This window comes from Tellurirhabdus rosea, from assembly GCF_026278345.1.
GTDB lineage: Bacteria > Bacteroidota > Bacteroidia > Cytophagales > Spirosomataceae > Tellurirhabdus > Tellurirhabdus rosea.
Genome location: NZ_CP111085.1, coordinates 1698729 through 1814071, shown reverse-complemented (window position 1 = coordinate 1814071; position 115343 = coordinate 1698729). Strand labels below are relative to the sequence as shown.

Genomic DNA, 115343 nt, shown 5'->3' with positions numbered 1-115343 from the left:
GAACTCGACGAAGGCACCGTCGTCTGCATCATCTGCGACCGCGGCGACCGCTACCTGTCGTCGGACCTGTTTGGGTGATAGGTCAGTTCGGGTCGCCGGGTGCTGGCCCGTGAAAGCCCGTTCGCGGCGGTTCAACGGGTAAGTACGATTCCGCTCCGTTGTCCTTCAGCGTCACCCCCGAAATCTGAAGCCGGAAAGCCTCCTGGACCAGATACATGATTTTCTCGACGGCCATTTCGGCGGAAAGCCCCTGCTGACGGATGTTGGAAACGCAGTTGCGCCGTTCGTCGGTGAGGCCGGGCTGGGGCGCAAACGTGAGGTAGGCACCCAGGCTGTCGAAGGCACTCAGGCCGGGACGTTCACCGATCAGAATGATAGCCATACGGGCCTGAAGCAGACTGCCGATTTCGTCGGAAATGGCCACCCGGCCCTGCTCCACCAGCGTCAGCGGCGCCAGGGAATACCCCGCCTTCCGGGCGCGTTCTGCCAGCAGCCGAACCACCGGCGCGGCGTTTTCGTTGAGCGCCGTGGCCGAAAGTCCATCCGCCAGAATGATCGACAGATCGGCGGGAGGCAGGTCCAGTTGACGCAGAGCCCCGGTGGATTCTTCCGAGAGCCGCCGACCCAGATCGGGGCGTTGCAGGTACTGGTCCCGGCTCGTGGCCAGGCTTTGGAGGGTGTAAACGGGAAGGCCGACGGCTTCCAGTGACTGCTGCAAACCGGCTTTGTCGAGGTCCGAATAAACGGCGTCTTTGGCGTGGGCGTGCGCCAGCCTAAAGGCCAGCGACTCCCGGAGCGGCACCGAAACCCCCGTTTTGCCCAGCGCAATCCGGGCGCTGGTAAAAGCTTTCAAAGACTGCCAGTCGTCCGCCTGAACCGGGTTTCGGGGCGGATTATTGGTCGATAAATGGTCGTTCATCAATCCCGTGGCATTTTTCTTTTAGTCAAACAAACCGGCATACAACTGCTTCGGGGCGTTCTGGAATAGCCGGTTGCCGTCGGCATCCATGATGCCCTGCCGGAGCAGCCACTGTTCAAACTCCGGTGCCGGGCGCAGGCCCAGAACCCGCCGCAGGTACAGCGCATCGTGAAAGGAAGTTGACTGGTAGTTCAGCATAATGTCGTCGGCCCCCGGAACGCCCATGATGAAATTCACGCCCGCCACGCCGAGCAGCGTCAGCAGCGTATCCATATCGTCCTGGTCGGCCTGGGCGTGGTTGGTGTAGCAGATGTCCATGCCCATCGGCAGTCCCAGGATTTTTCCGCAAAAATGGTCTTCCAGCCCCGCCCGGATGATCTGCTTGCCGTCGAACAGATACTCCGGCCCGATGAACCCCACGACCGAATTGACCAGCAGCGGCCGAAAGCGGCGGGCGACGGCATACGCCCGGGCTTCGCAGGTTTGCTGATCCACGCCGTGGTGGGCGTTGGCCGACAGGGCGCTTCCCTGACCCGTTTCGAAGTACATCAGGTTGGTGCCGAGGGTGCCGCGTTGCAGGGAAAGTCCAGCTTCGTACCCTTCCTGCAAAATAGCCAGGTTTACCCCAAAACTGGTGTTGGCTTTCTCGGTTCCGGCAATGGACTGGAACACCAGATCGACCGGGACGCCCTGACCGATCAGGTCGATGGTGGTGGTGATATGACTCAGGACGCAGCTCTGGGTAGGCATCTGAAACCGCTCCCGAAGGCCGTCGAGCAGGTAGAGCAGGCGGGCGGTGGCCGCCGGACTGTCGGTGGCGGGGTTGATGCCGATGACCGCATCGCCGCTGCCGTAAAGCAGGCCGTCGAGCACGCTGGCCGCAATTCCCCGCGCATCGTCTACCGGGTGATTGGGTTGCAGCCGGACGGCGAGGTGGCCTTTCAGCCCCAGCGTGTTGCGAAAACGCGAGATGTTCTCGCACTTGCGGGCCGCCAGAATCAGGTCCTGATTCCGCATGAGTTTGGAGACCGCCGCCACCATTTCCGGCGTCAGACCGGGGGAGACCTCGCGCAGCACGGCGGTGTCCGCTTCGTCGCTGAGCAGCCAGTCGCGCAGGTCGCCGACCGTAAAATGGCTGACGGGAGCAAACGCCGCTGCATCGTGGGTGTCGATGATGAGGCGGGTCACCTCATCCGATTCGTAGGGAACGACCGTTTCGTGCAGGAAAGTCGCCAGCGGCACGTCTGCCAGCGCGATCTGGGCGGCAACCCGTTCTTCGTAGCTCTCCGCCGCCAGTCCGGCCATCCCGTCGCCTGACCGCAGCGGACTTGCCTTCGCCAGAAGCGTTTTCAGATCCGGAAAGCGGTAGGTAAAGCTGCCGAGGGTACAGTGGTACATAGGCTGTCAGAAATTGTCTTTGAACACCGCGAGCCGGGCTTTTCGGGTGGTCCGGTGCCTGCCGGTCGCGTAGAAAAGCCCGATGACCAGAACGAGGCCCGCCGCAAACAGCAGGCTCAGCCAGCCGTAAAAATAAACCATCGCGCCCAGCGAGACGAGCGCCAACAGCAGGGCCACGGCCGGAAAAAGAGGGTACAGCGGCGCCCGGAACGGCCGGGGCAGGTCCGGATGGCTGTGCCGAAGCCGGAAAAGAGCGAGCATGCTGACGACGTAAACGACCACCGCGCCGATGGTCGAGAGAATGACCAGTTTGCCCGTGTCGAGCAGCGTAAGCGCCAGAATACCCAGCACCGCCCCGACAAGCAGGGCCACATACGGCACTTTCCGCTTCGGGCTTACCCGCGCCAGTGCGCCAGGCAGGTAGCCGCTCCGGGCGAGGGCGAACATCTGTCGGGAATAGCTGATGATGATGCCGTGAAAAGAGGCAATCAGCCCGAACAGGCCCACGCTGGTAAACAGACGGGTCAGGGCACTGTCGCGGCCGAGGACCACGGCGATGGCTTCCGGCAGGGGGTAATTCAGTTTCGAGAACTGTTCCCAGCGGGCGATGCCGCCAACGCAGAGCATGACGGCCAGTGCCAGCACGGTCAGGGTCAGCAGGGCGGAGATGTAGCCTCGGGCAATCGCTTTCTGCCCGTCTTTCACTTCCTCCGCCACCATCGCCACGCCTTCCAGACAGACAAACATCCAGATGGCAAACGGCAGGGCCGCAAAGACGCCCGCCCAGCCGAACGGCATCGGATTGTGCAGGAACGTTTCCAGCCGGAAATGCGGCGCCACGACCCCGATAAACAAGAGCAGTTCGGCAATCGCCAGCAGGGTCATGGCCAGCGAGAACCAGGCCGCTTCTTCAATACCGAGCAGGTTGATGACCGTAAACAGCAGGTACGAAACGATGGCCGCCGTCAGCACCGGCACGTCGGGGTGCAGGAAGTGGACATAACTGCCCAGCGCCAGCGCAATGGCCGGGGTGGCAAAAAGAAATTCGATCAGGGTGGCATAGCCGGCCACTAGCGCGCCCAGCGGTCCGAAGGCTTTCAGGGCGTAGGCAAACGGCCCGCCGGCATGCGGAATGGCCGTGGTCAGCTCCGTAAAGCTGAAAATAAAGGTGAAGTACAGCCCCGTAATCACCAGCGTCGCCACCAGGAGCCCGACCGTCCCGGCGACATCCCAGCCCAGATTCCAGCCGAAATATTCCCCCGAAATAACCAGCCCGACTCCAATGGCCCACAGATGAACGGGTTTGAGGGCTTTTTTGAGAGACGTTTGTTCGTTTTCCATGAACCGTAAGGCGCTCACCGGTTTGATGAAGCCATAAGATAGCTATTTAGGGGAAAAAGCAGGAAAGGAAAACGGGAGATTAGAAGAAATGAGAGAGGACGGGCGGTGAGGAACGAAGGGAAAAGAAAGGCAAGGTGGTGAATGAAGCGAAGAAAATAGTCTAAACAAAGGTCGTCCCGTCGCGTAGCGACCAAACATTTGTAGCCCTGCAAGTCTGGAGGGCTACAAATGTTTGGTCGCTACGCGATGGGGACGACCCTCCAGACTTGCAGGGCTGTAATCATTTGCCCGCAACACGGCGGCGACCCATTTCGGCATTACGGGCTAAAAATAGCTGGGCGCCGCGCGACACAAAATCGACGATTCCCAAACTGGCTTTCGCGCCTTTTCCTACTCCGTCCGCAGACTTTTGACCGGGTTCATCAGGGCCGCTTTCACACTCTGGAAGCTCACCGTCAGCAGGGCGATGCTGACGGCCAGCAGGCCCGCCACCGGGAAAACCCACCAGGGAATGTCGATGCGGTAGACAAAATCCTGCAGCCAGCGGTTCATGGCCCACCAGGCCAGGGGCGTGGCGATCACGATGGCAATGAGGACCAGCCGCAGAAAATCCCCGCTCAGCAGGGCGACGATGCTGGTCACCGACGCCCCAAGCACTTTGCGAACCCCAATTTCTTTGGTGCGCTGTTCGGCCATGAACATAGCCAGTCCGAAAAGACCGAGGCAGGCGATGAAAATGGCCAGCATGGCGAAGGTGTTGGCCAGCTTCCCGATCAGCATTTCGCTCTGGTACTGTTTTTCGAAGGTCACGTCGGCAAATTCGTAGTCGAACGGATAGGCCGGGTTGTGCTTTTTGGCGAGCCGCTCCAGACTCGCCAGCGCTTTTTCGGTCTGGCCGGGACGGGTGCGCACCAGCACCATGTTGTTGTAGGTCGTGTCCAGCCGCAGAATCAGCGGTTCGATGGCTACCTTGAGCGAATTAAGGTGAAAATCTTTCATCAGGCCGATGATCTTACCCGATTTTCCCCAGAACTTCAGGTCCTGACCGACCGGCTGTTTCATGCCCATGCGGCGGGCCGCTTCCTCGTTAATCACGTAATTAGTGCTGTCCGTCACGTTCTCCTTCGAAAAATCGCGGCCGTCGAGGATTTTGATTTTCATCGTATGAATGAAATCATAACTGACCGGCATCTGGGTAAACAGCGTCTTGTCGGCCGGGTCTTTGCCTTTCCATTCCACGCCGATGGTCGAGTTGCCGATGGCCAGCGGGTCGGAGCCGGAGGCCGAAACGGACTGGATGCCGGGCGATTGCAGCAGTTCGTCCCGGAAGACTTCGTACCGTTTGCCCAGATCGCCTTCCAGCGGCATGTAAACCACATTTTCGCGGTCAAGGCCCAGATTTTTGGTCCGGATGTAGTCAATCTGCTGCCCCGCAATGATGGTCCCGATGATGAGCAGGAGGGAAAGCGCAAACTGAAACACGACGAGCCCTTTCCGGAACAGCACGGCCCCGGCATTGAAGCGCAGCGTACCTTTCAGAATCCGGATGGGCTGGAGCGACGAAAGGAACAGCGCCGGGTAACTGCCCGAGACGATGCCCGTCACCAGCGCCAGCCCCAGCAGCGTCAGCCAGTAAAACGGATTGCCGTATTCGATGCGGATGTGTTTTTCGGTCAACTGGTTAAAGAGCGGCAGCAGCAACTGCACCAGCAGGGCGGCAAACAGCAGCGCAATCCCGGCCGTCAGCACCGCTTCGCCCACAAACTGGCCGATCAGAAACGTCCGTTCCGCCCCGACGACCTTCCGGATGCCGACCTCCTTCGCCCGTTTGGCCGAGCGGGCCGTCGCCAGATTCATGAAGTTAATGCAGGCAATCAGCAGGATAAAAATGGCGACCACCGTAAACAGCCGCACGTACTCGATACGCCCGCCGTCGGGCAGGCCGTTGGTGAACTTGGAATAGAGATAGGCGTCTTCGTAGGGAAAAAGAAAGGTCGTGATCGTCGTCACATTCTTTTCGTGCTGGTGGATAAAATTGGCGATCTTCCGGTTGACCCGGTCCACGTCCGCCTTAGCCCGAAGCAGGACAAAGGTCCGGATGCCGTTGTTGTCCCATTTGGTCAGCCATTCGTTTTTCTTCTCGTAAGGCGCGAGCGGCGTGACAAAGTCGAACTTCAGCGAAGAGGTTTCCGGAATATCGACCATGACGCCCGAAATCTGCCGGTCTTCCTGGTTGTCGAGCCGGATTATCCGCCCGACCACATCCGTTCTGCCGAACAGTTTCTGCGCTACTTTTTCCGAAATGACGATGGAAGTAGGGCCGGAGATGGCTGTTTGAGGGTTGCCGTGCCGGAGCGGAAACGAAAAAATCTGAAACAGGTCGGGGCTGGCAAAGCGGCCTTTTTCCTTGTAGGCTTTCTCGCCGACGGCCAGCAGGTGTTCTTCGTCCCAGGTAATCTTGACGGCCTTTTCGACCTCGGGCACCTCGGCTACCAGCGCCGGGGCCAGCGGGCCGGGCGTGGCGGGCGTCGTGCTGACCTCATTGCCGGTCCACCGCTGGTTTTCCAGCACCTGATAAAGGCGCGGGCCGTTGGCGTGGAAGCGGTTGATGCTTTTTTCGTCTTTTACCCAGAGCCAGATGAGCAGGCTGCACGCCATGCCCAGGGCCAGCCCCAGCACGTTGATGAACGAAAACGTCTTGCTTTTGAGAATGTTCCGCCAGGCGATTTTGAGATAATTACGTAGCATGGAGTGAGGGGGATAGGTTTCAAAAGAGTTCGGAAGGCGTGGTGGGGCGCTTTTCAGCAAGGATGAAAAAGCAGGGAAGAACGTTGCTTCGGCAATATAAAATTCCCGGCGCCAGCAGATACGGCGCCGGGAATGGGTGAGGGAGGTTCCCAAAAGACTTACTTGGCCTTCCGGATGTAGATGTTGCCCATCATGCTTTTCACCATCATTTCCGGGCCGCCGCCGTTGATCCGGCCGTTCACCCAGTCGTCGACGCTCACCCGGTACATGCCCGACTGACTGGAACGGGTGGCTTTGGGCTGCGATTTGTCAATGTCCACGTCAAAATCGCTGAAGATTTCGCCCTGATCCGATTTCATTTTCAGATTCGCCTTAACGCTGGCCGGCAGGCTCACGTCGATGCGGCCGTTCAGGGTCGAAAAGGCCATGGGCGCTTTGGAATCGACCTCCCGGAAGGTCGCCGTCAGGTGGCCGTTGACGGTGTTGGCTACGGCCGAGCCGCCAATGTTGTTGAGCTCAATGGGCCCGTTGACGTTCTTGACTTCCAGCGTGCCGCTGACGTTTTCGACCGAAATATCGCCGTTGTTAACGGTGCTGATTTTCAACGAAAAACGCTGCGGCACCCGGATCGTCAGGTTGACCGGCCGGGCGTGCGAGGATGTCTGAATCCGGATGTTGTTGTCGCGCTCCTCGGCCGAAATCTCCAGCGAATTGCCGCTGGGAATGCGCCGCATGCCGCCGCTGGCCGTCGCCCGGTCGTCGTTGCGGTTGCTGTTGCGGGGCGTCGAAGAGGCTTCGATGACGACCTCCCGGCTGTTGGAACCGACCACGTGGATAAACCCGTTGACGAGTCCCACTTCCAGCGAACCCGGTTTGCCGGGGTCGGTTAGCGAAACCACCAGTTGTTCTTTGGACTCATTCTGGGCGACGAGCGGCGTCAGGCTCGTCAGCAGCATCAAGGCGATAGCTGTTACGATCGATTTCATCTTATTCAGGATTGTTTTTTAATGTATACATTACCGTTAAACGTTTCGAATCGGTGGACCTTGCCGCCGTTGCCGACCCGGACCTGCGTGGTCTGACTGAGCTTGTAGACGGTTTTGTCGCCCCGGTTTTCCTGGTTTTTGACGACCTGAACGGGCAGAATTCTGATTTCCGGAAAATCGGTGAAAAACTCGCCCTGAAACGTTTTGAACTGTAGATCAGCGGCCAGATTGTCGGGAAAAGTAACCCGAATGTTGCCGTTGAGGGTGTAGTAGGACGAAGCCTCGGGCGGATTGCTGACGTAATTCATGTCCACGTTACCGTTGATGGTATGCGCGTGGGTCACGCCCCGGGCGTTGGTCACCCGGATCGCCCCGTTGACGTTTTGCAACCGCAGTGCCCCGGCCATATCGTTCACCGTCACGTCGCCCCGGTTGATGGTCGAAACCCGCAGGTTCATTTCCCGCGGCACCCGCACGGTGAAGTCCAGCGTAAAATCATAGGGAACGTCCTCGCTGTTGTTTTTGCGCCAGTTCTCGCGGCTGGGGCGGGAGTCGAACGGTTCGGCGATGTAGGCAAAGATGGTGTCGCCCTGCTGCTCGAAGGCCAGTTTCAGTTCCTGCCGCCCCCGGTCTACGGCCGCCTGCTCTTTCCCCGTGATTTGCTTGTCCACCCGAAACGAGACCGTATTGCCGGAGGTCGCCTCCACCTGAATCAGTCCCTGAATGTTGTAAATGACCAGTGTGCTGGCACTGGCGTTGCCGGAGAGCGTAAAGTCTTTGGTAATCTGCTCCTTAAATTCCGGAGACTGGGCGGACGACTGGGCACAGGAGAGCACCAGCCCCGCGAAAACGGAGATCAAAAGCTGTTTCATGGCATGTTGGATTGGTTGTTTACTGTCAGGACAGGTCCCGGATGGTTTGTTCGATTTTACTTTTGACGAGGTCGTTGATGCCCTCGCGGCGAAGCAGCTGCCGCAGCGGCTTGAGGGAGCGTTTTTCCTGCAATTTCACCATGACGTCGGCCAGGGCCACCTGCACCAGCGGCGAATCCTGCTGCGTCAGGGCGTGCACGAGCCCTTCCCGGACGCGCGGGTCGTGGGCCATGTCGGCCAGCGCCTCCAGCGTCACCAGCCGGACGTTGACGTTCGGGTCGTTGTTGAGGGTCGTCAGCAGGGCGTCGATGACCCGGCCGTCCGCATCGTTGATTTCCTTCGTGTAGCTCACCGCCCGCAGCCGTTCGGTGGCCGACGGGTTTTCGAGCAGCGTGAGCATCATCATCTGGCGCATTTCCTGCACCTGGCCCGAGAGTGAATCGATCTGCTGCTGGTAGGCCCGTTCGGGGGCCTGCGGACGGTTGAGCCAGTGTCCCGCCGCCGCTCCCATCGTCAGAAGCAGGAGGCTGTAGGCCAGCCGGGCGCTGAAGGCGGGTGTCCAGAGGTGCCGCAGCCGGTCGGGAATCGAGGTCTGGAACCGTTTGGGTGCCTTTTTCTCCGCCTCTTCGAACGTCTCCAGCAGGGCGTAAAACTGCGTACGCATCGCCGGGCTGGGTTCCGGCGTCCGGACGGCGCTCATCTGCTGCCAGAGCTGGCGGGTAGCGGCCAGTTCCTGCCGACAGTCGGCGCACCCGGCCAGGTGCGCGTCGAAGGCCGTCCGTTCCGCCGCGGGCAGTTCGTCGCTGAGCCAGTCCGGCAGATTTTCCCGGACGGCCTCGCAGTTCAGGGCTTTAGGATTCGGGTTCGAGTTCAAAGTAATTTTTTTTTAACTCCTTCATGGCCCGGTAAACCCGCACTTTCACGGCGGCTTCGGTCGTGTGCAGAATCCGGGCGATCTCCTCGTATTTCAGTTCCTGAAACCGGCTCAGCACCAGCACCTCGCGGTTTTCGGGACTCAGCCGGGCCAGCGCATCGTGGAGGGCGGCCAATTCCTGTTCCTTCTGGAGGGCATCGTCGGCCGCCGCGCTGTCGGCCAGCCGTTCGGCGTACTCCACCACGTCGTAATGCTGGGCGGACCGCCGGTTTTTCTGCGCCGAATCGACCAGCACGTTGCGGGCCAGGTGGTACATCCAGGTCCGGAAAGAGCCTTCGCCCGTGAATGTATGCCGGTATTTCAGCATCCGGTAAAACACCGTCTGAACCATGTCTTCGCTGGCGTCGGACCGGCCGCACATGTGGTACAGGAAGCCGAACAGCTCCCGGTGGTACCGCTCAAAGAGCAGCCCCATCCGGTTGAGATCGCCAGCTTTTACCTGCAGCATCAGGGCGTTGTCCGAGTGTGCATTCAAGGGGTCAGAGGGTTTTCGGAAATTTGACGTGGAAACCGGGCCGACGGCCGGAGGTTACAGCAAATTGGCAACTTTTTTTTCAAGGAGAGCGACAAAGGTTCAGGCGACCCTATTTTGCCGTAACTTTGCGGCATGTACAAGCGCGTGCTCCTTCCTCTGCTGTTCCGCTTCGATCCGGAAAAGATTCACCACTTCACCACTTCGGCTTTACGGTTTCTGCTGTCCATTCCGGGCGTTCCGGCCCTGACGCGCTGGCTGTTTACCTACGAAAATCCGGCGCTTGAGCGCACCGTTTTCGGCCTTCGTTTCAAAAATCCGGTCGGACTGGCTGCTGGTTTTGACAAAAACGCCGACCTGGTCGACGAACTGGCCTGCCTCGGGTTCGGCTTCATCGAAATCGGCACCGTCACGCCCCAGCCGCAGCCCGGTAACGACCGGCCCCGCTTGTTCCGCCTCAAGGCGGACCGGGGCCTCATCAACCGCATGGGCTTTAACAACGAAGGAGCCGCCGCCGCCGCCGAACGCCTGCGCAAACGGACATCCGGCCAGCAGGTCCTGATCGGCGGCAACATCGGCAAAAACAAATGGACGCCCAACGAAGCGGCCCTGGACGATTACCGGTCGAGCTTTCAGACGCTCTTTCCGGTGGTTGATTACTTTGTGGTCAACGTCAGTTCGCCCAACACGCCGGGTCTGCGCGAATTGCAGGAAAAAGAGCCGCTGATGGCCCTGCTACGCGAATTGCAGACCGAAAACCGGCAGAAACCGGCTCCCAAGCCGATTCTGCTGAAAATCGCCCCCGACCTAACCAACAGCCAGCTCGACGACATCATCGATATCGTCCGCACGACGGGCATCGCCGGGGTCATCGCCACAAACACCACCATCGGACGTACGAATTCGGAGGGGCGACCGTTACAGACAAGTCCGGCCGTGATCGAAAGCATCGGAGCGGGTGGCCTAAGCGGTCCGCCGCTGCGAAATCGGGCAACCGAGGTGATTCGCTACCTGCACGAACGGCTGGGACCCCAGTTCCCGATCATCGGCGTGGGCGGCATCAACACGGCCGAAGACGCCCGGGAGAAACTCGCCGCCGGAGCCAGCCTCGTGCAGGTGTACACCGGCTTCATTTATGAGGGTCCGGCCATCGCCAGACGGATCTGTCAGGGGCTGGTCTGAACGGGATTTCGGCGGGTGCAGGGCCGGTAAGCCGGGGCTCTGCGCAGGATAAGGATTACCGGATCAGACGGCTTGCTGTTGTCTTTTGTGCCCGGACTTATGGCTTTTGTCCCAATTAAAATACATAAATTACGGACAGAATAGGATGCTCAGTGGGTGATAAGGCCAACTGATAGACCGGCAGGCAGGGACCGCCGGTTGGCCCCGTGACGACTAAAATTTTATGGCTCAACCCGTTACTCGACAGAACACCATTCGGAAGGAAAGCGCGAAAGCCGCTGCCAAGCCTGCCGAACCGAAGGTTAATCGTTCCTCCTGGCGCTCCGACCGCAAAACAGGGCTGGCGCTCGGCGGCCTGCTGCTGCTACTCTCCGTTTTCTTACTCCTCGCCTTTATTTCGTACCTGATTTACGGGTTTTCGGACCAGAGCGTACTGGATGCGGTCGGCCGGACCCCGCTGGCCGAGACCGGCACCGAAACCCGGAACTGGATGGGCGTGATGGGCGCGTTTGTGGCCCATACGTTCATTTTCCGCTGGTTTGGGGTGGCCGCACTGGGCATTCCCGCCATTCTATTTCTGGCGAGCTGGCGCCTGCTTTTCAGCCGTGATTTAGTGCCGCTGGGTCGGTTCACGAAAGAGATTCTGTTCTTTATGGCCTGGCTGAGTCTGCTGTCGGGCTATTTTGTGCTGCTGACAGACAGCGTAGAGACGGGCGGCGTCTGGTGCGGCGGCGTCGGCTACGAAATCAACGTGGTGCTGCACGCCCTGCTGGGCTGGGGCGGCATTGCGGTCATTGTCTTTATTCTGTTCCTGTTCCTGATTTTCTTCTACGGAATGACGTCGGTGCCCCAGATCAAGCTGCCCGAACGGAAAGCTCCGGTCGAAGCAGCAACCGATGACGCGGAGGAAGAGGAAGAAGCCGAAGAAGATTATATCGACATTCCCCGGCGAAAACCGACGCCCAAACCGGAGTCGGCCGCCGCTGAAACGCCGGTTGCGCCGGTCGCCGGAACGCCGGTCGCCGGAACGCCGGTCGCCGGAACGCCGGTCGCCGGGACTCCGGTTGACGAAGAGGTAGCGGAGGAACTGGAAGAAGCGGAAGAACTGCCGCCGCCGGTGGCCCAGCCGCTGACGTTGGCGGCCACTCCGTCTGCTTCGGCCACGGCGGTCAACGGGTCCGCCTCCCGCCTGACGCTGACCATCGAAGATACGTCTGTGAAGCCCGCCGAGCCGGTGGCCGAGGCGTACGCCGGTCCGACCGACGAGGTGGCGGGCGACGTCAACGAGGACCTGCTCAAGGCGCACGGCCTCTACGACCCCACCCTCGACCTGCCGAGCTATTCGTTCCCGACCGTGACGCTGCTGACGGAATACCCGGAAAACCAGCAAACTAAAGTAACCGCCGACGAACTGGAGGCCAACAAGGACCGGATTGTCGAAACGTTGCAGAACTACGGCATCACCATCGAGCGCATCATGGCCACCATCGGTCCGACCGTGACGCTGTACGAGATTGTGCCCGCCGCCGGGGTGCGTATTTCCAAGATCAAAAGCCTGGAAGACGATATTGCCCTGAGCCTCGCCGCCCTTGGCATCCGGATTATCGCCCCCATGCCGGGCAAAGGAACCATCGGGATTGAGGTGCCCAACAAGAGCCGCGAAATGGTGTCGATGCGGTCGATGATTACCAGCGAGAAGTTCAGCAAATCGAACTTTGAATTGCCGGTGGTGATGGGAAAAACCATTTCCAACGAAATTCTGGTGGCCGACCTCGCCAAAATGCCGCACCTGCTCATGGCGGGGGCAACCGGTCAGGGGAAGTCGGTGGGCCTGAACGTCCTGCTCACTTCGCTGATTTACAAAAAGCACCCCTCGCAGCTGAAACTGGTGCTGGTGGACCCGAAAAAGGTCGAACTGACCTTGTTCAACAAGCTGGAACGGCACTTCCTGGCGATGCTGCCGGGCAGCGACGAAGCGATCATTACCGATACCAAAAAGGTCGTCAACACGCTCAATTCGCTTTGTATCGAGATGGACAACCGGTACAACCTGCTGAAAGACGCGGGCTGCCGGAACCTGAAGGAGTACAACGCCAAATTTGTGCAGCGGCGGCTGAGTCCGGAAAAAGGCCACCGCTACCTGCCGTACATCGTGCTGATCATCGACGAACTGGCCGACCTGATGATGACGGCGGGCAAGGAGGTCGAACAGCCCATTGCCCGGCTGGCGCAGCTCGCCCGGGCCATCGGCATTCACCTCGTGGTAGCCACGCAGCGGCCTTCGGTGAACGTCATCACCGGTCTGATCAAGGCCAACTTCCCGGCACGTCTGTCGTTCAAGGTAACGTCGAAAATCGACTCCCGCACCATTCTCGACACGGGCGGCGCCGAACAACTCGTGGGGATGGGGGATATGCTCTTTGCCTCCAACTCGGACATCGTTCGTCTGCAGTGTCCGTTCGTGGATACGCCCGAAATCGAGGAAATCTGTGATTTTGTCGGCAACCAGCGCGGCTACGACGGTGCCTACGCCCTGCCGGAGTTTGAAGGCGACGAGGGCGGACAGGCCGAGGAAAAAGACGTGGACCTCTCGAACCGCGACCCGATGTTCGACGAAGCGGCCCGGCTGGTGGTCATCCATCAGCAGGGGAGCACCTCGCTCATCCAGCGCCGCCTGAAGCTGGGCTACAACCGCGCGGGCCGCCTCATCGACCAGCTCGAAGCGGCCGGAATCGTCGGTCCATTCGAAGGCAGCAAAGCCCGCGAAGTGCTCATTCAGGACCCGCAGGTGCTGGAAGAGCGGCTGAAATCCCTGTAATTTATTCGCCCGAAACCCGGTCGCGGCCTAATCCAAAGGAGCGAACGGGCCACGGTTCGGCTGTCGGCTCCGTTTAAACTTTTCTCTCAAACTATTGTCTTAGAACCAAAGACACCGCAATTTTGCGGGCTGTTTCTTTACCGTCAAATGATAATTCAATAGAAATGAGAAAAATAGGGTTAATACTGAGTTTGGTTGTGGGGATCGTTGGGACCACCGTGGCGCAGAAAGATAAAAAGGCGGCCGATGTGCTGGACGCCATGAGTGCCAAATATAAAAGTCTGAGTGCCTACACGGCCGGCTTTACCTACGCCGCCGGAACCGACAGCTATAAAGGTGACCTGACGGTGAAAGGGCCGAAGTTCCGTTTGAAACTGGCCGGACAGGAAGTTTTTAACGACGGCAAAACGGTTTCGACCTACGTGAAGGAGACCAACGAAGTCAACGTGCAGGACCTGGAAACCGCCTCGGGCGACATCAACCCGGCCAAAATCTACACGATCTACAAGAACGGCTACAATTACAAATACATTGGCGAACAGAAACAGGGCGGACTGCCGGTCGAAGTGATCGAACTGACCCCGGAAAAGAAGAACACCCAGGTCGCCAAAGTGCAGATTGCCGTCAACAAAAAAGACAAATCGGTGAAAAGCTGGAAGATTACCGACAAAGCGGGCAAGATTACCAGCTACACCATCACCAAGTTTACGCCGAACCCGAAAGTGACCGACGCCTATTTCAGCTTCGACAAGTCGAAGTACCCGGGCGTAGAAGTGGTGGATCTGCGATAGTATCCCCGGGCTGAAGCCCAGGAAAGGATAAAATTGAAAGAAGCCCGGTTGTGTCCGGGCTTCTTTTTTATAGACTGAATAGAAAAATTTTCTATAGAGCGTTCTCCCGGGCTAAAGCCCGGGGATACTTAGGGGACATCTACATTGAACATATTGACCCGCTCTTCCCGCTTCCGGATGCCGAAGTTGTAGCGCAGCGTCAGGCCGATGCGCCGGGTGTCGTTGCGCCGGAGCCCGGAGGCCGTCACGGTGCCCTGCTGGATGTTGAAACGGTAGAAGTTCGTGAAGAAAATATCGTTGCCCGTCAGTGTCAGCAACAGCTTGTCTTTCATGAATTTGCGGTTCAGACTGACGTTCAGCATACCGAAATTGCTGAGTTCGTAAAACTGCAACTGGCCGCGGGTGCGGATAAACCCGTTGAGCGTGAACGTCGAACGGCTGTCGATCTTCAGCGAATGGTAGGTGAAAAATGTCCAGCTTCCCCGGCTGAAGCTCAGCGGCTTGCCTTCGTAAGACCCTTCGTACTCGTTATGGTTGTACTGCGAACCCACCACGAAAAAATACCGTCCGATCGGCGGAATCCCGGCCAGCAGGCGGAAATACGTCTCGCGATTTGACCCCAGGTTGTCGTAGGTCCGGTAAGCGAGGCGCCGGTCGTCGGGGTTCTGGTAAATGACGTTCGTGAAAATATCGCGGGTGTTGTTGCGGCCGATGGCAAACAGCGGGCGGTCTTCCACGCTGATGTTCGCCTCAAACGTTTCGGTAAACTGCGGCCGCAGGGCCGGATTCCCGATTTCGTTCAGGTACTGGTCCACGTAGCGCGGCGACGGATTCAGGTACTCGTAGGCCGGGCGGGTGATGGACCGGCGGTAGATCAGGTAACTCTTCAGGTCGAAATTGGCGATCCGGGCGATTTTGCGGCTCAGGTACACGTACGGGAACAGGTCCGTCCGGTTGATCCGGAACGTCGTGTCGGTCGGGATGCGCTGGTGGCCGTACATGTTCGTGTTTTCCAGCCGGACGCCCGCTTTCAGCACAAACGACCCGAAGGTCTGCGAGCCCTGGAGGTAAGCCGCGTTGATGTTTTCGCGGTAATCAAAGGTGTTGGTCCGGAAGCGGTCGGGCGTGCGCGCGGCGCCGGTGAAGTAGTTCGTCCGGCTGTCAAACGTCTGGTACGTGCTTTTCAGACCCGCTTCGAGCGTAAACCGCGGGGCGAGTTTCTGCCGGTAATCCACCTGACCGGCCAGCAGGTGGCGGCCGTTGTCGATGGTGCCCTCGCCGGTGGTGGGCGCGCGGTCCGGCAGGAGGTACTGCGTTCCGAACACCTGCTCCGTTCGGTTGCCGAGGTAGTTGTACGACCAGTTGGTAGTCACCTCCGAGCCCAGCGAGTCGATTTTGTACCGCGTCGAAATATCCTGACTGAACGATACGTTCCGGCCCCGGTTATCCACCGTGTTCAGGTTGTTGGTAATCAGTTTGCCTGTGCTGATCTGGCGGATGATGTTTTCGTTCTCCGAATCCGAATTGGCCCCATTCAGGCTGACGCGGCCGTCGAAGTCGAGGTCCCATTTGGGCGAAAGCTCGTAGCCGAGGCCGTAGCCCAGGTAGTAGGTGTTGGCCGGGTAGGTCGTCAGGGCGTTCTGGTTCAGCACCGTATCGGGCGAGAAGGCCCGGCTCGTCTGTACTTCCTCGTAGTTGTTGCGGCGGGTGTAATTCAGGTTCAGGTACGAACTGCGGCCGCCCTGGCTCTTGCTCAGGTTGACGCCCGCAAACTGATTGCCGTAGCGCCCCTGATTGAAGCCCGCATTGGCTGAGCCGGTCAGGCCGAGGCTGACGCCTTTTTTGAGGATGATATTGACCACCCCGCCGCTGCCGCTGGCGTCGTACCGGGCCGAAGGCGTGCGGAGGATTTCGATTCGGGCGATGGCGTTGGGCGGCAGGCTTTTGAGCATCGACGCCACGTCGGCGGCGCTCATTTTCTGCTCCCGGCCGTTGATGTAGATGGTCGCCGGGCTGGTGCTGCTGAGGTAGACGTTGCCGTCGGGGTCCAGAAAAACGCCCGGCGTTTTCTCCATGATCTCGTAGGCGCTGGTGCTGGTGGCGGCGATGGGTTCGGGGTCCACGACGGTCTTGTCGTCTTCCTGCCGGACGAGCGGTTTAGGGGCCGTCACGGTCACGCCTTTGAGCGTAATGTTATCCGTTTCGAGCGTCAGCGTCTGCACGGGCATGGCCGCGGCAACGCGGATGTTCTTCGTCAGCGGTTTGTAGCCGACGGAGGTGAGCAGTAGCCGGTAAGTCTGGCCTTCCGAGGCGGCCAGCGTCGCAAAACCGGCCGTGTCGGTGATGGCAAAAAGGCGTTTGGTGCTGTCGGCCTGGCTGGTGAGGCGAAGTGTAGCTCCGACGACGGGCTGGCGGCTGACTTCCTGCACGCGGAAACGGAGTTGTTGAGCTTGGGCGCTGGTTAAAACGATCCCAAAGAAAACGATGAGTAGTGAACGTAAGGGCTTGAAGAACATCACAGAAACGGCGAATATTCTTCAAAGTTACATTTTTTGTGCCATAATTTTTGGCGAGTTGCCAGACATGGATATTTGTTAGGTAGCAACTTTGGCGAAACAGAATATTTTACACCAACTCCGGTTCAGGGATTTTTATAGTCACCCGTACCACTTCCTGCGTCCAGATTTGTGCCATGACCCGAAGCCAGACGAGGACACAGGGCATAGCTTTTACATTCATCGGAACGAAGTACTCATTTCGAATGAATTTGGGGAAAAGGTCCGTTGGCGAGAGGGAGGTGAAAATAATGACCAGCGCCAACAGAATCCGGTCGTACCGGCCGGGCTGCTCCAGCGTCATCCACCAGATGGCCACGCCCACTACGGCCAGCACATACGTCGGCGATTCGGCCATTTTGTTGAAAATAATGACGAACAAGAGGAAAAAGGCGGCCATGCGCTGCTGGTAGAGTGCGCTGCTCCACAGCCGGAAGCGGACCAGCGGCAGCAGAAACAACGAGGCTCCGATGGTTTCCAGCACCCGCAGGTTGGCGTCGGTCTTGGCCATGCCAAACCAGTATTCGGCAATGCCCAGCATAGAGACCAGTTGCCCCAGCTTGCTGTCGTGTACGACCTGAAACCATGTCTGGTACTGCGCCAGCAGGCTCGGAAAGGGCAAAATCGTCAGCGGGGCCGCCGCAAAGAGCAGGGTCCAGACGCCCATAGCGGCCAGAAAACGGAATTTTCCGGGGTAAAAAAGAAAGAAGATCGCCGCCGCCGCTCCGTAAAATTTGATGAAGCCGATGAGGGCGAAGAAGAACGCCGCCCGGACGGGCTTGTGGGTCTGCAGAGCGCGCAGGCCCAGCAGAATGCACCCCGCAATCAGGTTGTTGCTCTGAATGTTCTGCGCGGTAATCAGGGCCTCCGCCATCACAATCAGCACGGCAATCCGGTACTGACGGTCCCTGTCGGGCCCGTTGCCGAACCAGGCCCGGAGACCGGCCAGAAGCACACCGGCATTCAGGGCGTTCCAGAGGATGACACCCAGCCAGACCGGCAGGTAGTAGAACGGACCCATCAGCCAGGCAAACGTAGGACTGTATTTATACGTATCCCAGTATAAAGTCGGATGAGGGCCGTAGATGATCGTGTCGTGCAGCAGGTTATAAAACGGCCGCGAAAAAATCAGGAAGTTGTTGTAGCCGTTGAGCGTGTATTTTTGAAAACCAACCGCGCTGAACAGAACCAGGATAAGTACGGTGAGTCGATCAGCGGTGAGCCGAGCGTAGACCTTAGAAAGCATAAAAAGCAGGCGTCTTAATGATGATGAGGCTGGAAGGTTTCGGCAAATTCGCGCATGGTGCTAAAGTCACCGTACTGACGCAGATAGCGCAGCAGATCCGTTACGCGGTCGAGCAGCCGTTCGTTGGAGTGGCGGCGGATGTACAGCGGAATGCGGTCGTAGCTCGACAGGTCCGTAAACTCCCAGGGGTGTACGTAGATGTTCAGGTGGCCGTCTGCCAGCAGGGTCTGTCGGCAGAGCTGTTTATAAATGGCAAACGGAAAGTTCTTCAGACTCAGCCAGAACAGCGGAATTCGCAGCCGGGGCGTCACGGAAGCCGGAATCTGGATGATGCCATCCCGCTCGAACGGAGTCCGGGGTTTGTCCCAGTGGTTGTACCGGCCGGGCAGGTACGTCGGATGGAGCGACGAATCGTAGAGAAAACCGGCCTCGCGCAGTTCGTCGTTATTCACGGCGCCCATCTGCGCCCGCCGAAACCCGACCACCTCCGTACCCGTAATCTGCTCAAGTGCCTGGCGGGAGGCCAGCACGTCGCCGGGTTTGTTGTGGAGGTGAAAATAGCCGTGCGAAGCGATTTCGTGCCGCCCGGCCAGCGACCGGATCAGGGCGGATTCGTGCTGGGCGTACACCGCCGTCGTAAACAGCGTAGCCCGGGCCTGCACGTCCTCCATTCGTTCGGCCAATAACTGCAAACCGCGGGTGGAAACGGCTACCTGTTCGGGAAACGATAAGGAATAGTCGAAATCAAGTGCGGTATCGAACTCTTCAACGTCTACTGTAAATAAGATTCGGTGAGTACGGGGGTCCATTCTTCGTAAATTAATTCATCCACATAACTTGACTTGTCGACCAGGTACGACGGGCGCTGCTTGACCTGCTGAAAGGTTTTGCCGAGGTACACGCCGATGATGCCGATCATGATAAACTGAAAGCCGCCGATCATGACCATGAGCAGGATAATGGACGTCCAGCCGGAAACCGTTGCGTTGGTGAAATATTTCTCGTACAAAACCTCCAGCCCGAACAGCCCGGCAAACAGGGACATGCCGAAGCCGAGAAAGACCGAAATGAACAGGGGCCGGATGGAGAATGAGGTGATGCCGCCGAGGGCCAGTTTCAGCATTTTCAGCAGCGAGTATTTGCTTTTGCCGGCATGGCGGGCGGCCGGTTCGTAGACGAGCCGACACTGCCGGAAGCCGATCCAGGAAACAAGGCCCCGCAGAAACAGATCGGCTTCCTTATGCTGCTTCAGGGCGTCGATGACCTTGCGGTCCAGCAGCCGGAAGTCCGACGAGCCCTCTTCGAGTTCCAGCTCCGACACCGACCGGATCAGTTTGTAGAAGAAACGGGACGTGATTCGTTTGAAAAGGGGCAGATTCGGGTCTTCCCGGCGTTTGGTCGCAACGACATCGTAGCCGTTCTGCCACTGCCGGATCAGGGCCGGAATCAGCTCCGGGGGGTGCTGGCCGTCCGCATCCAGGCTGATCACGCAGTCGCCTTTGGCATGTTCATAACCCGCCCGCAGCGCCGCCTGGTGCCCAAAATTGCGCGAGAAGCTCAGGAAATGAAGAGCCGGGTATTGCCGCCGCAACTGCTCAAGCACCGGGCGGGTGCCGTCCGAACTGCCGTCGTCAACCACCAGAATTTCGTGACGGGGGTACGGTTTAAGGATTTGGCTCAGGCGCTGGACCAGCATGGGAAGGTTTTCTGCCTCGTTGTAGGCGGGCAGAACAATACTGACAAACTTCTCCTGCCGGGACACCTTCTTCGTGGGGTGCTCGTTACGTGGGTACATACCAGAATGTAAGAGTAGTATCTGACCTTGATCCGCATTCCTTCCGGTCCGACAGCCGCTGCAGGCGACCCTGATACCGGGAAGAATACTTACTAAGTGCTTATAAAAACTACTTAGTAGAATCAAGGTTTAAATATCGCCAGGCACAATTAATTTCTTATATAAAACGTCTTAGAAAATCATTAAAATTTTAAACTACACAGTTTAGTATCTCTGATTCTTTAGCAAAAAAACACCTCAGGGTGCGTTGGTTCGGCCTCTTGACCACACAAAACCAGCCATCTCAGGCAAGCTGATTAGGAAATAACGGGAAGAAAAAGAAAGAAGAACGAAATAGGCACTAAGCAAAAACCCCTAAAAGGGGTTGCCTTTTAGGGGTTTCGTCTATTTCAGAAAAGAGTGGCGGCACGACCGCCGGGCGGCCCTGTTGCCGTTATGCCATTGCGTTAGGCCAGCACCGTTTTCACCAGTTGGCTCAGAATGATCTGCCCGTCCGTGTTGCCCAGCAGCGGGTCGGAGGCGCGCTCGGGGTGGGGCATCATGCCGAAGACGTTTTTGGCTTCGTTGCAGACCCCCGCGATGTTTTCCAGGCTGCCGTTGCAGTTGGACGCTTCGGTTACTTCTCCGGCTTCGTTGCAGTAGCGGAACAGCACCTGGTCGTTGTCGTTCAAACGCTTCAGCGTCTCCTCGTCGGCAAAATACCGGCCTTCGCCGTGGGCGATGGGAATTTTATAGGCCCGCTTTTCCAGTCCCGCCGTCAGCAGGGCGCTTTCCGACTGGGGCAGCAGGTGAACGTTTTTACAGATGTACTTCTGGCTCATGTTCCGCAGCAGCACCCCCGGCACCAGCTGGGCTTCGGCCAGAATCTGGAAACCGTTGCAGATACCCATCAGGTACCCGCCGCGCTGGGCGTGCCGGATCACTTCGTCCATGATGGGCGAGAAGCGCGCCACGGCACCCGTCCGCAGGTAATCCCCGTAGGAGAAACCGCCGGGCAGAATGATGAAATCACAGCCTTGCAGGTCCGTGTCTTTGTGCCAGAGCTTGACAACTTCCTGATCTAATTGGTCCCGCAGGGCATCGACAGCGTCCTGATCGCAGTTGGAACCGGGAAAAACAACAACTCCAAATTTCATAACAGCTTCGACGGTTGTTCTGTACCGCTACGCAAAGGTAATACGAAAAAGTCGTTTAAAGTTTAGGGTTTATAGTTTAGAGTGGCTCCGCCCTTTCAAAGTTTTGACTGAGGCGAAGCAACCCTAAACTATAAACCCTAAACTTTAAACGATCTTACTGCCGCAGCGAGGCCGGGACGATCTTCTGCTTGTTGCGGTAACCCGTGTTGTCCAGATACCAGTCCTTGTTTTTTCCGCCCTTCGTCTTGGCCCACTCCACAAACTTCAGGTGCGCTCCGGTGATGGGTTCCGTTTCGATGGGATAATCGAAATCAACCGGCGTGCTCAGCACCCAGGGCATGTTGTTCACGTCGCGGTAATAGAGGCCGCTGCCCGGGTTCGAACGGTCTTCGAGGGTGCCAAAAAGCTGGGTGTTGGCTTTCTGCGTCGGAGTGGCATCCGGCATGTGGATTTCACGACCGCGCTCGCCGTTGACAATCAGGTACGGGTTGAACGGTGCCTCGCCGAGCGTTGCCTGCGAAATGCCCGAGTGGAACGTCACCGTTACGGTAAACTCCGTGCTGGTTGATTTCGGCTCGTTGGGGCGGGTGTTGTAGAACTGCCCGTTGCCCTGGCGAACCATCTTGTCGGCGGCGTTGTCGAAGACGATAATCTGCGCCTTGTTCATGCCTGCTTCCGTGCCGTTATGGGCCAGCGTGATATAGTTCTGCGTCAGGGTGGCACCCGTTACCCGCTTAATGGCCGAAGCCGGCACGGGCAGTTCGAAGCCGAAGCCGTTCTTGAACGATGCGCCGATGGCTTTTACCTTATAAGTCGTCTGGATGGAAACAACCTCGTTTTTGGCGTTCAGAACCTGCTTGATGTTGTAGTTCAGAACCAGATCGTTGAAGTCGTAGTCGCCTTTTTTCGGCCACATGTCTTCAAAAGCCAGCGTTGCCTGGGTGTTGAACGACGGGAAGTAGGTGTTGGCGGCGGCCTCCGGATCGGTCGGGTAGGCGTCGTCCTCGTCGTTCACGCCGTCCTGGTCCGTATCTACCGACTCGGCCAGTTCGGGCATGTTTTCTTCCCGGGCAGCTTTCGCCGGACGGGTCGTAATCTTGAAAACGGCGTCGTTGAAATCGCCGTCGCAGGTCGGATCGTCGCGGCGGCGGTCTTCAGCGGCCAGGATATAGGTGCTGGCTTTGGGACTGTTGAGCAGCACGAAATGGCGTTTCAGTTTCGGATCGGTTTCCCCGTTCAGGGCGCTGTGGCTGAAGTGCGTGTACTGGCCGTCGGTGACCGAACCGTTGCGGAAGGCGTCGGCAATGAGGAAGAAACCGATGCCGGTTCCGGCCGGGAAGTTACCGATGTTCACTTTATGACCTGCGACCAGCGCCCCGGCTCCCGCACCGTGGGTGCTGATGTTGGGGAAAATCAGTTGCAGTTCGGCAATATCCGCTTCCGTCTGGGGCGGGTTGGCCGGGTCAAAGATGTAGTAACCGAGCGAGTTGGCCCAGTCCGTATTGTGATGCAGGAAGTGCACGACGACGTCGCCGCGCTGCTTCAGGATGATCGTCGTCGGCGTGTTCTCGGCCAGGTAAGCGGAGTTGACTTTCTGACCCGTCGGCAGCGTTTTCTGCACGTCTTTCAGAAACGAGGTCGAAACGGGCTCCACGCCGGCTTCCAGGTAGTTGGGCAGGCCGCTGGCATCCCAGCCGCCTTTGGTCTTGATCTTGGAATTGTTTCCCGCAATCCGGGCCGAAGCGCTGGCCATCCGCAGACCGCTGTTTTGCGGAGCGCCGCCCAGCGTCGTGCTGACGGTCGTGCCCGAAAGGGTCAGGAGCCGCTTGCCCGGCAGACTGGGGAAGTTGGTGCGCACTTCAACCTGGCTGATGTGGCCCGCCACGGACTGGTTCAGCTGAAGAACGCCGCTGGCGTTGGTGATGCCCGAGAAGAGCAGTACGTTGTCCGGCATGGCGTAAACGTCCAGACGGATACCGGCCATTCCCTTGTTCTGGTTGTCCAGCGCCTGAATCCGGAAGGTCGTCTGCTGGGTCGTGGCGAATGAAAAGCCCGCCGGAATCAGGGAGGCGATGGCGTCGAGGTCGACGTTCGGTGTTACCTGCTCATCAATCTTGGGCTGACAAGCCGTAAAGACGAGACTTAAGGAAGCTGCCGCAATCAGGGCGGCGGGTTTTTTGAATGTACGCAAAGATCGCATTACTTGTACAAGTCTGATAAATTTGCCGATGGGCGAACTGGTTTAGAAACGACTTAGCGGAGCAGAGAAGTACTATTGTCTGGCAAAATAGTGTGGTGGCCGAGTTTCAATAACTCGCTAGGTATTATTAATGCTACTCTAAGAAGATTAAGCAGGAAATCTGTGAGTAGATTTACGTTGCAAAGGTAATTGTTTGCGTCTGATAAATGCAAGAAGACAAACAGCATTTTTTCGTTAAATACTCATCTGTTAATAAGAAGTTGTGTCTTGCAAATAAGGCTCCAACGGAAAGGCTTTTCGCCATTCAGACAAAAAGTAGCGACGGAAGCGAAGGAGAAAGCCCGCCGAGAAGCGGGCGGGCGAACGGGTCTCAACCGGCCGATTTGTATTTTAAACAGTTTCCGGGCCTGGGTGTACTGCCCGAATGGAACTTATTAGCCGTAGGCCGCTGCACCGGCCAATTCCTGCGTTAACCTGCCAGTCCTTTAAGCAAAAAAGCGCACCCCTTTTGAGAGAGGTGCGCTTTTCGGGCGAGTTGTCCGTTACTTCACTTCGACCGCCTGACCCGCCGAACGGGTGGGCTTGCCGCTTTGGAACGTGAGGTCGATCCGGCCGAGGTTGAGCCCCGCCCAGCCTACCTGGTTGATCAGGACCGGCTTGCCGTCCGGATTGTTGACGCTCACGGGAGCATCCAGAAAAGTATGCGTGTGGCCGCCGATAATCAGGTCAATGTTACGGGTGGCCGCCGCCAGCTTTTTGTCAGAAACCGTCTGGTCGCGGTACTCGAAGCCCAGGTGCGAGAGGCAGATCACGTAATCGCATTTCTTCTCCCCGCGCAGGCGGGCCGCCGTATCGTTGGCGATTTCGACCGGGTCCAGGTATTTCGTTTCTTTATAAAGACTCGCAGGAATCAGTCCTTCCGGCCTGATGCCCAGCCCGAACACGCCGACGCGCACCCCGTCTTTCGTGAAGATTTTGTACGCCTCCGTTTTGCCGTCCATCACGGTATTTTTGAAATCGTAATTAGCCACCAGAAACGGGAACTTCGCCTTGGCAAACTGGTCGCGCATGTTGTCGATGCCTCCGTCGAAGTCGTGGTTGCCGATGGCCCCGGCATCGTAGCCCATGCGGTTCATGGCCAGAATTTCGGGTTCGCCTTTGTAGACGTTAAAGTAGGGCGTTCCCTGAAAAACGTCGCCCGCGTCGAACAGCAGCACATTCTTCTGCTCCTGCCGGATGCGCTGGATCAGGGCCGCCCGCCGCGCCACGCCTCCGCGCCCGGCGTTGCGGCTGCCGTCCTGCGGAAAGGGGTCTAGGCGGCTGTGCACGTCGTTGGTGTGCAGGATGGTCAGGCTGCTGGATTTGGGGCCGGCCAGCGCTTCTGGGCTAATGCTTCCGACTACGGCCACGCCGCCCAGCAGCTTCAGAAACTGGCGTCTATTGGAAAGTAATGCGTCCATCGGAGGTTGTTTTAAGCGGCTGACCGGATTTGCCCAGCTGCCGGAAATAATCAATAAAAGCGTCGCGCAGGAGGTAATTCGGCTCTTCGCGTTTCCGCTGAATCTCGTTCATGAACGTCACGTCGCTGCCGCCGTTGGCAATGTAATCGCTCATCGCGACCAGGTACGTGTCCGTCGGGCTGAACGTACGGCCGTTCGTAAACGTCAGGCTTTCCACTTTTTTGTCGCGGACGGTCGCCCGGATGCCGCCGACGACCAGCGTCCCGTCGTGCGTGACAAAGTGGTTGAGGAAGCGCATCAGGCCCTCGCCGTTCATCGTCACCAGCGTCAGGGCGTTGTCGAAGGGCATCACTTCGTAAATGCTGCCGACGGTGATGTCTCCCAGCGGCAGGCTGTTGCGGATGCCGGTGTAGTTGAGGTGGCTCACGTCCACGGTCTGTCCGGTTTTCTGCCGCACCTGCGCAATCATGGCGTCGGTGAGCAGGTCGTTGAGCGGGCCGTTGGGCTGTCCCTTTTCAATCCGGGTGGTCGCGCGGACGAGCACTTCGGTCATCGTGCGGTCGAGCTGCTGTTTGTAAGGCTGCAGGAAGCGCACAAGGCTGCTGTCGACCGCCACACTCTGGTCAATCGGCAACCGCTGGGCCTGCTGGCCCGTCAGACTGTATTCCGTCCGGCATCCCGCTAGCAGGGCGGCGAGGAGAATAATGTTGGTGAATTTCATAGGGAAGATGGCACGCGGCTGACGCAGATTTTGCCGATAAAGCCGTTCAATGCGCGTGAGCCGCGTGCCATTTTACAAGTCATACTTTCTGATTCCAATCAAATATTTGTCCGTAGCGACGTGAAACCAGCCGTTCTGCTTTTTGAGCGTCATGGTTTTCCATTCGCGGGTCGGGAAGATCACGTGCTTGGGGTTGAAGCCGAAGCCGACTTTGACCGGCATGTTGAAGCCTTCTCCTTCACAATCCCAGCGGTATTTCAGTTCCAGTTCGGTTTCCTTTTCGGTCACGCGGTAATCCAGCACCGGCAGTTTGGCGTAGTTCAGGTACTGGTTGAAGATCGGTTTAAGGTCCATTTTCAGTTCCTTGCCGAGCAGATCCACCACTTCGTCCGAACTCACGACGGAACGCAGTTTCTTCTGATGCAGCTGCCGCAGGGCGCGGAACCAGAGGTCGTCGTTGTCCACCACGTGCCGCAGGGTATTCAGCACCCAGGCGCCTTTGTAGTAGATGTCGTTGTCCTTGAATTCGTAATTCACGCCCAGTGGCCCCAGCATCGGGTACTGGTTCTTGATGAATTTCTTCTGTCCGGTAATGTACTTCTGCGACTGCTCGTAGCCCTGCGTGGATTCTACGTACAGCGTTTCCATATACGTCGTAAACGACTCGTGAATCCACATTTCGGCATGGTCGGCGCAGGAGATGCTGTTGCCGAAATATTCGTGGCCGCTTTCGTGGATGATGATAAAGTCGAAGCCGAACGGGTTGTTTTTGTAATTGTTTCCGTAGGCAATGGCGCTCTGGTGTTCCATGCCCCAGTACGACGTTTCGACCAGCGCGTAGCCGTCGCGCCAGAACGGGTAGTGGCCGAAATGCCATTCGTAGCAGTCCAGCATGCCCTTTACCTGCTCAAAATGCGGCTTTGCCCGGGCCTGGTTGTATTTCAGGACGTAGTAATTGAGCTTCAGCGGCTTGTGGTCCCGGCTCTTGTAGGTGTCCGTAAAATAGACGTAATCCCCGAGGTTGAAGGTGACGTTGTACGAATTGATCGGGTAGCTCACGGCCCAGACGAATTCGGTCTGGCTGGTGCCGACCTCCCGTTTGCTGAGCATCCGCCCGTTCGAGACCGCCGTGAGACCGCGCGGGACCCGGAAGGTCATGCGCATCGAGTCCGGTTCGTCCGACAAATGGTCCTTGCAGGGCCACCAGGAACTGGCGCCCAGTCCTTCGCACGACACGCCGACCCAATCTTTGCCGGTGCTGTCTTTTTTCCAGGCAAAACCGCCGTCCCAGGGCGGTTTGACGGCTTCCCGGGGTTTGCCGCCATAATTGATTTTGACCTCCTGCACCTTGCCGACCGACTGCGGCCCGCCCATGCTGACCCAGATCACATTGCCTTCCCGCCGGAACTGCAGCGGCTTGCCGCCCTGCGTGATCGACTCCACGTTCAGGTTCTCGAACAGATCGATCTGCATCCGGGTAAACGGCGCTTTGACCTTGTACCGGATCGTGTTGGAACCGTTGATGGATTTGGTCGCCGGGTCTACACTCAGGTTCAGGTGGTAAAAAGTGACGTCGTAACCCGTCCGTTCGGGGCGGAGCGAGCCGCGCAGGGTGTCCTGACGGGTGTACGTTTCGGGTTGCGCCGGAGCCGGGGCCGTCTGGGCGGCGGTGTACAGGGAAGCAAAGAGGGCCGCCAGGGCCATCATCAATTGTTTCATGGGGAAAGCGTAAGCGTTACCAAAGGTACAAACTTATTGTCAGGCTGCCATAAATGCCCGGATTCACAAATCGGTAACGGCATGAACGCCTTCATAATCAGGCAGCTGGTGTTATCAATACCTTACCCGACCGACCCTTTCTCCCAAATTCTTTATTGAGCCTTTACGTTCCGGAAAAACTGACGTAACACACCCGCTCTACATTCGTGCCCTGAATCCAACTCCTCACATCTATGAACAAATCTACCTTGTCTTTCCGGCACTTCTGCCTGATGCTCTGGACGGGGGTGTCTTTGCTGCTGGCGGGCGCTGTCCGGGCGCAAAGCACCAACGCTTCCTTCATCGGCCAGGTCATGGACGCCCGAAACGAGCCGTTACCCGGAGCCACCGTGCAGATTCGGAACGAAGGCACCGGCTTCCGGACCGGAACGGCAACCGGGGCCGACGGGCGTTTTCAACTCCGGCAGCTGCCGCTGGGCGGCCCTTATACCGTCACGGTGACTATGGTGGGTTTCGGGACGCAGAAACGCGAGGGCTTTATGCTCAACCAGGGCGACCAGATTACGGTAAGATTCAGCCTCGCGGAAGCCGCCAATGATCTTCAGGAAGTATCGGTAAAGGCCAACCGCATCATCGACCAGGTGAATCGCTTCGGGGCCTCGACGGCCGTCACGGCGCTGCAAATCAAGAATCTGCCGCTCGAAAACCGGAATTTCAACAACCTCGTCAACCTCTCGCCGCTGCAGGGCAATGGGGCGCTGGGCGGGGCGCGGTCCGGCTCGACGAACATCACCATCGACGGCGGCAACGCCCGCTCGCCGCTCTGGGCCGGGGCTACCGGCGTAACGGGGTCGATGCCCTACGCCATGTCGCAGGAGGCCATTCGCGAGTTTGAAGTAGCTACCAACGAATACTCCGTCACGCAGGGGCGTCAGGCGGGCGGGGCCGTCAACGCCGTGACCAAGAACGGCACGAACGTCTGGTCGGGCTCGGCCTTTACCTTTGCGCAGAACGACAAACTGCAAAGCCCCAACGACATCCGCGGGGTTAAGCGCAGCGCCAACTTTGACCGCTACCAGTGGGGTTTCAGCCTCGGCGGGCCCATCATCCGGGACAAGCTGCACTTTTTTACGGCCTTCGACCGGCAGGATGAGCGCCGCCCGGCCTTCATCACGGACATTCAGAACGAAGGGGATGAACAGCGGCTCGGTATCCGCCGGGATACGCTGGCCAAAGCCATCGACATCGCCCGCCGCCTCTACGGCGTGAGCCAGAATCCGCAGGTCGGGCAGTTTGACAACAAAACGACCGCCAACACCCTTTTTGCCCGTTTCGACTGGACGGTAAACGACAGACACAAGGTGACGTTTCGCAACAACCTGACAAGCTGGGACAGTCCGATCAACTCGGGCGACAACAGCGACATTGTGCTGCGCGAAACGTACAATACCCAGAAAGCCCGCTCGTACACGGGGCTGGTGTCGCTGCGCTCGTCGTTTTCGCCCGCGTTCACCAACGAACTGAAGGTGCAGTACCAGTACGAGTACACCTCGCAGGAAACCAGCAGCGAACTGCCGGGTGTGAACATTCCGCGGGCCATCGTGACGGTCACCTCGCCTTTCCCGACCGCTTCCAACCCCAATGCCACCACGCAGCGGACGTTTCAGTTCGGCGGGCAGCGCTTCACGCCCGAATGGACCAAATACCACCAGTTTCACCTCATGAACACCTCGTACCTGACGCGGGGCAAAGTGGATTTCACGTTCGGGACGGATACCTACGTCACTTTCCTGAAAGACCTGTTTACCAGTGAGCTGAACGGCCGTTTCTTCTTCAACAGCCTGAGCGATCTGGCGGCGCAGCGGCCCTCGCGGTACGTGCGGGAGGTGTACCTCGGTCAGGGACAGCCGATTGTGCAGTACAACGTCATCGACTGGGCGTTTTTCGGACAGATGGAAACTGACCTGATGCCGAACCTGAACCTGATGGCGGGCCTGCGCTGGGACGGCACGAGCTTTCTGACCGCTCCGGCCGCCAACCCGCTGGCCGAACAGCGGCTGGGCATCAAAACCGCCCGCAAACCGACCGACTGGAACAACTTCCAGCCGCGCTTCCAGTTGACCTGGAACGTGGGCGGCCGGAACACGGATATCGTCAAAATCGGGGGTGGGGCCTTTACCGCCATGGCGATGTACTACAACCTGGCCAACAACATGCTGTTCGACGGTCAGCAGATCGCCTCGATCGACGTGCGTGGGGCTGCCGTACCGAAGCCGGATTTCGTTTCCTTCCGCCGCGACCCGTCAACGGCTCCGGGTGTCCCGCCGGGCACTTCGTACGTCTCGACCATCAACGCCACCGGCCCGAACTTCCAGGTGCCGATGACGTGGAAGCTCAACGTCAGCTACAACAAGATTTTGTGGAACGACCGCCTGCGCCTCGGCCTGAACGTGCTGATGAGCAACACGCACAACAACTACGCGTATCTGGAGCGCAACCTCGTCGAGCAGCCGTATTTCCGCCTGTCGAACGAGGCGAACCGGGGCGTCTTTGTCTCGGCGGACAAAATCGCCGCCAACGGCAGCAGCAACTGGCTGGATTCGCGGGCAGCCCCGGACCTCGGCCGCGTGCTGGAACTGAACTCGGTGGGCTACTCGCAACAGTGGGCCGTTATCGCCGACGCGACGCTGAAAATCGGTCAGGACGGCTACGTCAACGTGAGCTACACCCGCAACGATACGAAGGATAACTCAACCTACAACTGCTGCGTTGCCAACACCTCGACCTTTCTGCCGGTGGTAGACGACCCGCGGGCGCTGAACTTCGGCTATTCGGAAACGCAGTTTCGGCACAAGGTGGTGGCCAACGGCGCGACGCCGTCCTGGAAAGGCTTTACGCTGGGCGCAACGGTGACGGGCGTGGGCGGTACGCCGTTCTCGATCCACGCTTACAACGCGGGCTTCGGCGTCAACGGCGACTTCAACGACCGCAACGACCTGGCGTTCCTCTTCGACCCCGGCAGCCCGGAGACCGACCCGACGCTGGCGAAAGCCATCCAGGCCTGGCTAGATAACCCGCAGGTCGCCCAGCCGCTGAAGGACTATTATCTCGAAAATGTCGGGAAAGTGGCTCCGCGCAACGGCGGCGTCAACCCCTTCGCGGCGACCATCGACCTGCGCCTCATTAAGCGGTTCCGGACCTTCCGGGGCCAGAGCCTCGAACTGACGGCCGACCTGTTCAACGTCGCGAACCTGCTGAACGACGGCAACGGCAACGGCGGTAAGGTCTGGGGCCGCAACCGCAATCTGGGTGCCGAACAGCGGCTGTTCGCCATTTCCGGCTTCAACCAGACCACCCGCCGCTACAGCTACCGGGTGAACAGCAATACGGGCGTCAACCCCGTCGGAGGCACGCCCTGGCGCCTGCAACTCGGCCTGCGCTACGCCTTTTAAGGTATCCCCGGATTTCAGTCCGGGAGGACTATTTCCAAACTCCCGGACTGAAATCCAGGGATACTATGGGGTACAGGGTCCGGTCTAAAAGCCGGACTTTTTGTATATTTCGGCAAGCCAATCTTCAGAAACCCATGCCTCGTCCGACGGTTGACCAACTTCACCACTCCGGCCGCTTCTCGCTGCTCGAATCGTTTCACATTGATGAAATGACGCTTTTCATTTTCCGCGAACTGGGCATGAAACCGCCGCAGGCAGGGACAAAGGAACGGCCCCGGCTGACGGTGCGGTCGGTCATCGTGTTTCTGCTTATGGCGGGGGCAGGAGGTATCGTCGGCTATTTTCTGGGCCACTGGCTGAAAGGACCTACCAGTGGCGCGGCCGGCTTCTGGCAGCTTGTGGCCGTCCTTCCTCTGCTGCTCGTGCTGCTGGTCGTTCACGAAGGCATTCATGCCCTGGTGTTCCTGGGGCTTGGCGCGCGGGATGTCGGGTTTGGTTATTCCCGAAAAGGGCTGATGGTGTACGCTTACTCCCAGCGGTTTGTCATGGCGCTGCGGGAAAACGCGCTGGTGGCCGCCATGCCTTTTCTGGTAATTACGACTGGACTGGCCCTGGCGCTGGTCCTTTTACCCGAATACCGCATCCTTCTGGGGCTGACGCTGCTGCTCCACACCTTCGGCTGTCTGGGCGATTTCGCCCTCATCCGCCACTGGTGGAAGGCCCGCCGCCGGGCGATGTACACCTACGACGACCTGACCGAGAAACGGACGTATTTTTTTGAGGAAAAACCGGCCGCAGAAACGCCGCATGAACCAGCAAGCTGCGAGGCCACCAGCGCCGGTCGCTAAGCCGGTTTTCCTCATCAGATTCGGACTTCACCGCTGCGCGGTCGGTACGGGCTTCGTTTTCCAGTGATTCACCACAAACGGCACCCAGTCTTTAGTGCCCGCCGGAATCCGGACGTGGGGCTTGAAACCGACGTTGTCGATGGGTTCGGTATCGACCCAGCCCGAGCGCGTAACCGGAATCGACAGCGTAAAATCTGGGCAGTTCAGCCGGAAATCTTTCTGCTGTCCGTAATCCATCACGCCCATGCTGTTGGTGCCGAACAGCGTCGTTTTGCGGCTGTAGCGCGTCAGGTAAAGAAGGAATTCGGTGCTGGAGGCGCAGCCTTTATCCATCAGAATCGCCACTCGTTTAGGAGAAATCGAAATTTTGTCGAGCGTAAGCAGCGGAAAAGGCGAATACGGCACCAGACCGCCGGGGTTGGTTTTCAGGCGGTTGGCCAGCACGGTGTCGTACGTCTGGGCTTGCGCCATCATCTCCGCCGAGGCCCGGTAACTGTCCGTCGGGATGGGCATGGGCTGGTCGTACAGCAGTTCCATCATCGTAAACGACGGGGACGCATCGCCGCCGCCGTTGCCCCGGAGATCCAGAATCAGATTCGGCGTCCGGTTGATGAGGTCGGCATTGGCCTTGATGAGTCCATCCAGTTCGTCCACCTCCGACTGGTTGAAGGCGGAAAGCCGGAGGTAAACGAAATCGTCGTTCACGGGCCGGAGACGAACCGGCGCCCGCTCTTTCAGTTGCTGACGCTGAGCCGCCGTAAAGGCTTGCGGATATTCCCGTTTCCAGGAAAAACCTTTGAAAACCAGGCCGTTTTCGGTTAGTCTCAGCGGCAGCTGGTAACTACTGGCGTCATCGTTGAAAACGGTCACGTTATACACCACCTCCTCGTTGGTCTTCAACTCGGCCATGACGGTGCCGGGCTGCCAGTTCCGGTAGTTGCCGGACAGCCAGACAGCCACCAGGGTACCGGGCTTTTTCGGGTCTTTGGTAATCAGAAAGCGGTTGTTGCCATCGCCGGTAGTCCAGATGCCCTCGGCCAGATCAGCGCGGTAAGCCGGATTCTGCAGGTTTGCTTTTAACCGGGTTTCGGTGATCGGCAGGCGGCGCACTTGGCTGCGGTCCGCCCGTTGGGTGAAATACACCTTCACGTGGCGATCCCGGAAAAAGTTCTGGTAGGTCTGAAGCAGCGCGTTGCAGGCGGCGGGCTGTTTGGCCCGTGGTGCCTGACGGCGGAGGCTGTCCAGCAGGCGCTCGTACCGGGGGCGGGTCCGGTCGTTGACTTTGTCGAAATAACCGGCGTAGATGCGGGTGACTTTATCGACGGTCTGCTCCAGCACGTCCGGGCAGGAGCAGGCGGGTGTCTGGGCCGCCGCGGCGAACGGGAGCCAGGCCAGCAGGATAGCGGCGTGTTTTCTGATTTTCATAAGGGCGGAATAGTGCCCTAAAGAAAAGCAGAGGATGCGGCGATTCCAAAAACTCCCTCCAATCCCATAACGCTTCCTGGTAGCTTGACCAGATTCCGTTACCCAGAGGAAACAAAAAAGCTTCGCCGGAGCAGAAATCCCACCCCGGCGAAGCCAATTTTTAATTCTTAACTCTTAATTTTTAACTGAATTAGTACCGGTACATCTCCGACTTGAACGGACCCTGCGGCGTAACGCCGATGTAAGCGGCCTGTTCTTCGTCCAGGGAATCCAGCTTCGCGCCGACGTGGGCGAGGTGCAGGGCAGCCACTTTCTCGTCAAGGTGCTTCGGCAGGATGTATACTTTCTTCTCGTATTTCTCGGGGTTGTTCCACAGCTCAAGCTGGGCGAGCGTCTGGTTCGAGAACGAGCACGACATCACGAAAGACGGGTGACCCATCGCGCAGCCCAGGTTGACCAGACGGCCTTCGGCCAGGACGATAAGCTCCTTGCCGTCGATTTCGTACATGTCCACCTGCGGCTTGATCTGCGACTTCGTGTGGCCGTAGTTCTGGTTCAGCCACGCCATATCGATTTCGTTGTCGAAGTGACCAATGTTACACACGATGGCCTTGTCTTTCATCGCCCGGAAGTGACGCTCCTTCACGATGTTGACGTTACCCGTGGCCGTTACGAAAATGTTGGCGCGGGTAGCGGCCTCATCCATCGTCACGACTTCGTAGCCGTCCATCGCCGCCTGCAGGGCGCAGATCGGGTCGATTTCCGTTACCAGCACGCGGCAGCCAGCGCCCCGCAGAGATTCGGCCGAGCCTTTGCCTACGTCACCGTAACCCGCTACCACGGCCACTTTACCGGCCAGCATGAGGTCCGTAGCGCGGCGGATTGCGTCTACCAGCGACTCGCGGCAGCCGTATTTGTTATCGAATTTCGATTTCGTTACCGAGTCGTTGACGTTGATGGCAGGCAGGTGCAGCGTGCCGTTCTTCATCCGCTCGTAGAGGCGGTGTACGCCCGTCGTCGTTTCTTCCGACAGCCCTTTGATACCACCGATCAGTTCCGGATAGTTGTCGAACACCATGTTCGTCAGGTCACCGCCGTCGTCGAGGATCATGTTCAGCGGCTGCTGGGATTCGCCGAAGAACAAAGTCTGTTCGATACACCAGTTGAACTCTTCTTCCGTCATGCCTTTCCAGGCGTACACCTGAATACCGGCGGCGGCGATGGCCGCGGCGGCGTGGTCCTGCGTCGAGAAGATATTGCAGGACGACCAGGTTACTTCCGCACCCAGTTCCACCAGCGTTTCGATCAGCACGGCGGTCTGGATGGTCATGTGCAGACAGCCGGCGACGCGGGCACCCGCCAGCGGCTTCGACGGACCGAATTCCTGACGCAGCGCCATCAAACCCGGCATTTCGGCCTCTGCCAGCCGGATTTCCTTGCGGCCCCACTCGGCCAGTGAAATGTCCTTTACTTTGTAAGGTACGTACGTTGACGTTTGAGTCGACATAACTGTATTGATGATTATCGGATTACTTGTGAACTACTGCCTGATGATGAATCAATTATCGGGCCGTAGTCTTCCTAAAATGCAAAAGTAGGGATTGACCGGCAAAGTTCCTAAGCCCCCGGTTTTAACCGGGGGGCCAAACGGTTTTAACCGTGGGTCCGGGCGCACCGGCCGTTCATTTCAAATACGGCCGGACCTGCCCTGCCCAGATTTCGTAGCCTTTCCGGTTCATGTGCAGGCTGTCGGCCCGGAAAAGCTCGCCCCGCGTGCCGCCGCTAGCCGTCAGCATGGGCGTGTAGACATCCACGAACGAAGTCCGTTTCTGCTGTTTCAGGAAGCTCTCGATCAGGCGGTTTGCCTCCACCACGACCGGCAGGTATTTTCGCCGGGACGGACTGGGTTTGATGGCGATAAAGGTTACCTGCGTTTTGGGCAGGGCCTTCCGAATCTGCCGGAACAGCGTCACGAAGCGGTCGTACGTTTGCTGCGCCGTCACGGTGCCCGAAGCAATGTCGTTTTCGCCGGCATAGATTACCACCTGTTTCGGCTTGTAGGGGATGATGATCCGGTCGGCGTAGCGGATCACGTCCGTCAGCTGCGAGCCGCCGAATCCCCGGTTCAGGACGGCCTTGCCCGCGAAGTCTTTTTCCAGATCGGCCCACAGGCGAACCGACGAGCTGCCGGTAAAGACAATCGGTTTCTGAGGCGGCGGGCTGAGTTTGTCTTTGGCCTCAAAGGCCAGAATTTCGGCTTCAAAGGCCGGGCGGTTTTGCGCTGCGCAGGAAAAACTTACCAGAAAAAACAGGAAACCGGCCAGTTGTTTGGGAAGGGAGTGTTTCATTCAGATGTAAACTTGTCGGGAAATAAACAATACGGGACCATTATCCTACTCGTAAGCCGTTTTTGACGGGGCGTTCGGTCGTCAGCAACGTTATTTCGTTTTCCTCTCCAATAGAACCCAGCAGCAGGCATTCGCTGTAGAAATTGGCAATCTGCCTGGGGGGGAAGTTGACGACCGCCGTAACCTGTTTCCCGATCAGGTCGTCGGGGGAGTACAGTTTTGTGACCTGCGCGGAGGTCTTCCGGATGCCGTATTCGCCAAAATCGATGGTGATTTTGTAAGCGGGTTTTCTGGCTTCCTTGAACACCTCGGCGCGGATAACGGTCCCGACGCGGATCTCTAGTTTGGCAAAGTCATCCCAGGTGATAGGGGAGGCAGGAGTTTCCATGATTTTCCAGCAGCGACGAACACAACAAATGAAGAAAGGCGATGATTGGTTTCAGTTGCGGCGTCCGGTTGGAGACGCCGTAACTGAAACCAATCAAAGTTAATCAGGTAAATCACTGTAAATTCGAGTTCAGTTGATAAACTGCACGACCGTTTCCAGCCCCATGCCCCGCGAGCCTTTGATGAGAATGTGCGCGTCGGTGAACGGGTTGTCCATGATCCAGTTGTGCAGCGAAAATTTGTCCGGGAAATAATAAGCTTTTGGCAGAGCGGCGAGCGCGTACTGCATGTCTTTCCCGGCCAGAATGACCGTGTCGAAACCGCCCTGCGCCACCCGTTCGCCCAGCGCCGCGTGTTCGACCGGGCTCTCGTCGCCCAGTTCGTACATATCGCCCAGAATCACGACCTTCCGCCTGGCGGCCAGCTTGGTGAAGTTTTCGATCGCCGCCGCCATCGAACTCGGGTTAGCGTTGTAGGCATCCATCAGAATGGTGTTTGTGCCCTTCTGAATGATTTGCGAGCGGTTGTTGGTGGGGTTGTAGGCCGCAATGGCCGCGTTGGCCTCCTCGGCCGGAACGCCGAAATACTTCCCGACGCAGAGCGCCGCCGCGATGTTGTCAAAGTTGTAGTGCCCCGTCAGGTTGGTGTTGACCTCCTGCCCGGCTTCGTCGCGGTAGACGATCACCGGCGCTTCCTGCACGAGCGTGGCGTGGAAAAACGCGTTCGGCCCCAGGTAATGAATCACTTCGTGAAACTGCCGTTCCAGATGCATTTCCTGCAGGGTGACATTTGTGCCGTGCACGAACACCGTGCCGTGCTGGTGCGCCAGCCAGTCGTAGAGTTCGCCCTTGCCCTTCCGGACGCCCGCTTCGCCGCCAAACCCTTCCAGATGCGCCTTCCCGACGTTCGTGATCAGTCCGTGCGTCGGCTGGGCGATGGACGATAGCAGCCGGATTTCGCCCTGGTGATTGGCGCCCATTTCGACAACGGCGATTTCGTAGGGAGCCTCCGGTCCGTCGTTGCGGATGGCGAGCAGCGTCAGCGGCACGCCGATGTGGTTGTTGAGGTTGCCGAAGGTGGCGTAGGTCCGGTATTTCCGCGACAGCACCGCCGCCAGCAGCTCTTTGGTGGTGGTCTTGCCGTTGGAACCCGTCAGGCCGATGACCGGAATGGTCAGGGTCTGCCGGTGGTGGCGGGCCAGTTCCTGCAAAGCCGTCAGGCCGTCGTCGACGAGCAGAAACCGGTCGTCGGTAGCCACCTCCGGATCGTCGACCAGGGCGTATCGGGCGCCTTGTTCCAGCGCCTGTCGGGCAAACTTGTTTCCGTCGAATTTATCGCCTTTGAGGGCGACGAACAGGCACTCCGGAGTAATTTTACGGGTATCGGTCGAAACGCTCGGGCATTCGCGGAAGCGTTCGTAAATTTCCTGAATAGAAAGGCTCATTTTCTGGGTTGAGCGTAAATCGATAAAGTCGTACAGTTCGTTACATCTCTGTGGCTCTCTGTGCTTACCTCCGTGCAACTCTGTGGTTGATTTTTTACCACAGAGAACACGGAGGTAAGCACAGAGGACCACAGAGGCCGTCAAAAATACATGAAAAACCTTTTTACTTTTTTCTGCCTGCTGATACTTTCTGCCGCAACGGCCCAGCCGCCCGCCGGAAACTTTGCGTTCCGGCAGTCTGCGGGGCCGGAGGTGCGGGTCGAAAACCGCACGCTGGTCAACCCCTGGGCGGGCGGACTCAACGGCGCGCAGTATTCCCGCATTCACCTGAACCCGGATGCCGTGGAAGACCTTGTCGTGTTCGACCGGCAGACCAACCGGATTACGGCTTTCGTGGCCGAGCCGCAGGGAACGACCTACCGCTGGAAGCACGCTCCCGAGTACGAAAGCCAGTTTCCGGCCGACATTCTGTACTGGATGCTGCTGGTGGATTACGACCGCGACGGCCGCAAGGACCTCTTCACCCACACTCCCTCGGGACTGCGCATCTTTAAAAATACGGCCGCCAACGGGCGACTGGCGTGGCAGTCGGTGGCCGACCCGGTCTACGGCGAAGGACTTTCCAGCCGCATCAACCTGTACATCGTCTCGACCGACGTGCCCGGCATCACGGATGCCGACGACGACGGCGACATCGACATCATCACCTTCGACATTACCGGCAACGCCGTGGAGTTCTGGCAGAATATGGCGAAGGAACGCGGGAAAGGGGCCGATGCGCTGGAGTTCAAAAAACAGGGCTTCTGCTGGGGCGGTTTTCAGAAAGAATACTGCAACGATTTTGTGTTTGGCATCGACTGCGGCCTCACTTCCGGCCGGATTACCGACCCCAACGCCCGACCCATGCATGCCGGTAATTCGATTCTGCTGCTGGACGTGAACGGCGACAAAAAGAAGGACGTCCTGTTTGGTCACGTTTCCTGCCGCAACATCGCCCGGCTCAACAATACGGGCGGCAACGGCGCGGCCTCGGTCTTCACCAGCTTCAGCCCCAATTTTCCCGACAACAACCCGATTGATTTCGACGTATTTCCGGCCGTTTATCTGGAAGACCTCGATTTCGACGGCCAGCGCGATCTGGTGGCTTCGCCCAACGTGTACACCAACGACGCCGACCTGATCGATTTCCGCAATTCGAACTGGTTTTACCGCAATGCCGGGACCGACGAACGGCCGGATTTTCAGTATGTCCAGAAAAACTTCCTGCAGGACGGCATGATCGACGTGGGCGAAGATGCCGCTCCGCTGCTGGCCGACCTCGACGGCGACGGCGACCTCGACCTGCTCATCGGCAACGCGGGTATCCGGGGCAACCTCGGCGTCCGGGCGAGTCTGACGCAGTACGAAAACACCGGCACGGCGGCCCAGCCCGTGTTTCAGTGGCGCACCGACGATTACCTGAACCTGTCCGGAACGTTTCAGGTCCGGCTGTTGCAGGCGGCGATGGCGGATATGGACGGCAACGGATCGCCGGACCTCGTTTTTTCGGGAACCAACGTCAACCGCGGCATCGATATTCGCTACCTGCCCAATGCGGCGGCGCGCGGGGCGGCTCCCCGCTTCGACCTGAGCAACGTCCGGACCATCACCCTGCCCGACCGCGTCGGACTTTCCTCGGTGCTCAACTGGGTGGATGTGGACGGCGACGGCCGGACCGACCTGCTGGCCGGGGTGTCTGCCGGGGGCTTCCGCTACTTCCGCAACACGGGCAGCAGCACGCCGCAGTTTCAGCTGGTGACGGATAGTTACGGACGTATCCCGGCTCCGGCCGCGCCGCAGGGGGCCTCGCTGGCGCTGGTCGATTTCAACGGGGATGCCGTGCGGGAACTGCTCGTCGGCGACAACAACGGGACGCTGAAACTCTACCGCCTGCCCCAGCAGCCCGATGCCGCCGCCCAGTTGCTCGACTCGACGCTGGTGACCAACAGCCTCACGCAGACCGCGAACGAAGGCGTCTCCGGCGGCCTCTTTCTGGCGACGGCCGACCTGACCGGCGACGGCCTGCCCGACGTACTGGCCGGAACCACGGCGGGCGGACTGCGTTTTTTGCAGAATACCTCCGAAAAATCGGTGGTGACCGGAAACGAACCCACACCGGCGGGCATCTGGGCCTTTCCGAACCCGACCGACCGCTACGTACGCATTGTGCCCCCACAGGATGGGGTTCTGACGGTACTGTCTGCAACGGGCAAAACCATGACGGCGGGCCTTCCCGTGCGGCAGGCCATCGAAACGACGCTGGACTTCGGCGGGTGGGCGGCCGGGCTGTACATCGTGCAGCTGCGGAGTGAAAAGGGGCCGGTACGGCGGCAGAAAATTATGCTGGTTCGTTGATTTTCCGGGAAAGGGTTGTTTCTTGGGGCCGTATTTTATGTTTGGTCCGCCACTCTCTCCCATATGCTTCTTTTTGTTTTTACCCCTTTGCAGGAGGCCAGTCGGCAACTCCTGAAAAACGGTCTTCCGGCTGATTTTGAGCTTGTTTTTCGGGCCGATGTTTCCGAAGACGAGCAGCGGTCGGCGCTAAACCGGGCGGATTTTATCTTGGGAAATCCACCCGCCGCCTGGTTCGATGCCGAATTGCCGAACCTGAAATGGTGGCAGCTGGATTCGGCCGGTTTCGACGCTTACCGCGGCGTGACGGTTTTGTGCCCGGTGACCAACATGGGCGATTTTTTTGCCTGGCCCTGCGCCGAAACAATCGTCGGCGGGGTACTGGCGCTGTACCGGAAACTGAACGAGCTGGCCGTTCTGCAAACCCAGAGCCGGTGGGTAGGCGCGGCCCTGCGGCCGTCCATGCAGCTGATGCGGGGCAAAAAAGTCGTTATCCTCGGTGCCGGTACCATCGGGCAGGTGACCCGGCAGCTGCTCACGGCCTTTGAATGCCCCATCCAAACGCTGGCCCGCACGAATCCGGAGGCCGAACTCCATTCGGTGGAGGAGTTGAAAGCCGTACTGCCGCAAACAGACGTGGTCATCAGCACCCTGCCCGGTTCGGCACAGGGCTTTTTCACCGCCGAACTGATCGCCGCCATGCAGCCCGGCAGCGTCTTTGCCAACGTCGGCCGGGGCAGTACGGTGGATGAACCGGCCCTGATTGAGGCCCTGCAGAACGGCCACCTTGGCGGAGCCGTACTGGACGTGACGGCCACCGAGCCCCTGCCCGCTGATAGCCCGCTCTGGACCCTGCCGAACGTCATCCTGACCCAGCATACGGGCGGCGGACAGGCGGGGGAAGAGAGCGGGAAGGTGGAATTGTTCCTGCAGAATTTAACCCGGTTGCAGCAGGGCGAACCACCGCTGAACCGGGTTGAACTGGCGCAGGGCTATTAAACCGGGTTATTGCTGGTAAGAAACCCGGTACACCACCCCGTTGTTGTCGTCCGAAAACAGGAGCGAACCGTCCGGATGGGTCGTAATGCCTACCGGTCGGCCAAACTGCGAACGGTTGTTATCGATCAGAAAGCCCGTCACGAAATCGTCGAAGCGCACGGGCTGGCCGTTTTCAAAATGCAGCCGGACGATCTTGTAGCCGGACGGAACGCTGCGGTTCCAGGAGCCGCGCATGGTGACGAACGCGTCGTTGCGGTACTCGGCCGGAAACAGACTGCCGCTGTAGAATACCATGCCGAGCGGGGCGCTGTGCGCCTGGTAGGTCAGCAGGGGCAGGGTAGTTTTCTGACGGTACTGCTGGTAGGTAGTGTCCCCCTTCGGCCGGTCCGATGGGTTGTATTTGCCTTCTCCGTAGATGTACGGCCAGCCGAAATCGGCGCCCTGCACAATTTTGTTGACTTCTTCTTTCTGCTCGTTGTCGCCCAGCCAGTCGATGCCGTGGTCGAGGCCGAAAAGCTCGCCCGTCTGCGGGTGCCAGCCAAAGCCGATGGTGTTGCGCAGTCCCTTCGCAAAGATTTTCCGGTTGGAGCCGTCGGCATTGGCCCGCAGGATGGTGGCGTGTTCGGGATTGGGCTCGGGGCAGGAGTTACAGGTGCTGCCCACGGTGATGTACAGCATGCCGTCGGGGCCAAAAGCAATCGTTCGGTTGGGGTGCTGGCCCGCATCGGGCAGGTCGCCGATGAGCTGCTGCGGCTGGCCCAGCGTGCCGTCGCCGTTGATGGAGGCGCGGTACAGCTCCTTCACCGCCACGATGTAAAGCTGATTTTCGCGGACGGCCAGCCCGTGCGCCTGTTTGATGTTTGCCACCACCTGTTTGGCATCGGCGGTGCCGTCGTTGTTCGAATCGCGCAGCAGCGTCACGGTGCCCGCCTCCCGGTCGGTTACGTAGATGAATCCGCTGGGCGTCGTGACCAGCATGCGGGGTTTACCCAGATTGTCGGCAAACTTGGTGACCCGGAAGCCGGCGGGTGCTTTTAACTGCTGGATGTTGGCGTCCGTGGCCGGAACGAGAGCCGGACGGAACACGTAGCCCTGAATCTGGGCCGTGGTCGGTTCGTCGTCCGTTTCCGGAATCATTTCGTTGAAAACGTCTTTTGCTTTATCACAACCAAAAATCAGCGCCGCCCCCGCTACCGCATACAGTGCGCCTTTGTACCAGTTTTTCATGAAAGAATTCGTTGAGTGTGGAATGTTGCTATAATCTGCTACTGCAACCGCCCAAAGCAGATAATTGTTGGGACATTTAATGAAGGGACGGGATAAATGGGTATCTTTAAAGCTTCTTTACATAGCCTTCATCCATGAAAAAACGCTACCTCGCCCTTCCCTTAATGCTGGGCTGGCTGACTGTCGGGACTGCCTTCGCTCAGACCCGGCTGGTTGAAAAAGTGACCCGAAAAGGGACCGAACTGGTAATTCCCTACGAAAAGTACGTGCTGCCGAACGGGCTGACGCTGATCGTTCACGAGGACCACTCGGACCCCGTCGTGCACGTGGACGTGACCTACCACGTCGGCTCGGCGCGGGAGGAAATCGGCAAATCGGGCTTTGCGCACTTCTTCGAGCACATGATGTTTCAGGGCTCGGACCACGTGGCGGACGATGAGCACTTCAAGATCGTGACCGAATCGGGCGGAACGCTCAATGGGACGACCAACCGCGACCGGACGAACTACTTCGAAACGCTGCCGAGCAACCAGCTGGAGCGCGCCCTCTGGCTCGAAGCCGACCGCATGGGCTTCCTGCTGGACGCCGTTACCCAGAAGAAATTCGAAATCCAGCGCGCGACCGTCAAGAACGAACGCGGCCAGAACTACGACAACCGGCCGTACGGACTGGCGAGCGAATACATTTCTAAAAACCTTTACCCCTACGGACACCCGTATTCGTGGCTGACCATCGGCTACATCGAAGACCTCAACCGGGTGGACGTTAACGACCTGAAAAACTTCTTCCTGCGCTGGTACGGCCCCAACAACGCGGTCGTGACCGTCGGCGGCGACGTGACGCCGAAGCAGGTGGTGTCGCTGGTCGAAAAGTACTTCGGCAACATTCCGCGCGGTCCGGAGGTGACCAAAACCGTGGTGCCGTCGCCGGTGCTGGACAAGAACCGCTACATCTCCTACGAAGATAATATTCGCTTCCCGATGCTGCAGATGGTGTTCCCGACCGTTCCGCAGTACCACCCGGACGAGGCGGCCCTCGACGCGCTGGCGGCCATTCTTGGACGCGGCAAGAACTCGCTGCTGTACAAGAATTTCGTGAAAACCGAACTGGCCGTGCAGGCGAACGCCTCGCATCCGACCTCGGAACTGGCCGGACAGTTCGGCTTTACCATTCTGCCCTTCCCCGGCAAGAGCCTCGACAGTACCGAAGCCATCCTGCGCACGACGCTGGCCGAATTCGAAGCCCGCGGCGTCACGGACGATGACCTGGCGCAGTTTAAGGCCGGCCGCGAAGCCGACGCCATCGGCAGCCTGTCGAGCGTGTCGGGCAAAGTATCGCAGCTGGCGGCGCACCAGACCTTTACCGGTAATCCGAACCAGCTTCCGGAAGAGTACCGCCGCAGCATGAACGTGACCAAGGCCGACATCATGCGCGTGTACAACCAGTACGTCAAAGGCAAAAACGCGGTGATCCTGACGGTTTATCCCAAAGGCAAAAAGGACATCGTCGCCAAACCGGACAACTACACCATTGCGACGACGGGCTACAAGGCTCCGGATTACGGGTACAAGGGCCTGGCCTACAAAAAGCCGAAGGACAGTTTCGACCGGAGCAAGAAACCCGCTCCCGGCCCGAACCCGGCCGTGAAACTGCCGCCGTTCTGGACCGATAAAATGGCAAACGGCATCAAGGTGATCGGGGCCCGCAACAACGAGGTGCCGACCGTGACGCTGTTGATGAGCATCAAAGGCGGCCACCTGCTGTCGGCGAACGACCCGTCCAAAGCCGGTATCGCGCAACTGACGGCCTCCCTCATGAACGAGGCCACGCAGAACTTTACGACGGAGCAGATCAACAACGAACTCGAAAAGCTCGGCAGCAGCATCAGCATCAACGCCACGTCGGAAGACATTCAGGTGTCGGTGGAATCGCTGGTGAAAAATCTGGACGCTACGCTGAAGCTGGTGGAGGAAAAACTGTTCCGTCCGCGCTTCGCCCAGGCCGATTTCGACCGGCTGAAAAAACAGCAGCTCGAAGGCATCGAAAACCAGAGCACGCAGCCGGTGGTGATTGCCAACAAGGCGTACAACAAACTGCTGTACGGCAGCGACCACATCAAGGCCGTGCCCGTCAGCGGAACCACGAAGACAGTTCAGAGCATCTCCCTGGACGACGTGAAGGCGTTTTACGGCAAATACCTCTCGCCGTCGGTCACGAATCTGGTGGTCGTGGGCGATCTGGAACAGGCGGCCGTGATGCCCAAACTGGCGTTCCTGAGCCAGTGGGCGGCCAAGCCGGTCACGCTGCCGACCCTGCCGACGCCCAAGCCGGTGGACAAGACGCGCGTTTTCCTGATCAACAAAGACAATGCGCCCCAGTCCGAAATCCGGATCGGTTACCTGACCGACATGCCCTTCGACGCCACGGGTGAGTACTACCGCACGGGGCTGGCCAACTACATCCTCGGCGGCGCGTTCAACAGCCGTATCAACATGAACCTGCGCGAAGACAAGGGCTGGACCTATGGAGCCCGTTCGGGCTTCTCCAGCACGAAGTATCCGGGTGCCTACACGGCATCGGCGGGCGTGAAAGCGGCGGCGACAGACAGCTCGGTGTTTGAGTTTATGAAGGAGATCACGACCTACGCCCAGAAAGGCATCACGCCCGACGAACTGGCGTTCATCAAGAGCTCCATCGGCCAGCGCGACGCCCTGCGGTACGAAACGCCGCTGCAAAAGGCTTACTTCCTCGGCCAGATCATCGAGTACGACCTGCCGAAGAACTTCGTCGAGCAGCAGACTGCCATCCTGAAGGCCATCACGAAGGCGGAGATCGACGCCGTGGCGAAAAAGCGGCTCCCGATCAACAACATGGTGATTACGGTCGTCGGTAACGCCAGACTCGTGGAGCCGGGCCTGAAACGGCTGGGCTACGAAGTGGTGAAGCTGGATAAGGACGGCAACCCGGTGGGCGAAACCCCGACGGCCGAAACCGGCAGCCAGCCGGGCCGGGCGGGCGGTGCCAAAAACTGATTTCGGCCCCCAACGGTCTATGCTCCTTCAACTGGACTCTGGTGCAGTTGAAGGAGCTTTTTTGTGGGTACAGGGACATAACCGGTTGGTCTGTCCGGTTTTTAGACTATTTCTTTAAACTATTTGCTAAATTTAATTCCTGACGACATCCAGTACTTACCCAGCTTTGACCTTCAGGGTTTCCGGAAGGTGTTTTGACATGACAAACGTGAATGACTCCCGCCTTCGCTGGCTCGGACCCCTTTATCTGTTTTTGTTCGGAAACCTGTTTTTTCGGCTTTCGTTCTGGCTGGAGGCGTCGCCGGAGGCAATCACGCATTCGGTGCTGGTCGGGCTGTCGGCGGGCTATCTGTTCTGGAACGTCAACCGCTGGCTGACGCTCCGGGTGCAGGAACGGTATCCGGGGCTGGAGCGCACCCGACTGCGGCTGATTATCTGGCTGGTAATGACGCCCGTTTTTGTCAATGCGGCCGTTTTTTCCCGGTACGGGCTGCATATTCTGCTCGGTTCGCGGGACATGTTCTGGCTTGGGCTGGTCGATTACGTCACCTCGCTGGGCATCCAGCTTTTCTACCACGCCATTTATTTCATCGTTTACGAAGGCTGGTACGTGCTCCGGGAGTGGCGGCAGGCCAACCGCGAAAAGGAACAGCTTTCGCGGATGCAGTGGCAAACCCGTTTTGTCTCGCTCAAAAATCAGGTGAACCCGCACTTTCTGTTCAATTCCCTGAACTCGCTGTCGGCCCTGATTGAAGAATCGCCCGACAAGGCCGTGGAATTTGTGGATGAACTATCGTCGATGTACCGCTACCTCCTGCGGGCCAACGATGAGGAAATGGTCCAGCTGGAGACCGAAATCCGGTTCATCGAATCCTACGCCCACCTGCTGCAAACCCGGCACGGGGAGGGAATCCGGGTCCGAATCACGGTGGACGACCGGTATATGCCCCTGCTGATTCCGCCCCTGACGCTGCAGCTGCTGGTCGAAAACGCGGTGAAGCACAATGTGGTGCAGACGACCCAGCCCCTGCTGATCGAAATTGATACGGTAAACGGCGAACAGCTGCGCGTCCGGAACAACATTCAGCGCAAAAGCTCCAAGACCGGCAGCAACGGAGTCGGGCTGGCCAATATCGCGGCCAAGTACCAGATGCTGAACAAATCAGAAATCGTCATTCAGGAAGAAGACCAGCATTTTACGGTGCTGCTGCCGCTACTGAAGCCCCAACTGGCGGTGAGCGGCTTTCCCAGTTTCAGCTAACTCTCCGGTAAGGTTTTGACCGATTGGCCCGCCGGGCCCTCTTTGTCCGGCCCTGCTTCTGACACCCTCTTTTGACCCCGCAAAAAGCTCTCCGGCGGCCGCACTCCGGCGGTCCAACATTTCAATAAGATTCTGTTCCGGACACAATGGCTGTGGAAAAGTTTGTGTAAGTTTAACCTGATCTCGCCGAATCTGCCGGGAATACGTTTCCGGAGCAGACTTCTCAGGAATCTGCCGGATGTGTTGATTGGATGAACTGAACCAAAACGTTTAACCAGCCTCCGTGTACGGGGCCCGTATTGTTGATGGTAAGAAAGGAATCACCACCCTGCGTCTGGATCGTGGATGACGATGAGGAGGACGTGCTGCTGATCCGGGCGGCTTTCGAAACGGCGGCGCCTCACGTACTCCTGCGGACCCTGTTCGACGGCGAGGACCTGCTGCCGCAGCTGGAAGCGACTCCGGCCCAGCCCGGCCTGATCCTGCTCGACCTGAACATGCGGCGCATGGGAGGCATGGAAGCGCTGCGGTGGATTCGGGCGAGCGAAGGCTACAACCATCTGCCGGTGGTGATGATGACGACCTCGTCCAGTCCCGCCGACCGCAGCCGGTCGGCCACCCTGGGTGCCAACGATTACCATACCAAGCCCGAAAGTTTCCATGACCTCATACAACTTGTTGCCCGGTTAACCCATCAGTGGCTGGCCTGACCGATTTGCCAGCCGACCTTTCGTATGAACCAGACCTTAACCCATCGTTACAACATCAACGTTTCCGGCAAAGGCACGCAGCCGATGCTTTTTGCCCACGGCTTCGGCTGTGATCAGGGGATGTGGCGTTACGTAGCCCCCGCCTTTGAAGAAGATTATAAAGTCATTCGCTTTGATTACATCGGCCACGGCCGGGCGACGCTGGATGCCTACAACCGGGAGCGTTACGCCAGCCTGCACGGCTACGCCCAGGACGTGCTGGACATCTGCGAGGGTTTGGACCTCCAGCGGGTCATTCTGGTCGGGCATTCCGTGAGCAGCATGATTGGTTTGCTGGCCTGCATCCAGCAGCCCGCCCGGTTTGAACGGCTGGTGATGGTGGGACCGTCGCCGCGCTACCTCAACGACGGCGAGTATTTCGGTGGTTTCGAGCGGGAGGATATCGAAGAACTGCTGCTTACGATGGAAAGTAACTTTTTCGGCTGGGCCACCTCGCTGGGACCGGCCATTATGGGCAATCCGGACCGTCCGGAACTGGGCGAAGAACTGACCCGTAGTTTCTGCCGCACGGACCTGGCGGTGGCCCAGCAGTTTGCCCGCGTCACGTTTTATGGAGATAACCGGAAAGACCTGCCCCGGATGCCCCTGCCTTCGCTCATCATCCAGACCGCGGAAGACATCATTGCGCCGGTCGAGGTAGGGCAGTACATCGCCCAGAATACGCCGGGGAGCCGACTGCACCTGCTGCCGACCTCCGGGCACTGCCCCCACCTGAGTGCGCCGACCGAGACCATCGACGCGATTCGTTCGTTTCTGCAGCACTCCAGTTAGCGGGTCATGGACGAGGTCGCGGAATCGTTGCCCTGCGGGGTGATTGTGATTGATACGCACAGTGAAATAAAGTGGGCGAATCCGTTTACGGAAGACCTGCTGGGGTACGGGCCGGGCGAACTGACCGGGCGGCGCATCGATGAACTGCTGACGCTTGCCAGCCGCCTTTATTTTCAAACCCACATTTACCCGCTTTTTACGCTCGGAACGTTCGCCAACGAGCTTTACCTGAATCTGCTGACCAGGCGGCGCAGCACCGTTCCGGTCCTGCTGAATGCCGGTCGCCGGGAGCAGGGCGGTGAGGCGCTGATTTCGCTGTCATTTATCCCGGTCTACCAGCGGCGGGAATACGAACAGGAGTTGCTGTCGGCCAAACGGGCGGCTGAGGATGCCCTGCTCCGGAACGACGAACTTCTGCGCCTTCAGGACGAACTCCGGCGGCACCAGCTGGAACTGGACCAGCAAATGAGCGTACTGCGGCAGCGGAATGAGGAGCTGGAAGAGTTTGGAAAAGTCATCGCCCACGATTTGCAGGAACCCCTGCGCAAACTGCACGTCTTTGCCGGTCTGCTCCTCGAAGAGCCGGACGGAGCCCTGTCGTCGACCGGGATAATGGCCGTCGGCGGGGTGCGCAATGCCAGCCAGCGGCTTCGGCAGCTTGTGCTGGACCTGCAGTCGTACTTCACCCTGGCCAACGCCGTTGTCGGGAAAAAGCCGGTCAACCTGGGCGAAATCGTGGAGAAGCTGGCGACTCAATTCCGGACCGGGGAGGTACAGATTCAGCTTGGGCCGCTGCCCCAGATCGTGGGCAACCCGGAGGAACTGACGATTCTGTTTCGTCACCTGCTCGACAACGCCGTCAAGTTTCGCAAGCCTGAGCAGGCGGCGGAAGTGGTGGTGGAAGGGACCGTGGTGGGGCGCAACCAGTTCCGTTTCACGCCCGACAAGTACCATTACGTGGATTACGCCCGGATTGTGATCAGCGATAACGGCATCGGCTTCGACAACCACCGCCGGGAGGAGATTTTCGCCATTCTGAAAAAACTGCACACCCAGACGCCGGGTCTAGGGCTGGGCCTCGCGCTGGCCCGGAAGATCGTCGAACGCCACAACGGGCAGATCGCCGCCGAATCGGAGCTGGGCCGGGGCACCCGAATCACCGTCTGGCTGCCGGTGGAGTAGGGGGTAGCCTCACGCGGCAGTGGGCAATTCATTGATGTGTAAAATAACCTGGCCTAAATCCACCTTCTGCACTTGCGCAGCGGTTAGAGTTTCTACCGCCAGCGTATCCCCTTTGGCGTTTACAAATTTGACTTCATAGCTGGCACCGCTCTGGTAGATGTTACGACCGTCCCTACATCGCCCCGGTGCAAACTACGAGCGGGGAGGTCGGTCAGCAGGGCCACTAAGTCCAGTTCTTCAATCATGACGGTAAAAATTCAAAAACAAAAAGGGTTAACCAGCTTCAAAACTGATTAACCCTAATTCTAAAAATGAGCCTCCTACGGGATTCGAACCTGCGACCTACGCATTACGAATGCGTCGCTCTACCAGCTGAGCTAAGGAGGCACTTGGAAAATCGTTGAGCTTTAAACGTTGACCGTTCAACGCTCAGAACCGTTTTCCGGGTGCAAATATAGCGGGTTAAAAAAATATAATGCAAGTCAACAACGCGAATTTTGTAAATTTGCGGCATGATTTCCATTAATAACCTGTCGTACTACCTCGGCAGCCGCGCCCTGTACGAGAACGCCTCGCTGCACATCAAACCCGGTCAGAAAATGGGCCTCATTGGCCTCAACGGTACGGGTAAATCCACCCTGCTCCGGCTTATTGTGGGTGAATACCAGCCCGATGGCGGCAATATCTCGATGGCCGGCGACGTCACGCTGGGCTTCCTCAACCAGGACCTGCTTTCGTACCAGACCGACGATTCCATCCTTTCGGTAGCCATGCAGGCTTTCGAGCGGCAAAATGTGCTGCAAAGACAGATTGACGAGCTGCTGCACGAAATGGAGGTGAACTACCGCGACGAACTGGTGGACAAGCTCGGCAGGGTGCAGATGGAATTCGAAGCCCTCGACGGCTACAGCATCCAGTCCCGGGCCGAAGAAATCCTGGAGGGCCTCGGCTTCTCGACCGACGACCTCCAGAAACCCCTGCGCCAGTTCTCCGGCGGCTGGCGGATGCGCGTCATGCTGGCCAAACTGCTTTTGCAGAAACCGTCGCTGCTGATGCTTGACGAACCGACCAACCACCTTGACCTGCCGTCGATCCAGTGGGTGGAAAAATACATCCAGACTTACGAAGGAGCCGTGATCGTGGTCTCGCACGACCGGGAGTTCCTCGACAACGTGATCGACACGACCGTGGAGGTTTCCGGCGCGAAGCTGAACTACTACCCCGGCAATTACTCGTTTTATATCGAGGAAAAAGCACTCCGTAACGAAATTCAGCAGGGCGCTTACGAAAACCAGCAGGCCAAAATCCGGCAGGCAGAGCGGTTTATCGAGCGCTTTAAGGCCAAAGCCTCCAAGGCCAAACAGGCCCAGAGCCGGGCAAAAATGCTCGACAAGATGGAACTGGTTGACGCGGTGATCGACGAAAACGCCCGCGTAAACTTCCGGTTCAACTTCTCGACCCAGCCGGGCCGCCACATCCTGCACCTGGACCATATCAGCAAAGCCTACGGCGAAAAACGCATTCTGACCGGGGCCGAAGCCCGCCTCGAACGCGGCGACAAGGTGGCGCTCATCGGGGCCAACGGCCGCGGTAAGTCCACGCTGCTGCGCATCATCGCCGGGACCGAGCCGGTCAACCAGGGCGAACGGCGGCTGGGCCACAACGTGCTGTTCAGCTTCTACGCCCAGCACCAGCTCGAATCGCTGAACGTGGACGATACGCTCCTCGAAGAACTTAAACAGGCCAATCCGACCAAGACCGAGGGCGAACTGCGCGGCGTTCTGGGCTGCTTCCTGTTCTCGGGCGACGAGGTGTTCAAGAAAATCAAGGTGCTGTCCGGGGGCGAAAAATCCCGCGTGGCCCTGGCCAAAGTGCTGCTCTCGCAGGCGAACTTCCTGCTGCTTGACGAACCGACCAACCACCTGGACATGCAGTCGGTGAACATTCTCATCCAGGCCCTGGAGCAGTACGAAGGCACTTACATCGTCGTTTCGCACGACCGGTATTTTGTCTCGCAGATTGCCAACAAAATCTGGTACATCGAGGACGAACAGATCAAGGAATACCCCGGCACCTACGACGAATACGAATGGTGGATGGAAGAGCGGAAGACCGCCGGCGGCAATGGTCAGGCTTCCGACAACGGGGCGAAGAAGGTCGTCGAAAAGCCCAAAGCTCCCGCCAGCGAAGACGAGCGCCGGGAATGGCAGCGGGCTCTGAAGAAGGCGACCCAGCAGGCCGAGGAGACCGAAAATAAAATCGAGCAGCTGGAAGCCCGCAAGAAAAAGCTGGAAGACGAACTCGCCGACCCGGCCACTTACGGCGACGATAAACTCACGCAGGCCAAAAACGACGAGTACCACCGCGTGACGACGCAGCTCGCGGAGTTGCAGGAGCAGTGGGAAGACATGATGATGGAAGCCGAGGAACTCGAAAAACGGCTCGCCTGACCCCCAAAACAAATGCCATTTCTGTGAGAAATGGCATTTGTTTTGGGGGTTGGATGGATTTATTTCAGCAACTGAACCGCCCCCCACGCCATGTAGCCAATCGTCGCCAGCATGGTCGTCAGGTTATAGACAAAGACCGCCAGAAGGGAGACGCCAACGGCCCCGGCGATGGAAATGGGTTTGTAAAACCGGAAGAACTGATAATACCCCAGCGCCGGATACCCGATCATACTCCCGTAAAGCAGAATCATGGACGGGGTCGACAGCATGGAAATGTTCAGAACCTCGAAAATGGGGATCGCCAGGGAACCGAGCAGCGAAATAATGCTCATCAGCAACACATTGAACACCAGGTGCTCGGCATAATTGAGGCCGCGCTTGCGGAAGCATAACCAGAACACGAACGCCAGAATCGGGATGGCCGTGACGGTGACCAACTTGGCCTGCCTTTCGGAGAACGCCAGCACTTCCTTGTTGCGCTGCATGGCCGCCTCGTAAGCCTGGCGCTTTTCCGGCATGTCCAGCATCCGCGACTGCTCCTGGCTGGGTTTCATAGAGAGCGTTTTGGTAATGGGGTGAAAGGTCGAATACATCAGCAGCGTAAAACCCAGCACCAGCAGCAGAAACGTAAACGGGTTGAAGTACTTCTTGCGCTTTCCCTGGATGATGTACTCATAAGCCACCACGCCGGGGCGGATGGCCAGGTCGCGGGCCAGTTTAAGAATGCTTTTGTCGGCATGGGTCACGGCATGAAAGACATCGTGCGCGAGGTGGCCGAGCGTGAACCGGTGCAGGTGCGTACTCTGGGCACAGCGCGGGCAATGCGCAAACGATGATTCGACCGGCGTGCCACAGTTGGAGCAGGTTTTGGTAGCGACGGACTGGACCATGAAAAGTAGGGTTAAGAATGAATAAATACGTATCGGTGCAATTTGCCGGTGAGCAAGGCAGCGATACACCCGTCGGCAACGGCTGTGAGTTCGTGGCTTTGAACGGGTTAAGGCTCCAAAAATTACGGAAACTCCGCCAAAGCAAAAACCGGTTATTCCATTATTTATTCAGTTTGGCGGACGAAGGCGCCGGTAGCCCCGCTTCGGCAGACAGAAGCAGTTGTCCGACGGACCGGCTGATGTTTCGGCAGATGGTTTCGGTTGGCAGGTCGTTGGCGTCGGTGCCAAACGGGTCTTCGATCTCCTCCGCAATGATTTCGAGGCTTCCCAGCACGTAAAAAACAAAAACGGCCAGCGTCACGACGTGGTACTCCAGGCTGAAAGCGTAGCCGAGCGGCAGCGTTACGCAATAGGTGAAAATGAATTTCTTGATAAACGAACTGTAGGAAAACGGAATCGGCGTGTTGTGGATGCGCTCGCAGGCTCCGCAGATGTCCATAAAACTCTGTAACTCATCCTTCAGCAGAAGCGTATGCTCGGGCAGCAGGACGCCCCGGCGCTGTAACTCGCTGACCCGTCCGAAAAGAGCGGCCGAAATCTGGCCCGGAAGGTGGTGGTCCGGCCGCAGGTCCGCCGCCTTGAACAGCGCCGACTCCTGAAACGTAGAGCTGCCCGAGTGGTTTCGGAGGTGGTTTTTGAGGGCAAAAGCGAAATTGGCGATCATGGCCGCAAAAAATTCCCGGTCCTCGGCCTGATCCGGGGCCAGCAGCCCATTCAGTTTCAGCGCCAGGTTGCGGCTGTTGTTGACCAACGAGCCCCAGAGCTTGCGGCCTTCCCACCAGCGGTCGTAGGCGGTGTTGGTCCGGAACACCAGCAGCAGCGAAATGACAAATCCGAGCAACGTGTGAATCAGCGAAACGTTGCGCAGCGGCGAATCGTCCGGAAGCTGAAAAACCTCCCGAATCAGGTAAACGACCAGCGCCGCATAGGCACCCAGGCCCAGCATGACCGGCAGCAGCGTCCGGAGCGTGTCCGACCGCCGCAGGTTGAAAATATGGCTGAGCCACTCCTTGGTGTCGTGTTTGATCATGAAGAAAGGGGCAAAAAGGACTGCCAATGTTAATCATTTTACACAAATCCGGGACATAATTCGTTTTAAGACCGGGTCTGCTTATTTCGAAATAACCTGCCAATGAAAGTAATCGTTTGCCTGCTCGGGCTCCTGTTGCTGGCCGGACAGTCGCTGTCTGCCCAGGAGATTCCCACCGTCGATGCCATCTACGAACCCAATATCCGCACTGTGCTGCTGGTACCGCTGCTGGGCAATGATCCCGCCGACCCGGCCCTGTCGCTGAACCCGCCCGTCATCAATCTGGCCGAAAACGTTTCCCTGCAACTGTCCTTCGACGATCTGACGGCCGACTACCGGCCCTACCGCGCCAAACTGCTCCACTGCAACGCCGACTGGCAGCGCTCGGTGCTGAACGACATTGAATTTACCTTCGAATACAACGACTACCCGATTCAGGATTACCAGCTGTCCAACGGGACCAAAGTGCCGTACTACCACTACCGCTTTCCGGTGCCGAAAGTGAAGCTGCCGGGCAATTACCTGCTGGTGGTCTACAACGAGCGTAATCCGGCGCAGGTGCTGTTTACGCGCCGGTTCAGCACGTACCAGACCAAAGTCGGCATCAGCCCGAACGTGCAGTTTTCGTCCGGACCGCAGAAGCGTTTTACCGACCAGCAGGTGGATTTCGACCTTAGTTACCGGGGTTATCCGCTCATCGCGCCGCAGGACGAGCTGAAGGTGGTGATCCGGCAGAATTACCGCGACGACCGGGTGGTGACGGGACTGCGGCCGACCAATGTCCGGGCATTCGACAACCTGCTCGAATACCGGCTTTTCGACCTCAAAAACACCTTCCCCGGCGGCAACGAATACCGCTTTTTCGACATCCGGACGGTGATTTCGCCCGCCAGCTTCATCGACCGGCTGGACCGCCGCCAGGAGCGTACGCTGGCCTACGTCCTGCCCGATGCGCCCCGGAGCACCGGCGCCTATGTGCTGACGGATGATTTCAACGGACAGTACGTCATCGACCAGCTGGAAACGCATAACGGGTCCACGCAGGCCGACTACATTACGACGGTCTTTACGCTGCGCAGCCAGGAACTGCCCGGCGCGGAGGTGTACGTCAACGGGGCATTCAACCTCTGGAAGCTCAACGACCGCAACCGCATGACCTATTCGCCCGAACGGGGCGGCTATGTGGCCCAGATTCCGCTGAAGCAGGGCGTTTATAACTACACGTATTCCGTAAAAGGCATTGCCCCGCCCGTCGCCCGCTCGGGCATGAGCATCGACGGCAACGAGGCGCTGGTGGAAGGCAATTATTCGGCTACCGAAAACGACTACGAGATTTTTGTCTACCACCGCCCGCCCGCGTCCCGCGCCGACCAGCTGGTGGGCTACCGAAAAGTGGGCGTCAACAAGCGGAAGTAAAGCGCCCCACTCACAGCGGCGACCGGTCGGCCAGCAACAGGTCCAGCGCGTTGCGCGTGATGCGCTGGATTTTGTCGCCATCCTTCCCGCCGATGCCTTTCGCCGAACACCAGTCCGTCGTGGCCGTGTTGACGACGTAGCCGGAAGTAGGCGTGCGGCGAAACACGATGAACGTGCCGTGGACGGGTTTGCCCCGGTTGTCGTTCACATCCACGGCATGATCGAAGCCGATCAGCCGGCGCTGGGCAAAGTTGAAGGCGTTGTCGTTCCAGACGGGAAAAGAACTTCCGGCCGGAAAATGGAGCGGAACCCCGTCGTACTCATCGGTCGGAACCGACAGCAGATCGCCTTTTTTGAGGCCCGTTCCGGCCAGCAGGGGAGAGGCCGGCTCGGTGATGATGAAGCCCTGGCCGCCTTTGGGATTCGGGTGCCCATCCCGGGCGAAGCCGTAGCCGCCCAGCGTAAAGCTGGCCCCGAGCGACCGGCCCACGAGGTAGCCCAGTTTCGGATTGTCCCAGTTGTCAACGTGCCAGTCGCGGCTGCAGTGCATCTGTCGGCCATCAGCCGAGTACGTGACCCGCCACCACATGGTATTTCCGGACAGCACCAGCCCGTGACCGCCCGCGTCGATAAACCGGTCGAAGTTCTGCCGGGCTTTCAGGGTCCAGTATTCGCTGTGGCCAATCGGGATGATGACTTTGTACCGCTCAATGGACCGGTAGTCGTCCATGTCGGCATCGCAGATAAAATCCACCGGCAGGTTATTCCGCCAGGCCCAGATCAGAAACGGCTTCTGAAACCAGCGAACCCAGCGCGGACGCAGGAACGAAACCGTCCGGGCCCGGTCGGAGCTGTACATGCTTTTGCCGCCCTCCTCGTTATAGGCGGCTTCGGTATTAGACGGATAAATAACGACGGCCCGGTTAGGGCTGGTTTTCGGATCGGCCCGGACCAGAAAGGGAATCAGACCGCCCAGCAGGTACATGCCGCTGCGCAGGTTCGTCGGCAGACGAAAGCGGAGCGGAAGCCGGTAGCCAAACCCGTGCTGATAGGGCTTGCCGGAGGCCATGCGCTGGATGGAAATATGCCCGCGAACCTGCCCGATGCGGTTGTAAACGATGTCGTAGAGGCTGAGCGTGGCGTTGGGTAAATCCTGCCGGGCGTTGATGTAAAGCCGGATGGAATCACCGGGTGAGTAGGCGACCCGGTCCGTATAGCCGTCGATGACCTGACTGTCGTCGAGGTCAACGGGCTTGAAATCAGAATATTCGCCGGGGAGGTGCGCTTCTACGCCGCTGCCCGCGGGCGACTCTGGCTGGGGGTCTTCAAAAGGCGGGACACAGGCGGAAAGCAAAACCGTCAGCATGACGGCGTAAGCCGAAAAACCAGATTTCATAGGGTGGATAGCAAAAGGGTGGATAATCCGCGCTTTAGACGCTGATTTCCACCCTTTCGTCACATGCCTTCCCAAAACCCGCGGGGGCGGTCAGGCGCTGTGCAGAAACTCCATGATGTCGCCGTCCTGCACGACGTATTCTTTTCCTTCAACCGACAGTTTTCCGGCCTCGCGGACGGCGGCCTGGGTTTTGTACTGCTCGAAATCCGGCAGTTTGATGACCTGCGCCCGGATAAAGTGCTTTTCGAAGTCCGAGTGAATCACTCCGGCGGCCTGCGGCGCTTTCCAGCCTTTCTGGATCGTCCACGCGCGGACTTCCTTGACCCCGGCCGTGAAGTAGGTAATCAGGTTGAGCAGGCGGTACGAAGCCTTGATGAGCTTATCCAGGCCCGATTCTTCCAGTCCGTACTCGCCGAGGAACATCTGGCGTTCTTCCGGGTCTTCCATTTCGGCAATCTGCGATTCGATGGCGGCAGAGATTATCACAACCTCAGCTCCTTCGGCCGCCGCTACTTCCTTCAACTTGTCGGAATACTGGTTACCGTTCGGCAGGGAGGCCTCGTCCACGTTGGCGACGTAGATGACCGGCTTGACGGTCAGCAGGTGCAGTTCGCCGATGGCCGCTTCCCGCTCTTCGGGAGACAGACCCACCACCCGGGCGTTCTGCCCGGCTTCCAGCGCGGCTTTATATTGCAGCAGCACTTCGAGTTCGGCTTTGGCTTTGGCGTCGCCGCTGCTCCGGGCGGCCCGTTCGATGCGCTGAAGCTTTTTGTCGACCGATTCCAGGTCTTTCAGCTGAAGTTCGGTGTCGATGATTTCCTTGTCGAAGATCGGATTGACGCGCCCCTCGACGTGGACGATGTTTTCGTCTTCAAAGCAGCGGATGACATGCACGATGGCGTCGACTTCCCGGATGTTGGCCAGAAACTTATTTCCCAGACCCTGTCCCTGGCTGGCGCCCTTGACGAGACCGGCGATGTCCACGAACTCGATGATGGTCGGGACGACCTTCTGCGGACTGACCAGTTTTTCGAGCGAATCGAGCCGCTCGTCGGGCACTGTTACCACACCCACGTTGGGGTCTATCGTGCAGAACGGGTAGTTGGCCGCTTCGGCTTTCCCGCTCGAAATTGCATTAAAAAGGGTGGACTTGCCCACGTTCGGCAGTCCGACAATACCACACTGAAGGCCCATGTTCTGAATGAGTGAATGAGTGAATGAGTGAATGAGCGAACAGCTCCGCCAAATTGCCATCATCTGAACAAGCGGAGCTATTCGCTCATTCACTCATTCACTCATTCACAATTGTTTTCGGCAAAGGTCGGACTTTCACGGGCTAAAAACAAAAAAGCCTCCGGGTTAAGTCAGAGGCAGGGCAGAAGGAAGGGTAGCGGGATCAATCCCATTTGAGTTCACTGCCACCGAAATCATCCAGTTCGTCTTTGGCCGTGTACTGCGAAAAGTCGAAATCGGGCATCAGGTCGGATTTAATGTGCTGGATGGTTTCCTGCAGCGCATCGGCGAATTTGTCGAAATCTTCTTTGTACAAAAACATTTTATGTTTTTCGTACACAAAACCCTCGCCCTGCGGGTGGCGACGGCTCTCGGTAATGGTGAGATAGTAATCGTTGGCCCGGGTGGATTTTACATCAAAGAAGTACGTTCTTTTTCCCGCGCGGACGCGCTTGGAAAAGATTTTTTCTTTCTCTTTTTCTTCCACAATCCTGATGGTTTTAAGGTGAATCAAACGCTAAAATAGCGGGATTAGTATAACAAGCAAAAGGAAGGGGTAAAAATAAATTTCAATCATATTTAGGGCCAATGGTTAGATATTTTAAACAAAAAATAGCATGAAAAATGGAGAATAGGTTGCATGTTAACTCTGTGCTCTTATCTTTGCAGGAAGGGAATTGTACATTTCCGGGTTGGTGGTGACGTAAGTGTCTGAAGCTCACCGCTTTTTTATTGTTCCACCAAACCAAAACTGTATGAGTATATTCGTGTCCCTGATGCTGCTTCTGTGCAGCATCCAACCGAATGAGGCCCAGAAGGGTCTCATACAGCGAGGGAAGGCTTCTTTCTACTCGAAGAGGTTCACCGGTCAACGAACTGCCTATGGCGAACGTGTTCGCGTAGGTGAGTTTACGGCCGCCCATCGTACGCTTCCGCATAACACGTTAGTGGAAGTGACCAACCTCAGTAACAATAAGTCGGTCGTTGTACGCATCAACGATCGAGGCCCCTACGGCAAAGGTCGCATCATCGACCTTGGTTTCTCGGCCGCGAAAGCGCTCGGGATGCTGCACCAGGGGATTGCAAACGTTACCCTCCGGGTCGTAGGCGGTGATCGCCTCGTCGGCCTGGAGCCTAAAAAGGAGGATCCTTTGTCCACAGCGACCTCCCAATTGTTGTTACCGACTTCTACCGAACCCGTCGGCAACAATTAAACGCAGACCGCGTTCTTGATAAGACATGAGACGATTGACAAAAGGCAGAGACACTGCTGAGTGAACCTACGGGTTGCAGACACCACTCTTTTTGGAAAATCGTTGAGTACGTAGTTCAGGCAATTAATTTTACCACTCAGTTCATTGCCTCAATTACTGATTGCACCAATCAAAAAGGCCGAACTTTCTGTCTTTTGTCTCATGTCCATCACTGCTCTCCCCGGCCGTCTGCTATGAAAAATCAGGTTGATTTACGAAAAGTACGCGAATTCGGAAACGTCGAATTCCTGGCCCGACAACTCGTCGAGGGCTTTATCACCGGGCTGCACAAATCGCCCTTCCACGGTTTCTCGGTCGAATTTGCCGAACACCGGCTCTACAACACGGGCGAAAGTACCCGCCACATCGACTGGAAGGTGTACGCCAAGTCCGAAAAAGTCTTCGTCAAACGCTACGAGGAAGAAACCAACCTCCGCTGCCACCTGCTCATCGACACCTCGTCCACGATGTACTATCCGGACCTGGGCAATGGCGTGTACGGAAAAATCACGTTCAGCGTCATGGCGGCGGCCTGCCTGGCCTACCTGCTCCAGCGGCAGAAAGACGCCGTCAGCCTGACGACATTTGCCGAGGAGGTGGAACTCCAGACGCCGGTGAAATCGACGCCTTCGCACGTGCACAAGATGTTTCTGGAGCTGACCAATCTGCTGCAGCAGTCGCGGCCGATGAAGAAGACTTCTGCCGCCGAGGTGATTCACCAACTGGCTGAAAAGGTCGGAAAACGCTCGCTGGTCATTATTTTCAGCGATATGTTCGAGAACGTCTCGGAGGCCGACCACCTGTTTTCGGCCCTCCAGCACCTGCGCCACAACCTGCACGAGGTGCTGCTGTTCCACGTGACGGACAAGAAAACGGAAGAAGACTTTACCTTCGACGAACGGCCTTATGAATTCATTGATCTGGAAACGGGCGACAAGGTGAAAGTCCAGCCCAACCAGGTCCGCGATTCCTACCAGCAGGCGGTCAAAAGTTTCTATCACGAACTGAAACTCCGCTGCGGCCAGTACCGCATCGACTTCATTGAAGCCGACATCGCTAAGGGCTTCGACCAGATCCTGACGGCGTATCTGGTGAAACGGGGGAAGATGAAATAGGTCTGAACTGTCTTGAACTGGGATTTACGCTGATTCATTTGATTAACATGATTTCACTGAGTGCCAGAACTCCTGTTTTTATACAGGATCAAGGCCACCCACAAATCAGGTTAATCAAAAAAATCAGCGTAATCAGCGGTCAAAGACGTTTCTGCATAAACTCAAAGTACCCCTGTAAATCCTCCACCGGCAGGCGGCGCGCCAGAATTTTTTTGTCTTTGTCGAGGAGGTAAACGGTTGGGGTTGAGTAGACGTCGTATTTCTTCTTGTAATCGAGTCCGGCGCTGGGTCCGTAGACGTTGGTCATCCCCTGAAAACTCTGCGTTTTGATGAACTCCTGCCACTTTTCGGGCGTATTGGCCACTGCTACGGCGTAGACCTGCACGCCTTTGGCTTTATTCTGTTCAAAAAACTGCTTCAGTTTTGGGGCCGATTCCTTGCAGTGGCCGCAGTCGGGATCGTAGAAAAAGACGACCGTGTAGGCACCCTTCAGGCCGTGCAGCGGGACAAAACGCCCGGAGGCGTCCTGCGCCTGCATGTTCGGCAGTACCTTTCCGGCCAGCAACGGCTTGAGCGTCTGCGCCCGTTCGCGGATACCCGACAGCGAAGACGTATCGCTCAGCGGCATCACGCCCGTCAGGTAGTACTTTTCGGCCATGTGCACAAACACCCCGTCGAGGCCCAGAACCTTGGACTGCTCGAACTGGTTGGTGATGTACCAGATCGTGTACGACAGCACTTCCTTGTTCGCCTTCGCCTTCCCGACCAGGTAATCCGCTTCTTTCGTGATGGAATCGACGGTCTGCACGGTCAGATCTTTCAGGTAGCGGTCGAGTTTGCGCTGCAGGAAAGGCGAGCGCAGCAGGCGTTCGTCCGAAAAGTCGAATCCGTCGAAAAAGTGCTTTTTGTAATAATTGAAAACGAAGGTCGAATCGGGGCGGCCGTTCGCCAGTTTAGGAGCGACGGGCACTTCAGGTTCCGCCGACGCCTGCAGGTACTTGATGGTCAGGCTGCCTTTATTTTTTTCGATGAACTGGTTCCGGAACGCGGCTACTTCCTTCTGCAGCGCGGCGATGCGGGCCTTGCCGTCGGGTTGTCTGCTGGCCGCGTTCATGGCGTCAAACTTGGTTTTGAGCGTTTTCTGGTATTCGTAGAACAGGGCGTTTTCCTTCGAGCCGGTCACTTTCAGACTGCCTACGATGTCCGTCGTATCGGCTTCCAGCGAAAAGTTCTGTTCGCCAATGACCAGTTCCAGCAGGGGCCTGGAGTCAACAACGACCATGTACAGCCCTTCCGGGAGCTTTTTGGCGCCATCGAAGACGAGCAGGCCGCTGGCATCGGCAACGGCCGTATCCCGGGGAATGTATTGGGAACTCCCGAAATAATGCGCCAGGTAGGCGGTCTTCCCGCCCAGACCTTTCAGACGGGCCTGAACGAGGTGGTTGTCCGAAGGTTGAGCCGACAAAAGGCCCGTGCAGGCCAGCAGAAGCAGGATCGTCAGACGAATTGGTTGAAAAGATACCCGCATACGGTTCCAATACAGTGGTTTATTTGCGCAAATTTACCCATTAATAACGACAGAATCTCGCCTGACGCATTTTCGATGTTCTACTTTTTGTCCAAAGTACTGGCTTATTTTCTCTCGCCCGCCGGCTGGCTTACGCTGCTGATGCTCACGGTGTTTTTTGTCCGGGATAAAGTCCGGAAGCGCCGCCTCTTCGGACTGCTGCTGATCAGCTGGTTTGTGCTGGCAAATGAAGCCCTGTCCAACGAACTGGCTCGCTGGTGGGAATATGCCCCGACCTCGATTCCCGCCGCGACCAAACCCCGCGTGGGTATTGTGCTGACGGGCGGCATGATGCAGACGGAGGTACCGCCCTTCGACCGGGTGATTCTGGGCGAGAGCAGCGACCGGATGGGGCAGGCGCTCGGGCTTTACCAGACCGGCCTGATTCAGAAAATTCTCATTAGCGGCGGCTCCGACCCGCTCGACGGCCGCCGATTGGGCAACGAAGGGCAACTGACGGCCGAGTTTCTCCGAAAAGCGGGCGTGAAAGCAGATGATATTATTCTGGAAAACAAGTCGCGGAATACGGAAGAAAACGCCCGGTTCAGCGCGGCCATGCTGAAACGCCGCTTCGCCGGTTACGAATACGTGCTCATTACGTCGGCCTTTCACATGCGGCGGGCGGTCGGCTGTTTTCGGAAACAGGCTCTCTCCGTCCGCGCTTTTCCGGCGGCGTTCATGGCCCAGCAGCGGCGCTTTACCCCCGACACGCTGTTGCTCCCCTCCGAAAGCGCCCTGTGGAAAAACTACCGACTCTTCCACGAATGGTTCGGATACGGGGTGTACTGGGGGATGGGGTATTTGTAAATAGTGCTTAAGGGGGTAAGGCGGTAAGTGCTTAAGAAAAACAAGTTCTACCACTTCTTTTGGCCTTACCCCTTGAGCACTTACCGCCTTTCCCCTTAAGCCCTGTTCTACACACTTAGAATCCGCACCATCCGGAGCAGGTCCTCGCTGATGGGCTTGGGCAGGCGGATGGTGTCGCGGAAGGGGGTGTAGACGAGTTCGTTGTTGACCACGCCCGCCATGACGTTTTTGTGTCCGGCCAGCAGCCCTTCCAGAGCACCCAGACCGAGGCGGCTCGCCAGGATGCGGTCGTAGGCCGTCGGAATGCCGCCGCGCTGGATATGACCCAGTGTCGTGACGCGCATGTCGACGCCGCCACCGACCTGCGTGCGGATTTTTTCGGCCACTTCGGCCGCGTTGCCTTCTTCGTCCCCTTCGGCCACCACGATGATGGAGGAGGATTTTGAACGGCTCCAGCCCTGCTTCAGCGTTTCGACTACCTCGGAGATCGGCGTCAGTACTTCCGGCACCATCACCATTTCGGCGCCTCCGGCAATCCCGGACTGGATGGCGATGTAACCGGAGTCGCGGCCCATCACTTCGATGAAAAACACCCGGTCGTGGGAGTCGGCCGTATCGCGGATTTTGTCGATGGCTTCCAGCGCCGTGTTTACCGCCGTGTCGAAGCCGATGGTATAATCGGTGCCGTAAAGGTCGTTGTCGATGGTTCCCGGCGCGCCGACGGTCGGAATGCCGTATTCGTCATAGAAAATGGTTGCGCCCGTAAACGTACCGTTTCCGCCGATGGCAATCAGTCCTTCAATGCCGTGTTTCTGGAGTTGTTCGAAGGCTTTGCGGCGGCCTTCGGGCGTCATGAATTCTTTACTGCGCGCTGATTTCAGAATGGTACCTCCCCGCTGTACGATGTTGCTGACCGAATGGGAGGTCATTTGAAAAATATCGCCATTTATCATTCCGCTGTACCCCCGACGAACACCAAACACTTCGATGCCGTGGTAGACAGCCCCCCGGACAACCGCCCGAATACAGGCGTTCATACCCGGTGCGTCCCCGCCGGAAGTAAAAACAGCTATACGTTTCATGATTTAATTCTATTTTAGGTTCAGTAAGTCCAAAAGAAGATTCGTTGGCCTTTTTCAAGCGAACCGCAAATTTATTTTCATTTTCAGATAAAACGACAAATCGGCTGGAGGAAATGAAAATTTCATGATGCTTTAATGCGCATCCGGCGGGCTTTCCGGGGGGCGAATTTGCGTTTCAGGAAAGGATAAACGGCGTAAGTAGCCTTGACAGAGGCAATCCCGATGCCCGCTCCGGCGAGCACGTCGCTCCAGTGGTGGCGACCGTTGGCCATGCGCAACAGGCCCGTCGCGGCGGCAAAGGTGTAGCCGCCCACGCTGATCCAGGGGCTTTTGTGCCGGTACGCCTGGTGCAGCAGTTCCGCCCCGGTAAACGCGACGGAGGTATGCCCGGAAGGAAACGACTTGCGGTCCGAACCGTCGGGGCGCGTCGAGCCGACCGAGCGCTTCAGGCCTTCCGTCACGCCGCCCATCAGGATGTTCGAAAGGAGCGTCACCACCAGCTCGTCGCCGACCGAAACGGCCGGTTTGACGCCCGCGGCCTGCAACCCGAGCCGGATCGCGTAAGGCCCGAAACGAAGGTAATCGTCGGCCCGTGAGACATATTCTGTGGAGCGGAACGGGTCCCGGATGCGTTCGCTGAGCAGAGCCGTACCACCCGCCGCCAGCACAGAAGGCACGATAAACGCTTTCAAGGGGTAACGCCGGGCGGTTGGCAGCGAATCTCCGGCGGTAGACTGGGCAAGAACCTGGGCGAGAGAAAGCCAGAAAAGAAAGAGCGAAACGAGGCTTTTTTTCATTCGTTGGGGGTGTTGATTCTGAAAAGGGCCGCCCGCAGCAGGATGCGGCCGTGGTTCCAAACTGTAGCCGCATAGCCGAAATGGTCGGCCAGGACCTTGAAACGATCCATAAGCGACTGGCGGTGCCGCTGCACGGATAAACCGCCGGTGAGGTAGCGGCAGAGGATAAATTCGAGAAATACGATTTTGCGGGCCGCTTTCAGGCAGCGGATTTCCCAGTCGATGTCGGCGCTCAGGTTGTCAACAGGGTAGGTCGGGGCGATGCTGCGCCGGGCGATAAAAGCCTGGTGGCAGACCTTCATGCCCAGCGCCATGTCGCGCCAGGTCAGGTGGCGCGGCAGGGTATGCGGCGTGACTTTCGACCGCAGACCCACCACGCGGCCGCCGTCTTCCACAAAAAGAGCATCGGAATAATAAACATCCGCCTGCTGGGTGTCGATGGCGTGCAGCAGGGCCGGAATCACCGTCGCGTCGTACACTTCGTCGCCGGCGTTCAGAAACCAGACGAAGTCGCCGGAAGCCATCGCCAGCCCTTTGTTCATAGCGTCATACAGCCCGCGGTCCGGCTCGGAAATCCAGCGGGAAATGTGGCTTTTGTGGTTTTTAACGATTTCAAGGGTACCGTCGCCGGAGCCGCCGTCGATGACCAGGTATTCCAGTTCCGGCTGCGGGCCGCAGGCCAGAATGCTCTGGATGGTCCGCTCCAGAAAGCGTTCGGCGTTATAGGTGACGGTGATGATGCTGAGTCTGGGCATTAAAAAACAGGTTCCGTTTATAGGGTAGAGTTCAGGTTTTACGGTTTATATAGCAGACAGAAGCACGAAGGACCGGCGACGGGATTCCGTTTTGATATATTCCCCTTGCGTCGTTTTTCGTTTCTCTTTATTCGAAAGCCTGCCTATCGTTTTAGTGAGAAGGTTGTGAGCCGCGGAGAAGGACAAACTGCCTAAACACTTAACTTTGAACCCTAAACATTACACTTTCTTGATGGCAAAGCCAGTGATTTCATCCTCCGTTCAGGAAGCATACGCGGCGCAATATACATCATCGGACCGAAGCTGGCGCGATCTGGGCGGGAAACAGAAAGCCGAAAACATCGCGCGGCTGTGTCAGAAACGGGCTTTTGGCAAAGTTCTGGACGTAGGTTCGGGCGACGGGGCCGTGTTGCAGTGGCTCGACCGGATGCAGGTTTTTCCGGCCATTCAGTCGCTGGAAATTTCGGAAAGCGGAATTGAAGGCATCCGCGCCCGGAACCTGAAATCGGTGGAGGACGTCCGGCTGTTCGACGGCTACACCATTCCGCACGGCGACAAAGCCTTTCCGCTGGCAACCTGCTCGCACGTTCTGGAGCATGTGGAGCACCCGCGCCTGCTGCTCCGGGAGATCGCCCGGGTCTCCGAATTCCAGTTTTTCGAAGTCCCGATTGATTTCAGCCTCTTCGTCGATCAGAAAGTCGAGCATTTTCTGGCGTACGGCCACATCAATATCTTCACCCCCGCGCTGTTCAAGTTTCTGCTCAAAACGGAAGGTTTCGAGGTGCTGGACGAACTTTTCGCCTTTTACGACCCCGAAGTGCTGAAGCGGTCGAGCCCAAGTCCGGTAACGTACTGGTCGCGGCGGCTGAAGTCAGCGGTGCTGGAAGCAGTGCCTCTTTTCCGGAAAGTAAAGCCCAATGCCTACGCCGTGCTGTGCCGCCATTCGGGAGCCCTGCGGATATTCTGAGAAGAAGTGAAGCCGGGTCGTAACGGGTAGCCGGGAACCGCCAAAAAGAACGTTGACGTGCCTAAGGCTTTAGTCTACAGGCCGCTATAGAGCTTCCGAAACTGCTGGCTGACCACCTCGTAACGGATTTCCTGCTCCACAAACGCCGCCGCCCGCTGCCGCATCGAGGGCCGATCGGCTTCGTCCAGCACCCACCGGAGGCCCCGGGCCAGGTCGGCGGCGGATTGCGGTTCGGCGAGCCAGCCCGTTTCGCGGTGCTGAATCTGCTCCGGAATGCCGCCCGTCCGGAAGCCGACCACCGGCGTACCACAGGCCAGCGATTCGATGATGGTGTTCGGGAAATTATCCTCCAGCGACGGCATCAACAGCGCGTCCGTCGCCTGGTACACCCGGATCATTTTTTCCTCCGAAGCAATGGAGCCTAGATTATGAACCGGCAGGGCCAGTCGGCTCAGCGCGTCCGGATTTGTTTTTCCGAAAACTACCAGTGCCGTGTCGGATAGCTCCTTTTTCAGCATTGCCAGAGCTGCCTGCACGTAGCGGAAGCCTTTGCGCGGGTCTTCGGTATTCAGGCTGCCAAACAGGAGCAGCTTTTTGTCCGCTGGCAGGCCCAGCGTTTGGCGCACGGCCAGCGGGTCGGCAGCGGGCCGGAAACGGGTCGTATCGATCGGGTTGGGCAGGACCTGTACGGGAAAATGGCCCGCCAGGGCACTGCTCCGAAGCAGATCGGCCAACCATTGGCTCGGCGTCACGAACGTCAGCGGGGCGTCGGCAAACAGCTTTGTTTTTTCTTCAAAAATCCGGTACGACAAATCCCGCTCGCCCGGATGGCGCAGAAACGGGCACTGTCGGCAGTGCGTCCGGTAGTGGTCGCAGCCCCGGCTGTAGTGGCAGCCGCCGGTGAACGCCCACATGTCGTGCAGCGTCCAGACAACGGGTTTGCCGAGGCCAAAGAGCTTTTTCAGGCCCGCAATCGACAGAAAACCAAACTGCGTCCAGTGCAGGTGCAGCACGTCGGCCCCGCGGACGAGCGGGTGGCGGCTGATGTCGGTGCCAATGCGGGCGGGCGAAAACTGAAAGCGGTCCCGCTTGTCCCGCTCGTAGGGTAGAAACGTTAGCCGGTCGAGGGCAAAACGGGCGAGGGCCAGCTTTTTGCCAAACACCGATTCGGCCAGTCCCGTCACCTGCGGTTCGTCGAAATCCGTCTGCGGCACCAGCAACCGGGAGGCTTCGCCGGCCCGGTTGAGGGCTTCGTTGAGTCGCCGGGCCGCGATGCCCGCGCCGCCCGTGGCGTGGTACGTGCTGATTTGCAGGATGTTCATCGCAGGCGCCAGGCATGGATGTTCAGTTGCAGGTCCATCACGTCGTTGCCCGAATAGCGGAAATCGGTAAACGGCGGACGGCGGCGGTGCTGGGCCGTATCGAGGTAATACCGAAACCCGGCGCTTTCCAGAATCTGCATCACCACGGCCAGCGTCTGCGGGTGGCCGATGTACGAGTGAAACTCCACGAACAGGCGCTCGACGTTGCCGAGGGCATCGCGGCAGTCTTCCAGCACGGCCGTTTCGGCTCCTTCAATGTCTATTTTCAGCAGGTCAATCTGCGGTTCGCGGAGCAGGTAATCGCGGAGCCGCACGGAAGGAATGACGTTTTTCGCTTCTTTCGAAAAAATAGACGACGAATCGGCCGCCTCGCTGCCGAACGACACGCCGCGGTCGTCGGTCCAGACGGCTTTGTTGACGATCTCCACGTCGGCGACGCGGTTCGTTTCCAGATTCTGCCGCAGGATTTGTCCAATCACCGGGTCGGCTTCAAAGGCGATGATGCGGGCCTGCGGGTATTTTTCCCGGAAATAGGTCACGCTCATGCCGATGTTGGCTCCGCAGTCGAGGATGACGGGCCGGGGGCCGGGAGCGGGGAAAAAGTACAGCTCGTCGGCGTAAATCTCCTTGTATTGCCAGACGAACGACAGCGCGTCGGGCACCTCAAACTGGTGACGGCCAAAGCGCACCGACTGGCGGGTGAAGCGTTTTCGGCCGCCGTAGGCCAGCAGCAGCCACAAAAAGGTGCGGCCGGCGGGTGTGATGAGCGAACGGAACGCGTCTTTGAACAGAAAACGGAAAAGAAGCATGGAGCAAAAGTATGAAAAGGGCCTCAACAAATGCCATATCTCGGAGATATGGCATTTGTTGAGGCCCTTTTCGCAAGACACGAATCCGGAAATCGTTTACATTTACAGGTCCTCTTGTTATCCGGAATGATCAACCAGCAGAGTTATAAAGCCCACGAAGAGCACATTCACCGTGTGTCGGCCGAACTACAGGCCAGCGGCGCGGATTTTTCCCTGTTTCAGGAAAGCAGTCTCGGTTACTTTATCCACCGCCAGTTCTGGCAACTGACCGATGCGCTGGCCCGGCCCGGTTCGTCCTGGCTCACCGTGGGCGACCTCTACGGGGCCGATGCCGCCTGGTTTCAGCGGCGGGGCTGTGAGGCGATGGCCAGCGACCTGACCGATTCCATCCTGGGGAATATTCAGAAGGCGGGACTTATTAACCGTTTTTCGGTGGAAAATGTGGAAAAGCTGTCGTTCGGCGACAATTCGTTCGATTACGTTTTTTGCAAGGAGGCTTACCACCATTTTCCGCGCCCGGCGATTGGCTTTTACGAAATGCTGCGCGTCTGCCGCGAGGCCGTCGTGATTCAGGAGCCGGTGGACCCGGTGATTCATATGCCACTGCTGCTGTTTCTGCGGAATATTCTGGACCGAATCGACACTGGCCTGATGCGGCGTCTCTGGAAAAACCAGTATTCGTTTGAGCCGGTGGGCAATTATGTGCACAAGATTTCGGTGCGGGAGTTTGAGAAAATGGCCTGTTCACTGGGGCTGCCGATGCTGGCCTACCGCGGATTCAATCCGGGCAATGTCGGCGCGAAGGCGACCATAGAGGCGCAGAAGAAGAAAATCGCCTTCCGGGATTTTCTGACGGCCACGACGGTAGTGCCGCCCGAGGCACTTTCGGTGATCGTGTTCAAGCGGAAGCCGACCGGGCCGACGCTGGCTGACCTGGAAAAGCAGGGGTACAAGTTGCTCGATTTCCCCAAAAACCCGTATTTGTAGGCCCTTCGCGGTCGAAAAACAAATGCCAGATCTTGGAGATCTGGCATTTGTTTTTCGACCGCGAAGGGCGTCCGGTTTATTTCGTACCTTTGCAAAATTCAAATTCTGAGTAACGACACAGCATGAGAGTCTGCTTCCTGATGGCCGGTTTGCCGCACTATTTTACACTGGTGCTGAACAAGCTGGTAACGGAATACGGCGTGGAAGTGGCCCTGATCAAGCCGGGGCAGCGGAGCGCGAGCCTCGGATCGGGGGTTCACGAGGATACGTCGAGCCGCAAGTTCCGCCTCTACGAACTGGAAGAATACAAAACCTGGTACGGCAAGCCGTTCCTGCGCGGTATCCGCGAAGTGCTGGAAACGGAGCGCCCCGACGTGCTGATTGTCAACTGGCCGTATATCCTGCACTTTGCCATGAGCCCGTCGTTCTGGACCTGGTTCCGGGATTCGGGCATCAAGCTTATCAACCGCGATATTCCGTTCAACATCCCGACCTGGGGAAAGGTCCACGAATATTACTACGGCGGTCAGAACCTGAACGAAGATTTCAGCCTGAACCAGAACATGACGCTGCGGGGCTACCTCTGGTTTCTGGGCGTGACGGCCGTGCGCAAGATCTATCTGCAACGGGCCGCCGCGCACATCTACTACACCGACGAGGCCCGCCAGATCATCGGCAGCTACGGCATTCCGCAGGAGAAAATCTTCATTACGTCCAATTCGCCGGATACCGACGAACTGCTGGCCGCTTACGAGCAGGTCCGGACCGAAGAGCCCATTCTGCCGCCCAATCCGTACCGGCTGATTCACGTCGGGCGGCTGGTGAAGTGGAAGCGGGTGGACCTGATCATCGACGCCGTCAGGAACCTTCAGGACAAATACCCGCAGATTGAACTGGTCGTGGTTGGCTACGGGCCCGAAGAGGAAGCCTGGAAACAGTACGCGCAGCAGCAGGGCGTGGCCGACCGGGTGCGGTTTGTGGGCGGGGTTTACGACTCGGTTTCGCTCGGGCGTCACCTGCACGCCTCGGCGATTTACGTGCTGGCGGGTATGGGCGGCCTGTCCATCAACGACGCCATGTGTTTCGGCAAGCCGGTCGTCTGCTCGGTAGCCGACGGGACCGAAAAGCGTCTGGTGAGGGAAGACTACAACGGATTTTACTTCGAAAACGGCAACGCCGCCAGCCTGACTAAAAAAGTCGATACGTTGCTGGGCGACCAGTCCAGGCTGAAGACCTTCGGCGAACGGTCGCTGAAGATTATTCAGGAAGACGTGAATATCCACAACGTCCTGCGGGAATACGTGCGGGCGTTCGCGTTTGCGGTCGGGAGGCCGAATGCCGTTAAAACGGCTGAAGCGCCGGGGAATGGCCGTTTTTTGACCCACGAATGAATTCGTGGGCTCATGAATTCATTCGTTGACCCGCGGATGAATTTGTTGGCCCAAAAATGGATTCGTGGACTCATGATTGAATCGACCCACGAATTCATTCATTGCCTTGTGGGCGGATTCGTCGTCCCACGAATAAATTCGTGGGCTGGGGAAATGACCGTCACAGGAATCAACGTTTTGCCGGTTTGGACGCGTAACCGGCGCGCGAATCGCGGTTTTTTGAGGTTGATACCGAAAACGGTGCGTACCTCATCAACGGCGAAAAATATGCCTCAAGAATGGATTTCGTGAGGCCCCGTTTTTGTAAAAAAATAGCCCACAAATTTATTCGTGGGCAAAAACCGGAACAACGCGGGACATGTCAACGGTTTTAACCGTTTTGCAGGTACCCGCTGACCGGAACAACGACAACCATGAAAATTCTCAACATCGTCGGTGCCCGTCCCAATTTTATGAAGGTGGCGCCTCTGCACCGCGCTTTCCAGCAGTACCCGCAGATTGAGTCCAAAATCGTGCATACCGGGCAGCACTACGACGCCAAAATGTCCGACGTGTTTTTCAACCAGCTCGAACTGCCGCAGCCGCACTACTTTCTGGGCATCGGAGGCGGCTCCCACACGCAGCAGACCGCGCGCATCATGCTCGAATTCGAGAAGGTGATGGAAGCCGAGCAGCCGGATGTGGTGCTGGTCGTCGGCGACGTGACCTCGACCATTGCCTGCGCCCTGGTAGCGGTCAAAATGCACATTCCCGTGGTCCATGTTGAAGCCGGGCTGCGAAGCGGCGACCGCCGGATGCCGGAAGAACTCAACCGCATCCTGACCGACAGCATCTCCAGCCACCTTTTTGTGACGGAGCAGGCCGGACTCGACAACCTGAAACGCGAAGGCGTTCCGGACGAACGGGTGCATTTTGTCGGGAATGTTATGATCGACTCGCTGGTACATTACCGCCGGAAAGCCGCCGAGCTCGACACCGTCGGCAAACTGGGTCTGGAGCCTCAGGGCTACGTGCTGATGACGATGCACCGTCCCGCCAACGTCGATGCGGAAGAGGGCCTGCGGAGCATTGTGCAGATCGTGGAAGACACGGCCCGGTACAAAACGGTGCTGTTCCCCATTCACCCCCGCACCGAGGCCAACCTGAAACGCTTCGGGCTTTTCGACCGGCTACAGGCCGTGGCCAACCTGCGCCTGATGGAACCGCAGGGCTATTTGGAGTTCCTGAACTTGATGGAACACGCGGCGATCATCGTCACCGATTCGGGCGGTATTCAGGAGGAAACGACGTTTTTAGAAGTGCCCTGCCTGACCTTCCGCGACAGCACCGAGCGCCCCGTGACGGTCGATGTGGGCACCAACCAGCTGCTGGCCGACCTGGACCCGCAGACGGTCCACGACAAAGTGGTCGAAATTCTGGAAGGCAAAGCCAAAAAAGGCGCCATCCCCCCGCTCTGGGACGGAGGGGCCGCCGGGCGAATTGCCGAAATTATAGTTAAGAGTTATGAGTTAAGAGTTAAAAGTTAGCTTCGCCCTGCCACCCTAACTCATAATTCATAACTCTTAACTCATAACTATGACTACTCTTCGCGCCGAAGCCCTGCCCGACAATCCGGAGGAGCATTACCGCCTCAAACCCGGCTGGTCGAATCCGCGCCGCTACTACCTCAGGAAGCTGCGCGAACTGGTGCAGTACGCCAAAACCGGGTTTGTGGACCCGCTGGGCCGCATTACGCTCGCCGATTTCGGCTGCGGCACCAAGCCGTACGTCTCGCTTTTTTCTTCCGGGAACGTAAAATACCTGGGCATCGACCTGGACTGGAATCCCCATGCCGACGTGCACATCGGGTCCGACAGCCGCATCCAGATGCCCGACGAACAGGTGGACGTGGTGCTCTCGACCCAGGTGCTCGAACACGTGGAAGACCCCGAGGGCTACCTGCGCGAAGCCTGCCGCATCCTCAAACCCGGCGGGACGCTGCTGCTGACCACCCACGGTTACTGGATGTACCACCCCGACCCGACGGACTACTGGCGCTGGACTTCCGCCGGTTTGCAGAAAATCGTGGCCCGCAACGGCTTTCAGGTTGTGGCGTTCCGGGGCATCATCGGCCGCTCGGCGATGGGCCTGCAACTGTTTCAGGACGGGTTCCTGTTCAAGATTCCGAAATGGGCCTGGCCGCCGTTCACGCTGCTGATGCAGGCGCTGATCGCGCTGTTTGACAAAACCACCTCGCAGGAAACGCGGGACAAGGACGCGTGTACGTATCTGGTCGTAGGGAAAAAGCTATGAAACTCTGCATCGCCTACCCGAATGAGGGCAACTATTCGGAGACGTTCATTTACAACCACCTGAAATACCTCGATCCGGCGCTGACGCTGACCGGCGGATGGCGGCCGTACAAGACCAAAGAAGGCGACAGCATCATCAAAACGCCGCTGGCCGAGCCGTTGCGGGTGGGCATCAAACGGGTGCTGCCGAGGCTCTATCCGGCCTTTTACACCCGCGCGCTGACGACTTACCTGAACGCCCAGAAACCGGATGTACTGCTGGCTGAATACGGCCTGACGGGCTGCGCGGTCATGGACGCCTGCCAGCAGGCCGGGGTGCCGCTGGTGGTGCACTTTCACGGATTCGATGCCTCGTTTAAGCCCACGCTGGAGGAGTACGCCGAACCGTACAAAAAACTGTTTGCAGCGGCGAAAGCCCTCGTTTCGGTATCGGGCGACATGACCGACAGCCTCGTGCGGCTCGGAGCCGACCCGGCGAAGGTCCACCGGAACCCCTACGGCGTCGAGACGGAGCGGTTTACGGGCGCAGAACCGGCGCGGGCCGACAAAATTGTGCTGGCCGTCGGGCGGTTTGCGGGCAAAAAAGCCCCGCACCTGACCATCCGGGCGTTCGACAAGGCGCTGGAAACGCATCCTGACGCCCAACTGGTGATGATCGGCAGCGGCGAACTGCTGGAGTCGTGCCAGAAGCTGGTCGATGAACTGCAACTCCGCCACGCCGTCCGGTTTGCCGGGGTGCTGTCGGCCGACGAAATTGCGGCCTGGCACCGCAAGGCCCGGCTGTTTGTGCAGCATTCGGTCGTGAACCCCGAGAACGGCGATTCAGAGGGCACGCCCAACACGGTTCTGGAAGCCGCGTCGGCGGGCCTGCCCGTGGTCAGCACGCGCCACGCGGGCATCAAGGAGGCCGTAGACCACGAAGAAACGGGTTTTCTGGTGGAAGAAGGCGACGTGGACGGTATGGCGGCCTACATTGTCAAACTGCTCGGCGACCCGGCACTGGCCCAGAAACTGGGGCAACAGGGTCGGGCGAAAATGGAGCGGGAGTACGAAATGCAGACGCGCATCGCCGGATTACGGAACATTTTGGAAGAGTCCGCCCGTATTTAACTTAATTTTGTTGGAAGACGCTCTCAAAAGATTAAAAGCAGATACCAAACGACGATACCCTAGTCTCCAGTCCCTGACCTTTTGTCCCGGGTCTCTTGTCTATCGTCCCTTGTCTATCGTCTCTTGTCTTTTCTCTCGCATCTTTTCTCTTTTGTCAAAATACCCACGTAAATGACCGTTCGCTCCCCATTAACAGCGTCCACCGACGTACAACTGGTTAAAACGCTCGATGTTGCCGAGGTCCTCCGCCGGTATCAGACCGAACTGGGCATGGACGTGAGCGCCTATTTTACCGGCCTGACCGGCCTGCCCGTGTACGAATGCAACCAGACGAAACTGCGTTTTTACTACCCGTTTTCGCTGGCGGGCGACGGGGCCTTCTACGCCGAACTGTCGCAGAAGTACGGCGGCTACTACAACCCGTGGAAATGGGAGCACGAACGGGTGTTTCAACGGCTGAAAGCGGGCGACCGGGTGCTGGAAATCGGCTGCGGCAACGGCTATTTTCTGAAACGGCTGGCCGAAAAAGGAGCCACCGGCCTCGGGCTGGAACTGAACGACGAAGCCATCCGGGCGGGCGAAAAACTCGGCGTGACCATCCGCAACCAACCCCTCCAGCAGCACGCGCTCGAAGGGGGCGAACAGTACGATGTCGTTTGTGCGTTTCAGGTTTTTGAGCACGTCAACGAGGTAGGCGAATTTTTCCGGCAGGCGCTGGCGTGCCTGAAACCGGGCGGCCTGCTGGCGATTGGGGTGCCCAACAACGATTCGTATTATTTCCGCGAAGACCCGTACCACACCCTCAATCTGCCGCCGCACCACATGCTGCTCTGGCATCCCGAAGCCCTGCGCTACGCCGCCCGCGTGATGAAGCTGACCGTGGAGGCCATCGAAGTTGAGGCGGCATCGGCGGTGCACAAAAGCATTGCCTACCGGCTCTGGCTCGAAAAAACGCTCGGAAAAAGCGCCGGCGCCACATTCTTGTACAAAACAACTCGTTTTATAGCCAAACGCCTGCCCGTCTTTACCGACGGTGCCACGGTGGTGGCGATTTACCGGAAGTAAATGGGAATTATCATCCGCCAAAGCCTGAAAGCCAGTCTCGGTTCCTACATCGGGGTAGGCATTGGCATCGTCAATCAATTGCTGGTTTCGCCGGAGTTACTGTCGGCGGACCAACTGGCCATTTCGCGGCTGCTGCTCGAAAACAGTCTGGTCTTTGCGGCCTTCGCCCACCTCGGCACGCCCTTCATCGGCGACCGTTTCTTTGGCTATTTCCGGAACGATCAGAACCGGCACGACGGATTTCTGGGCTTTCTGCTGTCGTTTCCGCTGATCGGCATTGCGCTTTTTACGGCGGCTTATTTTCTGTTTGAAGGGCAGATTCAGAATTATTTCGCCGAGCAGTCACCCCAGCTCATTCAGTACCACGCGCTGGTGGTGCCCCTAACGGTTTTCTGGATTTACATCGTCGTGCTGGAATCGTACTGCCGCAACAACGCCCGGATTGCCATTCCGACCTTCATCCGGGAAGTGTACCTGAAGCTGACCAACGTGCTGCTGGTGTTGCTGTTTGGTTTCGGCTGGTACAATTTCGACTGGCTCATCTACCTCATTGTCGCGTCGTACGGATCGGCCGTGCTGGTCCTGCTGGTGTACATTGCGCAGCTCGGCCGGTTCTCCCTGCGCTTCGATTTCAACCGTCTGAAGGGCGGGCTTTTCCGGCAAATGACCTATTACGGCCTTTTTATCGTGATGGGAGGCGTCGGAATCAATCTGGTGATGCTCATCGACCGGACCATGCTTTCGCACGGCGAGGGGCTGACCGAAACGGCGATTTTCATCATCGCCACCTACATCGCCGGAATTATCGAAATCCCCCGCAAGGCCATCACGCAGATTTCGACGCCGCTATTGGCGAATTCGATTCGGGAAGATAACCGCCCGCACGTGCTGGAGCTGTACCAGAAATCATCCCTGAATCAGCTTATCGTCGGCGGATTGGCCTTTTTGCTGGTCTGGACCAATATCGACGGCATCCTCAGTATTCTGCCCAAAGCGGACTTGTATAGCCAGGGGAAGTGGGTGGTCCTGCTCATTTCGTTGTCCAAGCTATTCGATATGGCGCTGGGCCTGAACGGGGAAATGATTACCTACTCGAAACACTACCGCTACGTGACCTTTCTGGTGATTGCGATGGCGGGGGTAGCCATCGGGGCCAACGCCTATTTTATTCCGCTGTTCGGCTACAATGGCGCGGCCATCGCAACGGCGCTGACGACCCTGCTTTATGCCCTCAGCAAATCGGCGCTGGTTTGGCGATTCTTCCGCATGGTTCCGTTTACTACCTCCGTTCTGAAGGCTATTCTGGCGCTGGCGCTGGTGTATGCGGTTTCCTTCCTGCTGCCCGAGTGGCGCGGTGGACAACTGCAAACGCTGCTGAGCATCGCGTTCCGGTCGGCCGTGCTGACCGGCCTGTTTGCCGGCCTGATTCTCGCGCTGCGGGTATCAGAAGACATCAACCACGTGGCCACAGCAGCCCGGAAGACCTTTTTAAATTAAGAGTTAAGAGTTAAGAGTTATGAGTTGCTTCGCCCCTTTTAACTCATAATTCATAACTCTTAACTCATAACTCTTTTCATAACTCTTTTAAAAAGGTTCGTTTCTTGCCTTCGACTGCTCCGAGCCGTTTTTTGAAAAGCGTGACGCCGTCGCTGACCGAAGTTCCCAGGTCGAGGACCGGGATGCGCTGCTGCTGGCAGTATTCGTACAGCGACTCCACCAACTGCACCGTGGGGCTGTAGGACAGAAAATCGGCGTGGTCGGCTCCCTGAAAGTGATACAACACCTCGTCCGAAACCCGGATGCCGATGGAAGCCGCCGCCAGTCGGTCGTCCCGCCAGACGGCAAACACCGTGGTCTCGCCCGGAAAACGGCTCAGCAGATGGCCTAGCTGAACGGCGGTAATCGTCATCCGGTAATTTTTACGAAGCCGCGCCGCCCGGATAAAGGCAAACAGTTGCCCGACATCCGGCGTCTGCCAGATCTCACTCCGAAAGCCGTCCCGCCTGCTTTTTCGAAGTTTATGGCGCTCAAACGAATGGAGCCGACTCACAAACGGCGCGTCCGAAACGGGCAGGTGGTGGGTGGGCGTTTGCGCCAGCACCCGAAAACCGTTGTCTTCCAGCATCGTCTCCAGTCGCTTCAGAAACGCGGGGCCGTAACAGGCGGGCGGATTGGTGAGCCGGATGCGCCGGACGGGAATCTGCCGGGCCGTTTGCAGCACAAATTCCAGAAAATCGTGCAGGTCCCGGTCGGAAAGCGCGTCGGCAAATTCAATGGTCCCGAACGAAGCCGCTCCCGGACTGAACAGCAGCCCTTCTTTTTCGAACAGGCCGCACCGGGCTACCGACAGCCCGCTGGCTCTATCGATCAGCCCGAAATAGTGGAGCGGGAGGTCTGTCTGCTGCAACAGGTGACTGGCTTGGCCAAACAAGTACGGCTGGCTGAAAAAATCCGGAATCTGTGCGGCTTCCGGATTGGGCTGATAAAGCAGAAAAGAAGAGCTCAAAGCCAGCGGCGTCTTAATTTTTTAACGCGGTAATTAATTGTGACGCAAAAGCAGAACATCCGTCTTAAAGACGCAAAACACCTGTTTGTTCTGCCATTTTTCTCTGTCTGAAGAAGGCCGGAAGACGCACCCAGGCGGGTCGTCTGTCCGGCTATTTTTTCTTTGCTTTTTTCGAAAGGCGGGAATACACGAGCTGGATAATTCCGTCTTTGAGGCCCAGGTCCGGGACCACGATGCTTTCGGCGCCGGCCCATTTCATCACCGAAATATAAATCTCTGCGGCGGGCACGATCACATCGGCGCGGTCGGCGTTGAGGCGAAGCTTGTTGATGCGGTCCTCGAAGCTGAATCCGGCGATGTAGTTTTTCATGCGCTCGATTTCGTCCAGCGTGGTCGAGTTGTCGCCCAGTTTGGGGACCAGGTTGAAGATTTTGTTGATGTTGCCCCCCGTTCCGACGGCCGTCACTTTCTGCGAACGGTCAATGTTTTCCTCGATCCACTGCTGAATTTTCCCCCAGGCGCCCTTGGTTTCCTTGCCTTCCAGCAGCCGGACCGAGCCGATCTTGAACGATTTGGAATTGACTTTCTGGCGGTTGACGTACAGGTTCAGTTCGGTGCTGCCCCCGCCCACGTCGATGTGCAGCGACTGCCGGTTGTCCAGCGCCTGCACCACCACGTTGTTGATCAGTTCGGCTTCTTTCTGCCCGTCGATGATGTGAATGTCGATGCCCGTACTTTGCCGGATGCGCTCGGCGACCTGGGGTCCGTTCCGGCATTCGCGCATGGCGGAGGTGGCGCAGGCCATGTAATCCTCCACTTCGTGCAGTTCCATCAGCAGTTTGTAGACCTGCATCAGCTTGGTGGTGCGGGCTTCGCTCTCGGGCGTAAGCTCGCCGAAGGTAAAGACGTCGTGACCCAGCCGGAGGGGAAAGCGGACGTACTCAACCTTCTTGAAGCTGATGATGTCGTCCACGTGCAGGACGGTGGAAATCTGTAAGCGGGCGGCGTTGGAGCCGATGTCGATAGCAGCTAATTTCAAGGTAGATGCAGGACGGGGTGATAAACAAACGGCCAAATATAAACCTTTTTGCCAATGTCGGCGGTCCGCCTCAATAGTATTTAAAGCGGGCTTTCGGTGAATAAAAAGCGGGTTGGCGCTTCACCATCAGTTGGTTTCAACGAAAAACCTGAGTATTATTCGCGGGTAATCCTGAACCACATCTCGTACTTTTACCTGTCGCCCAATGAATCTGTCCAAGTTAGTCAGTAGTCTGTTTCGCCTTCTTCTGCTGGGCGTCCTCACCGCGTTTCTATTCTTCCCCGACCAGCTGAAGATTTCCTTCATGTATCCCTACAGCGGCATCATCGACAATGTGTACATCCGGCTCGCCAAAGGCTGCCTGCTGCTGCTCTGGATGATCGAAGGGCTGCGGATTTATTATTACGGCATTGTCAAGAACGAAAAGGCGCCCCGCTGGCTCGGAAATGCCCTGACGCTGGGCGTGCTGCTGCTGATACTGGGCGTGGTGCTCGAAATTGCTTTTATGTTTGTGGCCCAGAGCCACGAAGGCAATACGACGCTGGCCTCCAAAGTCTGGTTCGAACGCTACTGGTGGCCGGTCAACGCCAAAGGCTACCGCGACGAAGAACATACCGATTCGCTCAACAAACAAAAGGTGCTGCTCGTCGGGGATTCGTTTGCGGCCGGGCACGGCCTGAAGCGGGTCGAGGAGCGGTTCGGCAACATTCTGGCCGAAAAGCTGGGGGCGAATTATGAAGTCTACAACCTCGGCGTGTCCGGCTCCGACACCCGGGACGAGTACCAGCGCCTGGAAAAATACAGCGTAAAGCCCGACATCCTCATTCTGGAATACTTCCCGAATGATATTGAAAAAGCGGCCAGCGAAAAAGGCGTGGTGCCGCAGGGTTTCCAGCCTTTTTCGGACCTGCCGGGTCCGTTCCGGACGCTTTTTGCCCGTTCTTATTTCCTCAATTACGTGTATTACCAGCTCCCGCACGGCGATTTTGCGCCTTATCAGGAATACGCCAAACGGGTGTACACCGACACCACCATTCTGAATACGCACCTGCGGGACCTGAAGCAGTTTGTGGATTACAGCCGCCGCCACAACGCCAAGATGTACGTCGTTCTGTTTCCGTTTTCGCACAATTTCGAACTGACCAAAGCTTACACCCGGCCCGTCGAAGCCTTTTTCCGGGAGCAGCAGATTCCGGTGCTGCAGGTTAGCGAACACATCGGCGACATCGAACCCAAAGACCGGATCGTCGGCCGCAACGACGCCCACGCCAGCCCCGTCGTCAACCAGCGCGTTGGTCTGGCGCTGCACAAGATGATGGCGGGCGACGGGCAACTGGCGAAGGAGTGAGGCGAGAAAAGGGCAGAAGGAAAAAAGGGGAAGGCTTAATCCGGCTGTGATTTAGCATGAATCGCAACGCGCCCCAACCTTTGCAGCCTACCAGTCTTCCCGGCCCTCGTATCCGTCGCGTAGCGATTTGACGGTTGTAGTAGCCGAATCCCGGCCCGCGCACTTGTCGCGTAGCGACCCAATATTTGTAGCCCTTTCACGTCAAACACGTGTATCCGTCGCGTAGCGACCCAACCCGTTACGGTTGGGTCGCTACGCGACGGAAAGGCTACGCCCGGTCTACTCTTACGCCTCGTTCACGTTTCCCTTCGTTTACGTTTGCTTTGGGTCACGTTTCCCTCGTTCACGTTTCCCTTTGTTCACGAGTTCCTTCGTTCACATTTGCCCTAAGTCACGTTGCCCTCATTTATGTTTCCTTTCACGTTTGCCCTGGGTCACGGTCCTCGTTCATGTTCTCCTCGTTCCGTCAACGGCGGCCCGCCCATCCATCATTCAAAATTCATTCGCCGCCGACTCTGCCCATCCATCATTTAAAATTCAACCATTCAAAATTTAACCGCAACGGCGGCCCGCCCGTCAACCTATCAATCATTCAACCCATCAATCATTCCGATTTCCACCACTCAAAATTCAACCTGCCTTTCGCCCCTCGTTTCCCACTTGTTTTCCCTCACTTCCTTTTGTATTTTTGCCTGATGCTTATCAAGAAAGACGGAGGGACTGGACCCGATGATGTCTTGGCAACCCTTTTTTTAATGTAGAATGAAAAATGAATGACTAATGAGCCACCTGCTTCATTATTCATTTTTCATTGTTCATTAAAAGAAAACGGTGCCACGTTCCACCCCGACCGGGGAGAGATAAGAGAAAGCTCCTTTTTCGCCTTTCTACGATAAGCCCCACGACCGTTTTTTAGAAAATTTTCGGGCACATTATTTGTCCTGTATCACAGGATTAGAACTGTTTTGCACTTGAAAAAGATAACCGACCTCCTCCGGAACCGCATTCTCGTCCTCGACGGCGCGATGGGGACGATGATTCAGCGTTACAACCTGACCGAAGCCGATTACCGGGGCGACCGCTTCCGCGACTGGACACACGACCTCAAAGGTAATAACGACCTGTTGTCGCTGACCCGCCCGGACATTATTCAGGAAATTCACCGGCAATATCTGGAGGCGGGTTCGGACCTTATCGAAACCAATACCTTCAGCAGTACGTCCATTGCGATGGCCGACTACCATATGGAGTCGCTGGCGTACGAACTGAACTACGAATCGGCGCGCATCGCCCGGGAGGTGGCCGAGGAATTTACCCGGCAGAACCCCGACAAACCCCGCTTCGTAGCGGGGGCGATGGGCCCGACCAACCGGACGGCCTCGCTGTCGCCGGATGTGAACAACCCGGGTTTTCGGGCCATTACGTTCGACGAACTCGTTGAGGCTTACTACGAACAGGTGGCGGGTCTGGTCGAAGGCGGTTCGGATGTGCTGCTGGTCGAGACGATTTTTGATACGCTGAATGCCAAGGCGGCGCTTTTCGCCATCGACAAATATTTTCAGGACAAAGGCCGCGAGTCGCTGCCCATCATGGTCTCCGGCACCATTACCGATGCTTCCGGCCGGACGCTTTCGGGTCAGACAACCGAGGCCTTCCTGTATTCCGTTTCGCACCTGCCGCTGCTGAGCGTGGGTCTGAACTGCGCGCTGGGCGCCGAACTGATGCGCCCGTACGTGCAGACGCTCGCCAAGGAAGCGCCCTTCTTCGTTTCGGCCTATCCGAACGCGGGTCTGCCCAACGAATTCGGCGAATACGACGAAACGCCGGACATGATGGCGGCGCAGATCGAAGGTTTTATCCAGGACGGTTTTGTCAACATCGTGGGTGGCTGCTGCGGCTCAACCCCGGACCACATCCGGGCCATTGCCCAGACGGCGGCCCGCTACCAGCCCCGCCCGTTGCCACCCGCCGAGCCGTATCAGAAGCTCTCCGGACTGGAACCGCTGAAAATCACGGAAACGACGAATTTTGTGAACGTCGGCGAGCGGACAAACGTGACCGGCTCCAAGGCGTTTGCCCGGCTTATCAAATCCGGCGATTTCGACGCGGCGCTGTCCGTAGCCCGCCAGCAGGTGGAAAACGGCGCGCAGGTTATCGACATCAACATGGATGAGGGCATGCTCGATTCGGTCGAGGCGATGACTCATTTCCTGAACCTGATTGCCGCCGAACCGGACATCGCCCGGGTTCCGGTCATGATCGACTCTTCCAAATGGGAAGTGATCGAAGCGGGCCTGAAATGCGTGCAGGGCAAGGCCATCGTCAACTCCATTTCGCTGAAAGAAGGCGAGGACGCGTTCATCGAGCGGGCCAACCTCGTGCGTCGCTACGGGGCCGCGGTGGTCGTGATGGCCTTCGACGAGCAGGGACAGGCCGACAGCTACGAACGCCGCATCGAAATCTGCGAACGGGCTTACCGGATTCTGGTCGATAAGGTCAAATACCCGCCCCAGGACATTATTTTCGACCCGAACATTCTGACTGTCGCGACCGGCATCGAGGAACATAACAACTACGCCGTCGATTTCATCGAGGCGACGCGCTGGATCAAGCAGAACCTGCCGCTGGCGAAAGTGTCGGGCGGGGTATCCAATATTTCGTTCTCCTTCCGGGGCAATGAGGTGGTGCGCGAAGCCATGCACTCGGCTTTCCTCTACCACGCCATCCGCGCCGGACTGGACATGGGCATCGTCAACGCCGGACAGCTGGCCGTTTACGACGAAATTCCGAAAGAACTGCTGGAACGCTGCGAAGACGTGCTGCTCAACCGCCGCTCCGATGCGACCGAACGCCTGGTCGAGTTCGCCGAAACCGTGAAGGCCAAGGGCAAGGAAATCGTGCAGGACGAAAGCTGGCGGGGCGAGTCGGTGCAGGAACGGCTAAAACATGCCCTCATCAAAGGCATTACCGATTACATTGACCAGGACATCGAAGAGGCCCGGCACCAGTACGCCCGCCCGCTGCACGTGATCGAAGGTCCGCTGATGGACGGCATGAACGTGGTCGGCGACCTGTTTGGAGCCGGAAAAATGTTTCTGCCGCAGGTCGTGAAATCGGCCCGGGTGATGAAAAAGGCCGTGGCTTACCTGACGCCGTTCATCGAAGCCGAGAAGTCGGGCGATGCGCAGGCGGCCGGAAAAATTCTGCTGGCGACCGTCAAAGGCGACGTGCACGACATCGGCAAGAACATCGTCGGCGTGGTGCTCGGCTGTAACAACTACGAAATCATTGACCTGGGCGTGATGGTGCCAACCCAGAAAATTCTGGACGAAGCCCGCAGGCAAAACGTGGACATCATCGGCCTGAGCGGCCTGATTACGCCTTCGCTGGACGAAATGGTCGGCGTGGCGAAGGAAATGGAGCGCCAGGGCTTCACGATGCCGCTGCTGATTGGCGGAGCGACCACCTCCCGGATTCATACCGCCGTGAAAATCGACCCGCATTATTCGGGACCGGTCATTCACGTCCTCGACGCCAGCCGGAGCGTACCCGTGGCGGGCCGTCTGGTCAGTGAAAGCGAGGTGACGCGGGAAGTTATTTTTAAGGAAATCAAAACGGAATACGCCCGTCTGCGCGAGGAGCACGCCCGGCGGCAGCGCGACAAAACGCTGCTGTCCATCGACAAGGCCCGCGCCAACCGGACCGCCATCGACTGGACGGAGTTTGAGCCGGTGAAGCCCGCATTCCTCGGCAACCGCCATTTCCACGATTACCCGCTGGCCGAGATTGCGAAATACATTGACTGGACGCCGTTCTTCCAGACCTGGCAACTGCACGGCAAGTACCCGAGCATTTTCAACGATGTCACGGTAGGGGACGAGGCGAAAAAGCTGTTTGACGATGCGCAGAAGCTGCTTCAGGAAATTATCGACAACAAGCTTCTGAAAGCCAAAGCAGTCGTTGGTTTCTTCCCGGCCAACTCGACGGACGACGACGTGCTGCTGCACGAGTTTGAGGCAATTACCCGCGAGACTTCCTGCGAGCGCCACGGCTCGCACACGCACATCGAGTACAAGCTGAGTCGTGCCCACGGCCTTCAGCCCGTGACGGCCTCGCCCGGCGAATTGCTTTACGATACCAAAACCGTGCTGCATTTTCTGCGCCAGCAGAACCAGAAGGCACCGGGCCTCCCCAACTACAGCCTCGCCGATTTTGTGGCTCCGCTCGACAGTGGCCGGGAGGATTATATCGGTGGATTTGCCGTGACGGCAGGCATCGGCATTGAAACCCTGCTCGAACGGTACGAGAAGGACCATGACGATTACAGCAGCATCATGGTCAAGGCCCTGGCCGACCGACTGGCCGAGGCGTTTGCCGAACTGATGCACGAGCGCGTCCGCAAGGAGTTCTGGCCTTACGCGTCCGGCGAAAAGCTGACGAACGAGCAACTCATCAAGGAGGAGTACGAAGGCATCCGGCCGGCACCGGGCTATCCCGCCTGTCCGGACCATACGGAAAAGGCCACGCTGTTCAGCCTGCTGGAATGCGAGCAGATCGGCATCGAACTAACGGAGAGTTTTGCGATGTACCCCGCCTCGTCGGTGAGCGGCTTCTACTTCTCGCACCCGCAGTCGCGGTATTTTGCGGTGGGCAAAATCACGAGGGACCAGGTACTGGACTACGCCCGCCGGAAAGACATGCCCGTCGAGGACGTAGAGCGGTGGCTGGCGCCGGTGCTGGGGTATTGAGGGGCTGAATACGTATAAACCTGCGGGGCTCCGCCAATAAGCTTATTGGCGGAGCCCCGCAGGTTTATGGAAGCTTAAATTCAAACAACTTGCTTAAGTTGAACTCTTTAGCTAAGTAAATATAAGAAATGTTTGGGGCGTTGCGTGGATTCATATATCCCCGAACTTCGCCCCCCAATTTTATGCCGGTGTTTCTTTCAATTAGGGCAAAATTGACGAAGAAAGTAGCGCGCCAAGGACTCTGACCACGTTGAATCAGGGGAATCTCAGACCCTAAACTACCAAAAGCAATTGCACCTTTTGTCCTAAATTCAACATCCTTGCTGAGGTGGTGAATAAGCATTCCAAAACCAAAATAGCCATCAAAAGTTTGTTCGAGATATTTGCCCTGTGAAACTGTGGTAGAGTTGGGTATGGTTGCTTCAGGGCTGCTGACATTTGTGGTCCGGTAACGTTCAATAACCTGATTTCCGTTGACAACGCGTCTGATGACTTCGGAATGAAAAAGGCCATAAACTTTGGTTTTATTAGACTCGCTACCGGTTATCCGACTCAATACATCAAAATAAAATCCAGTGTTATCAATAGCATAGTTGAGGGTATCGATTGGGGTTCGTCTTTCTACCAGTTGCTCTCCGTTTGCATTTTTTGGAAACGTGCGCATACTGGGGCGAAGAGTGTTATCCTGCATTAACGAAGGTACAAGAAAGGATCGACTGCTAACCATGCCCGCTTCCAGGCCCCAGGGACGCGCAACTGTATTTCTGAGATATTCATTACCCTTTACTTGCTCATATTTACTGTAACGTTTTACACCAAAGGCGTTAGGAAGAAATACATAAGCATCTGCGTAAAGTCGTTGCAGCGCTACACCATCCAACAGATTAAAATTAGAACCAAAGGAAACGCGATAGGGGTTAAAAGAAACTTCCTTTTCGATTATTCGAATGGAAAGAAGATTGTCCTTCAAATCAATCGGACTTTTTGTATTCAGACGCAATAATATGGTTCGTCCTGCTTGAGCAGTAGAGTGAATACTTATCGGGATTCGGGCCGCTTGGATGCCATTAGGGGAAAACGTAACCTCACTGGATGTAAAGGTATAGTCTTTGTCATTACCCGCCACCGCACTACCCCCTTCCGTATCCTGAATCTGAACAGAGACTGGAATTGTTAACTTACTATTGCCAAGATTCAAAAGGAGAGGAACGTCTATAATCTGTGTTTCGCTGCTGACTTCAACAGTTAATTCACGCTTGCTGAATTGAATGCTTCCCGGCTGCTTAGAAATAATTCGAAGCGTCATTAAGGCGTTCTCAATGACTGCCTGATGGTCGCTCATTGGCTTTAATTGAAGAACAATGTGCTTGTTAGCAGCTGTTGGCCGAACGCTTACGTGGACTGTCTGCTCTTTGGGACCATCGGGGTGAAATGTTACAGGTGTTGGTTCAATCGTATAATCTGTAGAGGAGGCGCTCCCCTCGCGGGAATCTGTCAACGACACAGTAACGGGACGATTAATTTGACCTTCTAATTTGATCGGTACAGCCACGCTTTTTTCTGTCGTGCTCTCGGTTAAAATTGTTTCACTTTCTCTTGAGGCAAATTTTATTCTAGCCAAAGGCTGTGCTGTTTCATCTCCTGTTTCCAAAATACCTGTCTTTTGTGGCACTATAGAAAGCTGAATAAGGCGTTGGGTAACCTTTACTCGCTTGTTTGAGGTGGTTAGTTCGAGCAAGATGCGACCGCGGGAAGCCTTTCTGCTAACTGTAATTAAAACAGGAAGCTTTGTGGCACTGCCCTTTTGGAGTTTATACTGCTGCGTCTGAAAACTATAATCTTGTCCCAGCCTAGCTGTACCGTTACGCGTATCGGTTACAGTAACTGTGAAAGGATTATCGCTCAAGGTCCCGGAGAAAGTAATAAAAACTATATGTTGCCGGTCCTCCAAAGGATGGGCAGTTAAAGTCTTTTCCGATAATTCAAACTGTACCGTTCCTTGCTGAGCTTTGCCAAGGAGGCAAAGTGAGAAAAAATATAAAAAAACAGTAAATGTTCTCATGGATGATAAGCAGTGTTAAGAATAGTACAGAATAAGAAAGCATAGATCACAATCCAGAGCGGTCGATAACTGTAGAAGAGAAGTGCAGATGGTCCATTAACTTCACTACCACCCCCTCAAACCGCTCCGCCACCTTCTCGGCGTAGACAAAGAGGAATTCCATTTCGCAGCGGAAAAACGGGTCGTAAAATCGCGCGTGGCCCGTTCCCTCGAATGGATTGAAGGCGCCCAGCATCTTCAGCAGATCCGCCGCGTGATGCTTCACCGTGGCTGTGGCGACGGCGACCGTCCGGCCTTGCAGCCGGTGCAGAGCAAAGGTCGCAAGGGCGAGATTCAACCCTGTCTGTCGGTTGCAAAGTGCTTTATCGACGGCCCAGCCGCCCGGCTCCCCGACGGCGGTGTAACCGGCCTGGGCCGATTCGTCGATGAATTGCTGGATGGTCGTTTTGTAAAAAATCTGCTCGGTCCGGTTCATTCGCTCCAGCACTTTGGCGAAGCCAAACTCGTCTACCGGCGTCCCGGCGACATAGAACGGCACCCGCATGACTCCCATCGTCAGGCCCTGCGGATTCCGGGTGACGAGGTGCCAGGCCCGGTAATCCAGCGTCGAACGGTGGCGTCCTGTCAGGTCGAGGGCCGTTGGGGGAAGGGCTTCGTCCTGCACGTAGATGCGCCCCCGGAACCGTTGTATCTCGTCAATCGTGCTTTCATAATCCGGCACGCGCAGACTCCCCAGCGCCTCCGGAAGCAGGCCCCAGCGGGGCGGAACAAGGTGTAGGTTCATAGCCGTACCCACGGGGGGGAGCCCGTATTGGTGTGTGGATTAGGTATGTGCTTTGGTTTCGACACGGGCTCAAGCCCGTGGATACGTTTATTCTGCGTAAAACTCCTGGTACGCATGCTGTAAGGCACGGCGCCAGATGGGCAGCGGATAGACCGCGGCAAAGCAGTCAAATCCGTATTCAATTGCCGCTTCGGCCTCCGGAAATTCCGTCACAATCCGGGCAACCATATTGGCCATCAGTTGCGCGTGGCCGATGTCTTCGGTGGCGTGTTCGTCGATGAATCCCCGGGCTTCCGCCGGGAAACCTTTGGCTTTCAGAAATACCTGTGCCCGCTCGGTCAGGATGGGCGTAAGGCCCTCGAACAGGTACATATAGCCGAGGTACGCAAACGGATTCTCAAACTGGGCCAGCATCCGGCACGTGGCGGCCATCGCCAGCGACTCGGGCGTCATGCGGCGGGCGCGGGCCCAGGCCTCTTCGCCGCCGAGCCTGACAAAGTCGCGCAGGGCCATTTCGCCGTGGTCCACTTCCGAGAGGTCGTGGAGGATGAGCGGTTTCATCAGGTCCGGGCGGTTTTTGGGCAGGCGGCTGATGGCCATGAAGGTCGCTTCGGTAACGTGCGGACCGTAGGAGAAAACTTCGAGCAGGATGTACTTGACGATGAGGGCTACCAATCGCGCGTCGGTGTCGGGATCGGCGATCATCTGGTAGAGTTCACTTTGTTCTACTTCCGCCAATACGGCTTCCATCTTGCGGTCGAGTTTCTGGACAAACGCCAGCGCGGCGGGTGTAGCCGCTGATTTTTTCAATACAGCCATGTAAATAAGAAGGTTGTCAGGACAATCGCGCCCGGCTCCCGATGGCTGAGCGCTGGAACAAAGGTAGAGGGAGGTTATGGGGAGGAGTAGGGGAGAAAAGCGGAAAGAATAAGGAAGAGAGTGACCTATTTTGAGGCGGGTTTATTACAGGTGGAGATACGGGAATTTTCCCGTATCTGAAGATGCTACAACGATAAATATTGCGTTTTATATATAATCATAATAATTTTAAATACTTTACTTTAGTTGTGTATTTTTTAATAATAAAACACGGAACGCCTTAATACATGAACACACATGACAATAAATTGGATGTTCAGATTGATATTCTTATCAATAGTCTGGAAAAGATCGTTGAAGGGTTTATAAAAGCAAATAGTGAAAAGTTTTATAGTGATAACTTTAAATCAAACGTAGATATTATATTTAACATTCTTAGCGAATTTCAGGCAGATCAAAATATTAAGATTGCTGAAAGTGCAGGAGGGTTTATAGATAGGATAGACGCCAAAGCGCATAAAATAGAATTTGATCAATTTCGATCCAGCCCCTTTAGGTCGCCATTAATAAGAGAGTTCGAGCCTTTAGTGTGTGAAGCTTCATTTGTAAAAAAGCTTGTTGAGAGATTAGGAGATAGAGATTACTTATCAGTTATTTTGGGTATAAATAGGAGAAGTTTGAATATGATGTTAGTGGCGGTTGACTCGCAAGGAAATTTCATATTCGATGACTCAAGAAGTGAAGGAGATAGAGAAGATGTACTCAACGACATGAAGCCATGTCCACCGCCAAACTGTAAAGATTTGTCAGAAATCTAATGATGCATTATGCCTTGGTATTTTGGAGTGGCCTATTTTGTTATAATCTTTGGTGTTATTTCAGGTGGATTCCGCTACAGCAGGCTTAACAACTCAAGCAAAATATTATATCTATTACTTGTTGCTACCTTGTTTTCAGAAGTTCTAGCCCTTGTTTTTTCGAAAGTTATTAAAAATAATCTTATTATTTACCGGGTATTTGCTGTTGTTCAGATTGTATTTATAACGTGCGCTTACTTCGTTGAACTAGTGAGGTATAAGAGATTGTTCATAGGTTCTGTATTTATATATTTTTTAGTATATTTATTCGAATTGGTAAAAGATTTTAAGTATATTTCTAGTTTGTATCCAACAATTGTTAAATCGTACGGAAGCACCCTTATTGTTACTTATTCTTTGCTGTACACTTATGAGCTTCTCGTTGCTAAGAATAATAAAAGTTATTTAAATTACCCTCTCTTTTGGGTAAGTGGCGGGTTGATGGTATTTTCTATTATTACGCTATTGAATTTTAGTTTATTTAATTCAATAGCTGTTGATAAAAATTTATATAAATTATTTGAGTATACAAGAATAGGGGCAAATATTATGTTGTACTTTACATTTTGTCTTTCTTTTTTTACAAAACAATATCAATTATAAGAGTGAAAATGTAATGTCAAGATTCCAGGAGGAGGTAGTCTATGCTTTATTTTCTACCACGCTGGTAATGTTATTTTTGATTATTTTCATCATCACCTTCGCCCTCCTCTTCCAGCGCCGCCAGACCCAATACCGACTCGAAAAACAAGCCCTCACCGAAGCCTACGAACGCGAAATCCTCAACTCCCAGATCGAAATCCAGAACCAGACCCTCAACCACCTCGGCGAGGAACTACACGACCATATCGGGCAGATGATGTCCCTGACGCTGCTCCTGCTCAACCGGCTCGACGAGGACCTTGCCGGAATGCCCCAGCAGCCGATGCTCAAACGAGCCCTGGAGGTGGCCGAAACCACCATGCAGGATATCCGCAACCTCTCCAAAACACTCGACTCCAGCACCATCCACCGCTTTGGCCTTGAAGAAAGCCTCCGCCTGGAACTGGAACGCATCCAGCGGGCCGGCCGCTACGAAACCCGCCTCGACGTTGCCGGAACGCCGTATGGGCTCGGGCCTGAGACCGAAACGGTCCTGTTCCGCATGGCGCAGGAATCGCTCAACAACGCGATCAAGCATGCCCTGGGCCAGCAGCTGACCATCGGGCTGAATTACCTCCCCGATACCTTCTCCCTCACCATCGCCGACAATGGCCGGGGATTCTCCATCGACGAAGCGCTCAACCGCACCATCGACCGCGCCGGGTCCGGGCTGCATAACCTCAACCGCCGAGCGCGGCTCCTCGGCGGAAATTGCACCCTCACCAGCATACCCGACCAGGGAACCCGCGTTACCATCCAGATCCCCCGCTCTTCCCCGGCCTCCCTACCGCTTACGAAAAATACCTAAATAAACACACCGGTGACATTGCATTCATTGCGCGAACTATGTTAATTGTCAGGCAGAAACGGTTACCCTGACCTGCCTATGAAAACGACAATCGCTATCACCGACGATCACCGGCTGCTTGCTCAGGCACTTTCGGATATGATTCAGAACTTCGAAAAGTACGAGGTTGTCTACATTGCCGGGAACGGGAAAGAACTGCTTAACCAGATGCAGCGGGGGCCGGTACCCGACATCGTTTTGCTGGATATCAGCATGCCCGAAATGGACGGGTTCGAAACCGCACTTCACCTCAAACAACATTATCCTGCCGTGAAAATCCTGGCCTTGTCGATGACTGACCGGGAAGAGCACATCGTCCGCATGATTCGTCACGGTGCCAGAGGATATCTCCTGAAAAGTTGTCGCCCCTCCGAACTCCGCCAGGCGCTCGACGACATCCGCCTGCGGGGATTCCATTATTCGGAGTTCCTCACCAATCATCTTGTCCGCAGCTTAAATCCTACCGAAATGAATACGACCTCTGTCAACTTTACCTTTAACGGCCGGGAACAGGAGTTCCTTAAGATGGCCTGCAGCGACCTTACCTACGCCGAAATCGCCGACAAGATGTGCGTCAGTACCCGTACCGTGGATGGATACCGGGAATCCCTGTTTCAGAAAATGAACGTCAAAAGCCGCGTTGGAATGGCGATTACGGCCATTCGGATGGGATTGGTACAGGTATAAAAAATCCCGCTCCGGCAAACGCAGGGCGGGATGTGACTGGTGTGGATTGTATACTCGGTTAGCTATTCGGGAGCAGAACTTTGTCGACGACGTGAATCACGCCGTTTGACTGGTTCACGTCCTTGACGGTGACGGTCGATTTTCCGCCTTTTTCGTCCATGATCACTACTTTCTTGCCGTCCATGCTGGCGGTTAGGGTGCCACCCGCGGCCGTCTTCAGGGTTGCTTTGCCATTGCCGTCCTTAATCATTTTGGCGAGTTCGGTCGAACCGATCCGGCCGGGTACGACATGGTACGTCAGGACGCCCTGCAAAGACGACTTGTTCTCAGGTTTCAGCAGGGTTTCGACGGTGCCTTTCGGCAGTTTGTCAAACGCCTTGTTGGTGGGGGCGAAGACGGTGAACGGTCCGGCGCTTTCGAGCGTGCCGACGAGGTCCGCCGCCTTGACGGCGGCCACCAGCGTGGTATGGTCTTTTGAATTGACGGCGTTCTGAACGATGTTCTTGGTTGGGTACATCGGCGCCCCGCCAACCATTACCGTATTATCCTGCGCAAAGGCAGACAGACTCAGCGTAGATGCAAGTGCAAAAGCGGAAATAAACTTCCGGAACGATTTCATGATGTTGTCGAATTAGATTAGTTGAACGAATTGTATGGGTGAGATGCATCTACAAAAAAACTTACGGCCGTTCTGACACTTTGGATTTAGGGGAGGGCAAATTTTTTCGGAGGCACTTCCGGACCGGGTAGTAATTCCTACCAATTCCGGCTGTATTTTTGTATGAATAAGCCCTTTAGGCCATTCGAATGACGAAAATCGTTGATCATATCCGTAACGCGGGCGACAAAACCATCTTCAGTATTGAGGTGATTCCGCCCATAAAAGGCGATAATCTGAAGAACCTGCTCGACAACATCGAGCCGCTGATCGAGTTCAAACCGCCGTTTATCGACGTTACCTACCACCGCGAAGAATACATCGAACGCCCGGAGCCGGACGGAACCATCCGCAAAATCGTGACCCGCAAGCGGCCCGGAACCGTAGGCATCTGTTCGGCCATCATGCACCGCTTTGGCGTGGACCCGGTGCCGCATGTGCTCTGCGGGGGCTTCACCAAAGAAGAAACGGAAGACTTCCTGATCGATTTGCAGTACCTCGGCATCGACAACGTGCTCGTGCTGCGCGGCGACCCGGCCAAGCCGTTCAAGGATTTTAAACCGAAGGAAAACGGGCACGCCTACGCCAGCGAACTGGTCGAGCAGGTGTGCAGCATGAACCAGGGTGTGTACCTGCACGAAGGCGAAACGGCCCTGAGTCCGACGGACTTCTGCATCGGGGTGGCGGCCTATCCCGAAAAGCACTTCGAAGCGCTCGACCACGACACGGATTTCAAGTATTTGAAGCTGAAAATCGACAAGGGGGCGGATTACATCGTCACCCAGATGTTCTTCGACAACAGCAAGTACTTCGATTTTGTCCGGCGCTGCCGGGAGGCGGGCATTCACGTTCCGATCATTCCGGGCCTGAAACCGCTGAGTACCCGCAAACAACTGGAGGTGCTGCCGCGGATTTTCCACCTGCAAATGCCTGAAGACCTCATCAAAGCCGTGCAGGCTTGCGAAAATGACCAGCAGGCCCGCCAGGTCGGCATCGAATGGTGTATCCAGCAAAGCCGCGAACTGATGGCGGCGGGCGCCCCGGTGCTGCATTATTACACGATGGGTAAGTCGGATAACATCGTAAAAATCGCCCGGGAAGTGTTTTAATCCTGAAAAACTCTGTGTAACTCTGCGTTTTGCTTCGTCCGGTCCGGCGGCGAAAACCACCCGCGGACGGCGGAGAAAGCCGCAACGAGTTACACCGAGATGATCCGACAAATCCTTACCCTTCTGTTGGTGTCAACCGCCGCTTTCGCGCAGCGGACGGACACCACCTACCGCCAGAATTACCGCCCGCAGTATCACTTTTCGCCCCGCATCAACTGGACCAACGACCCGAACGGGCTGGTATACCACAACGGCGAATACCACCTGTTTTTTCAGTACAACCCGTTCGGCATCCGCTGGGGACACATGACCTGGGGCCATGCCGTCAGCCCGGATTTGTTCAACTGGAAGGAACTGAAACCGGCGATTCCGGAGGACAAGGACGGCATGGCGTTTTCGGGAAGCTGCGTGGTGGACAGCAAAAACACCAGCGGCTTCGGCACAAACGCGATGGTGGCGATTTACACCAATCATACCGAAAAAATACAAAGCCAGTACATCGCCTACAGCCTCGACAACGGCCGGACCTGGACCAAATACCCCGGCAACCCGGTCATCGACCTCAAGGAAAAGGACTTCCGCGATCCGAACGTGATCTGGCACGAACCGTCCGGCCGCTGGATCATGACCGTGGTGCTTTCGACGCAACGGAAGGCGCTTTTCTTCGCTTCCAGAAACCTGAAACAGTGGGAGCGGACCGGCGAATTCGCCTTTGCCGACAACGGCCCGGACGGCATCTGGGAATGTCCCGCCCTGATTGAACTGCCCGTAGAAGGCCGTAAAGAGAAAAAATGGCTGCTGCTGCTTTCGCTCGGGGGCGGCATGCCGGCCGGAGGAACGGGCATGCGGTACTGGATCGGCGATTTCAACGGGAAGGCGTTCCGGACGGATATGAAGCCGGGAGATGTACGGCTGGTCGATTATGGCAAGGACTACTACGCGGCCATTACGTTCAACCACGCGCCCAAACCCCTGAGTCTGGGCTGGCTCAACAACTGGCAATACGCCAACGATATTCCGACAACGCCGTTTCGGGGAGCCATGACACTGCCGCGCGAACTGAAGATTGTCCGAACCAAAAATGCGTATGAACTGCGCCAACTACCCGCCAGCCAGATTCGCCCGCTGACCTCGGACAGCTTCCAGTGGCGCGGAATCGATGTAGCCGAATTGAATAAAAGCCTGAAAGACAACCGGATCAAAGGCGACTCCTACGTCCTGACGGTGGAGGCCGACCTGACGGCGGATGTGGCCGTGGCCGTCCGGAAGGCCGGCGAAGAAGAGACGGTCATTGGCTACGATCTGGCCCGGCAGGAACTGTACGTGGACCGCACGAAGTCGGGTAATACGAAGTTTCACAAGGATTTTCCAGCGCGGACATCGGCCCCGCTGAAACTGGCCACAACGGGGGCAAACAGCCTCATTCCGACCCGGCTAAAGCTCCAGATTTTCGTAGACCGCTCGTCGGTGGAGGTCTTCGCCAACGACGGGCAGGTGACGCTGACGAATCTGATTTTTCCCGGTCCCAACAGCCAGGCCATCGAATTCCGGGGCGAAGGCTGGCGGTCGGTCACTCTCCGAAATGTGGAATCGGTCTGGTGATTGGTGCTTTCGGAGGGCATTGGAAAAATCTGCGCCAATCTGGGCCGGAAATCTGCGTATATCCGCGTGAACTCTTTCTTTTACCAAAAAAACACAACTTAAACCACCATGAAATCACTCCTGACCGCCTGTTTCCTTCTGGTCACCACGTTTGTTTTCGCCCAATCGGCGGACGAAAAAGCCGTCATGGCCGCCGAGAAACAGCGTTTTGAGGCGCAGGTCGCCAAAAATTACGACGTACTGAATAAAGTGCTGGCCGACGACCTGATCTACACGCATTCCAACGGCAATCAGGATACCAAGCAGTCCTACATCCAGTCCATCAAGGACGGCAAATCGAAATACGACGCCATCGACGTGCAGGAGATGAAAGTCCGGGTGTACGGCAATACGGCTATCATCAACGGCGTGTGTCTGATTAAAGCCGCCAACAACGGCGAAACCATCAACACCCGACTCCGCTATACGGACGTATACGTCAAAAAAGGCAACCAGTGGCAGATGGCCGCCTGGCAGTCACTGCGCTTGCAGAATTAAAAATTAAAAGTTAAGAGTTAAAAATAGGCTCCGCTTTGCCTAGATCACCGGCACCTGCAAAGCTATTTTTAACTCTTAACTCTTAACTTTTAATTGCCACCCGGCATCGTTCGCCCTGCAGCATTTCCAACCCGCCCTCTTCTACGAGCAGGCGGGTTTTTTCGTTATCAAATTCTTCGCGGTTGCGTTGGCGGAGTTCGCGGCGTTTGATGGCTTCCAGAAAGCGACGGATGTCTTCTTTGGTTTCGAGCAGCAGCGGCGGCACTTCGGTCGGCTGGTTGTTGTCGTCCTTGGCGACCATCGTGAAGTAGGACGTATTGGTATGCTTCACGACGCCCGTTTTGACATTTTCGGCGATGACTTTGATGCCGATGATCATCGACGTGCGGCCCACGTAATTGACCGAAGCCAGCAGAGAAACCAGCTCACCCACTTCCACAGGCTGCCGGAATTCGACGTTTTCGACCGAAACCGTGACGCAATAAGCGCCGGAGTGTTTGGAGGCGCAAGCATAGGCCGCCTTATCCATCAGCGACAGCAGGATGCCGCCGTGGATCTTCCCGCCGAAATTGGCGTAGGCGGGAATCATGAGTTCGGTAAGGGTGATGCGGGAGAAAGAGACGGGGCGCATTGTCTGAACCGGGATTTACGCTGATTGGGCTGATTAACATGATTTCGTTGAGCACCGGAGACTTGTCGTTTCGTCAAGAACCGGGGTAGTCCTAAAAATCAGTTGAATCATTTAAATCAGCGTAAATCCCGGTTCAGACGTCAATTACACGCTGAAGCTTTCGCCGCAGCCGCAGGTCCGGCTGGCGTTAGGATTTTTGAACTGGAAGCCTTTGCCGTTGAGGCCGTCGGAGAAATCCAGTTCGGTGCCCGCCAGATACAGCAGGCTTTTTTTATCGACGTAAATCCGGATGCCTTTGTCCTCCACGACATGGTCGGTCGGCTGCTGGGCCGTATCGAATTGCAGGTCGTACATCAGGCCCGAACACCCGCCGCCCTCCACGGCCACGCGGATGGCGTAGTGGTCGGTAAGGCCCTCTTTCTGACGGAGTTCAATGATTTTATCTTTGGCTTTTTCAGTAACCGATACCATAGCGGTAAAAATGAATAATGAACCGAGCGGCGAACCGTCGAGCGGCGAACCGCAACGAATAATGAAAATTAGCGCCTGAATATTGGTAAGCAAGGCTAAGCTATTAACTTTTGCCAGAAATGAAAAGTTCGGTCGGGTGCAGGGAAGTCGCGTGGACCAATGCTGCCGGCCGGTCATCCCTAATCCACGAGTATGTTTACAAACGTCGAGCACATCGGAATTGCCGTCAGGAACCTGGCGGCTTCCAACAATTTATTTACAAAGCTGTTGGGAGCGGAGCCTTACAAGTCGGAGGCCGTTGAATCGGAGGGCGTCACGACCTCGTTCTTTCGGGTCAACGAAACCAAGATCGAACTGCTGGAAGCCACGCGCCCGGATAGTCCGATTGCCAGATTTATCGAAAAGCGCGGCGAGGGCGTCCACCACGTTGCGTTTGAAGTCGTCGACCTGCGCGTCGAGATCGAGCGTCTGACGCTTCTGGGTTTCCAGTTTTTGAACGAAACCCCTAAAAAGGGCGCCGATAACAAGCTGGTCGTTTTCCTGCATCCGAAAAGCACGAACGGCGTGCTGGTGGAGTTGTGTCAGGAAATCAAGGCCTAAACAATCCCGCTCCTTCAACCATTTTCATCAACAAATCACTACTTTTCTGACCACGTACAAGACCACATCATCATGAAGTACTATAATTCCATCATCGACACCATCGGCAATACCCCGCTGGTCAAACTCAATAAGGTGACCAAGGGCATCCGGGGGACGATTCTGGCGAAAGTCGAATATTTCAACCCCGGTCAGTCCGTGAAAGACCGCATTGCCATCCGGATGCTCGAAGACGCCGAAAAGGCGGGCGTCATCCGGCCGGGCGGAACCATCATCGAAGGCACCTCCGGCAATACGGGCTTCGGGCTCGCCCTCGCCGCCATCGGAAAAGGCTACAAATGCATTTTCACGATGGCTGACAAACAGTCGAAGGAGAAAATCGACATCCTGCGCGCGGTGGGGGCCGAAGTCGTCGTGTGCCCGACCAACGTAGCCCCGGAAGATCCGCGCTCGTACTACTCCGTCGCCAAACGGCTGAATCAGGAAATCCCGAACTCGTTTTATCCCAACCAGTACGACAACCTCTCCAACACCGCCGCCCATTACGACTCGACCGGCCCGGAAATCTGGCGGGACACGGACGGCAAAATCACGCATTTCGCCTCGGGCGTCGGGACGGGCGGCACCATCTGCGGCACGGCCAAATTCTTGAAAGAACAGAATCCGGACGTTGTCACGATCGGCCTCGACACCTACGGCTCGGTGTTCAAGAAGTACAAGGAGACGGGAATTTTCGACGAAGGCGAGATTTATCCGTACCTGACCGAAGGCATCGGGGAGGATATTCTTCCCAAAAACGTCGATTTTAGCATGATCGATCATTTTGTCAAAGTGACCGATAAAGACGCGGCGATCATGGCCCGGCGTCTGTCGCGGGAGGAAGGGCTGTTTATTGGCTGGTCGTGCGGAACGGCCGTGCATGGGGCGCTCGAATGGGCGAAAGATAACCTGAAGGACGACGACGTGATGGTGATTCTGCTGCCCGACCACGGCACGCGCTACCTCGCCAAGATTTACAACGACGTCTGGATGAAAGACCACGGCTTCCTCGAAAGCCGGGAGTTTGCCACCGCCCGCGACATTATCCACAGCAAGAACGGCAGTGCCAAACTGACCACCGTCAGCCGCAGCGCCACCGTGGCCGAGGCCATCCGGACGCTCAACCAGCGCGGCATTTCCCAGATTCCGGTTACCGACGAGCAGGACCACATCGTCGGCAGCCTGACCGATTCGACCATCTTAAGCAAACTCATTGAAGACCCCGCCATCAAGGACGTGCCCGTCAGCGAGGTCATGGACAAGCCGTTCAAGTTCGTCGGGCTCGACAACACGGTGGACGTGCTTTCGTCCCTGATTGACCGCGAAAACAAGGCGCTGCTCGTGCGGGACGAAACGGAGCAGGTGCATATCATTACACAGGCCGACCTGCTGGCCGCGATGACCACTTAGACAGAATTCGGCGGCGGGACCAACCCTATTTTTGCGCAGCGGGTTACGTAAAAAACATTCCCCGAAAACACATGGAAATGTCGCGTACTCTGGCCGCCCGAACGGCAAACTGGGCCGAAACTATTCAGCCGAAGCGATTTAAGTGGTACCATGCCGCCCTGTTCTTTGCGGCCGTAACGGTAGCGGCGGGCCTGTCGGCTCGCAGCAGCCGGCAGCGGAGCCGGGAACAGCAGCACGAAGACGATCAGGATTTTTACCGAAAGCAGAAACTGCCCGTCTGGGCGCCACCCGCCGGGTTGTTCGGTCCGGCCTGGACGCTGAACACCCTCTGCCTGACCTGGGCGGGGCTGCGGCTGCTGAACAAACCCGGCTGGTTTCCGAACCGGCGGGCGCTGCTGCTGCTGCAGGCGCTGCACTGGCTGGATTTCACAACTTTTGGTTACGTGTATTTCCGCCGCAAAAGTCCGATTCTGGCGCTGGTCTGGACGCCGGCCGATGCCCTGCTGAACACGGCGGCCTATACGCTGGCCCGGCCTTACGACCGGCGGCTGGCCAACGCCTACCTGCCCGTCATGGCCTGGACCTGGTTTGCCACTTCCGTAGCGGCTTATCAGGCGTTGTACAATCCCGATCGGGGCCTGGGGCTGGAGGCTCCCATCCAGTTGTGGGAAGGGGAGAAAGCTCCGTTCGAGGATGAGGAGACGGCCGGAGAGCCGCAGGCGCATTTAAGCGATTATTCTTCTTTGTAAAAGAAAATCGGCGGACCCGGAAGGCCCGCCGATTTTCTTACCGGCGGTTGTCCTCGCCGCTGATCATGCTCAGGTAACTCCAGTAACGGCTCTCGGCAATCTCGCCTTCGCCCACGGCTTCCTTGATGGCGCAGCCCGGTTCGTTGACGTGCAGGCAGTTGTGGTAACGACACTGGTTCAGGCGGTCGCGCATTTCGGGAAAATAATGGCTGATTTCCTCTTTCGACATATCGGCCAGACCCAGTTCCTTGATGCCCGGCGTGTCGATGATGAAGGTATCGGGTCCCAATTCGAACATCTCGGCAAAGGTGGTCGTGTGGACACCCTTGTTGGCAAAAGTCGAAACTTCGTTCGTCCGCAGATTCAGATCTGGGGCAATGGCGTTGACCAGCGAGGACTTCCCGACGCCCGAATGGCCCGACAGAAGCGTGATTTTGCCGCCGAGCAGTTCCTGAAAGTCCTGCACGCCCGTTCCTTCGGTGGCCGAGGTGGACAGGGTGGCGTATCCGATGCCTTCGTAAAGGTCCCGGATTTCCTGCTGGTAGGCCAGCCCTTCTTCGCTCAGCGTGTCTGTTTTGTTGAAAACCAGCGTGGTCGGGATGCGAAATGATTCGGCTGTAATCAGAAAACGGTCGATGAACCCGAGCGAAGTCCGCGGCATGGTGAGCGTGACGATCAGGACGGCCTGATCAAGGTTGGCGGCGAGAATATGTCCGTGCGCCGTTTTGTGGACCGACTGCCGGATGATGTAATTTTCGCGGGGTTCGATATTCAGGATGACGGCCGTGTTTTCGGTTTCGTCTTCCACTTCGTACCGGACCCGGTCGCCCACGGCAATCGGGTTGGTTACTTTCAGCCCGGCGATTTTGAATTTACCTTTCAACCGGGCGCGGTAGGTGTGGCCGTCCCCGGTGCGAATGTCGTACCAGGAGCCGGTGGAGCGTATGACGAGAGCTGACTGCAAAGATTTTAACGGTTATTTCGCAAAGTTTATCAAAGAATCTCAAAGGGCATCAACGATTTTCCAATCAGGCTTGATGACCCGTCGAACTCTTTTAACAAGGAGAGGTGCAAATTGATTAAATGTCTTACTGGGTATTCTTTGATAAACGTTGCGAAATGACTTTTTGAGTTACTTCCATGACCAGAGCCGTGGCGCCCACTCCCGAAGCCACATAATCCGCCGAGGCCTTTGCCGCGGCCGTGTGCGCCTGTTTATCCCCGTAAATCCGCTCAAAAGCGACCCGGAGGTGCTCAGAGTTCCCGACCGAAAAAGCGCCGCCAAGCCGTACCAAATCCACCGCCTCCTGAAATTTTTCGTAACGCGGCCCGAAAAACAGCGGCATGCCGAACGTGGCCGGTTCGAGGATGTTGTGCAGCCCTTTGCCAAACGCCCCGCCCACGTACGCAAAGTCGCCGTACTGGTACAGGGACGTAAGCATGCCGATGTTGTCGATGATTAAATAACGGGAGTCCTGAACGGCCGACTGATCGCGTCCGGCCTGAACAACTTCGGAGTAACGAACGGATTTGCCGGACAACTGACCGCGCCAGCGTTCGATTTCGGCGTCGTGGATTTCGTGCGGAGCGATGATCACCTTCAGCGGTTTGTCGAAAGCGTTGAGGACCGGAATCAGCACATCCATATCGGCCTGCCAGGCGCTGCCAATCACCAGAAGCGGGGTGTCTTCTTTGAACGCTTCGGCAATTAGAATGGGTTTTTTGTTCGCGACAATCTGCGCCACCCGGTCGAAACGCGTGTCGCCTGCCCGGGTGACGGCCGTAAGTCCCAGGCTCCGCAGCAGCTCGTCGGACTCTTTGTTCTGGACCAGAATGTGATCAAAATACGTCAGCAACTTTCGGTAGGGACCGCCGTAGGGTTTGAAAAAGACCTGACCGGGCCGAAAAATGGCCGAAAAGGAAAGGGTCGGCACACCGCGTTGGTGCAGTTCGCGGAGGTAATTGTACCAGAATTCGTACTTGATAAAAAAGGCGATGGCGGGCCGGACGGCCTCGATCAATTGCCGGGCGTTGTCGGGTGTATCGAGCGGGAGGTAGAAGATGTAATCGGCTCCGGCATAATTTTTCCGAATCTCGTAGCCCGAGGGCGAGAAGAAGGTAAGCAGGATTTTGTACTCCGGGTATTGCGCGCGGAAGGCTTCCATGACCGGCCGCCCCTGCTCAAACTCGCCCAGCGAAGCGGCATGGAACCAGGCCACAGGAGCTGTATTGCCGGACAACGCCTGCTGAATCCGGGCGAGCAGGTCCCGCCGCCCGGCCGCTGCCAGCCGGGCTTTGGCGTGAAACGGAGACGCCAGCCGGAGGGCGGCGCCGTAAAGCCGAATGGAAAGGGTATAAACGAAAGAAAACAAAAGAATGCTGTTTGGTTACTGCGGCAAAGCTACGAATTTCCCGCCCCGGTCGGCGGGCAACGGACCTGACCGCCATAGGTTCTTGCCGAATACTGGATAGAGAACCCTTTTAGCGGTTGAAGACCCTGACAGGTTTAAGGTCCTGGAACCCTTTCAGGAGCTTTGAATGTTGGGGGAGCACCCCTGTAAGCGGTCGAAGACCCTGGCAGGGGTGGGTTGAACTTTTTCCGCCCAAAATGCTTTATAACAAACGAATACAGCATTCAAATCAATGAATTGGAATAAACTGCAAGACGGAGCGCAGCTCGAAGCAATTAAACAGGAGTCGGCCGGACAACCGGTTTTGATCTTCAAACACAGTACCCGCTGTTCGATCAGCGCCATGGCGCTGAGCCGCCTCGAACGGAGCTGGAACGAGGCCGCGGGAATCAAGCCTTACTACCTGGATTTGATCTCGTACCGTTCGGTTTCCAATCAGGTTGCCGAAGAGTTCGAAGTGGAACACCAGTCGCCGCAGGTGCTGCTGATTCAGAACGGGGAGTGCGTGTACGACGCTTCGCACATGGCGATTTCGTTTGACAGTCTGAAAGATCAGGTGGTACAAGCCTGATGTTGCGTTATAGATTCAGCAAAACGGCCCGCTTTCCTGAAGCGGGCCGTTTTGTTTTAGGGCTGTTTCTGAAGAATGAAGGCGGCCTGGTCGCCTTTCTTTTCCTGATTGAGTTTTTCCGCCTGCCGCTGATACGCCATTTTTTTCAGCTTGCGGTCCACTTTTGACGAATACAGAGCGGAGGCGTCTTCATACATGGCAATGTTCCGTTTGTACTTTTCGCTATGGACAAACTGGGCGCTGTCGGAGTCGTATCGCACGTCGATCAGTTTCAGCCCTGCCTGCCCGGCCAGCAGGGTCATGCTTTCCACGGAATGCAGGTACAGATGCCGGGGCGCATCGAGCTGAAACCAGTCGGTCCGGTAATGCTCCCAGGCGTAAGAAGACACCGTGGGAATCCGGATCAGGCAGGTCCCCTGATCGGCCAGCAGCCTCGCCGCCGCCTGCAGGGTCGCCAGCGGATCGGGAACGTGTTCGTAGGAGTGGTTGAAAATCAGCACATCCCATTGACCCGAAACGTCTTCCAGAAATTTTTTCTCCACTTTGTACCCGTTCGGGTAGAGAAGCGAATCGGGGATGAACGGGTCCACACCCTGGACGTTTTTCATGCCCAGTTCATACAGGGGGTAAAGGTAACTGCCCTGCCCACAGCCCACATCCAGAATCCGGGAGTCGGTCCGGACGCCTACGTGACCCAGAATTTCGTACTGTTCGGCCTGCATCAGACTGTTGAGCAGTCCGGCAAAAGCGGAATTGGGAAAGAGGGCGGCGGCGTAACGGGCTTTGCGCACGAACCCTTTGACGCCTTCGTAGACGGCCCGCCGCGGGGCGGCAAAGCCATTGTAATCCGTTGGATAATACTTCGCCAAATCGGCCGGAATGGTTTCAATCTGAAGGCAAAGGCACTGGCGGCATTGAAAATAGGTGAATTCTTCCCGGGTCCCGAGCATCATTTCGCGTGCCCGGTACAGCGCATTTCCTTCCGCGTTTCCGCAAATTCGACAAGTCATAGGGTTGGAATAATTTCGGATCAGGTCTGGGCGCGTTATTCCCGAAGGGTAATTCTGGCCCGGTGGCACACGCCGCCCACCGGCGGATTGAACTTGGAAACGCTCACTTCGACACTGGCGACATCCGGATACTTTTTCTTTATTTCTTCGATAATCGTGTGGGCAATGTGTTCCAGCAGACGGGCCGGGCGCTGCATGGCTTCGTGGGTGATGCGGTAAAGCTCTTCGTAATTGACCGTTGCACTAAGCCGGTCGCGGCGGGCAGCTTCCGTAAAATCGGTCGTTACGGTGATATCGACGGAGTATTTGTTGCCGATCTTCTGTTCTTCGTCGTAAAAACCGTGATACGCGAAAAATTCAAGTCCTTCGAGTGAGATAGTGCCCATGCTGGTTATTGCCATCCGGCCCAAAAGGACCGTTAATGACCATGCCTGACAATGTTGTTGGGGGCGAAAATAAAGAAAAAGGCTGACCTGCGGGCCAGCCTTGGGGTTTAAATCTGGTCGAAGAACGAACCGCCGGTTTTTGTCGCCGAACTTTGCTCTTCCGGAACGGGCTGTAAATCCGGGTCGTGGGACGCCGCTGGCGGGGTCGGCTCTTCAATCGGCTCTACGACAGGCAGTCCGGCCTCGCCGGCTTCGGTGGCCTGGGCCATCACCGGGTCTTCGTCGAGGACCGCGGCGGCTTCCGGATAATAGCTATCCGGGGAGGTCGGCGTCTCCGGCGTATCGTTCGTGGTCAGAACGGTTTCGAAATCATCGGCTTCGGCGGCTATGGCCGGCGCGGCGGTGTCGTCGGCGGGCGCCTGGGCGGTCAGTTCGTCGAGTTTACCCTGCATCGACTGCTGGCTGTATTTCCGCTCAAACCGTTCGATGCTGTCCATGGCGTTGGAGGCCAGCGTCCGGACCTGCGAAACGAGGTTGTCCCGGTAGCGTTCCATGGCTTTGAAGTCGTGCTCCATCGACCGCAGGTCGTTGGCAATGCTGTCTTTGAGGAACCGGGCCTGATTTTCGGCATCCTGCATCATCAGGGCCGATTTTTTGCGGGCATCGGCTTCGATCTGTTCGGCCCGTGTTTTGGCTTCCATGACGAGTTGTTCGGAAGCCCGTTCGGCCTGGTCACGCATCTGGGTGCTGTTGTCTTCCGCAATTTTGAGCGTTTTAAACAGCGTATGCTCAATTTCCTTTAATTTATTCAGTTCTTTTTCAGCCAGTTCGAGCTGCATTTTGAGCATTTTCTGTTCGCTCAGAACGCGTTCCCATTCCTGCGATAATGACGCCAGAAAAGCTTCCACTTCGTCTGTCCGGTAACCGCGCAGAGCTTTTTCGAACGTGTGCTGACGTATTTCGATGGGCGTAATTTTCATATTCAAAAGGGCGTTGGGGTGATTGGTCATCACCGTGTATTGTATAAAAGTAACCCGGTGTGCCGGTAAATATCAATTTTTTGTTAAAAAAAATACCGAAAAAAGCACCCGAAGCGCATTTTGTTTACTTATCGGCCCACTTCCCAAACCGAAATCAGCCGGTCGTCACTGCACGAAACCAACTGGTTCCGAAAATCGGACCACCAGAGCCGGTTGACGGATGTGCCGTGTCCGGCATGGCGGGCGCGGTCGATGACTTTCAGCAGCCGAAACGTGGCGGCATCCCAGATTTTTACGGCCTTGTCCATGCTGCCGGTAGCAAAAAGGGTTCCGTCCGGGCTATACGCCAGGTGGTTGATGGCGTACAGATGGGCCGGAATGTCGTGAATCGGTACGTAACCGGCGGCCACGTCCCAGACTTTCAGGTGAGCGTCACGACCGCCGGAAAGCAGAAAACGGCCGTCCGGCGAATACTGAACGGTGAAGACGGAGTTGGTATGGCCCGTCAGAACTTGCCGCAGCGTCAGGGTTTCGGCATCGAAAATCCGGATGATGGCGTCGCTGTAGCCTACGGCAAAAACCGGTTGCTCCGGATGCACGGCAATGGCCCGGGCGTTGCTCTCCGAGGCTTTCAGATGCTTGCGGACGACGGGCGCTTCGTCGGGCAGCCCCGCGGTGTCCATGACCACCAGCACGCCGTCGGACAGAGCCACTAGGGCCAGATTGTTGAGAAACTTAATGTCGAAAATTGCCGAATTGGTAATCCGGACGGAGTGCACCTCGGCCTTAGTAACGGGGTCTACCAGATGAACGCCGTCGAAATTCTGCCCGATCCAGAGGTGGTTGCGGTCGGGATCGTAGGCCAGGGCGTAGACCGAAGCGGGAACGCGCGCCAGCAGTTGCCCGAGGTCCGGCCGCTGGAGTTGCCAGCTGACGACCAGCCCGTCGGCCCCCGACGAGAAGAACTGCCCCGGCGCCGGACCGGGAGCCAGCGCATACACGCAATCGCGGTGCCCGGCAAACGTATCGATTTTTTGGACGTTCATAGGAAGAGTGGTCAGTGGACAGTAGTCAGTGAACAGTGGCTTCGCCAGCACTATACTCACAGCGAAGTACTAATCACTGTTACACTGACCACTATTCACTGACTACGGTTTCTTATTTTTGCTCAAAATTAACCGGAATACCGAATGCCTTTGCACCAGATGCTGCGTCTGAACGCCGATTGCTCGGTGGCGTTGTGGAAAATTGAAGAAGAGGAAGCCGATCTGCGACCGCTTTTGCGTCTGACGGGCGAGGAGGAACAGGACCTGAGCGGCATCACGCATCCCGGCCAGCGGGCCGAATGGCTGGCCTGCCGGGTAGCCATGCAGTACCTGACCAGCGAGGAAGGGCTGGCGTATGCCGGTCTGGAAAAGGATGAACACGGAAAGCCGCATCTGAAAAGCCAAAGCGCCCGGATTTCGCTCTCGCACACCCACGGCTGGGCCGCCGCCGCGCTGCACCGGACACGCCCCGTCGGAATTGATGCCGAACCGCTGCGGAAGCAGTTGAAGCGCGTGGTGCCGCGTGTTTTGTCAGACAGCGAAATCGAGCATGCGGCCGGCGACCTGGATCGCCTGGCCGTGTACTGGTGCGCCAAGGAAGCCCTGTACAAACTGTACGGCAAACGGCAGCTGACCTTTCGGGAGCATTTGCACGTTGAGCCGTTCGCCGACGGGGCCGAGCGGCTGGTGGGCCACGTCCGGCTGCCGGAATACGTAGTCGAGCTGACGATTTACTGTCTGAAAATCGGGCCGGGACTGGTGGCCGTTGCCCTGTAACCCGGAGTGATACTCCGGGCACTTCTCAGCAGCAAGCCCGGAGTATCACTCCGGGTTACGGGCTTACTTGTTCGTATAATCCGACATGGGCGGAGCGGCGTCCTCGTCCTGGATGGCGTCCATGATCCGTTCTACTTCCTGTACCCGGGCCGTATCGCCGTTTTTTTCGAAGGCCAGCATCAGGTTGCGCAGGACCCGCCGGATGATGTCCACGTGCGAACAGGGCTGGTAAAACGTGTCGTTCTGCTTCAGGTTCAACTGTCCGATATAATGGTCGATATCCGATTTGGAAAAGACCAGTCCGCGGTTGAAGACGTTGATGTAAAACTGCGTCGTACCCTGCTTGTACGTCAGCACAAACAGGCTCGGCAGGTTAACGCCGTACACTGGAATTCCGAGCTTCTGCGCAATCAGCATATAGATCACGCAGAGCGAAATGGGGTTGCCGCGGCGCGTTTCCAGCACCACATTGATCATCGAATTGGCCGGAGAATGGAAGTGCTTGGTGTTGGCGGCAAATTTCAGATTGTTGAAAAAAACGTTATTGAGCGTTTTGATCTGGTCCACCGGATGCATATCGGTACGCACTTCCAGCCAGACTTTGTAGTACAGTTGCTCGATGTCCCGCCGCAGATTTTCCAGCGACAGGTCCGGATACTGGTACGTCGCCACAATCCACAACCCTTCGAGCAGATCGAGCCCGCCGCCTTCTTTCCAGATTTTAATGCGTTCAAGAACAGACTGATACTGCAGGTCGTGGATCAGCTCCTCGATTTTTTTCTGCACCACCGGGTTGAAACTGCCTTCCCATTCGGTCTCCAGATACGGAATCATTTGTCCGCCCAGTTCCCGGATGCGCTGTTCGACATGTTCCGTGATTTCGTGGTCTTCGTCGTCCAGCAGCGATATTAATGCTTTAATTTCGGTATCGTTCATCATGCCTGTTTGCGGAAGGAGGTGCCTCGCTATCTACCTGATAACCGTTCCGGTAACCGTCCCCCAAGATAAAAACAATTTTAAGAAAGCTGCCATATTTCCTACTTTTGCCCACGTTCGCAGAACAGCTCCGGGAAGAGAACAAAATTTGACCTCCGGGAAGTTTACCGCTTCGGCTCAATTTTTGTTCGATCACCGAGGGACGGTCCGGTAGTTGCCAGACAGCGAAGCAAACAAGATCGTAACCCATAGCAAATGAAAATACTGGTAACGGGCGGGGCAGGCTTTATTGGTTCGCATACCGTCGTCGAATTAGTAAACGCCGGATACGAGCCGGTCATTATCGACAATTTCTCCAATTCGGAAACGTCGGTTCTCGACGGGCTCCGGCAGATTCTGGGCCGCGAGGTCATCTGTTATTCCGAAGACTGCAACAACGCCGACGCGCTTCACCGCATCTTCCGTGATGAACAGATCGAAGGCGTGATTCACTTTGCAGCCTACAAAGCCGTCGGGGAATCGGTCGAACAGCCGCTCAAATACTACCGGAACAACCTCGATTCCACGATGCTGCTGCTGGAGACCATGCAGCAGTACGGAGTCAGAAATTTCGTGTTTTCCTCTTCCTGTACGGTCTACGGCCAGCCGGATCAACTGCCGGTGACCGAAGCGACACCCCGCAAGCCCGCCCAGTCGCCCTACGGAAATACCAAAGCCATTTGCGAAGACATCATCCGGGACACGGTGGCGGCGAAAGCACCGATCCGGGCCGTGGCGCTGCGGTATTTCAACCCCATCGGGGCGCATCCGTCCGGGCTGATCGGCGAACTGCCGCTGGGCGTTCCGAGCAACCTGGTGCCGTTTATCACCCAGGCCGCCGCTGGCATGCGCGAAAAAATTACCATTTTCGGGAGCGATTACAACACGCCGGACGGAACCTGCATCCGTGACTACATCCACGTCGTGGACCTGGCCCGGGCGCACGTGCAGGCCCTGCGCCTGCTCGACCGGCAGGAAGCCGACAGCTTCTACGATATTTTCAACGTCGGAACCGGCAACGGCAACACGGTGCTGGAACTGATCAAAACGTTCGAGGAAGTCAATAATCTGAAGCTGAATTATGCCATCGGGCCGCGCCGGGCGGGCGATGTGGAGCAGATTTACGCCCAGGTCGATAAAGTAAATAACGTGATGGGCTGGAAAGCCGAGCTTACCGCTGCCGACAGCCTGCGCGATGCTTGGCGCTGGCAGCAGAATTTAATAAAAAAGTAGTTTCGGGGCCCCTTCCATCAGCACTTCGAAACCAGAGACTCAAAACACAATGAAAAAGATTCTGATTACCGGCGGGGCCGGCTTTATCGGTTCGCATGTGGTCCGGCTGTTCGTTCAGAAATATCCGGAGTACCAGATTTACAACCTGGATAAACTGACCTATGCCGGGAACCTGGAAAACCTCACCGACATCGAAAATTCGCCGAACTACACGTTCGTCAAAGGCGACATCACAGACGCGGAGTTTCTGGCCCAGTTATTCGCGGAAACGTCGTTTGACGGCGTGATTCACCTGGCCGCCGAATCGCACGTGGACCGCTCGATCTCCGACCCCATGTCGTTTGTGATGACCAACGTCGTAGGGACGGTCAACCTGCTGAACGCCGCCAAGAGCAGCTGGGCCCCGTCGGGCTTTGCAGGCAAGCGCTTCTACCACGTTTCGACCGACGAAGTGTACGGCTCGCTGCACAACCCCGACGAGTTCTTCACCGAAACGACTCCGTATGATCCGAAATCGCCGTATTCTGCTTCCAAAGCGGCTTCGGACCATTTTGTACGGGCGTATCAGAATACCTACGGCCTGCCGACGGTTGTCTCCAACTGCTCCAACAATTACGGCCCGAATCACTTCCCCGAGAAGCTGATTCCGCTGATGATTCACAACATCCGCAACAACAAGCCGCTGCCGGTCTACGGCAAGGGCGAAAACGTCCGCGACTGGCTCTACGTCATCGACCACGCCCGCGCCATCGACGTCATTTTCCACAACGGTCAAACCGGGGATACCTACAACATCGGCGGTTTCAACGAGTGGAAAAATATCGACCTGGTGAACCTGCTCTGCAGCATCATGGACCGTAAGCTGGGCCGTCCGGAAGGAACCTCCGCGCAACTGATTACGTACGTCACCGACCGCGCCGGCCACGATCTGCGGTACGCCATCGATTCCACCAAGCTGAAAACCGAACTCGGCTGGGAGCCGTCCCTGCAGTTTGCCGAAGGGCTGGAAAAAACGGTGGACTGGTTCCTGCAAAACCAGTCCTGGCTCGACAACGTCACGTCCGGCAACTACCAGAAGTATTACCAAGACATGTACGCAAATCGTTAATTGCGAATGAGTGAATGAGCGAATAGCTCCGCTTTTTCAAATGCCTGCTTCTCGGCGAAGCTATTCACTCATTCGCTCATTCACTCACTAAAAATATGAAAGGCATCATCCTCGCCGGGGGCTCCGGCACGCGGCTGCACCCACTGACACTGGCCGTTTCCAAGCAATTAATGCCGGTTTACGACAAACCGATGATTTATTACCCGCTGTCGATCCTGATGCTGGCGGGTATCCGCGAAATCCTGATCATTTCGACGCCCCACGATCTGCCGAACTTCCGCAAACTGCTGGGCGATGGCTCACAGGTAGGCTGTCAGTTCAGCTATGCCGAGCAGCCCGAGCCCAACGGGCTGGCGCAGGCTTTTGTCATCGGCGCGGATTTTATCGGCAGCGACAAGGTCGCCCTGATTCTGGGTGACAATATTTTCTACGGCTCCGGTCTTTCCAAACTGTTGCAGGCCAACAACGATCCGGACGGCGGCGTGGTCTTCGCCTACAAAGTCGGCGATCCAGAGCGCTACGGGGTGGTGGAGTTCGACGACAACAAAAACGCCCTGTCGATCGAAGAAAAGCCGGCTCAGCCGAAGTCCGACTACGCCGTTCCGGGCTTGTATTTCTACGACAACGAGGTGGTGGAAATCGCCAAAAACCTCCAGCCGAGTCCGCGGGGCGAGTACGAGATTACGGACGTGAACAAGGTGTACCTGGAGCGGGGCAAACTCCGCGTGGGTATTCTGGACCGGGGCACGGCCTGGCTCGATACGGGCACGTTCCCGTCGCTGATGCAGGCGGGGCAGTTTGTGCAGGTCATCGAAGAGCGCCAGGGCCTGAAGATCGGCTCCATCGAAGAGGTGGCCTACCGCATGGGCTTCATCGATGCTGATCAACTCCGTTCGATTGCTACGCCACTGGTAAAAAGCGGGTACGGGCAGTATCTGCTGAATCTGCTGAAATAAAAGCGACAAAAGAAGCCGGAAAGGCTGTGCGTGTCAGGAATTGGGGAACCAGATTCGGGCATGCACAGCCTTTCCGGCTTTATGGCAAATAAAAAACGTCCCGCGAAGCCCCGAGACGTTTTCCCTAAACCTAACCTATGAGATGAGAAGTCTTTGGTTACCTGCCAGAGGGCAGAAAGAACCAATCCCCGTTGCAAAAGTGCAACCTATATCACTCCGGCGGTAGAGCAGAAACCCGGATTTTTGTGACTGTCCGTATCTCCCCGGAAAGTACGCGGTTTCTTTCTGCGCCCTGCGTACTTTTACGCATTTTCCTTCAATTATTTATCGGTAAAAACCTTGATAATCATTTGATTATGGGCGCTCGTTTGAGCGGTTGTGTTTTGTATGTCTGCAGAAAGGCAGTAAACTTGTACAACCTAAAACAAACCGAACCCATCTGTCTATCATGGCTTTTGAACAAAGAGAGTACAATGGCGATGTAGGAACCTTCCTGCGGGGCGCCGATGCCCTGGAGCGCCGTTCCCTGTATAAAAAAATTGGTCAGGAAGAACTGGAATACCTCCGGGAAAAAGGCTACAAGGTGGGCGACCTCACCCAGGCGGAATTCTTCGGAATCAACCGGATTAACCAGCTGCTGGGGCGTAAGGACTGCGTGGGAATCCGGATTTATTACGGCTTCCGCTGGGAGGATGCGGATGGCAACGTGACCCGGGAAGGCGAAGGGGAACTGCGCCCGCGTCTGGTGCTGGTAGGTACCCGGGCCGACGGCTCGGATATTTTTGATAGTCCCGTAGGCTTGAAAGGGGATGGAGATGGTGAAGCGCTGGGCGACGGGCTGCCTTGTCCGCAGATGTGTGCACCATGATCACTTTCCACGTTAATGCTGGACCATTTTATAAGCCTTGTTCAGAAGTTTCCGTTAAGCATTTTTGCTGAAGTTTTTACGGTCGTACCCATTGCTGCCGGAATTATTCAGTTTAAAAGGCTCGGCCCGGGAATGAAGGCGCTGATGCTGTTACTGGCGCTTATTTTACTCAGAGACTCCGTTTCTGATTATTTCGCCGCAAGACAGATCAGTAATCTGTTCCTTTACAATACTTCGGCTCTGCTGGAGGCTATACTGGTCTATTTTATATTCATCGGGAATCTGAAAAATAAAAGAACCAAAAGATACATCCTTTATACCTTACTGTTAACCACAATTGCCGGCCTTCTTTTCTGGAGTAATGCCGAAATATCTTCCGAAACCCTGGTCCTTTCCAAAGTATTTAACATCATTATCGTTTTAACGTACTTTAATTACCTGCTGTCCGAATTGCGAATTGCTAACATCCTTATTCATTCTTTATTCTGGGTAGGAAGCGGATTAATTCTTCAGGCAACCGGTACTTTTTTTGTTTATCTATTTTCGAAAATAATCTTTTCGACCCAGTCGGACCCGGAAATTTTTGTTTACTACTGGAATTTCGGGCAGATGATGTACGTCATCTTTTGCTGTTTTGCGGCCGTCGGCCTTTGGGTCAGCAAGTACGAAGGAGTAGATAACCAGTCTTTGTCTTAATTTTACTGCGAAACCACGTTTAAACCTTTTCACACAATATGTTCACCGGAAATGAAGGCCGCTTTCTGAAATCATCGGAAGCGGAAGAATTAAAGAAGGCTTACCGCGACAAAAAGGCTGATCTGAAGGATGATGAGTGCGTGCGCTCCGAGTTTTTCGGAATCCATAATCTACAGCAAATCCTTAACCAGCCGGGTTGCGTCGGAATCCGCGTTTACCAGGCGAAGCGGCAGGAAAAGCTGAACGGGAAGGACCATGTTATTCCCCGGGTCGTCCTGGTTGGCGTAGACGAAAAAGGAGAAGACATCCGGAAACTGGTTCCGCTGGACAAAGCAGGCATGAAAGACATGGTGTCTGATGAGGGACGGGACGGTGAACTGGGCGATGGGCCGGTTTGTCCGCCGCATTGTAAATAATTGACCTGCTGCCGTATGCTGAACCGATTACTTGAAATCGTTGCTAAATATCCGCATGATTTTGTACCCTACCTGTTTCTGGTTATCAGTTTCGGATTTGGCATACGGCAGCTAAAATATCTGGATAAAGGCTTCCGGGTGCTGCTTCTGTTTTCGGGAATAGCGGTGTTGGTTGAAAGCCTGATGATTGTTTATGCGCTATTAAAATGGAATAATACGTTTCTGGTTAATTTCTTTTCGCTGGCCGAACTATTCTGCTTCTCTGCTTTTTTTTATTTATACATCAACAGCAAAAGAAAAAAACGAGTTATTGCTGCCTTATCGATTATCTATTTTGTTATTTATTTATACGGCTTCGAATGGAGTATTATTTCTAATTATATTATTGGGATTCAGCGATTGATTTTTATTGCTTTTGCTTTAATGTTCTTTCAGAATGTGCTATCAGAGTTAAAGGTCGCCAATATTATCGGCCATGCGGCCTTCTGGTTTAGCGCGGGACTGCTGCTTTTTAGCGCGGGCACGCTATTTATTTTTCTCTTTTCTACATTTACGCTGGATGTTGAAAATCCGCAAAACATTTTTGATTGGTCGTGGACGGTTACACAATATTTTAGCGCTGTTTTTTACCTTTTTGTTACGGTCTCATTCTGGCTGAATAAAAAGGAAATGCAGCACGGGCAGATGAATGGCTATCATGCTTGAACCTTACATCCATCTCATCCAGAAATATCCCACCAGCTTCCTGATGGACTATTGTCTGCTGGTGAGCTTTCTCTCGGGAATCATCAACTTCCGGTTCATGGACTCTGCCAACCGGGCGATTTTGGGTATGATCGCCGTGACGCTGGGAATTGAACTGGTGCTGATCCACTATGCCTCTCAGGGAAGCAACAACCACTTTCTGTTTTCCCTTATTTCGCTGGTGACCGTCGTGGGCATGGGCGTCGCCTTTACGCGGGGGGCCGTGAAAGCGTCGGAGAAATGGAGTGTCGGGGCAATTGTTGCGGTTTACTCCCTGATTTTTGCCAGCGATTTTCAATGGACGAGGATAGTTGAACATCTGCTGGCCATCGAACGGCTCATCCTCCTGGGATTCGTTCTGCTGTATTTCCGGAGAATGATAACCCAGATGCACGTGTCCAACATGCTGAGGCATGCCATGTTCTGGAACTGCGTCGGAATTATTCTGTACGCCTCCGCTTCCCTTTTTATTCTGCTGACAATTCAGTTCCCCTTTTTCAACGCTTCCCTTTTCAACACGAAATACGAGGCCTACTGGCTTTTTGCCCAATGGGGGGCGGGATTCATGTATCTGGTGATGGGCACCGCCTTCTGGGTCCGCCGGGTAGAAGTACTGGAAACCGCGATTTGACCATTTATACAATCGGGTAACTTCTCCGTTGCACGAAAAGGTAACTTTGCCTACCTTTCGGCTTAAGAAAAATGAAAAGGTCGGCCCGGCGGTTGGCCTATATGTGTTCCTGCAAAGCTGATAGCCGTGGACAACTACATGCAATTGTACATAGCGGTCGGGACAGCCGTACTGCTGGTAATGGCGATATTCATTATTGTCTTCGTCGCCTATTATCAGCAAAAACAGATTCGGCAGCAACTCGCCATGAAAGAGATGCAGGAAACCAACCGCAAGGAACTGATGGCCGCCACCCTTCAGGCACAGGAACAGGAGCGGCGCCGGATTGCCCAGGACCTGCACGATGAGATCGGGACGATGCTTTCGGTGACCAAACTGAGCCTCAACCAGCTGGGCCGGAGTATCGATGCCGACGACCAGGGATCGGCCATGTTTGTGCAGAAAACGCGGTCGCTGCTCGATGAGACCATCGCCAACGTCCGGCGCATCAGCCGGGACCTCGTGCCTACTACCCTCGAACGATTCGGACTCGGCTCGGCGCTCGAAGAACTGGCCGAAAAAGCCAGCCAGGGCGACGTGCATGTCGAACTGACCTGCCCGGAGAAAATCGCGTCGCTGCCGCAGAGTACCAGCCTGATGCTGTACCGGATTACCCAGGAACTGACCAACAACGCCATCCGGCACGGAAACGCCACTCATATTCAGATTCAACTGCACTGCGAACGGGAGGCCCTGTTTCTGTCGGTGGTCGACAACGGCAGCGGCTTCGATCTGGACGAGACCTTACAGGACAAGAAACGTGGACTGGGACTGCGAAACATTGAAAGCCGCCTGTCGGTGGTAGACGGAAACGTGACATTCGACACCGCCCCGGGCCGGGGAACGCGGGTGCACGTACAGGTCCGCATGCCGCAGATGGTGGAGGCCCCCCGTGCGCTCGTCGAAGCCTGAACCGGACATTTATGATTTACCATGTACCCCTTCTCAGGATTTTGATTCGCGTCAACAGTCGCTTCCTGCGGAGACCTATCATTTTTACTTATGAAAAAAATTCGCATTGCACTGGCCGATGATCATAATCTGTTTCGGAAGGGGATGGCCTCGGTGCTAAGCCAGATTACCGATTTTGAACTGGTCCTGGAGGCCAGCAATGGACAGGAACTGATTGAGAAGCTGACCCGCCGCCTGCCCGATGTGGTGCTGCTGGATCTGGAAATGCCCGTCATGGACGGAATCGCCGCGACGGATTACATCCGGGAAAATCATCCCCACATGAAAATCATCATGCTGACCATGCACGATGAGGATAAATTCGTACTGCACCTGCTCGAAAAAGGCGTGAGCGGCTACGTGCTGAAGGATGCGGATATAGATGAAGTAGAGAAGGCCGTGCACCGGGTCATGGAAGACGGTGTCTACCTGAACGATTTTGTGTCCAAAGTCATGCACCGGAAAATGACCAGCAAAGCGCCGGTCGTGAAGCAGCCTTCGCTCTACAACAGCAAAGTTGTACTGTCGGAACGGGAGAAAGAGATTCTGAAACTCATCTGCGAAGGCCTTTCTACGGCCGAAATCAGCGAAAAAGTGTTTTTGAGTCCCCGCACCGTAGAAGGCCATCGCCTCCGGATTCTGGAGAAAACCGGGACCAAGAACACCGCCGGTATGGTCGCCTTCGCCTTCAAGAATAACCTCGTCTGAACATACATTTGGCTTAACCTCTCTCTAACCTTTAAATTTGCTTATTTGCCATAGAATCTTACAACAAAT

The 115343-nt window shown here is 56.6% G+C and carries 99 protein-coding genes, 1 tRNA gene, 1 pseudogene and 1 riboswitch (1 of these 102 only partly in view); of the genes and pseudogenes, 50 read left to right on the top strand and 51 right to left on the bottom strand.

Annotation, left to right across the window (positions count from 1 at the left end; all coding sequences use genetic code 11):
• Nucleotides 1–78 carry the end of a cysteine synthase CysM gene (cysM, locus tag ORG26_RS07575; RefSeq protein ID WP_266368151.1) on the top strand. 795 nt of this gene lie to the left of the window's left edge, so the window shows 78 of its 873 coding nt (coding positions 796–873); its start codon lies beyond the left edge, outside the window; it ends in the stop codon at nucleotides 76–78.
• Between the two features lie 4 nt (nucleotides 79–82).
• On the opposite strand, the gene eutC is transcribed toward cysM, so the two are convergent.
• The 8 genes from eutC to ORG26_RS07535 form a co-directional block, all read right to left on the bottom strand.
• The gene (gene eutC, locus ORG26_RS07570; RefSeq protein WP_266368149.1) at nucleotides 83–919 is read right to left on the bottom strand and encodes an ethanolamine ammonia-lyase subunit EutC; all 837 of its coding nucleotides are present in this window, start codon (nucleotides 917–919) and stop codon (nucleotides 83–85) included.
• A gap of 21 nt (nucleotides 920–940) precedes the next feature.
• Nucleotides 941–2317 (bottom strand): ethanolamine ammonia-lyase subunit EutB, encoded by a 1377-nt coding sequence (locus tag ORG26_RS07565; RefSeq protein ID WP_266368147.1) that lies wholly within the window; start codon nucleotides 2315–2317, stop codon nucleotides 941–943.
• Nucleotides 2318–2323: 6 nt separating this feature from the next.
• Entirely contained in the window at nucleotides 2324–3658 is a 1335-nt protein-coding gene (gene eat, locus ORG26_RS07560; protein ID WP_266368144.1) for an ethanolamine permease, read from the bottom strand.
• A gap of 390 nt (nucleotides 3659–4048) precedes the next feature.
• Nucleotides 4049–6406 (bottom strand): ABC transporter permease, encoded by a 2358-nt coding sequence (locus tag ORG26_RS07555; RefSeq protein WP_266368142.1) that lies wholly within the window; start codon nucleotides 6404–6406, stop codon nucleotides 4049–4051.
• Nucleotides 6407–6564: 158 nt separating this feature from the next.
• Nucleotides 6565–7392, bottom strand: coding sequence for a DUF4097 family beta strand repeat-containing protein (locus tag ORG26_RS07550; RefSeq protein WP_266368140.1), 828 nt, complete (start codon nucleotides 7390–7392; stop codon nucleotides 6565–6567).
• Between the two features lie 5 nt (nucleotides 7393–7397).
• Nucleotides 7398–8264: a DUF4097 family beta strand repeat-containing protein gene (locus ORG26_RS07545; RefSeq protein ID WP_266368138.1), complete on the bottom strand. Its 867-nt coding sequence runs from the start codon at nucleotides 8262–8264 to the stop codon at nucleotides 7398–7400.
• 25 nt (nucleotides 8265–8289) lie between these two features.
• On the bottom strand, nucleotides 8290–9138 hold the full coding sequence (locus ORG26_RS07540; protein WP_266368136.1) for a zf-HC2 domain-containing protein: 849 nt from the start codon (nucleotides 9136–9138) through the stop codon (nucleotides 8290–8292).
• Complete coding sequence (locus ORG26_RS07535) at nucleotides 9116–9646, bottom strand: RNA polymerase sigma factor (RefSeq protein ID WP_266369341.1); 531 nt, start codon at nucleotides 9644–9646, stop codon at nucleotides 9116–9118. The genes ORG26_RS07540 and ORG26_RS07535 overlap by 23 nt, the downstream gene beginning before the upstream one ends.
• Before the next feature lie 159 nt (nucleotides 9647–9805).
• Between ORG26_RS07535 and ORG26_RS07530 the strand changes: the two genes are divergently transcribed.
• The 3 genes from ORG26_RS07530 (at nucleotide 9806) to ORG26_RS07520 (ending at nucleotide 14461) form a co-directional block, all read left to right on the top strand.
• The gene (locus ORG26_RS07530) at nucleotides 9806–10852 is read left to right on the top strand and encodes a quinone-dependent dihydroorotate dehydrogenase (protein ID WP_266368135.1); all 1047 of its coding nucleotides are present in this window, start codon (nucleotides 9806–9808) and stop codon (nucleotides 10850–10852) included.
• 223 nt (nucleotides 10853–11075) lie between these two features.
• Nucleotides 11076–13670: an FtsK/SpoIIIE family DNA translocase gene (locus ORG26_RS07525; protein ID WP_266368134.1), complete on the top strand. Its 2595-nt coding sequence runs from the start codon at nucleotides 11076–11078 to the stop codon at nucleotides 13668–13670.
• A 197-nt stretch (nucleotides 13671–13867) separates the two neighbouring features.
• A complete protein-coding gene (locus tag ORG26_RS07520; protein WP_323134380.1) occupies nucleotides 13868–14461 on the top strand; it encodes an outer membrane lipoprotein periplasmic chaperone LolA1 in 594 nt (197 codons plus the stop codon).
• A 128-nt stretch (nucleotides 14462–14589) separates the two neighbouring features.
• On the opposite strand, the gene ORG26_RS07515 is transcribed toward ORG26_RS07520, so the two are convergent.
• The 9 genes from ORG26_RS07515 to ORG26_RS07475 form a co-directional block, all read right to left on the bottom strand.
• On the bottom strand, nucleotides 14590–16890 hold the full coding sequence (locus ORG26_RS07515) for a TonB-dependent receptor (protein WP_266368132.1): 2301 nt from the start codon (nucleotides 16888–16890) through the stop codon (nucleotides 14590–14592).
• A 196-nt stretch (nucleotides 16891–17086) separates the two neighbouring features.
• Nucleotides 17087–18262 (bottom strand): glycosyltransferase family 87 protein, encoded by a 1176-nt coding sequence (locus ORG26_RS07510; RefSeq protein ID WP_266368130.1) that lies wholly within the window; start codon nucleotides 18260–18262, stop codon nucleotides 17087–17089.
• A 14-nt stretch (nucleotides 18263–18276) separates the two neighbouring features.
• On the bottom strand, nucleotides 18277–19071 hold the full coding sequence (locus tag ORG26_RS07505) for a polysaccharide deacetylase family protein (RefSeq protein WP_266368129.1): 795 nt from the start codon (nucleotides 19069–19071) through the stop codon (nucleotides 18277–18279).
• Complete coding sequence (locus ORG26_RS07500) at nucleotides 19035–20057, bottom strand: glycosyltransferase family 2 protein (RefSeq protein WP_266368128.1); 1023 nt, start codon at nucleotides 20055–20057, stop codon at nucleotides 19035–19037. The genes ORG26_RS07505 and ORG26_RS07500 overlap by 37 nt, the downstream gene beginning before the upstream one ends.
• A 446-nt stretch (nucleotides 20058–20503) precedes the next feature.
• Nucleotides 20504–21193, bottom strand: a complete 690-nt coding sequence (gene purQ, locus ORG26_RS07495) for a phosphoribosylformylglycinamidine synthase subunit PurQ (protein ID WP_266368126.1) — start codon at nucleotides 21191–21193, stop codon at nucleotides 20504–20506.
• A gap of 154 nt (nucleotides 21194–21347) precedes the next feature.
• Nucleotides 21348–23384: an LruC domain-containing protein gene (locus tag ORG26_RS07490; protein WP_266368124.1), complete on the bottom strand. Its 2037-nt coding sequence runs from the start codon at nucleotides 23382–23384 to the stop codon at nucleotides 21348–21350.
• A gap of 551 nt (nucleotides 23385–23935) precedes the next feature.
• On the bottom strand, nucleotides 23936–24853 hold the full coding sequence (locus ORG26_RS07485) for a bifunctional metallophosphatase/5'-nucleotidase (RefSeq protein ID WP_266368122.1): 918 nt from the start codon (nucleotides 24851–24853) through the stop codon (nucleotides 23936–23938).
• Nucleotides 24831–25574, bottom strand: a complete 744-nt coding sequence (locus tag ORG26_RS07480) for a 5'-nucleotidase C-terminal domain-containing protein (protein ID WP_266368120.1) — start codon at nucleotides 25572–25574, stop codon at nucleotides 24831–24833. The genes ORG26_RS07485 and ORG26_RS07480 overlap by 23 nt, the downstream gene beginning before the upstream one ends.
• Nucleotides 25575–25646: 72 nt before the next feature.
• Nucleotides 25647–27293, bottom strand: a complete 1647-nt coding sequence (locus ORG26_RS07475) for a M1 family metallopeptidase (RefSeq protein WP_266368119.1) — start codon at nucleotides 27291–27293, stop codon at nucleotides 25647–25649.
• A 233-nt stretch (nucleotides 27294–27526) separates the two neighbouring features.
• Between ORG26_RS07475 and ORG26_RS07470 the strand changes: the two genes are divergently transcribed.
• On the top strand, nucleotides 27527–30745 hold the full coding sequence (locus ORG26_RS07470) for a TonB-dependent receptor (protein WP_266368118.1): 3219 nt from the start codon (nucleotides 27527–27529) through the stop codon (nucleotides 30743–30745).
• Nucleotides 30746–30879: 134 nt separating this feature from the next.
• Nucleotides 30880–31593 (top strand): DUF3267 domain-containing protein, encoded by a 714-nt coding sequence (locus tag ORG26_RS07465; protein WP_266368116.1) that lies wholly within the window; start codon nucleotides 30880–30882, stop codon nucleotides 31591–31593.
• A gap of 27 nt (nucleotides 31594–31620) precedes the next feature.
• Here ORG26_RS07465 and ORG26_RS07460 read toward each other — a convergent pair whose 3' ends face one another.
• From ORG26_RS07460 to ORG26_RS07440, 5 genes are all read right to left on the bottom strand, one after another.
• A complete protein-coding gene (locus ORG26_RS07460) occupies nucleotides 31621–33018 on the bottom strand; it encodes a S41 family peptidase (protein WP_266368115.1) in 1398 nt (465 codons plus the stop codon).
• Nucleotides 33019–33208: 190 nt separating this feature from the next.
• Nucleotides 33209–34525 carry an adenosylhomocysteinase gene (ahcY, locus tag ORG26_RS07455; protein WP_266368113.1) on the bottom strand — a complete coding sequence of 439 codons (1317 nt, stop codon included), beginning with the start codon at nucleotides 34523–34525 and terminating at the stop codon, nucleotides 33209–33211.
• Between the two features lie 175 nt (nucleotides 34526–34700).
• Nucleotides 34701–35366, bottom strand: coding sequence for an SGNH/GDSL hydrolase family protein (locus tag ORG26_RS07450; protein WP_266368111.1), 666 nt, complete (start codon nucleotides 35364–35366; stop codon nucleotides 34701–34703).
• A gap of 40 nt (nucleotides 35367–35406) precedes the next feature.
• Complete coding sequence (locus ORG26_RS07445; RefSeq protein ID WP_266368109.1) at nucleotides 35407–35754, bottom strand: tRNA-binding protein; 348 nt, start codon at nucleotides 35752–35754, stop codon at nucleotides 35407–35409.
• A gap of 129 nt (nucleotides 35755–35883) precedes the next feature.
• On the bottom strand, nucleotides 35884–37197 hold the full coding sequence (locus ORG26_RS07440; RefSeq protein WP_266368107.1) for a UDP-N-acetylmuramoyl-tripeptide--D-alanyl-D-alanine ligase: 1314 nt from the start codon (nucleotides 37195–37197) through the stop codon (nucleotides 35884–35886).
• 150 nt (nucleotides 37198–37347) lie between these two features.
• Here ORG26_RS07440 and ORG26_RS07435 point away from each other — a divergent pair, with 150 nt between their 5' ends.
• Nucleotides 37348–39591, top strand: coding sequence for a T9SS type A sorting domain-containing protein (locus ORG26_RS07435; protein ID WP_266368105.1), 2244 nt, complete (start codon nucleotides 37348–37350; stop codon nucleotides 39589–39591).
• A 63-nt stretch (nucleotides 39592–39654) separates the two neighbouring features.
• The gene (locus ORG26_RS07430) at nucleotides 39655–40587 is read left to right on the top strand and encodes a D-2-hydroxyacid dehydrogenase (RefSeq protein WP_266368104.1); all 933 of its coding nucleotides are present in this window, start codon (nucleotides 39655–39657) and stop codon (nucleotides 40585–40587) included.
• A 6-nt stretch (nucleotides 40588–40593) separates the two neighbouring features.
• Here ORG26_RS07430 and ORG26_RS07425 read toward each other — a convergent pair whose 3' ends face one another.
• Nucleotides 40594–41814 carry a PQQ-dependent sugar dehydrogenase gene (locus ORG26_RS07425; RefSeq protein WP_266368102.1) on the bottom strand — a complete coding sequence of 407 codons (1221 nt, stop codon included), beginning with the start codon at nucleotides 41812–41814 and terminating at the stop codon, nucleotides 40594–40596.
• Between the two features lie 134 nt (nucleotides 41815–41948).
• Here ORG26_RS07425 and ORG26_RS07420 point away from each other — a divergent pair, with 134 nt between their 5' ends.
• From ORG26_RS07420 to ORG26_RS07400, 5 genes are all read left to right on the top strand, one after another.
• Nucleotides 41949–44846, top strand: coding sequence for a M16 family metallopeptidase (locus ORG26_RS07420; protein ID WP_266368101.1), 2898 nt, complete (start codon nucleotides 41949–41951; stop codon nucleotides 44844–44846).
• A gap of 199 nt (nucleotides 44847–45045) precedes the next feature.
• Complete coding sequence (locus tag ORG26_RS07415; protein WP_266368099.1) at nucleotides 45046–46107, top strand: sensor histidine kinase; 1062 nt, start codon at nucleotides 45046–45048, stop codon at nucleotides 46105–46107.
• Nucleotides 46108–46412: 305 nt separating this feature from the next.
• Nucleotides 46413–46817 (top strand): response regulator, encoded by a 405-nt coding sequence (locus ORG26_RS07410; protein WP_266368097.1) that lies wholly within the window; start codon nucleotides 46413–46415, stop codon nucleotides 46815–46817.
• Nucleotides 46818–46841: 24 nt separating this feature from the next.
• Nucleotides 46842–47648: an alpha/beta fold hydrolase gene (locus ORG26_RS07405; protein ID WP_266368095.1), complete on the top strand. Its 807-nt coding sequence runs from the start codon at nucleotides 46842–46844 to the stop codon at nucleotides 47646–47648.
• A 6-nt stretch (nucleotides 47649–47654) separates the two neighbouring features.
• Complete coding sequence (locus tag ORG26_RS07400) at nucleotides 47655–48830, top strand: sensor histidine kinase (protein WP_266368093.1); 1176 nt, start codon at nucleotides 47655–47657, stop codon at nucleotides 48828–48830.
• A 9-nt stretch (nucleotides 48831–48839) separates the two neighbouring features.
• On the opposite strand, the pseudogene ORG26_RS23570 reads toward ORG26_RS07400, so the two are convergent.
• Both ORG26_RS23570 and ORG26_RS07390 read right to left on the bottom strand, forming a co-directional pair.
• Nucleotides 48840–49075: pseudogene (locus ORG26_RS23570) on the bottom strand (DUF4926 domain-containing protein).
• Between the two features lie 69 nt (nucleotides 49076–49144).
• Nucleotides 49145–49217, bottom strand: a tRNA-Thr gene (locus ORG26_RS07390).
• A 125-nt stretch (nucleotides 49218–49342) separates the two neighbouring features.
• Here ORG26_RS07390 and ORG26_RS07385 point away from each other — a divergent pair.
• Nucleotides 49343–51280 carry an ABC-F family ATP-binding cassette domain-containing protein gene (locus tag ORG26_RS07385; protein ID WP_266368091.1) on the top strand — a complete coding sequence of 646 codons (1938 nt, stop codon included), beginning with the start codon at nucleotides 49343–49345 and terminating at the stop codon, nucleotides 51278–51280.
• Nucleotides 51281–51339: 59 nt separating this feature from the next.
• Here ORG26_RS07385 and ORG26_RS07380 read toward each other — a convergent pair whose 3' ends face one another.
• Together ORG26_RS07380 and ORG26_RS07375 are read right to left on the bottom strand one after the other, a co-directional pair.
• Entirely contained in the window at nucleotides 51340–52170 is an 831-nt protein-coding gene (locus ORG26_RS07380) for a DUF3667 domain-containing protein (protein ID WP_266368089.1), read from the bottom strand.
• A gap of 160 nt (nucleotides 52171–52330) precedes the next feature.
• Nucleotides 52331–53260 (bottom strand): bestrophin family protein, encoded by a 930-nt coding sequence (locus ORG26_RS07375; RefSeq protein WP_266368087.1) that lies wholly within the window; start codon nucleotides 53258–53260, stop codon nucleotides 52331–52333.
• Nucleotides 53261–53362: 102 nt separating this feature from the next.
• Between ORG26_RS07375 and ORG26_RS07370 the strand changes: the two genes are divergently transcribed.
• Nucleotides 53363–54676 carry a type IX secretion system plug protein gene (locus tag ORG26_RS07370; RefSeq protein ID WP_266368084.1) on the top strand — a complete coding sequence of 438 codons (1314 nt, stop codon included), beginning with the start codon at nucleotides 53363–53365 and terminating at the stop codon, nucleotides 54674–54676.
• 10 nt (nucleotides 54677–54686) lie between these two features.
• Here the strand turns inward: ORG26_RS07370 and ORG26_RS07365 are convergent, their stop codons facing one another.
• The 3 genes from ORG26_RS07365 to ORG26_RS07355 form a co-directional block, all read right to left on the bottom strand.
• Nucleotides 54687–56072, bottom strand: a complete 1386-nt coding sequence (locus ORG26_RS07365; protein ID WP_266368083.1) for a N,N-dimethylformamidase beta subunit family domain-containing protein — start codon at nucleotides 56070–56072, stop codon at nucleotides 54687–54689.
• Between the two features lie 90 nt (nucleotides 56073–56162).
• Nucleotides 56163–57266, bottom strand: a complete 1104-nt coding sequence (gene ychF / locus ORG26_RS07360) for a redox-regulated ATPase YchF (RefSeq protein ID WP_266368082.1) — start codon at nucleotides 57264–57266, stop codon at nucleotides 56163–56165.
• 202 nt (nucleotides 57267–57468) lie between these two features.
• The gene (locus ORG26_RS07355) at nucleotides 57469–57792 is read right to left on the bottom strand and encodes a DUF3276 family protein (protein ID WP_266369340.1); all 324 of its coding nucleotides are present in this window, start codon (nucleotides 57790–57792) and stop codon (nucleotides 57469–57471) included.
• A gap of 268 nt (nucleotides 57793–58060) precedes the next feature.
• Here ORG26_RS07355 and ORG26_RS07350 point away from each other — a divergent pair, with 268 nt between their 5' ends.
• Nucleotides 58061–58519 carry a septal ring lytic transglycosylase RlpA family protein gene (locus ORG26_RS07350; protein WP_266368081.1) on the top strand — a complete coding sequence of 153 codons (459 nt, stop codon included), beginning with the start codon at nucleotides 58061–58063 and terminating at the stop codon, nucleotides 58517–58519.
• A 233-nt stretch (nucleotides 58520–58752) separates the two neighbouring features.
• Complete coding sequence (locus tag ORG26_RS07345) at nucleotides 58753–59673, top strand: DUF58 domain-containing protein (protein WP_266368080.1); 921 nt, start codon at nucleotides 58753–58755, stop codon at nucleotides 59671–59673.
• Between the two features lie 139 nt (nucleotides 59674–59812).
• Here ORG26_RS07345 and ORG26_RS07340 read toward each other — a convergent pair whose 3' ends face one another.
• On the bottom strand, nucleotides 59813–61201 hold the full coding sequence (locus ORG26_RS07340; protein WP_266368078.1) for a redoxin domain-containing protein: 1389 nt from the start codon (nucleotides 61199–61201) through the stop codon (nucleotides 59813–59815).
• Nucleotides 61202–61276: 75 nt separating this feature from the next.
• Between ORG26_RS07340 and ORG26_RS07335 the strand changes: the two genes are divergently transcribed.
• On the top strand, nucleotides 61277–62047 hold the full coding sequence (locus ORG26_RS07335) for a YdcF family protein (RefSeq protein WP_266368076.1): 771 nt from the start codon (nucleotides 61277–61279) through the stop codon (nucleotides 62045–62047).
• Between the two features lie 107 nt (nucleotides 62048–62154).
• On the opposite strand, the gene pfkA is transcribed toward ORG26_RS07335, so the two are convergent.
• From pfkA to ORG26_RS07320, 3 genes are all read right to left on the bottom strand, one after another.
• Nucleotides 62155–63129, bottom strand: a complete 975-nt coding sequence (gene pfkA / locus ORG26_RS07330) for a 6-phosphofructokinase (RefSeq protein WP_266368074.1) — start codon at nucleotides 63127–63129, stop codon at nucleotides 62155–62157.
• Nucleotides 63130–63251: 122 nt separating this feature from the next.
• Complete coding sequence (locus ORG26_RS07325; RefSeq protein ID WP_266368072.1) at nucleotides 63252–63926, bottom strand: phosphatase PAP2 family protein; 675 nt, start codon at nucleotides 63924–63926, stop codon at nucleotides 63252–63254.
• Nucleotides 63923–64681, bottom strand: a complete 759-nt coding sequence (locus tag ORG26_RS07320; protein ID WP_266368070.1) for a glycosyltransferase family 2 protein — start codon at nucleotides 64679–64681, stop codon at nucleotides 63923–63925. Before ORG26_RS07320 ends, ORG26_RS07325 begins: the two co-directional genes overlap by 4 nt.
• A 232-nt stretch (nucleotides 64682–64913) precedes the next feature.
• Between ORG26_RS07320 and ORG26_RS07315 the strand changes: the two genes are divergently transcribed.
• A complete protein-coding gene (locus ORG26_RS07315; protein ID WP_266368068.1) occupies nucleotides 64914–65648 on the top strand; it encodes a class I SAM-dependent methyltransferase in 735 nt (244 codons plus the stop codon).
• Between the two features lie 74 nt (nucleotides 65649–65722).
• Here the strand turns inward: ORG26_RS07315 and ORG26_RS07310 are convergent, their stop codons facing one another.
• Both ORG26_RS07310 and ORG26_RS07305 read right to left on the bottom strand, forming a co-directional pair.
• Nucleotides 65723–66970 carry a glycosyltransferase family 4 protein gene (locus ORG26_RS07310; protein ID WP_266368066.1) on the bottom strand — a complete coding sequence of 416 codons (1248 nt, stop codon included), beginning with the start codon at nucleotides 66968–66970 and terminating at the stop codon, nucleotides 65723–65725.
• On the bottom strand, nucleotides 66967–67779 hold the full coding sequence (locus ORG26_RS07305) for an FkbM family methyltransferase (protein WP_266368064.1): 813 nt from the start codon (nucleotides 67777–67779) through the stop codon (nucleotides 66967–66969). The genes ORG26_RS07310 and ORG26_RS07305 overlap by 4 nt, the downstream gene beginning before the upstream one ends.
• A gap of 126 nt (nucleotides 67780–67905) precedes the next feature.
• Here ORG26_RS07305 and ORG26_RS07300 point away from each other — a divergent pair, with 126 nt between their 5' ends.
• The 7 genes from ORG26_RS07300 (at nucleotide 67906) to ORG26_RS07270 (ending at nucleotide 76120) form a co-directional block, all read left to right on the top strand.
• On the top strand, nucleotides 67906–68766 hold the full coding sequence (locus ORG26_RS07300) for a class I SAM-dependent methyltransferase (protein ID WP_266368062.1): 861 nt from the start codon (nucleotides 67906–67908) through the stop codon (nucleotides 68764–68766).
• Nucleotides 68767–68888: 122 nt separating this feature from the next.
• Nucleotides 68889–70157: a glycosyltransferase family 4 protein gene (locus ORG26_RS07295; protein ID WP_266368060.1), complete on the top strand. Its 1269-nt coding sequence runs from the start codon at nucleotides 68889–68891 to the stop codon at nucleotides 70155–70157.
• A gap of 413 nt (nucleotides 70158–70570) precedes the next feature.
• The gene (gene wecB, locus ORG26_RS07290; RefSeq protein WP_266368057.1) at nucleotides 70571–71683 is read left to right on the top strand and encodes a non-hydrolyzing UDP-N-acetylglucosamine 2-epimerase; all 1113 of its coding nucleotides are present in this window, start codon (nucleotides 70571–70573) and stop codon (nucleotides 71681–71683) included.
• A 49-nt stretch (nucleotides 71684–71732) separates the two neighbouring features.
• The gene (locus tag ORG26_RS07285; RefSeq protein ID WP_266368056.1) at nucleotides 71733–72449 is read left to right on the top strand and encodes a class I SAM-dependent methyltransferase; all 717 of its coding nucleotides are present in this window, start codon (nucleotides 71733–71735) and stop codon (nucleotides 72447–72449) included.
• A complete protein-coding gene (locus tag ORG26_RS07280) occupies nucleotides 72446–73558 on the top strand; it encodes a glycosyltransferase (protein ID WP_266368054.1) in 1113 nt (370 codons plus the stop codon). Before ORG26_RS07285 ends, ORG26_RS07280 begins: the two co-directional genes overlap by 4 nt.
• A 171-nt stretch (nucleotides 73559–73729) precedes the next feature.
• Nucleotides 73730–74623 carry a class I SAM-dependent methyltransferase gene (locus tag ORG26_RS07275; RefSeq protein ID WP_266368052.1) on the top strand — a complete coding sequence of 298 codons (894 nt, stop codon included), beginning with the start codon at nucleotides 73730–73732 and terminating at the stop codon, nucleotides 74621–74623.
• Nucleotides 74624–76120, top strand: a complete 1497-nt coding sequence (locus ORG26_RS07270; protein ID WP_266368051.1) for a polysaccharide biosynthesis C-terminal domain-containing protein — start codon at nucleotides 74624–74626, stop codon at nucleotides 76118–76120.
• A gap of 76 nt (nucleotides 76121–76196) precedes the next feature.
• On the opposite strand, the gene ORG26_RS07265 is transcribed toward ORG26_RS07270, so the two are convergent.
• Together ORG26_RS07265 and ORG26_RS07260 are read right to left on the bottom strand one after the other, a co-directional pair.
• Nucleotides 76197–77129: a GNAT family N-acetyltransferase gene (locus ORG26_RS07265; RefSeq protein ID WP_266368049.1), complete on the bottom strand. Its 933-nt coding sequence runs from the start codon at nucleotides 77127–77129 to the stop codon at nucleotides 76197–76199.
• A 151-nt stretch (nucleotides 77130–77280) separates the two neighbouring features.
• Nucleotides 77281–78168, bottom strand: a complete 888-nt coding sequence (locus tag ORG26_RS07260; RefSeq protein WP_266368048.1) for a Ppx/GppA phosphatase family protein — start codon at nucleotides 78166–78168, stop codon at nucleotides 77281–77283.
• A 205-nt stretch (nucleotides 78169–78373) separates the two neighbouring features.
• Here ORG26_RS07260 and ORG26_RS07255 point away from each other — a divergent pair, with 205 nt between their 5' ends.
• Nucleotides 78374–79516, top strand: coding sequence for an SGNH/GDSL hydrolase family protein (locus ORG26_RS07255; RefSeq protein WP_266368046.1), 1143 nt, complete (start codon nucleotides 78374–78376; stop codon nucleotides 79514–79516).
• Between the two features lie 696 nt (nucleotides 79517–80212).
• A riboswitch (SAM riboswitch) is annotated at nucleotides 80213–80383 on the top strand.
• Between the two features lie 104 nt (nucleotides 80384–80487).
• Nucleotides 80488–84264 (top strand): methionine synthase, encoded by a 3777-nt coding sequence (gene metH, locus ORG26_RS07250; protein WP_266368044.1) that lies wholly within the window; start codon nucleotides 80488–80490, stop codon nucleotides 84262–84264.
• 64 nt (nucleotides 84265–84328) lie between these two features.
• Here the strand turns inward: metH and ORG26_RS07245 are convergent, their stop codons facing one another.
• The 3 genes from ORG26_RS07245 to ORG26_RS07235 form a co-directional block, all read right to left on the bottom strand.
• Nucleotides 84329–86326 (bottom strand): Calx-beta domain-containing protein, encoded by a 1998-nt coding sequence (locus ORG26_RS07245; protein WP_266368043.1) that lies wholly within the window; start codon nucleotides 86324–86326, stop codon nucleotides 84329–84331.
• 46 nt (nucleotides 86327–86372) lie between these two features.
• Entirely contained in the window at nucleotides 86373–87110 is a 738-nt protein-coding gene (locus ORG26_RS07240; protein ID WP_266368041.1) for a hypothetical protein, read from the bottom strand.
• 87 nt (nucleotides 87111–87197) lie between these two features.
• On the bottom strand, nucleotides 87198–87929 hold the full coding sequence (locus ORG26_RS07235; RefSeq protein ID WP_266368039.1) for an iron-containing redox enzyme family protein: 732 nt from the start codon (nucleotides 87927–87929) through the stop codon (nucleotides 87198–87200).
• Nucleotides 87930–88216: 287 nt separating this feature from the next.
• Here ORG26_RS07235 and ORG26_RS07230 point away from each other — a divergent pair, with 287 nt between their 5' ends.
• The 4 genes from ORG26_RS07230 to ORG26_RS07215 all read left to right on the top strand — a co-directional run bounded on the left by ORG26_RS07230 (nucleotide 88217) and on the right by ORG26_RS07215 (nucleotide 90962).
• Nucleotides 88217–88747: a hypothetical protein gene (locus ORG26_RS07230; RefSeq protein WP_266368037.1), complete on the top strand. Its 531-nt coding sequence runs from the start codon at nucleotides 88217–88219 to the stop codon at nucleotides 88745–88747.
• A gap of 9 nt (nucleotides 88748–88756) precedes the next feature.
• The gene (locus ORG26_RS07225) at nucleotides 88757–89389 is read left to right on the top strand and encodes a hypothetical protein (protein WP_266368035.1); all 633 of its coding nucleotides are present in this window, start codon (nucleotides 88757–88759) and stop codon (nucleotides 89387–89389) included.
• 67 nt (nucleotides 89390–89456) lie between these two features.
• On the top strand, nucleotides 89457–90236 hold the full coding sequence (locus ORG26_RS07220; RefSeq protein WP_266368033.1) for a sensor histidine kinase: 780 nt from the start codon (nucleotides 89457–89459) through the stop codon (nucleotides 90234–90236).
• 78 nt (nucleotides 90237–90314) lie between these two features.
• On the top strand, nucleotides 90315–90962 hold the full coding sequence (locus tag ORG26_RS07215) for a response regulator (protein WP_266368031.1): 648 nt from the start codon (nucleotides 90315–90317) through the stop codon (nucleotides 90960–90962).
• 58 nt (nucleotides 90963–91020) lie between these two features.
• Here the strand turns inward: ORG26_RS07215 and ORG26_RS07210 are convergent, their stop codons facing one another.
• Entirely contained in the window at nucleotides 91021–91581 is a 561-nt protein-coding gene (locus ORG26_RS07210; RefSeq protein WP_266368030.1) for a fasciclin domain-containing protein, read from the bottom strand.
• Between the two features lie 188 nt (nucleotides 91582–91769).
• On the opposite strand from ORG26_RS07210, the gene metF reads away from it, so the two are divergent.
• From metF to ORG26_RS07195, 3 genes are all read left to right on the top strand, one after another.
• Nucleotides 91770–92729: a methylenetetrahydrofolate reductase [NAD(P)H] gene (gene metF, locus ORG26_RS07205; RefSeq protein ID WP_266368029.1), complete on the top strand. Its 960-nt coding sequence runs from the start codon at nucleotides 91770–91772 to the stop codon at nucleotides 92727–92729.
• A 99-nt stretch (nucleotides 92730–92828) separates the two neighbouring features.
• Nucleotides 92829–94331, top strand: a complete 1503-nt coding sequence (locus ORG26_RS07200; RefSeq protein ID WP_266368028.1) for a glycoside hydrolase family 32 protein — start codon at nucleotides 92829–92831, stop codon at nucleotides 94329–94331.
• 108 nt (nucleotides 94332–94439) lie between these two features.
• A complete protein-coding gene (locus ORG26_RS07195; protein ID WP_266368026.1) occupies nucleotides 94440–94868 on the top strand; it encodes a nuclear transport factor 2 family protein in 429 nt (142 codons plus the stop codon).
• A gap of 82 nt (nucleotides 94869–94950) precedes the next feature.
• On the opposite strand, the gene ORG26_RS07190 is transcribed toward ORG26_RS07195, so the two are convergent.
• Both ORG26_RS07190 and ORG26_RS07185 read right to left on the bottom strand, forming a co-directional pair.
• Nucleotides 94951–95499, bottom strand: coding sequence for an acyl-CoA thioesterase (locus ORG26_RS07190; protein ID WP_266368025.1), 549 nt, complete (start codon nucleotides 95497–95499; stop codon nucleotides 94951–94953).
• Between the two features lie 144 nt (nucleotides 95500–95643).
• Complete coding sequence (locus ORG26_RS07185) at nucleotides 95644–95970, bottom strand: HesB/IscA family protein (protein ID WP_266368023.1); 327 nt, start codon at nucleotides 95968–95970, stop codon at nucleotides 95644–95646.
• A 192-nt stretch (nucleotides 95971–96162) separates the two neighbouring features.
• Here ORG26_RS07185 and mce point away from each other — a divergent pair, with 192 nt between their 5' ends.
• The 3 genes from mce to ORG26_RS07170 all read left to right on the top strand — a co-directional run bounded on the left by mce (nucleotide 96163) and on the right by ORG26_RS07170 (nucleotide 98768).
• The gene (mce, locus tag ORG26_RS07180; RefSeq protein ID WP_266368021.1) at nucleotides 96163–96570 is read left to right on the top strand and encodes a methylmalonyl-CoA epimerase; all 408 of its coding nucleotides are present in this window, start codon (nucleotides 96163–96165) and stop codon (nucleotides 96568–96570) included.
• Between the two features lie 72 nt (nucleotides 96571–96642).
• On the top strand, nucleotides 96643–98019 hold the full coding sequence (locus ORG26_RS07175) for a cystathionine beta-synthase (RefSeq protein ID WP_266368019.1): 1377 nt from the start codon (nucleotides 96643–96645) through the stop codon (nucleotides 98017–98019).
• A 77-nt stretch (nucleotides 98020–98096) separates the two neighbouring features.
• Nucleotides 98097–98768 (top strand): TspO/MBR family protein, encoded by a 672-nt coding sequence (locus ORG26_RS07170; protein WP_266368017.1) that lies wholly within the window; start codon nucleotides 98097–98099, stop codon nucleotides 98766–98768.
• Between the two features lie 37 nt (nucleotides 98769–98805).
• Here the strand turns inward: ORG26_RS07170 and rsgA are convergent, their stop codons facing one another.
• A complete protein-coding gene (gene rsgA / locus ORG26_RS07165; protein WP_266368016.1) occupies nucleotides 98806–99732 on the bottom strand; it encodes a ribosome small subunit-dependent GTPase A in 927 nt (308 codons plus the stop codon).
• A 124-nt stretch (nucleotides 99733–99856) separates the two neighbouring features.
• Nucleotides 99857–101140, bottom strand: coding sequence for a 3-deoxy-D-manno-octulosonic acid transferase (locus tag ORG26_RS07160; RefSeq protein WP_266368014.1), 1284 nt, complete (start codon nucleotides 101138–101140; stop codon nucleotides 99857–99859).
• A 271-nt stretch (nucleotides 101141–101411) separates the two neighbouring features.
• On the opposite strand from ORG26_RS07160, the gene ytxJ reads away from it, so the two are divergent.
• The gene (gene ytxJ / locus ORG26_RS07155; RefSeq protein ID WP_266368012.1) at nucleotides 101412–101750 is read left to right on the top strand and encodes a bacillithiol system redox-active protein YtxJ; all 339 of its coding nucleotides are present in this window, start codon (nucleotides 101412–101414) and stop codon (nucleotides 101748–101750) included.
• A gap of 56 nt (nucleotides 101751–101806) precedes the next feature.
• Here ytxJ and ORG26_RS07150 read toward each other — a convergent pair whose 3' ends face one another.
• From ORG26_RS07150 to ORG26_RS07135, 4 genes are all read right to left on the bottom strand, one after another.
• The gene (locus tag ORG26_RS07150; protein ID WP_266368010.1) at nucleotides 101807–102760 is read right to left on the bottom strand and encodes a class I SAM-dependent methyltransferase; all 954 of its coding nucleotides are present in this window, start codon (nucleotides 102758–102760) and stop codon (nucleotides 101807–101809) included.
• Nucleotides 102761–102795: 35 nt separating this feature from the next.
• Nucleotides 102796–103146 carry a dihydroneopterin aldolase gene (gene folB / locus ORG26_RS07145; protein ID WP_266368008.1) on the bottom strand — a complete coding sequence of 117 codons (351 nt, stop codon included), beginning with the start codon at nucleotides 103144–103146 and terminating at the stop codon, nucleotides 102796–102798.
• A 107-nt stretch (nucleotides 103147–103253) separates the two neighbouring features.
• The gene (locus ORG26_RS07140; protein WP_266368007.1) at nucleotides 103254–104126 is read right to left on the bottom strand and encodes a DivIVA domain-containing protein; all 873 of its coding nucleotides are present in this window, start codon (nucleotides 104124–104126) and stop codon (nucleotides 103254–103256) included.
• 128 nt (nucleotides 104127–104254) lie between these two features.
• Nucleotides 104255–105172, bottom strand: a complete 918-nt coding sequence (locus ORG26_RS07135; RefSeq protein WP_266368005.1) for a WD40 repeat domain-containing protein — start codon at nucleotides 105170–105172, stop codon at nucleotides 104255–104257.
• 144 nt (nucleotides 105173–105316) lie between these two features.
• On the opposite strand from ORG26_RS07135, the gene ORG26_RS07130 reads away from it, so the two are divergent.
• Nucleotides 105317–105949: a 4'-phosphopantetheinyl transferase family protein gene (locus ORG26_RS07130; RefSeq protein ID WP_266368003.1), complete on the top strand. Its 633-nt coding sequence runs from the start codon at nucleotides 105317–105319 to the stop codon at nucleotides 105947–105949.
• A gap of 63 nt (nucleotides 105950–106012) precedes the next feature.
• Here the strand turns inward: ORG26_RS07130 and ORG26_RS07125 are convergent, their stop codons facing one another.
• Complete coding sequence (locus ORG26_RS07125) at nucleotides 106013–106885, bottom strand: transglutaminase-like domain-containing protein (protein ID WP_266369339.1); 873 nt, start codon at nucleotides 106883–106885, stop codon at nucleotides 106013–106015.
• Between the two features lie 255 nt (nucleotides 106886–107140).
• On the opposite strand from ORG26_RS07125, the gene galE reads away from it, so the two are divergent.
• From galE to ORG26_RS07075, 10 genes are all read left to right on the top strand, one after another.
• Nucleotides 107141–108157 (top strand): UDP-glucose 4-epimerase GalE, encoded by a 1017-nt coding sequence (gene galE / locus ORG26_RS07120; RefSeq protein ID WP_266368001.1) that lies wholly within the window; start codon nucleotides 107141–107143, stop codon nucleotides 108155–108157.
• A gap of 49 nt (nucleotides 108158–108206) precedes the next feature.
• Nucleotides 108207–109265, top strand: coding sequence for a dTDP-glucose 4,6-dehydratase (gene rfbB, locus ORG26_RS07115; RefSeq protein ID WP_266367999.1), 1059 nt, complete (start codon nucleotides 108207–108209; stop codon nucleotides 109263–109265).
• Nucleotides 109266–109360: 95 nt separating this feature from the next.
• Nucleotides 109361–110221, top strand: a complete 861-nt coding sequence (gene rfbA, locus ORG26_RS07110; RefSeq protein WP_266367997.1) for a glucose-1-phosphate thymidylyltransferase RfbA — start codon at nucleotides 109361–109363, stop codon at nucleotides 110219–110221.
• Between the two features lie 448 nt (nucleotides 110222–110669).
• On the top strand, nucleotides 110670–111089 hold the full coding sequence (locus ORG26_RS07105) for a hypothetical protein (RefSeq protein WP_266367995.1): 420 nt from the start codon (nucleotides 110670–110672) through the stop codon (nucleotides 111087–111089).
• A gap of 15 nt (nucleotides 111090–111104) precedes the next feature.
• Complete coding sequence (locus ORG26_RS07100; protein ID WP_266367993.1) at nucleotides 111105–111785, top strand: hypothetical protein; 681 nt, start codon at nucleotides 111105–111107, stop codon at nucleotides 111783–111785.
• 38 nt (nucleotides 111786–111823) lie between these two features.
• On the top strand, nucleotides 111824–112201 hold the full coding sequence (locus ORG26_RS07095; RefSeq protein ID WP_266367992.1) for a hypothetical protein: 378 nt from the start codon (nucleotides 111824–111826) through the stop codon (nucleotides 112199–112201).
• Between the two features lie 15 nt (nucleotides 112202–112216).
• A complete protein-coding gene (locus ORG26_RS07090; protein WP_266367990.1) occupies nucleotides 112217–112906 on the top strand; it encodes a hypothetical protein in 690 nt (229 codons plus the stop codon).
• Nucleotides 112899–113576 (top strand): hypothetical protein, encoded by a 678-nt coding sequence (locus ORG26_RS07085; protein WP_266367988.1) that lies wholly within the window; start codon nucleotides 112899–112901, stop codon nucleotides 113574–113576. The genes ORG26_RS07090 and ORG26_RS07085 overlap by 8 nt, the downstream gene beginning before the upstream one ends.
• 138 nt (nucleotides 113577–113714) lie before the next feature.
• Nucleotides 113715–114527 carry a sensor histidine kinase gene (locus ORG26_RS07080; protein WP_266367987.1) on the top strand — a complete coding sequence of 271 codons (813 nt, stop codon included), beginning with the start codon at nucleotides 113715–113717 and terminating at the stop codon, nucleotides 114525–114527.
• Between the two features lie 90 nt (nucleotides 114528–114617).
• Nucleotides 114618–115274 carry a response regulator transcription factor gene (locus ORG26_RS07075; protein WP_266367985.1) on the top strand — a complete coding sequence of 219 codons (657 nt, stop codon included), beginning with the start codon at nucleotides 114618–114620 and terminating at the stop codon, nucleotides 115272–115274.
• Nucleotides 115275–115343 lie beyond the last annotated feature (69 nt).

Coding starts and splice junctions, on each gene's coding strand:
- ORG26_RS07405 (WP_266368095.1), top strand. CDS start 46,842: ATGAACCAGACCTTAACCCATCGTTACAACATCAACGTTTCCGGCAAA.
- ORG26_RS07240 (WP_266368041.1), bottom strand. CDS start 87,110: ATGAACCTACACCTTGTTCCGCCCCGCTGGGGCCTGCTTCCGGAGGCG.
- ORG26_RS07460 (WP_266368115.1), bottom strand. CDS start 33,018: ATGAAAATCAGAAAACACGCCGCTATCCTGCTGGCCTGGCTCCCGTTC.
- ORG26_RS07370 (WP_266368084.1), top strand. CDS start 53,363: ATGAAAGTAATCGTTTGCCTGCTCGGGCTCCTGTTGCTGGCCGGACAG.
- ORG26_RS07325 (WP_266368072.1), bottom strand. CDS start 63,926: ATGAAAAAAAGCCTCGTTTCGCTCTTTCTTTTCTGGCTTTCTCTCGCC.
- purQ (WP_266368126.1), bottom strand. CDS start 21,193: ATGAAATTTGGAGTTGTTGTTTTTCCCGGTTCCAACTGCGATCAGGAC.
- ORG26_RS07130 (WP_266368003.1), top strand. CDS start 105,317: ATGCCTTTGCACCAGATGCTGCGTCTGAACGCCGATTGCTCGGTGGCG.
- ORG26_RS07555 (WP_266368142.1), bottom strand. CDS start 6,406: ATGCTACGTAATTATCTCAAAATCGCCTGGCGGAACATTCTCAAAAGC.
- ORG26_RS07400 (WP_266368093.1), top strand. CDS start 47,655: ATGGACGAGGTCGCGGAATCGTTGCCCTGCGGGGTGATTGTGATTGAT.
- ORG26_RS07075 (WP_266367985.1), top strand. CDS start 114,618: ATGAAAAAAATTCGCATTGCACTGGCCGATGATCATAATCTGTTTCGG.
- eat (WP_266368144.1), bottom strand. CDS start 3,658: ATGGAAAACGAACAAACGTCTCTCAAAAAAGCCCTCAAACCCGTTCAT.
- ORG26_RS07225 (WP_266368035.1), top strand. CDS start 88,757: ATGCCTTGGTATTTTGGAGTGGCCTATTTTGTTATAATCTTTGGTGTT.
- eutC (WP_266368149.1), bottom strand. CDS start 919: ATGAACGACCATTTATCGACCAATAATCCGCCCCGAAACCCGGTTCAG.
- ORG26_RS07190 (WP_266368025.1), bottom strand. CDS start 95,499: ATGCGCCCCGTCTCTTTCTCCCGCATCACCCTTACCGAACTCATGATT.
- ORG26_RS07270 (WP_266368051.1), top strand. CDS start 74,624: ATGGGAATTATCATCCGCCAAAGCCTGAAAGCCAGTCTCGGTTCCTAC.
- ORG26_RS07510 (WP_266368130.1), bottom strand. CDS start 18,262: ATGCTTTCTAAGGTCTACGCTCGGCTCACCGCTGATCGACTCACCGTA.
- ORG26_RS07505 (WP_266368129.1), bottom strand. CDS start 19,071: ATGGACCCCCGTACTCACCGAATCTTATTTACAGTAGACGTTGAAGAG.
- mce (WP_266368021.1), top strand. CDS start 96,163: ATGTTTACAAACGTCGAGCACATCGGAATTGCCGTCAGGAACCTGGCG.
- ORG26_RS07255 (WP_266368046.1), top strand. CDS start 78,374: ATGAATCTGTCCAAGTTAGTCAGTAGTCTGTTTCGCCTTCTTCTGCTG.
- ORG26_RS07365 (WP_266368083.1), bottom strand. CDS start 56,072: ATGAAATCTGGTTTTTCGGCTTACGCCGTCATGCTGACGGTTTTGCTT.
- ORG26_RS07565 (WP_266368147.1), bottom strand. CDS start 2,317: ATGTACCACTGTACCCTCGGCAGCTTTACCTACCGCTTTCCGGATCTG.
- ytxJ (WP_266368012.1), top strand. CDS start 101,412: ATGAATTGGAATAAACTGCAAGACGGAGCGCAGCTCGAAGCAATTAAA.
- ORG26_RS07350 (WP_266368081.1), top strand. CDS start 58,061: ATGAGTATATTCGTGTCCCTGATGCTGCTTCTGTGCAGCATCCAACCG.
- ORG26_RS07210 (WP_266368030.1), bottom strand. CDS start 91,581: ATGAAATCGTTCCGGAAGTTTATTTCCGCTTTTGCACTTGCATCTACG.
- ORG26_RS07450 (WP_266368111.1), bottom strand. CDS start 35,366: ATGAAACACTCCCTTCCCAAACAACTGGCCGGTTTCCTGTTTTTTCTG.
- ORG26_RS07195 (WP_266368026.1), top strand. CDS start 94,440: ATGAAATCACTCCTGACCGCCTGTTTCCTTCTGGTCACCACGTTTGTT.
- folB (WP_266368008.1), bottom strand. CDS start 103,146: ATGGGCACTATCTCACTCGAAGGACTTGAATTTTTCGCGTATCACGGT.
- ORG26_RS07185 (WP_266368023.1), bottom strand. CDS start 95,970: ATGGTATCGGTTACTGAAAAAGCCAAAGATAAAATCATTGAACTCCGT.
- ORG26_RS07080 (WP_266367987.1), top strand. CDS start 113,715: ATGCAATTGTACATAGCGGTCGGGACAGCCGTACTGCTGGTAATGGCG.
- ORG26_RS07375 (WP_266368087.1), bottom strand. CDS start 53,260: ATGATCAAACACGACACCAAGGAGTGGCTCAGCCATATTTTCAACCTG.
- ORG26_RS07415 (WP_266368099.1), top strand. CDS start 45,046: ATGACAAACGTGAATGACTCCCGCCTTCGCTGGCTCGGACCCCTTTAT.
- ORG26_RS07300 (WP_266368062.1), top strand. CDS start 67,906: ATGATCAACCAGCAGAGTTATAAAGCCCACGAAGAGCACATTCACCGT.
- ORG26_RS07525 (WP_266368134.1), top strand. CDS start 11,076: ATGGCTCAACCCGTTACTCGACAGAACACCATTCGGAAGGAAAGCGCG.
- ahcY (WP_266368113.1), bottom strand. CDS start 34,525: ATGTCGACTCAAACGTCAACGTACGTACCTTACAAAGTAAAGGACATT.
- ORG26_RS07235 (WP_266368039.1), bottom strand. CDS start 87,929: ATGGCTGTATTGAAAAAATCAGCGGCTACACCCGCCGCGCTGGCGTTT.
- ORG26_RS07535 (WP_266369341.1), bottom strand. CDS start 9,646: ATGCTGCAGGTAAAAGCTGGCGATCTCAACCGGATGGGGCTGCTCTTT.
- ORG26_RS07425 (WP_266368102.1), bottom strand. CDS start 41,814: ATGAAAAACTGGTACAAAGGCGCACTGTATGCGGTAGCGGGGGCGGCG.
- ORG26_RS07470 (WP_266368118.1), top strand. CDS start 27,527: ATGAACAAATCTACCTTGTCTTTCCGGCACTTCTGCCTGATGCTCTGG.
- galE (WP_266368001.1), top strand. CDS start 107,141: ATGAAAATACTGGTAACGGGCGGGGCAGGCTTTATTGGTTCGCATACC.
- ORG26_RS07420 (WP_266368101.1), top strand. CDS start 41,949: ATGAAAAAACGCTACCTCGCCCTTCCCTTAATGCTGGGCTGGCTGACT.
- ORG26_RS07305 (WP_266368064.1), bottom strand. CDS start 67,779: ATGCTTCTTTTCCGTTTTCTGTTCAAAGACGCGTTCCGTTCGCTCATC.
- ORG26_RS07095 (WP_266367992.1), top strand. CDS start 111,824: ATGTTCACCGGAAATGAAGGCCGCTTTCTGAAATCATCGGAAGCGGAA.
- ORG26_RS07285 (WP_266368056.1), top strand. CDS start 71,733: ATGACTACTCTTCGCGCCGAAGCCCTGCCCGACAATCCGGAGGAGCAT.
- wecB (WP_266368057.1), top strand. CDS start 70,571: ATGAAAATTCTCAACATCGTCGGTGCCCGTCCCAATTTTATGAAGGTG.
- ORG26_RS07445 (WP_266368109.1), bottom strand. CDS start 35,754: ATGGAAACTCCTGCCTCCCCTATCACCTGGGATGACTTTGCCAAACTA.
- ORG26_RS07335 (WP_266368076.1), top strand. CDS start 61,277: ATGTTCTACTTTTTGTCCAAAGTACTGGCTTATTTTCTCTCGCCCGCC.
- ORG26_RS07140 (WP_266368007.1), bottom strand. CDS start 104,126: ATGAAAATTACGCCCATCGAAATACGTCAGCACACGTTCGAAAAAGCT.
- ORG26_RS07215 (WP_266368031.1), top strand. CDS start 90,315: ATGAAAACGACAATCGCTATCACCGACGATCACCGGCTGCTTGCTCAG.
- ORG26_RS07085 (WP_266367988.1), top strand. CDS start 112,899: ATGCTTGAACCTTACATCCATCTCATCCAGAAATATCCCACCAGCTTC.
- ORG26_RS07125 (WP_266369339.1), bottom strand. CDS start 106,885: ATGAACGATACCGAAATTAAAGCATTAATATCGCTGCTGGACGACGAA.
- rfbB (WP_266367999.1), top strand. CDS start 108,207: ATGAAAAAGATTCTGATTACCGGCGGGGCCGGCTTTATCGGTTCGCAT.
- ORG26_RS07550 (WP_266368140.1), bottom strand. CDS start 7,392: ATGAAATCGATCGTAACAGCTATCGCCTTGATGCTGCTGACGAGCCTG.
- pfkA (WP_266368074.1), bottom strand. CDS start 63,129: ATGAAACGTATAGCTGTTTTTACTTCCGGCGGGGACGCACCGGGTATG.
- ORG26_RS07295 (WP_266368060.1), top strand. CDS start 68,889: ATGAGAGTCTGCTTCCTGATGGCCGGTTTGCCGCACTATTTTACACTG.
- ORG26_RS07105 (WP_266367995.1), top strand. CDS start 110,670: ATGGCTTTTGAACAAAGAGAGTACAATGGCGATGTAGGAACCTTCCTG.
- ORG26_RS07320 (WP_266368070.1), bottom strand. CDS start 64,681: ATGCCCAGACTCAGCATCATCACCGTCACCTATAACGCCGAACGCTTT.
- ORG26_RS07530 (WP_266368135.1), top strand. CDS start 9,806: ATGTACAAGCGCGTGCTCCTTCCTCTGCTGTTCCGCTTCGATCCGGAA.
- ychF (WP_266368082.1), bottom strand. CDS start 57,266: ATGGGCCTTCAGTGTGGTATTGTCGGACTGCCGAACGTGGGCAAGTCC.
- ORG26_RS07135 (WP_266368005.1), bottom strand. CDS start 105,172: ATGAACGTCCAAAAAATCGATACGTTTGCCGGGCACCGCGATTGCGTG.
- ORG26_RS07345 (WP_266368080.1), top strand. CDS start 58,753: ATGAAAAATCAGGTTGATTTACGAAAAGTACGCGAATTCGGAAACGTC.
- ORG26_RS07170 (WP_266368017.1), top strand. CDS start 98,097: ATGTCGCGTACTCTGGCCGCCCGAACGGCAAACTGGGCCGAAACTATT.
- ORG26_RS07440 (WP_266368107.1), bottom strand. CDS start 37,197: ATGAGCCTTTCTATTCAGGAAATTTACGAACGCTTCCGCGAATGCCCG.
- ORG26_RS07175 (WP_266368019.1), top strand. CDS start 96,643: ATGAAGTACTATAATTCCATCATCGACACCATCGGCAATACCCCGCTG.
- ORG26_RS07410 (WP_266368097.1), top strand. CDS start 46,413: ATGGTAAGAAAGGAATCACCACCCTGCGTCTGGATCGTGGATGACGAT.
- ORG26_RS07475 (WP_266368119.1), bottom strand. CDS start 27,293: ATGAAACAATTGATGATGGCCCTGGCGGCCCTCTTTGCTTCCCTGTAC.
- ORG26_RS07230 (WP_266368037.1), top strand. CDS start 88,217: ATGAACACACATGACAATAAATTGGATGTTCAGATTGATATTCTTATC.
- ORG26_RS07200 (WP_266368028.1), top strand. CDS start 92,829: ATGATCCGACAAATCCTTACCCTTCTGTTGGTGTCAACCGCCGCTTTC.
- ORG26_RS07220 (WP_266368033.1), top strand. CDS start 89,457: ATGTTATTTTTGATTATTTTCATCATCACCTTCGCCCTCCTCTTCCAG.
- metF (WP_266368029.1), top strand. CDS start 91,770: ATGACGAAAATCGTTGATCATATCCGTAACGCGGGCGACAAAACCATC.
- ORG26_RS07245 (WP_266368043.1), bottom strand. CDS start 86,326: ATGAGAACATTTACTGTTTTTTTATATTTTTTCTCACTTTGCCTCCTT.
- ORG26_RS07485 (WP_266368122.1), bottom strand. CDS start 24,853: ATGGACGCATTACTTTCCAATAGACGCCAGTTTCTGAAGCTGCTGGGC.
- ORG26_RS07500 (WP_266368128.1), bottom strand. CDS start 20,057: ATGTACCCACGTAACGAGCACCCCACGAAGAAGGTGTCCCGGCAGGAG.
- ORG26_RS07385 (WP_266368091.1), top strand. CDS start 49,343: ATGATTTCCATTAATAACCTGTCGTACTACCTCGGCAGCCGCGCCCTG.
- ORG26_RS07430 (WP_266368104.1), top strand. CDS start 39,655: ATGCTTCTTTTTGTTTTTACCCCTTTGCAGGAGGCCAGTCGGCAACTC.
- ORG26_RS07090 (WP_266367990.1), top strand. CDS start 112,217: ATGCTGAACCGATTACTTGAAATCGTTGCTAAATATCCGCATGATTTT.
- ORG26_RS07545 (WP_266368138.1), bottom strand. CDS start 8,264: ATGAAACAGCTTTTGATCTCCGTTTTCGCGGGGCTGGTGCTCTCCTGT.
- ORG26_RS07465 (WP_266368116.1), top strand. CDS start 30,880: ATGCCTCGTCCGACGGTTGACCAACTTCACCACTCCGGCCGCTTCTCG.
- ORG26_RS07380 (WP_266368089.1), bottom strand. CDS start 52,170: ATGGTCCAGTCCGTCGCTACCAAAACCTGCTCCAACTGTGGCACGCCG.
- ORG26_RS07275 (WP_266368052.1), top strand. CDS start 73,730: ATGACCGTTCGCTCCCCATTAACAGCGTCCACCGACGTACAACTGGTT.
- ORG26_RS07315 (WP_266368068.1), top strand. CDS start 64,914: ATGGCAAAGCCAGTGATTTCATCCTCCGTTCAGGAAGCATACGCGGCG.
- ORG26_RS07480 (WP_266368120.1), bottom strand. CDS start 25,574: ATGAAATTCACCAACATTATTCTCCTCGCCGCCCTGCTAGCGGGATGC.
- ORG26_RS07150 (WP_266368010.1), bottom strand. CDS start 102,760: ATGACTTGTCGAATTTGCGGAAACGCGGAAGGAAATGCGCTGTACCGG.
- ORG26_RS07280 (WP_266368054.1), top strand. CDS start 72,446: ATGAAACTCTGCATCGCCTACCCGAATGAGGGCAACTATTCGGAGACG.
- ORG26_RS07435 (WP_266368105.1), top strand. CDS start 37,348: ATGAAAAACCTTTTTACTTTTTTCTGCCTGCTGATACTTTCTGCCGCA.
- ORG26_RS07100 (WP_266367993.1), top strand. CDS start 111,105: ATGCTGGACCATTTTATAAGCCTTGTTCAGAAGTTTCCGTTAAGCATT.
- rfbA (WP_266367997.1), top strand. CDS start 109,361: ATGAAAGGCATCATCCTCGCCGGGGGCTCCGGCACGCGGCTGCACCCA.
- ORG26_RS07340 (WP_266368078.1), bottom strand. CDS start 61,201: ATGCGGGTATCTTTTCAACCAATTCGTCTGACGATCCTGCTTCTGCTG.
- ORG26_RS07310 (WP_266368066.1), bottom strand. CDS start 66,970: ATGAACATCCTGCAAATCAGCACGTACCACGCCACGGGCGGCGCGGGC.